The 87,554-nt window shown below is 37.3% G+C and carries 85 protein-coding genes, 1 pseudogene and 1 riboswitch; of the genes and pseudogenes, 55 read left to right on the top strand and 31 right to left on the bottom strand.

The genetic code is table 11. The features are described from left to right. On the bottom strand, positions 1-376 hold a 376-nt coding region (locus WBM70_RS07820; RefSeq protein WP_424557943.1), incomplete at its 3' end, for a TlpA family protein disulfide reductase. 461 nt (positions 377-837) lie between these two features. On the opposite strand from WBM70_RS07820, the gene WBM70_RS07815 reads away from it, so the two are divergent. Further along, positions 838-1,926 carry a glycoside hydrolase family 3 protein gene (locus WBM70_RS07815; protein ID WP_424557942.1) on the top strand — a complete coding sequence of 363 codons (1,089 nt, stop codon included), beginning with the start codon at positions 838-840 and terminating at the stop codon, positions 1,924-1,926. A gap of 2 nt (positions 1,927-1,928) precedes the next feature. On the opposite strand, the gene ruvX is transcribed toward WBM70_RS07815, so the two are convergent. Next, positions 1,929-2,315, bottom strand: a complete 387-nt coding sequence (gene ruvX, locus WBM70_RS07810; RefSeq protein ID WP_424557941.1) for a Holliday junction resolvase RuvX — start codon at positions 2,313-2,315, stop codon at positions 1,929-1,931. Between the two features lie 205 nt (positions 2,316-2,520). Between ruvX and WBM70_RS07805 the strand changes: the two genes are divergently transcribed. Then, positions 2,521-4,692 carry a response regulator gene (locus WBM70_RS07805; protein WP_424557940.1) on the top strand — a complete coding sequence of 724 codons (2,172 nt, stop codon included), beginning with the start codon at positions 2,521-2,523 and terminating at the stop codon, positions 4,690-4,692. Positions 4,693-4,719: 27 nt separating this feature from the next. Here the strand turns inward: WBM70_RS07805 and WBM70_RS07800 are convergent, their stop codons facing one another. From WBM70_RS07800 to hemW, 6 genes are read right to left on the bottom strand one after another with little or no spacing between them, the layout of a single operon-like run. After that, on the bottom strand, positions 4,720-5,598 hold the full coding sequence (locus WBM70_RS07800; protein WP_424557939.1) for an NlpC/P60 family protein: 879 nt from the start codon (positions 5,596-5,598) through the stop codon (positions 4,720-4,722). Positions 5,599-5,605: 7 nt separating this feature from the next. Next, positions 5,606-6,238, bottom strand: coding sequence for a C40 family peptidase (locus WBM70_RS07795; RefSeq protein ID WP_424557938.1), 633 nt, complete (start codon positions 6,236-6,238; stop codon positions 5,606-5,608). A 12-nt stretch (positions 6,239-6,250) separates the two neighbouring features. Beyond that, positions 6,251-7,288 carry a tRNA preQ1(34) S-adenosylmethionine ribosyltransferase-isomerase QueA gene (gene queA, locus WBM70_RS07790; RefSeq protein WP_424557937.1) on the bottom strand — a complete coding sequence of 346 codons (1,038 nt, stop codon included), beginning with the start codon at positions 7,286-7,288 and terminating at the stop codon, positions 6,251-6,253. Positions 7,289-7,296: 8 nt separating this feature from the next. Continuing rightward, on the bottom strand, positions 7,297-8,097 hold the full coding sequence (tatC, locus tag WBM70_RS07785; protein ID WP_424557936.1) for a twin-arginine translocase subunit TatC: 801 nt from the start codon (positions 8,095-8,097) through the stop codon (positions 7,297-7,299). Beyond that, positions 8,097-8,588 carry a Sec-independent protein translocase protein TatB gene (gene tatB, locus WBM70_RS07780; RefSeq protein ID WP_424557935.1) on the bottom strand — a complete coding sequence of 164 codons (492 nt, stop codon included), beginning with the start codon at positions 8,586-8,588 and terminating at the stop codon, positions 8,097-8,099. The genes tatC and tatB overlap by 1 nt, the downstream gene beginning before the upstream one ends. A gap of 37 nt (positions 8,589-8,625) precedes the next feature. Next, positions 8,626-9,681, bottom strand: coding sequence for a radical SAM family heme chaperone HemW (hemW, locus tag WBM70_RS07775; RefSeq protein ID WP_424557934.1), 1,056 nt, complete (start codon positions 9,679-9,681; stop codon positions 8,626-8,628). 244 nt (positions 9,682-9,925) lie between these two features. On the opposite strand from hemW, the gene WBM70_RS07770 reads away from it, so the two are divergent. The 13 genes from WBM70_RS07770 (at position 9,926) to WBM70_RS07710 (ending at position 21,853) form a co-directional block, all read left to right on the top strand. After that, the gene (locus WBM70_RS07770) at positions 9,926-10,399 is read left to right on the top strand and encodes an RNA pyrophosphohydrolase (protein ID WP_424557944.1); all 474 of its coding nucleotides are present in this window, start codon (positions 9,926-9,928) and stop codon (positions 10,397-10,399) included. Next, entirely contained in the window at positions 10,400-11,605 is a 1,206-nt protein-coding gene (locus tag WBM70_RS07765; RefSeq protein ID WP_424557933.1) for an aspartate kinase, read from the top strand. 4 nt (positions 11,606-11,609) lie between these two features. After that, on the top strand, positions 11,610-12,158 hold the full coding sequence (locus WBM70_RS07760) for a HobA family DNA replication regulator (RefSeq protein ID WP_424557932.1): 549 nt from the start codon (positions 11,610-11,612) through the stop codon (positions 12,156-12,158). Further along, positions 12,155-12,847, top strand: coding sequence for a DNA polymerase III subunit delta' (locus WBM70_RS07755; RefSeq protein ID WP_424557931.1), 693 nt, complete (start codon positions 12,155-12,157; stop codon positions 12,845-12,847). The genes WBM70_RS07760 and WBM70_RS07755 overlap by 4 nt, the downstream gene beginning before the upstream one ends. 28 nt (positions 12,848-12,875) lie before the next feature. Beyond that, complete coding sequence (folP, locus tag WBM70_RS07750) at positions 12,876-14,015, top strand: dihydropteroate synthase (protein ID WP_424557930.1); 1,140 nt, start codon at positions 12,876-12,878, stop codon at positions 14,013-14,015. A 7-nt stretch (positions 14,016-14,022) separates the two neighbouring features. Further along, positions 14,023-14,667, top strand: a complete 645-nt coding sequence (locus WBM70_RS07745) for a SanA/YdcF family protein (protein WP_424557929.1) — start codon at positions 14,023-14,025, stop codon at positions 14,665-14,667. Further along, positions 14,664-16,613 carry an NAD-dependent DNA ligase LigA gene (gene ligA / locus WBM70_RS07740; protein ID WP_424557928.1) on the top strand — a complete coding sequence of 650 codons (1,950 nt, stop codon included), beginning with the start codon at positions 14,664-14,666 and terminating at the stop codon, positions 16,611-16,613. The genes WBM70_RS07745 and ligA overlap by 4 nt, the downstream gene beginning before the upstream one ends. Continuing rightward, on the top strand, positions 16,610-17,179 hold the full coding sequence (locus WBM70_RS07735; protein WP_424557927.1) for a DUF1287 domain-containing protein: 570 nt from the start codon (positions 16,610-16,612) through the stop codon (positions 17,177-17,179). The genes ligA and WBM70_RS07735 overlap by 4 nt, the downstream gene beginning before the upstream one ends. 7 nt (positions 17,180-17,186) lie before the next feature. After that, positions 17,187-17,906 carry a 23S rRNA (cytidine-2'-O)-methyltransferase TlyA gene (tlyA, locus tag WBM70_RS07730; RefSeq protein ID WP_424557926.1) on the top strand — a complete coding sequence of 240 codons (720 nt, stop codon included), beginning with the start codon at positions 17,187-17,189 and terminating at the stop codon, positions 17,904-17,906. Positions 17,907-17,908: 2 nt separating this feature from the next. Next, entirely contained in the window at positions 17,909-18,715 is an 807-nt protein-coding gene (locus WBM70_RS07725; RefSeq protein WP_424557925.1) for a bifunctional riboflavin kinase/FAD synthetase, read from the top strand. Continuing rightward, positions 18,712-19,482 carry an alpha/beta hydrolase gene (locus WBM70_RS07720; protein ID WP_424557924.1) on the top strand — a complete coding sequence of 257 codons (771 nt, stop codon included), beginning with the start codon at positions 18,712-18,714 and terminating at the stop codon, positions 19,480-19,482. Before WBM70_RS07725 ends, WBM70_RS07720 begins: the two co-directional genes overlap by 4 nt. Before the next feature lie 24 nt (positions 19,483-19,506). Then, entirely contained in the window at positions 19,507-20,214 is a 708-nt protein-coding gene (gene cmoA, locus WBM70_RS07715) for a carboxy-S-adenosyl-L-methionine synthase CmoA (RefSeq protein WP_424557923.1), read from the top strand. Positions 20,215-20,506: 292 nt separating this feature from the next. Continuing rightward, entirely contained in the window at positions 20,507-21,853 is a 1,347-nt protein-coding gene (locus WBM70_RS07710; protein WP_424557922.1) for a class II 3-deoxy-7-phosphoheptulonate synthase, read from the top strand. A gap of 2 nt (positions 21,854-21,855) precedes the next feature. On the opposite strand, the gene WBM70_RS07705 is transcribed toward WBM70_RS07710, so the two are convergent. From WBM70_RS07705 to WBM70_RS07655, 11 genes and pseudogenes are all read right to left on the bottom strand, one after another. Continuing rightward, complete coding sequence (locus WBM70_RS07705; protein WP_424557921.1) at positions 21,856-23,046, bottom strand: ArsS family sensor histidine kinase; 1,191 nt, start codon at positions 23,044-23,046, stop codon at positions 21,856-21,858. Next, positions 23,043-23,696 (bottom strand): response regulator transcription factor, encoded by a 654-nt coding sequence (locus tag WBM70_RS07700; protein ID WP_424557920.1) that lies wholly within the window; start codon positions 23,694-23,696, stop codon positions 23,043-23,045. Before WBM70_RS07700 ends, WBM70_RS07705 begins: the two co-directional genes overlap by 4 nt. Positions 23,697-23,772: 76 nt before the next feature. Then, the gene (locus tag WBM70_RS07695) at positions 23,773-24,570 is read right to left on the bottom strand and encodes a shikimate dehydrogenase (RefSeq protein ID WP_424557919.1); all 798 of its coding nucleotides are present in this window, start codon (positions 24,568-24,570) and stop codon (positions 23,773-23,775) included. Positions 24,571-24,572: 2 nt separating this feature from the next. Next, positions 24,573-25,979, bottom strand: coding sequence for an anthranilate synthase component I family protein (locus WBM70_RS07690; RefSeq protein WP_424557918.1), 1,407 nt, complete (start codon positions 25,977-25,979; stop codon positions 24,573-24,575). Between the two features lie 6 nt (positions 25,980-25,985). Continuing rightward, positions 25,986-26,912, bottom strand: a complete 927-nt coding sequence (locus WBM70_RS07685) for an SPOR domain-containing protein (protein ID WP_424557917.1) — start codon at positions 26,910-26,912, stop codon at positions 25,986-25,988. 66 nt (positions 26,913-26,978) lie between these two features. Continuing rightward, positions 26,979-27,263, bottom strand: coding sequence for a hypothetical protein (locus tag WBM70_RS07680; protein WP_424557916.1), 285 nt, complete (start codon positions 27,261-27,263; stop codon positions 26,979-26,981). 27 nt (positions 27,264-27,290) lie between these two features. Beyond that, positions 27,291-27,473 (bottom strand): annotated as a pseudogene (locus tag WBM70_RS07675) (DUF1882 domain-containing protein); the annotation flags it as partial. 12 nt (positions 27,474-27,485) lie between these two features. Continuing rightward, on the bottom strand, positions 27,486-28,736 hold the full coding sequence (locus WBM70_RS07670; RefSeq protein WP_424557915.1) for a serine hydroxymethyltransferase: 1,251 nt from the start codon (positions 28,734-28,736) through the stop codon (positions 27,486-27,488). Between the two features lie 205 nt (positions 28,737-28,941). Beyond that, positions 28,942-29,739 (bottom strand): ABC transporter ATP-binding protein, encoded by a 798-nt coding sequence (locus WBM70_RS07665; RefSeq protein WP_424557914.1) that lies wholly within the window; start codon positions 29,737-29,739, stop codon positions 28,942-28,944. A 1-nt stretch (position 29,740) separates the two neighbouring features. Continuing rightward, positions 29,741-30,556 carry a nitrate ABC transporter permease gene (ntrB, locus tag WBM70_RS07660; RefSeq protein WP_424557913.1) on the bottom strand — a complete coding sequence of 272 codons (816 nt, stop codon included), beginning with the start codon at positions 30,554-30,556 and terminating at the stop codon, positions 29,741-29,743. A gap of 155 nt (positions 30,557-30,711) precedes the next feature. Beyond that, complete coding sequence (locus WBM70_RS07655) at positions 30,712-32,091, bottom strand: CmpA/NrtA family ABC transporter substrate-binding protein (protein WP_424557912.1); 1,380 nt, start codon at positions 32,089-32,091, stop codon at positions 30,712-30,714. Positions 32,092-32,257: 166 nt separating this feature from the next. Here WBM70_RS07655 and WBM70_RS07650 point away from each other — a divergent pair, with 166 nt between their 5' ends. The 5 genes from WBM70_RS07650 to WBM70_RS07630 all read left to right on the top strand — a co-directional run bounded on the left by WBM70_RS07650 (position 32,258) and on the right by WBM70_RS07630 (position 40,315). Beyond that, positions 32,258-34,249, top strand: a complete 1,992-nt coding sequence (locus tag WBM70_RS07650) for a molybdopterin oxidoreductase family protein (protein ID WP_424557911.1) — start codon at positions 32,258-32,260, stop codon at positions 34,247-34,249. Further along, the gene (gene cobA / locus WBM70_RS07645) at positions 34,239-35,498 is read left to right on the top strand and encodes a uroporphyrinogen-III C-methyltransferase (RefSeq protein WP_424557910.1); all 1,260 of its coding nucleotides are present in this window, start codon (positions 34,239-34,241) and stop codon (positions 35,496-35,498) included. Before WBM70_RS07650 ends, cobA begins: the two co-directional genes overlap by 11 nt. Beyond that, positions 35,491-37,077 carry a ferredoxin--nitrite reductase gene (locus WBM70_RS07640; RefSeq protein WP_424557909.1) on the top strand — a complete coding sequence of 529 codons (1,587 nt, stop codon included), beginning with the start codon at positions 35,491-35,493 and terminating at the stop codon, positions 37,075-37,077. Before cobA ends, WBM70_RS07640 begins: the two co-directional genes overlap by 8 nt. Before the next feature lie 235 nt (positions 37,078-37,312). Then, positions 37,313-38,593 (top strand): MFS transporter, encoded by a 1,281-nt coding sequence (locus WBM70_RS07635; RefSeq protein ID WP_424557908.1) that lies wholly within the window; start codon positions 37,313-37,315, stop codon positions 38,591-38,593. A gap of 78 nt (positions 38,594-38,671) precedes the next feature. Next, a complete protein-coding gene (locus WBM70_RS07630) occupies positions 38,672-40,315 on the top strand; it encodes a protein kinase domain-containing protein (protein WP_424557907.1) in 1,644 nt (547 codons plus the stop codon). Positions 40,316-40,426: 111 nt separating this feature from the next. Here the strand turns inward: WBM70_RS07630 and lysS are convergent, their stop codons facing one another. The 6 genes from lysS to gatC all read right to left on the bottom strand — a co-directional run bounded on the left by lysS (position 40,427) and on the right by gatC (position 45,050). Beyond that, a complete protein-coding gene (gene lysS, locus WBM70_RS07625; RefSeq protein WP_424557906.1) occupies positions 40,427-42,079 on the bottom strand; it encodes a lysine--tRNA ligase in 1,653 nt (550 codons plus the stop codon). 97 nt (positions 42,080-42,176) lie between these two features. Then, entirely contained in the window at positions 42,177-42,614 is a 438-nt protein-coding gene (locus WBM70_RS07620; protein ID WP_424557905.1) for a Fur family transcriptional regulator, read from the bottom strand. A gap of 8 nt (positions 42,615-42,622) precedes the next feature. Then, entirely contained in the window at positions 42,623-43,252 is a 630-nt protein-coding gene (locus tag WBM70_RS07615) for a CvpA family protein (RefSeq protein WP_424557904.1), read from the bottom strand. A gap of 84 nt (positions 43,253-43,336) precedes the next feature. Further along, complete coding sequence (locus WBM70_RS07610) at positions 43,337-44,395, bottom strand: type IV pilus twitching motility protein PilT (protein WP_424557903.1); 1,059 nt, start codon at positions 44,393-44,395, stop codon at positions 43,337-43,339. A gap of 13 nt (positions 44,396-44,408) precedes the next feature. Next, positions 44,409-44,750, bottom strand: a complete 342-nt coding sequence (locus tag WBM70_RS07605; protein WP_424557902.1) for an arsenate reductase family protein — start codon at positions 44,748-44,750, stop codon at positions 44,409-44,411. 9 nt (positions 44,751-44,759) lie between these two features. After that, positions 44,760-45,050, bottom strand: coding sequence for an Asp-tRNA(Asn)/Glu-tRNA(Gln) amidotransferase subunit GatC (gatC, locus tag WBM70_RS07600; protein ID WP_424557901.1), 291 nt, complete (start codon positions 45,048-45,050; stop codon positions 44,760-44,762). A 104-nt stretch (positions 45,051-45,154) separates the two neighbouring features. On the opposite strand from gatC, the gene WBM70_RS07595 reads away from it, so the two are divergent. The 18 genes from WBM70_RS07595 (at position 45,155) to WBM70_RS07510 (ending at position 62,504) form a co-directional block, all read left to right on the top strand. Beyond that, positions 45,155-45,496: a ferredoxin-thioredoxin reductase catalytic domain-containing protein gene (locus WBM70_RS07595; RefSeq protein WP_424557900.1), complete on the top strand. Its 342-nt coding sequence runs from the start codon at positions 45,155-45,157 to the stop codon at positions 45,494-45,496. A gap of 84 nt (positions 45,497-45,580) precedes the next feature. Further along, a complete protein-coding gene (locus WBM70_RS07590; protein WP_424557899.1) occupies positions 45,581-45,925 on the top strand; it encodes a rhodanese-like domain-containing protein in 345 nt (114 codons plus the stop codon). A gap of 1 nt (position 45,926) precedes the next feature. Then, positions 45,927-46,475, top strand: coding sequence for a YqiA/YcfP family alpha/beta fold hydrolase (locus tag WBM70_RS07585; protein WP_424557898.1), 549 nt, complete (start codon positions 45,927-45,929; stop codon positions 46,473-46,475). Between the two features lie 6 nt (positions 46,476-46,481). Continuing rightward, on the top strand, positions 46,482-47,579 hold the full coding sequence (gene dapE, locus WBM70_RS07580; RefSeq protein ID WP_424557897.1) for a succinyl-diaminopimelate desuccinylase: 1,098 nt from the start codon (positions 46,482-46,484) through the stop codon (positions 47,577-47,579). Between the two features lie 12 nt (positions 47,580-47,591). Further along, positions 47,592-47,981, top strand: a complete 390-nt coding sequence (locus WBM70_RS07575; protein ID WP_424557896.1) for a thioredoxin family protein — start codon at positions 47,592-47,594, stop codon at positions 47,979-47,981. A gap of 9 nt (positions 47,982-47,990) precedes the next feature. Next, on the top strand, positions 47,991-48,494 hold the full coding sequence (locus WBM70_RS07570; RefSeq protein ID WP_424557895.1) for a thioredoxin family protein: 504 nt from the start codon (positions 47,991-47,993) through the stop codon (positions 48,492-48,494). A gap of 11 nt (positions 48,495-48,505) precedes the next feature. Further along, entirely contained in the window at positions 48,506-49,531 is a 1,026-nt protein-coding gene (locus WBM70_RS07565; protein ID WP_424557894.1) for a sensor histidine kinase, read from the top strand. 193 nt (positions 49,532-49,724) lie between these two features. After that, complete coding sequence (locus tag WBM70_RS07560; RefSeq protein WP_424557893.1) at positions 49,725-50,483, top strand: 4Fe-4S dicluster domain-containing protein; 759 nt, start codon at positions 49,725-49,727, stop codon at positions 50,481-50,483. A 1-nt stretch (position 50,484) separates the two neighbouring features. Further along, positions 50,485-51,435 (top strand): NrfD/PsrC family molybdoenzyme membrane anchor subunit, encoded by a 951-nt coding sequence (gene nrfD, locus WBM70_RS07555; RefSeq protein ID WP_424557892.1) that lies wholly within the window; start codon positions 50,485-50,487, stop codon positions 51,433-51,435. A gap of 13 nt (positions 51,436-51,448) precedes the next feature. Next, positions 51,449-54,778: a molybdopterin-dependent oxidoreductase gene (locus WBM70_RS07550; RefSeq protein ID WP_424557891.1), complete on the top strand. Its 3,330-nt coding sequence runs from the start codon at positions 51,449-51,451 to the stop codon at positions 54,776-54,778. A 125-nt stretch (positions 54,779-54,903) separates the two neighbouring features. After that, a complete protein-coding gene (locus tag WBM70_RS07545) occupies positions 54,904-55,572 on the top strand; it encodes a TorD/DmsD family molecular chaperone (RefSeq protein WP_424557890.1) in 669 nt (222 codons plus the stop codon). Positions 55,573-55,575: 3 nt separating this feature from the next. Then, on the top strand, positions 55,576-56,691 hold the full coding sequence (locus WBM70_RS07540; protein WP_424557889.1) for a 4Fe-4S binding protein: 1,116 nt from the start codon (positions 55,576-55,578) through the stop codon (positions 56,689-56,691). A gap of 88 nt (positions 56,692-56,779) precedes the next feature. Further along, positions 56,780-57,256, top strand: a complete 477-nt coding sequence (locus WBM70_RS07535; protein WP_424557888.1) for a hypothetical protein — start codon at positions 56,780-56,782, stop codon at positions 57,254-57,256. Continuing rightward, the gene (locus WBM70_RS07530; RefSeq protein ID WP_424557887.1) at positions 57,253-57,726 is read left to right on the top strand and encodes a hypothetical protein; all 474 of its coding nucleotides are present in this window, start codon (positions 57,253-57,255) and stop codon (positions 57,724-57,726) included. The genes WBM70_RS07535 and WBM70_RS07530 overlap by 4 nt, the downstream gene beginning before the upstream one ends. 61 nt (positions 57,727-57,787) lie before the next feature. Further along, the gene (locus WBM70_RS07525) at positions 57,788-59,062 is read left to right on the top strand and encodes a malic enzyme-like NAD(P)-binding protein (protein ID WP_424557886.1); all 1,275 of its coding nucleotides are present in this window, start codon (positions 57,788-57,790) and stop codon (positions 59,060-59,062) included. A gap of 16 nt (positions 59,063-59,078) precedes the next feature. Then, positions 59,079-60,461: a DUF2868 domain-containing protein gene (locus WBM70_RS07520; RefSeq protein WP_424557885.1), complete on the top strand. Its 1,383-nt coding sequence runs from the start codon at positions 59,079-59,081 to the stop codon at positions 60,459-60,461. Further along, positions 60,407-61,855: a DUF3482 domain-containing protein gene (locus WBM70_RS07515; RefSeq protein ID WP_424557884.1), complete on the top strand. Its 1,449-nt coding sequence runs from the start codon at positions 60,407-60,409 to the stop codon at positions 61,853-61,855. Before WBM70_RS07520 ends, WBM70_RS07515 begins: the two co-directional genes overlap by 55 nt. Further along, a complete protein-coding gene (locus WBM70_RS07510) occupies positions 61,848-62,504 on the top strand; it encodes a hypothetical protein (protein ID WP_424557883.1) in 657 nt (218 codons plus the stop codon). Before WBM70_RS07515 ends, WBM70_RS07510 begins: the two co-directional genes overlap by 8 nt. On the opposite strand, the gene WBM70_RS07505 is transcribed toward WBM70_RS07510, so the two are convergent. Genes WBM70_RS07505 through WBM70_RS07490 form a run of 4 tightly spaced genes read right to left on the bottom strand, consistent with a single transcriptional unit; the run spans position 62,501 to position 66,173 of the window. Then, positions 62,501-62,992 (bottom strand): phosphatidylglycerophosphatase A family protein, encoded by a 492-nt coding sequence (locus WBM70_RS07505; RefSeq protein ID WP_424557882.1) that lies wholly within the window; start codon positions 62,990-62,992, stop codon positions 62,501-62,503. The genes WBM70_RS07510 and WBM70_RS07505 overlap by 4 nt on opposite strands. Positions 62,993-63,005: 13 nt before the next feature. Next, the gene (locus WBM70_RS07500) at positions 63,006-64,196 is read right to left on the bottom strand and encodes a sulfate adenylyltransferase (protein WP_424557881.1); all 1,191 of its coding nucleotides are present in this window, start codon (positions 64,194-64,196) and stop codon (positions 63,006-63,008) included. Then, complete coding sequence (locus WBM70_RS07495; RefSeq protein ID WP_424557880.1) at positions 64,174-65,055, bottom strand: response regulator; 882 nt, start codon at positions 65,053-65,055, stop codon at positions 64,174-64,176. The genes WBM70_RS07500 and WBM70_RS07495 overlap by 23 nt, the downstream gene beginning before the upstream one ends. Beyond that, a complete protein-coding gene (locus WBM70_RS07490) occupies positions 65,052-66,173 on the bottom strand; it encodes a bifunctional 2-C-methyl-D-erythritol 4-phosphate cytidylyltransferase/2-C-methyl-D-erythritol 2,4-cyclodiphosphate synthase (protein ID WP_424557879.1) in 1,122 nt (373 codons plus the stop codon). The genes WBM70_RS07495 and WBM70_RS07490 overlap by 4 nt, the downstream gene beginning before the upstream one ends. 183 nt (positions 66,174-66,356) lie before the next feature. Between WBM70_RS07490 and WBM70_RS07485 the strand changes: the two genes are divergently transcribed. From WBM70_RS07485 to WBM70_RS07435, 11 genes are all read left to right on the top strand, one after another. After that, positions 66,357-67,556 (top strand): P-loop NTPase, encoded by a 1,200-nt coding sequence (locus WBM70_RS07485; protein WP_424557878.1) that lies wholly within the window; start codon positions 66,357-66,359, stop codon positions 67,554-67,556. Positions 67,557-67,807: 251 nt separating this feature from the next. Beyond that, positions 67,808-68,176, top strand: coding sequence for a Fur family transcriptional regulator (locus WBM70_RS07480; protein WP_424557877.1), 369 nt, complete (start codon positions 67,808-67,810; stop codon positions 68,174-68,176). Positions 68,177-68,228: 52 nt separating this feature from the next. Then, positions 68,229-68,582 carry a hypothetical protein gene (locus WBM70_RS07475; RefSeq protein ID WP_424557876.1) on the top strand — a complete coding sequence of 118 codons (354 nt, stop codon included), beginning with the start codon at positions 68,229-68,231 and terminating at the stop codon, positions 68,580-68,582. Between the two features lie 64 nt (positions 68,583-68,646). Next, positions 68,647-69,930: a hypothetical protein gene (locus WBM70_RS07470; protein WP_424557875.1), complete on the top strand. Its 1,284-nt coding sequence runs from the start codon at positions 68,647-68,649 to the stop codon at positions 69,928-69,930. A 1-nt stretch (position 69,931) separates the two neighbouring features. Beyond that, on the top strand, positions 69,932-70,810 hold the full coding sequence (locus tag WBM70_RS07465; RefSeq protein ID WP_424557874.1) for a metal ABC transporter substrate-binding protein: 879 nt from the start codon (positions 69,932-69,934) through the stop codon (positions 70,808-70,810). 8 nt (positions 70,811-70,818) lie between these two features. Beyond that, a complete protein-coding gene (locus WBM70_RS07460) occupies positions 70,819-71,556 on the top strand; it encodes a metal ABC transporter permease (protein ID WP_424557873.1) in 738 nt (245 codons plus the stop codon). 295 nt (positions 71,557-71,851) lie between these two features. Then, positions 71,852-72,118: a hypothetical protein gene (locus WBM70_RS07455; RefSeq protein ID WP_424557872.1), complete on the top strand. Its 267-nt coding sequence runs from the start codon at positions 71,852-71,854 to the stop codon at positions 72,116-72,118. A 104-nt stretch (positions 72,119-72,222) separates the two neighbouring features. Then, positions 72,223-72,340: riboswitch (TPP riboswitch) on the top strand. A 75-nt stretch (positions 72,341-72,415) separates the two neighbouring features. Next, a complete protein-coding gene (locus tag WBM70_RS07450; RefSeq protein WP_424557871.1) occupies positions 72,416-74,509 on the top strand; it encodes a TonB-dependent receptor in 2,094 nt (697 codons plus the stop codon). Positions 74,510-74,520: 11 nt separating this feature from the next. Next, on the top strand, positions 74,521-74,775 hold the full coding sequence (locus WBM70_RS07445) for a YkoF family thiamine/hydroxymethylpyrimidine-binding protein (protein WP_424557870.1): 255 nt from the start codon (positions 74,521-74,523) through the stop codon (positions 74,773-74,775). Between the two features lies 1 nt (position 74,776). Beyond that, on the top strand, positions 74,777-75,385 hold the full coding sequence (gene pnuC, locus WBM70_RS07440) for a nicotinamide riboside transporter PnuC (RefSeq protein ID WP_424557869.1): 609 nt from the start codon (positions 74,777-74,779) through the stop codon (positions 75,383-75,385). Then, the gene (locus WBM70_RS07435) at positions 75,369-76,082 is read left to right on the top strand and encodes a choline/ethanolamine kinase family protein (protein WP_424557868.1); all 714 of its coding nucleotides are present in this window, start codon (positions 75,369-75,371) and stop codon (positions 76,080-76,082) included. Before pnuC ends, WBM70_RS07435 begins: the two co-directional genes overlap by 17 nt. A 67-nt stretch (positions 76,083-76,149) precedes the next feature. Here WBM70_RS07435 and glmS read toward each other — a convergent pair whose 3' ends face one another. Continuing rightward, on the bottom strand, positions 76,150-77,958 hold the full coding sequence (glmS, locus tag WBM70_RS07430; protein ID WP_424557867.1) for a glutamine--fructose-6-phosphate transaminase (isomerizing): 1,809 nt from the start codon (positions 77,956-77,958) through the stop codon (positions 76,150-76,152). Position 77,959: 1 nt separating this feature from the next. Continuing rightward, positions 77,960-80,431, bottom strand: coding sequence for an HD domain-containing protein (locus tag WBM70_RS07425; RefSeq protein ID WP_424557866.1), 2,472 nt, complete (start codon positions 80,429-80,431; stop codon positions 77,960-77,962). Positions 80,432-80,492: 61 nt separating this feature from the next. Between WBM70_RS07425 and mqnE the strand changes: the two genes are divergently transcribed. From mqnE to WBM70_RS07395, 6 genes are all read left to right on the top strand, one after another. Further along, on the top strand, positions 80,493-81,554 hold the full coding sequence (mqnE, locus tag WBM70_RS07420) for an aminofutalosine synthase MqnE (RefSeq protein ID WP_424557865.1): 1,062 nt from the start codon (positions 80,493-80,495) through the stop codon (positions 81,552-81,554). Position 81,555: 1 nt separating this feature from the next. After that, positions 81,556-82,008 (top strand): phosphoribosyltransferase, encoded by a 453-nt coding sequence (locus WBM70_RS07415; protein WP_424557864.1) that lies wholly within the window; start codon positions 81,556-81,558, stop codon positions 82,006-82,008. A gap of 1 nt (position 82,009) precedes the next feature. Continuing rightward, complete coding sequence (locus WBM70_RS07410; RefSeq protein ID WP_424557863.1) at positions 82,010-82,579, top strand: anthranilate synthase component II; 570 nt, start codon at positions 82,010-82,012, stop codon at positions 82,577-82,579. A 9-nt stretch (positions 82,580-82,588) separates the two neighbouring features. After that, positions 82,589-83,674, top strand: a complete 1,086-nt coding sequence (locus tag WBM70_RS07405; RefSeq protein WP_424557862.1) for a hypothetical protein — start codon at positions 82,589-82,591, stop codon at positions 83,672-83,674. Between the two features lie 131 nt (positions 83,675-83,805). Then, a complete protein-coding gene (locus WBM70_RS07400) occupies positions 83,806-85,143 on the top strand; it encodes an ATP citrate lyase citrate-binding domain-containing protein (protein WP_424557861.1) in 1,338 nt (445 codons plus the stop codon). A 10-nt stretch (positions 85,144-85,153) separates the two neighbouring features. Beyond that, entirely contained in the window at positions 85,154-86,956 is a 1,803-nt protein-coding gene (locus WBM70_RS07395; protein ID WP_424557860.1) for a citrate/2-methylcitrate synthase, read from the top strand. The last annotated feature ends 598 nt before the right edge of the window (positions 86,957-87,554 follow it).

Genomic DNA, 87,554 nt, shown 5'->3' with positions numbered 1-87,554 from the left:
GTTCAGATGCTTTCTCTTCTGATACTACAGTGTAGTTCATTTTATGTTCTTTTGCAAATTCCTTCACCTGCTTGTTATTATATCCCTGAACTTCGATAGCTACGATGGCAAGTTTGTCTTTATGTTTCTTTTGTAAATGGGTCAAATGTGGAATGGAAGCCAAACATGGAGGACATTTGTGTCCAAAAAATTCTAAAAAAACCACTTTTCCTTCAAGGCCTTCTATAGTTAACCCTTGCTCTGTACCTGTAACATTATAGGTTTTCCCTTTAATATCGGTCATAGTCATTTGTGCCAATGGTTTTTCATCTTGAGCTGCTTGTGTATAAGTAAAGAGTGAAACAAGTAGAAGTGCTGCTGTAAATAGTTTTTTCATAGAAGATACCTTTATCATATAATTTTTTAATTATACACTATGAAGATGTAAAAATCGTGTAATTGTTTTGAATTATGTAAAAGATTTTTTCAAAGAGCATCATAGGAAGTAAAAGGGAGGGAAAAAGAATGATGAAATAGATCTCAATTTAAAATAAAAGGGAGACGAGATCTATTCACTTGATGCTCTTATAAAATAATTATAATAGTATAAGGTTAACTGATTATTAATAAAAGAAATAATTATACTTAAAAAATAATCTGAAACATTTTCAAAGAGCATCTTTGGGACTAAAGGAGGAAAATGTTTTAAAAGGAGTTCTAAAATATTTTGAAAAAGGGAGGGGATATTTTAGAAGCCCCAGATGCTCTTGTAGTGGTAGTGTAATGTGCGAAGGTTAACCGTATGCAAATAAAGAGTAGTTACACTATAATACAAAGACTATATGAAGGAAGATTTTTATGCTAAAAAAAGTTTTATTATCGGTGATGCTTTCACTTACAGCTCTATCGGCACAGGAGCATGCACTGGAAAAAAGAATAGGTCAAATGTTTATGGTGGGTTTTCATGGGACAGAGGCACCCAAAGGGAGCCAAATTTGTAAAGATATACAACGATATCATGTCGGTGCGGTCATTTTATTTGATTATAATCCGGTGGATAAAAATAAACCGAAGAATATCGCTACTAAAAAACAGTTAGCCACTTTAACTAAACAGCTACAGGCATGTAGTGAGGATGGTAAATTACTGATTGCTGTAGATCAAGAGGGAGGCAAGGTTCAAAGACTTAAAAGTAAATATGGTTTTTATGGTAAGTTCCCTAAAGCTTCGGATGTGATCAAAATGGATCAAAGTAAAATAAAAGAGACCTATACAAAAATGAGTAAAGAACTCAAAAGTGTGGGGATCAATTATGATCTAGCACCCGTGGTAGATCTAGATATCAATATGAAAAACCATGTGATCCATGGACTAGGACGCTCTTTTGGTAAAGATCCTAAGATGGTAGCAAATTATGCCAGTACTTTCATTGATGCGATGCATAGTAATGGTGTACTTACCTCTATCAAACACTTCCCAGGTCACGGCTCTTCTGTTGGGGATACGCATAAAGGATTTGTGGATGTTACAGATCTTTGGCAAAAAGTCGAGTTAGAACCTTATAGACTTTTAAAAGATAAAGCAGATACAGTGATGGTCGCTCATGTTTTTAATAAAAAGATAGATGCAAAATACCCTGCAAGTCTCTCCTATAAGACAGTGACGAAGCTGTTACGATGGAAATTGGATTATCATGGAGTCGTCATTACTGATGACCTTCAGATGGGTGCGATAAGCCAAAAGTATGGATTAAAAAATACACTTGAATTGGCTATCAATGCGGGGGTAGATATCTTGCTTATAGGTAATCAGCTTGATCCTAAAAAAACAGTCAGTACCAAGAAATTGGTTGAGACCATAGTTTCATTGGTCAAGAGTGGAGAGGTAACAGAGGAAACTATTGACAAAGCATATAAGAGAATTCAGAATTTAAAGAAAAAACTCTGATCTTATTGATCAAGCCATCGTTCTAAGATGATCTTTGCAGCAATGGAATCGACCTTACCATCTTTTTTATGTTTAAAAACACCCATGGTAAGTTCTTTGGCTTCAATACTTGAACTTTGTTCATCTTGATAGACTACTTCTATGCCAAGATCAAGAAGTGAAACAAAATGTTTAATGCGTCTTTCCATCTCTTCAGAACTCTCAGCATCTTTAGGTAATCCCACGATCAGTTTCTCTATCTCCCACTCTTCCAAAAAAGCGTTTACATCTCTTGCAGCTTGATTGCGGTTCTTTCTCAGGATGGCATTTTGAGGTATGACAATATTTCCATCGAGACAGATCGCCACACCAATACGTTTAAGTCCTACATCTATACTTGCTAATTTCATAGTAAAATTGTACCCAAATTTTTAGCATCTTTTAGTATATGACTGCTATAGCATCCTGCATAAAAAAATGAAGTATCGCCAGGGTTGGACCTAAAATAAAATATTATACTTCTAAATAAGTAAAAAAATAAAATCCTTTGCTAGAATTGTAGAAGGGAAATGTCAGCATGGAGAATATTAAATTACTAACATAAGGTAATATCGTATGCATTTTAACAAAATAAGTACGGCCATCATAGGCCTAAGTAGTATAGGGTTTGCACAAACAAGTATAGCTACAGATATAGAAACTTTCTGGATATGGATCGCTCTTTTTGCTTTGGGGATAGTCGGAATAGCCATCTTATTTATCACCTCACAACAGACACATAAGATGCAACATCTACATCGGTCTATATTGGACAAGCAGTTAGAGATGGAAAAAAATCAAAATCTTTTACTGACCAATATGAGTGAAAATATTCATGATATGGCAAAACAAGCACTTCAAAAAAACCATCAAGTTTTAGATAAAACATCCAAATCTTTCAGACATAAAGAGAAGATCTTAGCCAATGTTGAGAGCAGACTGTTAGATGTCACGAATGATCTTTTGGATTTCCTCAGGTTAAAGTCAAAAAAAGTAGAAATCCTTAACGAAGAATTTAATATCAATAACGTATTGAATGAGTTGTCCGGTTCTATCTGCTCCCAATTTTCAGGGAGTGAGATCGAACTTATTTTTGATATAGATAAAAATGTACCGCGTCGATTAGTCGGAGATTCATTGCATTTAGGACAAACCCTAAAAAGTATCCTTGAGTATATGCTGGAGCAGGTAGATCTAGATGAGGTAAGACTAGAGATATCGATGTTTGATACCTATGACAAGCAAGTTGAGTTACAGTTTCAACTTTCTGATACAGGTAGTGGTCTTGACAGTGATACACTAGAAGAACTATTTATACCTTATTATGACGATGATAGTGGCAGTTTTGTGGGACTTGGACTTTTTGTTGCTCATGAACTGGTCAATATGATGGATGGAAAACTTACCGTGCAGAGTATAGAAGATAAAGGCACTACATTTATACTTTCTTTACCTTTTAATGTGGTAGAAAAGTCAAATCAGAGAAAATATAGGCTACCTGAAAAAGTCTTGATAGAGAAAAAAGTGTTTATCGTGGATACTAATTATAATTCGGCTTTGGCTGTGAAGAAAATGTTCGCATATTTTAGACATGAGGTAACGGTAATTTCTCAAGATGATTTCATGAAGAATATCCCCAATTTGACAACTTTTGATATCGTTGTTTTACATGAAAGTCTCTTTACTATCAGATTGGTTGAGTATCTCAAGAAAATTAAATTGGAAAAAGAGCTTAAAGTTGTTGCACTGAATTCCTTGCTTCACTCCAATAAAAATAATTTTGTTAATGAAGTGATTGATACCCATCTTTTTAAACCACTTAATCAAGAACGTGTTTTTGAAATGATCGTGAACATGTACGACATTAAAGTACCGGTTTATAAGGAAGAAGAACAAAAGGCTGACTCTAAACAGATACAAACCCATAGAAAACATATTACTGAAACAAAAGATGTCACACAACACTCTTTTAAAGATTTTTCTGGAAAAAATATCCTTATCGTAGAAGATAACGTTATCAATCAGAAAGTACTTATGAGTTTGCTTCACCATTCTGGTATGAGTATCAGTGTCGCAAATAATGGTCAGGAAGCAGTTGACCTGGTTAAAGAGGGTGAAATACAATTTGATCTTGTACTTATGGACATTAATATGCCTATTATGGATGGCTATGCAGCTACACAGATGATACGACTTGACAGCAAGTTTGATGCTTTGCCTATTGTAGCATTTACAGCATTGGTTCTTGACAGTGAAATTCAAAAAATGTTTAACAGTGGAATTAATGCATTTTTGGCAAAACCGCTCAATATAGGTAAACTCTATACCGCACTGAACATCTATCTCTCTGATGCAGATACCATTTCAGCAAAAGAAAAGGAAATTGAGCCCAAAAAAGAGATCACTTATCAGGGAATCAAGATCAAGGAAGGTATCAGGCATGCAAACAATAGCGAAGCTCTCTATATGGAAGTCCTCAAAGAGTTTAATACAGCGTATGGTACAAGTGATGAGATCTTTACGAAGCTCATTCATGAACATCGTTATGAACAGGTCAAGATGTTATGTATAGATATGAGAGGATTGACGGGTACTATCGGTGCGGAGGATATGCATACTTTAGTGACAGAGATACTGAACAAAATTCTTTACAAGAAATATGATCTGCTTGTGAATTATAATGAGAAGTATAAATTTGAATTACAAACATTAAATCGTTCTATTGAACAATATGTTGCAGCAGCCTGATACATATTCTGCTACTTGAAGATGCTATCATCGAATCTCTGCGATGAAAGCATCTTTATGTATATGTTTTTGAATATGCCCCAAAAGTTCAACTGCATCAGATCTTTTTCTATACGGGCCGATAAGAAGTTTTGAAATTTGTTTGCCATTGATAGGAAACTCAATGAGCTTATAATGATAACCTGCTCTGGTGATCTTATTAAGTAAAGCAACTTTTGGTTTACCGGTAAATGAACCGACCTGCACAAAAAAGTTACCCAGACCATGTTTTTTGGTAACCTTAGGAACAGTGGTATCTGCTGTAGCAGAAGATACTTTGGATTGAATCTCTTTTTTTGTTCTCCATGGTTTTTGTGTATCTTTCATGACAATCTTTTTTTGACCTGCAGGTAAATATCTTCGACAGATACGGACTCTTTTTTTGTAATAAGGAGATGTGTTTAGATTAGAATAGACGATCTCATATTCTTTAGCACTAGCATGTGTGAACCATCCGTTACCAAGATACATACCCACATGTGTTATTTTGCCTTTAGGGATTTTGTCTGTGTCAAAGAAGATGAGGTCACCATAGATCAACTCATGCATCTTTATCTCATTCCCCTTTTTTGCCTGTTCTCTTGCCACGCGAGGTATCTCTATACCCATACTACCGTACAGATAGTAGGTAAATCCAGAACAGTCAAACTGATTGGGTCCTTCCTCTGCCCATACATAAGGACGTCCTTGAAGTTCTTTTACCATTTTGTCAAGATTATTTTTATTTGGCTCATACTTTATGAGAGGTTTTTTTATAGCATAATTAGGATTTTTAGGAAACGGATCAGGCTTACATGCTGTAAGAAGTAACAACAAGCTAGAGGCTAAAGATAGATAAGTGATGCCTCTTATAAAATTAACTTTCATCATACCTTTAGCTCGGTACTGCTTTTTTAGGTAGTTTCATCCCTGGCTGCCAAGGTGTAGTATAACGTGAACTCGTGACTCCCATCTGCTTGAGCGGCACATCACAATTCATGTATTTGGCTCGTTCATCTTCACTAAGATAGCGTTTACACATTTTCATACGTTTGGTATAGACTGGTTCTTTATCAAAATGGCTTATGGTTACTTTTCTCTCTTTGCTGCTAGCATGTGCAAACCAGCCTTCTCCAAGATAGATACCTACATGGTTGATATATTTACTTCTTTTGTTGGTTGAACCAAAGAAAATGAGGTCACCGTAATGCAGGTTTTTGAAAGGAACATGTTTACCCATCTTTGCCTGTTCTCTTGCGACGCGAGGCACGTCCATTCCCATAGATCCGTAGATGTTATATACAAGCCCTGAACAGTCAAAGGCATGTGGACCTTCTTCTGCCCATACGTAAGGTTTTCCTAAATAAGAGTCGAGTAGATCTTGAATATTTTTTCTATTGGGATTACAGGTTTTTTCCGGTTTGATAATTTCATAATTAGGGTAGTTGTAGGGTTTTGGCTCTTTACATCCACTAAAAAGAAACAAGATTGATATAGGTATAAAAATATATTTCCAGATCACTGCCATGACTACACCTTTCTAGAGTATTAACATTGCATCCCCATAAGAAAAAAACCTATATTTTTTCTCTATGGCCTCTTTATATAAGTATAACGTCTTTTCTCTTCCTATAAAAGCGCTGACTAACATAATAAGCGTACTTTTTGGTAAATGAAAATTGGTGAGTAGATGGGTGACTCTCTGAGGTGGGTTGGAAGGGTTCAGGAAGAGGTCGCATTCTCCTTGTGTTTTTTGGGTCCGAACATAATATTCGATCGTTCTTGTCACTGTTGTACCTATAGCCAAAAGAGGAGTTGTGCTGTCCAGTACTTCAGCAGATGATTTTGGAATGTGAAAATATTCAGAGTGCATAGGGTGATCCAGGATCTCTTCAGCTTCTACAGGCTTAAAGGTTCCTGCTCCAACGTGCAATGTGACCTTATGTGTCTTGTGTCTTGCCTCCAATGCAGCAAAAAGTTCAGGGGTAAAATGGAGTGAAGCAGTAGGGGCAGCGACTGCACCTGCATTTTTGGCAAAGAGAGTCTGATAGTCTGTCTCATCTTCTTCATTATCTTCTCTTTGCATGTATGGTGGTAAGGGAATATGTCCTATGTCATCCAAAACAAGGACCAACTCTTCAAAGCGTATCTCTTTGCCATGGTGTGTAAAAGTGACGATACGTGAACCGTCCTCATTAAACCGAGTCACAGTTGCCACAAGTTCATCATCAAACAGAAGTTCCATACCTATCTTGACTTTACCCCGGATGAGTACAAGGTAACGGTGTGCATCCAGGGGTTTGTTAAAAAGAAGTTCTACTTTACCTCCGCCTTGATTGTTCACAGCCTTTTTATGACCAAAGATACGGGCTTTGATGACACGTGTATCATTGAGAAAGACATCGCACTCTTTTGGAAGATAGTTCAGTAAGTGCTGAAAGGTGGTATGGATAACCGTATCGGTTTTTCTGTCATAAACCAGGAGTTTGGCATGGTCTCTAGGGTGTACGGGTGCAGTGGCTATGAACCCTTCTGGGAGTTCATAGTCATAATTTTTGGTAAACAGTTCTTCTTTCATCTCAATGATTATTTATCACTTGGAGAAGTTTCGCTCTCTTCACTGTCTTCTTCTGTCTCTTCATCCTCATCTTCTATATGAGGGTTTACAGCACGTACAATAAATATAGAAGCACCGTACAAAAGTATCAGTGGTGCGGCCATAAGAAGCTGAGTCAGTACATCTGGTGGTGTAAGTAATGCCGCAAGCACAAAGATGATAAGTACAGCATATTTAAAAAAGTCTTTGAGTGTCTGGTCGGTTACCAATCCAAGAAGTGCCAAGAAGTAAGCAAAGACCGGAAGTTCGAAGGCTATACCAAAGCCCATCATGATCTTTGTAAAAAAGCCAACATAATCTTCAATGTTGATCAGTGGCGTATAGAGGAAAGAACCAAAAGTAATGAGGAACTGAAATCCAAATGGTGTAACGACATAGTAAGCAAATAGTACACCCACAAGGAACATAATGGATCCACCAATCACAAAAGGAAGTACCATTTTTTTCTCATTACTGTACAAACCAGGTGCGATAAAGAGCCAGAGTTGATAGAGTATAAATGGTAATGCCCCCAAGAGAGCTGCAAAAAATGATACTTTAAGTGCTACGAAAAATGCACCACCCACCTGGTGTGTGGTTACCATCCCGTCAGCAGCTTTTTTTGAAAGGTGTGCGACTTCTGCCAACGCTTCGTTGAGAGGTGCAGTGACCCATTCTAGTATGGTCTCATGAAAGACAAATGCAACGATAAATGCAATAAATACGGAGAGAACGGAAAGTCCAAGTCTTTTTCGTAATTCAACGAGATGGGGTCTAAGTTCACTAAACATTATGCATCATCTTTCGGGCTGTCTGTAGTTTCATCAGCTGCTTCTTTTTTCTTTTTCTTTTTTGGTGTTTTTTTGAATGTCACCGTTTCATTCTTTGCCTCTATCTGCGTTGCAACAACGTCTTCTTCAGCTGACTCTTTATCTTTCACCGAGTCGTCTGACATCGAGGCTTTTGCAAGGGATTTAGATGATTTTTTTGAAATTTCTTCATCATAGGTCACATCATCAAAATCATCAAAGTCTATATTTTTAAAGTTCTTGAGTTCATTGGTCGCATCATCAAGTTGTTTTTTATAGCTGAGTGCTTCTTCTTTGAGATCTGCGATCTTCATCTCTTCTTCAAGGGAATGTTTTGCTTCACCTACGGTCTTTTTAACGCTTTTGATAAATTTCGCGATCTCTATCATCGCTGAAGGTAACTTATCTGGCCCCAAAAAGAGTATAGCAATGATAGAAATAAGAAGTAACTCGGTAAATCCGATGCCAAACATAGTATGCCTTGTAGTTTAATTGTTGTATTTTATCAAATTATCCTAAAATGTAGAGCGCGAGTTCATCACTCAAGAAGAAATTATCATTATAGTAATGTGTATCATTGCATTGAAGTTTCTTTTTTTCACAAAGGTTATTTGCTTTTTGTATCATCTTCTGTGATAGAAGGGATTTTTGGACCCCTACAGTACTGCGTAAACCCAAAAAGATCTTTTCTGTCAGTAATTCATCCGCTGATAATGGTTCTTCTGTAATGTTGAGCGGATTTGCCACATAAGATTCAATATCTGTTTGTGGATAATAACGTCTATCGTTCAAGAATCCCACTGCACCTGCTCCAGCACCTATGTAGTTTTTAAGTTCCCAGTAACCTTTATTGTGTCTGCTTTGGTAGGTACCGAAATTTGAGATCTCATAGGCCTTGAATCCCCGTTTTTCTATTTCGTCTGTGACAAAGAATGCAAGATCTTCATTTTCTTGTCTTACCTCAGGTGTACTTGAAAATTTTGTACCGTCTTCTATGGTGAGTTCATATGCAGATATATGGTCGATAGGTAGTGAAAAGGCTTCTTCTATATCGTGTAGAAGCAATGTTCTACTGTCACCTTGGTAGTTATAGATCAAGTCTAAAGAAAGATGCTCAAATCCAAGTGTTTTGGCATGATGTATGGCATCTTTTGCTTGTTGTGGATTATGTGCCCGGTTCAAGTCTTTCAATTTTTGTGCGTTAAAACTCTGTACCCCAAAACTGACACGATTGACACCAAGGTCTTTCATGCCTTCCAGCCACTCTTGTGTTGCAGAATTTGGGTTTGCTTCAGTTGTGATCTCAGCATTCTCTTTTAGATAAGGATACAGAAGTTCAAAAATAGGCGCATAGATTTCAGGACTGACTGTAGAGGGTGTGCCTCCGCCAATAAAAAGTGTTTCTACACTTTTCGGTTTTACATCAAATCGGCCCAATTCGAAAGAGAGTTGTTGATAGAGTGCTTCCATATATTGAGATTGCGTCTCAAATTTATCGACATAAGTGTTAAAGCTGCAGTAGTGACACTTGGAATCACAGTAGGGAACATGAAGATAAATTAGCAAATAGTTTTCTCTCTTTTTGAATATTTTTCAAATGTTTGTAACCGCATTTTAGATAGAATAATATCAGAAAATTAGGAATGTATAGATAAACTTTAATAGATTTAGAGTAAAAATACTGTTTGACACTGATTATCAAAAGAGACCTGTCTCTGAAGCCTGTTTTTTATGAAAGGCATAGTGTTGAAACGACATAAGAATTCATCTTATGACTTCCTATTCAATAAGCAGTGAAATGAGTAAAAGTATGCAAAAGAAAAAGAGCTATAGGCCAAATGTTGCAGCTGTGATACTCTCTTCCAAATATCCAGATAAGTGTGAATTTTTTGTTGCACATCGAAGTGATATCAGAAATGCGTGGCAATTCCCTCAAGGGGGTATCGATGAAGGTGAAACACCTAGGGATGCTTTAAGAAGGGAATTACTGGAAGAGATAGGTTGCGATCATGTAGAGGTGTTAGGAGAGTTTCCTGAATGGATCTCTTATGACTTTCCAAAAAAATCGCGTGGGAAAACATACCCTTTTGACGGGCAAACACAGAAATATTTTTTAGTTCGTCTCAAAGAGACCGCGGTAATAAATTTACAAGCGTATGATATACCTGAGTTTGAAGAGTATGAGTTTGTAGAGTATGAAGATTTATTTAAAAAGGTGACCTACTTTAAACGTAAAGTGTATCGTAGAGTGATCGACTATTTTATAGAAGAAGGTTTAATATAGATGTTAGTTGTACATAAATACGGTGGTACAAGTGTTGGGGGATTGGATCGTATCGAAAATGTGGCCAATCGTGTAGCAAAGGCAAGAGATGAAGGGCATGATATTGTCGTGGTTGTTTCTGCAATGAGTGGTGAAACCAATAAACTCATAGGCTACGCAGAACATTTTGACAAAAACCCTGCAAAAAAAGAGATGGATATGCTGCTTAGTTCTGGTGAACGTGTGACTGCAGCACTACTTTCTATCGCTTTGCAATCAAAAGGCTATGATGCAGTAGCAATGACAGGACGTCAAGCAGGTATTGTCACAGATGATTCACATACCTATGCACGTATAGAAACCATAGATCCTACTGCAATGCATAATGCTATAGATGAGGGTAAGATCGTTATCGTAGCAGGTTTCCAGGGCATCAATAAACATGGTTCAGTCACAACACTTGGACGCGGCGGTTCAGACCTCTCTGCTGTTGCATTGGCAGGAGCACTAGAGGCAGACCAGTGTGAGATTTATTCGGATGTAGATGGTATTTATACGACAGACCCACGCATTGAACCTAATGCAAAGAAGCTTGAAACTATCTCTTATGATGAGATGTTGGAACTTTCATCATTGGGAGCTAAGGTATTACAAAACCGTTCAGTAGAATTGGCAAAAAAACTTAATGTAAAACTGTACGCTAAAAGCAGTTTTAGCGACAATGAAGGTACGCTTATCACAAAGGAGAGCAACAGTATGGAAGAAGTATTAGTAAGTGGTGTTGTCCTTGACAAAAACCAAGCAAGGGTAACACTTAGAGGTGTTTCGGATAGACCAGGGATCGCAGCAGAGATTTTTACAATGTTGGCAGAAGCGAATATCAATGTAGATATGATCATTCAGAATATGGGTACAGACGGTTCAACGAACCTTGGGTTTACCGTACCTCAAAGTGAACATGAAAATGCCAAAAAGTTGATGGAAAGTTTTGATCATGATATCCAAGGAATGGATTTTGATGAGCATGTATGTAAAGTATCTGTAGTAGGTGTAGGGATGAAGTCACACTCTGGTGTTGCAGCTAAAGCTTTTACTGTGCTTGCAGAGAGTAACATTAATATACAGATTATATCTACCTCTGAGATCAAGGTCTCTATGGTGATAGATGAGAAGTATGGTGAGCTTGCTATCCGTGCACTTCATGAAGCATTTGAGTTAGACAAGTAGAATAATGCAGCAGCTCTTAAAATGGACACTACAGACCATACGTGAGGAAGAGTCCTCTTTTTCATGGATGGAAGAGTACCGTTATGAGTGGGCACCTTTGGTAAAGAGTGCTGTTAGCCAAAGTATTGAAGGGAAGACTGCGCTTATTATTACCGATGAAACATATGAGTGGTTTGGTAAATATATTTTAAAGAATGTCAATGATCTGAAAAAAAATAGGCCACTGTTGCCTTTCTACTGCCTCTCAAGTTGTTTCCCCCAGCTTCAAATGATGAAGTCGTCACAAGACCTACAACTTCTGGAAGATATGTTGGATATCTCTTATCCTAACGGATATTATATTTGGTATATCGGTAAAGGTGATCATCCTTTTACAAAACTTGTGTACAGAAATGAAAATAGTTTTTTATGGGTAATGGATGAAGAGGTACAAGACAGTTTTGCATTCCGCAGTTCAGATACTTTATTGGATATTAAACTCCTACAGCTTTTTAAGCTTTTTGACAACACACTCTCCGCGGCATTATTCGGGGACTTAGACTTAGAATCATGAGACTAGTCAGTCAGGTTATTATCACTGCACAGATTGAAAATACGATTTTAGAGCTTGAAAAACTCCGTATTCATGAATCCATCATAGAAATAGTTTCACCCAGTATAGCGGAGAAAATGAGTACGGGTAAAGAAAATGAGTCCAGTCAATATAAGGTGCATCGCATTCCTACAGAAAAAGAGATATTTTCAGTAAAAGATGCTCAATTGGTTATTGAAAAAGCCTATTTGGCAAGTGAAGAGCAAAACATTATTATTCTAGCGGCAACACAATTTTCTATATTTGTACAAAACAAACTTCTGAAGATTATAGAAGAGCCTCCCGAAAATAAAGTGTTTATTCTTATCTCAGAGAGTAAATCTGCAATTTTACCAACTATCAAATCACGCCTTCCTGTCACCATCTTATCAGAAAAAGTGGAAGAGGTAGATCTTGGACTGGATCTAAAACAACTCTCTTTAGCTACAGTATATGATTTTGTACAGACCCATAAACGTACCGATGCCAAAGCGATGAAACTGCTGATCGAACGTATCAGTAAAGAGGCAATACATTCACAAAGTTATGATTTGGATGAAAAGACATTGACACTCTTTTCAAATGCTTTTATCGCACTAGATGTGGGCTCACCGCCTCAGTTTGTACTGAATACTTTACTTTTGAAACTACTGGCTCGAAAAAAACGGTAAAATATACGATTAACCTATAGGAAGTGCTATGAAACTATATCAACTTGGACATATTTCAGATAAAAAAGCAGCGCTTAAAGCACTAAACGTAGAGAGTGGTGGTGTTGGTATTATGGCAAAGAAGATGGAGTTGCTCTACTTTTTTATGAAAGATCTTAAAACACCTGCAGCCAACATACTTAAACAAGATGCCTTGAGCATTGGTGCAGAACTTGCCGTACCTAGCGGTGTCATCCTTTGTGAAAAACCTACCTATGACTGTATTCTTATAGGGACTAGAAAACATATGGAACTCCTCTCCAAGAAAGAGTTGGCACAACCTTTTGGACTTAAAACAGTTGCTGCAGAGCTTAAGAAATTTCTTTCTGTCAAAACCTATCCTACTCAGATCATGGGTGTGATCAATGCCAATGATGACAGTTTTTTTGCCGGAAGCAGATTTAAGGCGGAAGATGCCATTACGCAGATCCAGAACATGATAGAGAGTGGTGCAAGTATTATTGATATAGGAGCTGTGTCATCCCGTCCGGGTGCGGATGCAGTGAGTGCAGAAGAAGAGTTGGCACGTATCAAGCCTATATGTGACATTATTAAGTCTGAAAAATTGTATGAAAAAGCTGTTTTCTCTGTAGACAGCTACACGCCGGACGTCATAGAGTATGCACTTAACAGCAGATTTAGTCTCATCAATGATATTACAGGTGCAAGTGATAAGGCTATTATCAAACTTGCAGTGAAACACGACGCTAAACTCTGTATCATGCATATGCAAGGCACACCACAAACCATGCAGAAAGACCCAAGCTATGATGATGTGATGGTTGAGGTCAGCGACTTCTTTGAAGAGCGCATCAGTAAATGTGAAGCATTGGGGTTAAGCAGAGAAAATATCATTTTAGATGTAGGCATAGGTTTTGGTAAAACGTTGGAACACAATATCACGCTGATCAAAAACATGGCACATTTTAAAGTATTTGGCTGTGAAGTATTAGTAGGTGCAAGTCGAAAATCAATGATAGATAAGATCATTGCTAGTACAACGGAAGAACGCTTACCTGGAACTTTAGCTATCCATTTGAAAGCAGTTGAAAACGGGGCTTCGATCGTACGTTGTCATGATGTGGCTGAACATCAACAGGCTCTAAGCATTTTGAAAGCGTTACTGTAAGGTTTTGATGCGCATCGTAAAATGGATCTTTTTGATCGTGCTGTTCATCATCATAGGGCTTTTGGTCATAAATGTATACATTTCAAAACAGGCAAAAGCTGATATGTATCAGGATATCAGCAAAGTCCCGGCAAAACAAGCTGCTTTGGTGTTGGGTACAGCTAAATATATGATCGGTGGTGGTCAAAATTATTTTTATACCTATCGTATTCGTGCTGCAGTAAAACTTTTTAAATCGGGTAAAGTGAAAGCCATTGTTGTATCCGGAGATCATAGTACAAAGTATTATAATGAGACAGGAAAGATGCAAAAAGATCTTATAAAAGCAGGGATTCCAAGTCAATATATTACCCTTGACCCTTTAGGAGTAAGAACCCTGGATTCACTGGTGAGGGCTGAAGCGATTTTTGACCTAAAAGACTATATAATTGTTTCACAGAAATTTCATCTTGAGAGAGCGTTGTTCATAGCCAAAGCCAAAGGACAAAAGGTCATAGGTTTTATGGCAAAAGATATCCCAGGTACAGCTGCAGCCTATAGAATGAAAGCAAGAGAATATTTAGCCAGAGCAAAAGCCTTTTTAGATGTGTATATCCTGCATACCATGCCGAAGTTTGATGGAAAAAAAGAGAAAGTAATCTATAAAAAATGACAAACGAACAATACCAAGAAAAAATCAATATCCTCAAAAAATGGGCACAGGCTTATTATGTTGAAGATAATCCAATAGCCACGGATGAAGAGTATGACAAACTTTACCATGAAGTGTTAGACCATGAAAGAGCCAACCCTGCACAAGTGGCAGAAGACTCTCCTACAAAACGTGTAGGTGGTGTTGTGCGTGATGAGTTTTCCAAGGCAAAGCATATCAAACGTATGTGGAGTATGGAAGATGTATTTACGACAGATGAGGTTCAGGAGTGGTTGGACAGAACAGTCAAGAATGTAGGTGAATGTGTCTACTTCTGTGAACCTAAATTTGATGGTGCAAGTATGAACCTGCTGTACGAAAATGGTAAGTTGGTACGTGCTATTACGCGTGGGGATGGTGTTGTGGGTGAAGAGGTAACCGATAATGTACGTACCATTCGTTCTGTACCGTTAAGCATCGACTATGGGGGACAAATAGAGATACGTGGTGAAGTGGTCATCCGTAAAGATGATTTTGAGATTATAAACAAAGAGAGACTTGAAAAAGGTGAACAGGTTTTTGCAAATCCACGTAATGCTGCGGCAGGAAGCCTAAGACAGTTGGATTCTTCTGTTACAGCCAAACGAAGGTTGGTCTTTTACCCTTGGGGTTTAGGTGAAAATACACTTACTCAGACAAAACTTTCCCAAAAGATGGATCTTGTCTATGAGTTAGGTTTCCTGGAACCTCCTCATGCACAGGAGTGCAACAGTATAGAAGAGATAGAAACCTTTTATCAGGATCTTATCTCTTTACGTAATCAAATACCTATGATGATGGATGGGATGGTCATTAAAGTGGATGATGTCAGTAAGCAAGAGGACCTTGGATACACAGTCAAAGTACCAAAGTGGATGTGTGCATACAAATTTCCTGCAGTAGAAAAAGTGACTAAGGTCAATGCCATAACGCTACAAGTTGGACGAACGGGTGTCATTACCCCTGTAGCTGAAGTAGAACCTGTAGAAGTAGATGGTGCCATCATAAGCCGTGCTACCTTGCATAATTTTGATGAGATTGAACGTAAAGGTCTGATGGTAGGTGACAGCGTCATACTCATCCGTTCAGGTGATGTTATTCCTAAGATCACTAAAGTGTTGGATGATAGACGTGATGGATCAGAATTGGCTATAGCAAGACCAACCGCATGTCCGACCTGTCAAAGTGAACTACTCGATGAGGGTACGCTTATTAAATGTCAAAACCTGGACTGTCCGGACAGAGTAGTCAACTCTATCATTCACTTTGCCAAAAAAGGCTGCATGAACATAGATGGACTTGGCTCCAAAATCGTTGAGATACTGGTTAAAGAACACAAAATAGATGATATCTTAGGACTTTATCATTTGAAATTTGAAGATCTAGAGGGGATGGAAGGTTTCAAAGCGAAGCGTATACAAAACCTTCTTGACGCCATAGCTGCGACAAAAGGTGTACCGCTTTATAGACTCATTTCTGCTATGGGTATCGAGCATATTGGAGAAGTGGCGAGTAAGTCGTTGGCCTTAGAGTTTGGCTTGGGTGTGGTAGATGTCACTTTTGAAGAAGTGGTTGCTTTGGATGGTATTGGTGAAGAGATGGCAAACTCCCTACTGGAATTCATGCGTGTCAATTACGATTTTGTTTTAAAACTATTTGAAGAAATACAGCCTACTGTGGAAGAGAAAATAGTAGCGGAAGAAAACCCATTTAAAGATAAAACAGTAGTGTTGACCGGAAGTATGTCTGTTAGTCGTGGTATCATTAAAGAAATGCTTGAAAAACTTGGTGCGAAGGTAAGCGGTTCGGTGAGTAAAAAAACGGATTTTGTGATTTATGGTGACGATGCAGGATCTAAGTTAACAAAAGCTGAGAGTTTGGGTGTAAGTACCCTTACTGAAAATGAGATGAGAGAGTTAGTAGGGTGAAACTAAAATGTATAGTCCTGTTTTTAGTATGGAGTACCTGGCTTTTCTCTGGAAATATTGATACTTTCATTCAATCCTCACGTGCTCAGGTAGGTGTGACCCTCACTTACAATCCTGAATATAGGTATATTAAATACCCTATGGGTGATATCCCGATCTCCAAGGGAGTTTGTACTGATGTAGTGGTACGTGCATTTAGAGGTATGGATATTGATCTTCAGGAACGTATTTATGAAGATAAAAAGAAGTTTCCAAATCGTTACAAAGGACTCTACTATACGGATAAACTAGATCCAAATATTGACCATAGAAGGGTGAAGAATATTCAGAGCTACCTTATCTCTCGTGGATATAGGGTCAATGACAGCTTCAAGCCTGGAGATATCGTGGTTTGGAAGCTCAAAGCAAGGAACGGAAAGAGTCTGGACCATATCGGTATCTGTTCAGATAAGAGAAATGCTCATGGGGAACCATTGATCATACATAACATTAACTCTGGAGCTAAAGAGGAAGATGTCCTGAGACGTTATAAAATAGTAGATCACTTTAGAGTGTTTGAGAGGTAGAGAAAAAATGAGATTAGATAAATACTTGGTTGAAGAGGGTTACTTTGAAAGCCGTAATCGTGCAAATGATGCGATAAAGGCGGGTAAGGTCAAAGTAGACGGAAAAGTAACAAAAGCATCAGCCAAGATAGATGAAAACTCTTCTGTGGATGTGGAAGATGAAAAGTTCTATGTCAGCCGTGCAGCCCGAAAGTTAGAGAACTTTTTGAGTGAACACCCTATGCAGATCAAAGGTAAAAGAGCTTTGGATATCGGTTCGAGTACAGGTGGATTCGCCCAGATCGTACTTGAAAATGATGTCGCAACACTCTCTTGTGTCGATGTCGGAAAAGACCAGCTGCATATTTCTCTTCGTGACCATGAAAAACTCTCACTGCATGAAGAGACAGATATACGTGAATTTCAGAGTGATGATGCTTTTGAATTGATCACTTGTGACGTCTCTTTCATTTCTGTACTGCAGATCACTGATGATATCAATAGACTTTCACAAGAGGGCACAGATATTGTTATACTCTATAAACCACAGTTTGAAGTGGGAAAAGAGGTAAAGCGTGACAGCAGAGGTGTTGTACAGGATCTTGATGCTATAGCCAGACGAAAAGAGGAGTTTGAAGCGCAAGCAGTAAAATTAGGATGGGCACTTAAATATCAGGCGCTTTCACAAGTTCAAGGTAAAGAGGGTAATCAAGAATATCTTTATCATTTTATCAAAATGGAGAAATAGATTTGCAGCTAAGTAATGAGATCAAAAGTATTGCCATAGGGTCATTTGATGGCATACATACCGGGCATCGAACCCTCATAGACAAATCGGATGCGTTGGTGATCATCGAAAGAAATGGCGGTTATCTGACACCAGGATATAAACGTTCATTATTCACTTCTAAAGTATGTTGTTTTTACCATTTTGATAAGATCAAATCGTTGACACCTCAAGAGTTTGTACATAGACTGGAGGCTGATTTTCCTGCACTTAAAACGATCGTTGTAGGGTATGATTTCCATTTTGGTAAAGGTAAATCCGGTAATGCACAAATGCTTGCAAACATTTGTGATAAAGAGATCGTGATCATAGATGAAGTGAGTCATGAAGAGATACCTATCCACTCTCGTACGATCAAAGTATATCTTCGTGAGGGTAAAGTATCTATGGCAAATAAGTTGTTGGGAAGAAGATATTGTATTGAAGGTGAAGTGGTACGGGGGCAAGGACTGGGTAAAAAAGAGTTGGTCCCTACAATCAACTTAAAGGTAAAAGAGTATCAACTCCCATTGGAGGGTGTCTATGCGACACGTACACTGATAGATGATACATGGCATAGTTCTGTAAGCTTTTTGGGACGCCGTGTCACAACAGATGACTCATATGCTGTAGAGACGCATGTCTTAGATAAAGAGATCGGTGAAGTTGAAGGAATGGTAATGTTGGAATTTGTGGACTTTATGCGTACCAATCAAAAGTTCGACAGTTTGGATGGACTTAAGGCACAAATTCAATATGATATTGGAACGGCAAAAAAGCTATTGGCATGAAACAAATACTCAGAAAGATAAGTATCTTACTGCTTTTAGGATATGTGGGGAGTGGATTGTTCCTTTATATCAATCAAAGGTCTTTACTCTATTTCCCTACACCCATACTCCCCACAGAGCATCCAGAGATGACACTTCAAAATGAGGGTGAGTCTATCAATTTCATTGTCTTGAATGAGGGTAACCAGGATGCGATAATCTATTTTGGAGGGAATGCAGAATCTATGGCACGAAGCAGTGATGAGATCGCCAGACAATTTCCTGCCTTCACTGTATATCTCATGGATTACAGAGGATATGGCAGAAGTACAGGTGACCCTAGCGAAGAAGGACTTTACAGTGATGCACTGAAACTTTATGATGCTATCAGATCCAAGTATGAGAGTATCTCTATCGGAGGTCGAAGCTTAGGTTCGGGCATTGCCGTGTATGTTGCAGCACATAGAGAAGTCTCTAAACTGGCACTCATTACGCCCTATGACAGTATCGTTAATGTTGCAAAGGGAATGTACCCCCTCTTTCCCATCTCAAGCCTGCTTCATGATGAGTATAATGCAATCAGCATGGTCAAGGATATTAAAGCCAAAACATTGATTATTATGGCAGAGAATGACACTGTGATCGAGAAAGAACGTACGCATCAGCTGATAGATGCATTTGATACAGCACTTTTAGAGGTCATTACAATTAAGAATAGAGGGCATATCGATATCTCCTCAGATAGCAGTTACTATAAGAGCATGCAGGATTTTATAGGTCAGGAGTGATGGAACTTATGATAAAATGACGACATGAAAGATAAAGTATTTAATAAACCCATAGATAAAAAGTTTGAATTTGATGAAGCAGTGGCTTCTGTTTTTGATGATATGTTAACCCGTTCTGTACCTTTTTATGATGAGGTACGAAAGCTGGTCATCTCTTTGATACTCTCAGAACAGGAAGAGGAAAAAAAAGTACTTGATCTTGGCTCTTCTACAGCAAAGTTTTTACTAGATCTACACAGTAAGATGGATGTCAACATGAAACTCAAAGGCTTAGATAACTCTCAAGCAATGTTAGACAGAGCAGAACAAAAATGTCAGGCATTTGGTGCAAATATAGAATTGGAATTGGCAGACATGTTGACATATGACTACGATCAAGAAGATATTATTGTTGCAAACTATACCTTGCAGTTCATCCGGCCTATGCAGCGTGTAGAGCTTGTAAAGAAGCTTTATGATGGATTGAACTATGATGGAGTTTTTATCTTTTCTGAGAAAGTGGTCTTTGAAGACAAGAAGCTTGACAAAGAGCTCATAGATATTTATTATGAGTATAAAAAAGAGCAGGGATACAGCGAATATGAGATAGCACAGAAGCGTGAGGCTTTGGAAAATGTACTCATTCCTTTTAGCATAAAAGAGAACATACAGATGTGTAGAGATGCTGGATTTCAAAATATTTCTACTGTATTTCAATGGGCAAACTTTGTCACTTTTGTTGTAAAAAAGTAAAACTTATTTTAATTATACAGAGGAGTTATTCACTCCTCTTTCACATATGTGAATAACTCAAAAAGTAACATTTTTCATAAAGCCCTAAATCACGGACTTCATTTTTTAATATGAGGACTTCAGTATGAGAAATGATGCATTTTTTCATTTTTTATTACAAATCGACAACAAATTTTAAACTATTTCTGCTAAAGGCATTTCCTTTACTATTATTTTCAAATTTTTTAAGCTATAATCATGAATTAATTTTTTTGGGCCAATAAATGTTATGCCCAATATCTAAGGATAAACTATGAGTTGGACACCAAGTAGCTGGAGAGCGTTTCCTATAAAGCAACAACCAACATACCAAGACCAAGAACTTCTTAAAAAAGTAGAAGAAGATTTAAGTTCATACCCACCACTTATTTTTGCTGGTGAGGCAAGAAATTTGAAAGAGAAGTTGGCTGCAGCAGGAAGAGGTGAAGCATTTTTACTCCAAGGTGGAGATTGTGCAGAAAGCTTCTCTGACTTTAATGCGAAAAATATAAAGAACCTTTTTAAGCTGATGCTTCAAATGAATATGGTTTTGATGTATGGTACAGGTAAGCCAGTGGTAAAAGTAGGCCGTATCGCCGGACAATTTGCAAAACCGAGATCTTCTGATTTTGAAGAGATCGATGGTGTAAGTTTGCCAAGTTACCGTGGAGATATTATTAACGGTATTGAATTTACTGAAGAGGCGAGAGTACCTAATCCTAAAAATATGATTAAAGCATATAATCAGTCTGCAGCTACAGTGAATCTTTTGCGTGCATTCTCAAGAGGCGGTTTGGCAGATCTTAACAAAGTACACCAGTGGAACCTTGATTTTATCAAAGACAATCCACTTGGAAAACGTTATGATGAATTAAGTACTAAAATTGACCATGCTATGAATTTTATGGCAGCGTGTGGACTAAACAGTGATACAATGCCTCAGTTACATCAAACAACACTCTATACTTCACACGAAGCATTGCTTCTAAACTATGAAGAGGCATTGACAAGACAAGACTCTGAAACAGGTGACTGGTATGACTGCTCTGCACATATGTTATGGATAGGTGACAGAACAAGAGATCTTACAGAAGCACATATCGAATACTTTAGAGGAATCCAAAACCCTATTGGTTGTAAAGTGGGACCAAGCATGGAAGAGGATGAACTTATTGAGCTTATCGATGCATTGAATCCTAACAATGAAGAGGGAAGATTGAACCTTATCGTTCGTATGGGTGCAAGTAAGATCAGAGAGTACTTCCCTAAACTACTCAAGCGTGTAAGAGATGAAGGAAAGAATGTTGTGTGGTCGTGTGATCCTATGCATGGAAATGTTGAAAAGAGTTCAACTGGATTCAAAACCAGAGATTTTGACAACATTCTTTCTGAAGTAGAGCAATTCATCGCTATCCATAATGAGATGGGAACGGTTGCCGCAGGTATCCATTTAGAGATGACTGGAAATGATGTAACAGAGTGTACAGGAAGTACTTCTTGTGCGATTACTGCTGAAGGGCTGGCAAGTCGTTATCATACACAATGTGATCCAAGACTGAATGCTTCTCAGGCATTAGAACTTGCATTTATGCTTTCAGGTACAGATAAAGAATTTGAATAATTCTATACTACCGTGAAGATGTTTTCTCCATCTTCATGTTGGTAGTGTAACTCCATGTGATGAATATCCAAAATACTTTTAACAATATAAAGTCCCAAGCCTAACCCTTTTTTAGAGGTATGGAAAGGTTTGAAATAATTCTCCAATGGCTCTTTGAGCTCTTCCCCTTTATTGATGATATGTAACTTACCATCATCTATGATCACTGTGATATGTTTATCTGTACTGTATTTGATGCCGTTATCAAGTAGGTTTTTCACTACTAGAGTAAATAGCTCAAAGTCAACATCCTTACTATAGTCTTTTTTCATTTCTGTTGTAATAAGACGTTTTGGATTTTCTATCATAAGCATATCTTCACTGGCTTCAAGCAGGTCACTCATTTTATAAGGTTTGATCGTGAGATCAAAGTTTTTAGAAGTGATCTTTTCAATTTTTGCAAATTCATCTATAAGAAGATTAAGTCTTTCAAAAATACTGTGCATACGTGCTTTATTTTTCTCATCTTCAAGCATTTCACTGACAAGACGCCCTTTAGCTATGGGTGTTTTAAGTTCATGCATGATCGCACGTAAAAAGAGTTGACGGGAGTGTAAAAGCTCGCGTATCATGGTGACTGCATGATCAAATTCATTTGCAACCTCTGCTATCTCATCCTCTTTGTCACTTTTGCATTCTATATCCAAGTCACCTTTTGAAAAGGTCTGTATTTGGCTTTTAAGTGTAGAGAGTGGTAGGAGACTTTTCATGATCCATAAATATAAGAGTACAATGAGAATAAATACAGTAGAGAAGATAAGCACACGTTTAAGTGGAAATTTCGGTTTGTTTTTATTTTCAAGTATGAGTTTAAATCGATCATTATTGATGATAATGATCCGCTTTAATCGGAAAGTATCTACAGCATAACGTTTAAGTTTACCTTTTTCTTTAAAGAAGCGTTCTATCTGAACGACCCTTCCTTTATCGGTAATGAGCGAAACATTTTGTGCATCAAGATAAGCTTCATCGATCTTTCCATGTTTTAGATAATACGTGTATAGATAGTGCGTGATTGCCTGTTCTTGTGCAATGTTTCTTTCTTCGATCATCGCATGATCATATTTGATAGAAAAGACAAACAATGTACCCAGTAAAAGTAGAGTGACAGAGAAAACCACCCTTATTTTACTGCGTAGTGAAGTAATGATCATACGAGTTTATATCCAACACCGCGTACAGCTTGAATACGTTTGTTGTCTCCTATTTTTGTACGTATTTTGGAGATGATGACATCCAGACTTTTTCCTTGTGAGTCTATGCTCATGGTCCCTGAAGTGTTGATGATCTGTTCGCGTGACTGGGTAATACCCTGATGTTTTACCAGCAAGGAGAGTACCTCAAATTCAGCCGGGGTCAAAGTAAGTGCTTCACCCTTAAAGTAGATGGTATCCCCTTTAATTTCAAAATCACTTTGTGGTACTGAGATCTCGCTATTATTTGATTTGGAATAACGTCTAAGAAGAGAGGTGATACGTGCATACATCTCTTTAGGATCATAAGGTTTAGGGAGGTAGTCATCTGCACCCAATGCAAAACCTTCTACTTTATCGTTAATGTCTGAACGTGCAGAAGAGATAATGATAGGGATATCGTATTTTTCTACTACTTCCTGACAGACTTCCAGCCCATCCATACCAGGAAGAGTGAGGTCCAGTATAAGTAAGTCATATTTTTTAACACCGGCACTAAGTCCTAGGTAGGGATCTTCAAAATTGGTGACTTTGATGTCATACTGTGCAAGATATTCAGAGAGTAATTCCGCAAATTCAGCATCATCCTCAATCATTAAAATATTAATCATGGCTTACCTCATATGTTGTCTATATACGTTTATTCTAATGACTAAAGGTTAATTGAAGTCAAATGAAAGCGTAGCTCTATAGTATAAATGCTTGTTGCATATGTTCTTTGATTTCCTCAAATGTATAAGTATGTTCTGTAAAATATTCAAAAGCGATGATACCTTGGTAGAGTAGCATATCACTTCCATCTTTTGTTGGTTTTTTATATGTTTTTGCAAGTTTTAAAAAAGGTGTCTCTTTTCCATAGATGACATCTACACAAGCCTTTGCTGTAGGTATGACCTGTTCAAGTATTTGGGAAGGACAAGGGAGTGAATCATCTTCAAGTCCTGCTGATGTCATATTGATGACGAGATCATAAGATCGAGGTTTAAAATCATCAAAAGTATAGGTTTGAAAGCCATTTTCTTTAAAGTAGGTCAATCTGCTTTCACTTCGATTGAGGATAGTAACATCATAGCCTTCCTCTTTGAGTATGACTGAAGTAGATTTCGCTGTACCTCCAGCACCTAAAAAAAGTACGGTTTTGATATTTTCAAATTCTGAGATAGCTTTTAAAAAACCAGGTGCATCGGTATTGTATCCATAGAGTTTTCCCTCTTTTTCAACAATAGTATTGACTGCACCTACTTTTTTGGCAAATGGGTCCAATACATCACATGCATTATAGGCATGTTCTTTATGCGGTACGGTAATATTGATACCTTTAAGACTGAGTGAGAAGAATGTCTCCCTGAGTTTTTCTCCATCTTCGAGTAAGTAACGTGCATAACAACCATCAAAATCCAATCCTTGAAAGGAGAGATTATGCATAAGTGGGGATTTAGAGTGCGAGACAGGGTTTCCAAAGATGGCAAAGAGTACTTTGCTCATCTTTACAGTGTCTCCATTTCTTTCAATGTAGAGAGCAGTGCACCTAACTTGTTCTTGACTTCTAAGTATTCTAATTCTGGTTTGGAGTCTGCAACGACACCAGCACCAGCTTGCAAAGTAATGCTGTCTGGTTTGATGAGTGAAGTACGTATAGCGATTGCAGAGTCCATGTTTCCATCAAATGAGAAGTAACCCACAGAACCGGAGTAGAATCCTCGTTTCAAGCCTTCATACTGTGCGATGAGTTTCATGGCTTCAATCTTAGGTGCACCAGTCATTGTACCTGCTGTAAATGTAGCAGCAAAGAGGTCAAACATATCTTTGTCTTCTTGCAGCATAGCTTCAACATCGGATACCATATGCATCACGTGGGAGTATTTTTCTACACGCATCATATCGGTCACTTTGACCGTACCTGTTTGTGCAACACGACCGACATCATTACGCCCCAGATCTATAAGCATAAGGTGCTCTGCACACTCTTTAGGATCATTTAGCATCTCAAGTTCCAGCTCTCTGTCTCTATGGTGGTTCTTGCCACGTTTTCGAGTACCAGCGATAGGACGAAGAAGGATCTCTCCTTCTGTAAGACGTACCATGACTTCCGGAGAAGAACCGCAGATAGAAAAATCTTCATAGTCAAGAAGGAAAAGATAAGGTGAAGGGTTTTTAGAACGTAATATTCTATAAAAACTTAAGGGGTCTATCTTTCCTTTTTGTGTGTATCTGTTGGCCAAAAGTATTTGGAAAATATCTCCGGAACGTATATTTTCTTTAGATTCATCAACCAGCTCTTTGAAACGTTCTTCACCTATACTGAAACTGCCTTCTCCCTCAAGTTTTACAGCTTTAAGAGGCATAGGAGTACAAGTATTGTTTAAGATGTCTTCAATAGAAGTAATGCCCTCTTTCATAGAATCATCATTTAAAATCATTGTAAGTTTTGCACTTTTGTGTGAATAGGCTATGATGATCTTAGGACGTACAAGGTCAAGATCTGGTGTGTTGAGTGGATCAAGTAGATCATCCATACTCTCTTCAAGTACAGGTTCAAATACTTTTACCATATCATAAGCAATAAAGCCTATAAATCCATCTACAAAAGAGAAGCCAACTTCTAAAGCTTTTTCTTTATAGGCAGCTTTATCCACAGATCGATAATATTTTTTTAGGAAACTGAACGGGTCTTCATCCAATGTTTTTGTTTCACCGCTTTGAACAGTATATTTGGTTGTTTTGTCTTTGTAAGTCAGACGCTCTTGTGCACCTATGGTAATAAAAGAGAAGTTGCCATCATTGGTATTGACAACACTTTCAAAAAGCATGGTGACTTCATTTGGAAAAATTTCTTTTATCTTTCCATAAAGTGCAACAGGGGTAAGTTGATCAAATAGTATGGTTTTATGCATCTTAGGTTACCTTTTTACGACAAACGCACGTTTATTGATACGATCTTTTACTTGGCCAAGTACGCGATTGACTGATGCTCTATCTTCATAAGGTCCGATAAGTAATTTTTTTGTACCATCAGCAGAGGATCTAATAATTCTATATGTAAATCCATTGTTCTTAATGACAGATATAAAACGTGCACTAGGTTGTTTTTTAAAAGAGCCTACTTGTACATAGTATTTTTTAGTAGAGACACTCTTTGGCGTTGGTTTAGCAGCCACAGGGATTTGAGCCGGTTTTTGTACGACAACTTTTTCTACAGGCTTAACCACTGGCTTAGGTTTTTTTATCTCAGGTATTTCTACTTTTTTAGGTTCAACAGGTTTTATAGCCGGGACAGTTTCTTTCACAAGCTTTTCTGTTTTTTCTTCTTTGGCTTTCTCTTCAGCCTTTCTCTTTTCTTGTACTGATTCCCAGTATGCTTTATCGGCTGCATCTTTTGCTTCTTTTATAGCTGATGAAGGTTCTTCAACGATTGCAGGTTTTTTTGTCTCAACAACTGGTGCTTTGATCTCTTGTTCAATAATATTTGAAAGTGTTGGTTCTTTTTTGACAATTACGGCCGGTTCCTTAATGATTTCAGGTTTCTCCATTTCTAATGTTGTCGGTTTTGCTTTGCTCTCGACGATGCTTGAAAGTACTGGTTCTTTTTTTGTTTCTGTTGGCTTTGCTGTCTCTTGAAGCTTTAATTCTGGCGCGATCAATTCTGCAGTATTTTGTTCAAAAATGAGATCGTTATTACTTGGTGTTTTGAGTAAAATTTTAGTGAGTACAATTGCAACGATCAATACAACGATCAATAATGCGATAATGGTTAAAAAACTTTTTACTTTACTATTTTTAGGTTCAATATTATCGATAATCAGGTCATCAAGATTGTGGTCATGCATAGGGGAAAGATCTCCAGATATAATTTTGAATTGATTATATCATATTTATATATATTATAGTGAATTTTAGAGTTTATTGTAAGGAAGACTAACGATGTTATAGGCTTCTGGCAGCGCGATGGAGGGTAAACACTTCCAATTCTTGGTCATTTTTTCTTTGAGTGCATTTGAGAGGATTTGAAGCTGTGTATCTGCCTCTTCTAACGTAAGTTGTTTTACTGCTATAAATACCTGTAGACGTTCAACATCTTTTCCTTGATAGAGAGTATACTCTGAGATATCCATACTTTTAAACAAGTGTTTGATGAGATGTTGAAACCTTTTGTACTCTTCGCCTTTATACTCTATCACAAGATAGTTGGTATGGTTATCTTTGAGTAAAGGTACGGCAATGCTGTATTGTCTGTTTTGATGCTGTTTAAGAAGCAGAGGTGTAAGCGGTTCATTTATACGTTCAAATTTGGCATAAAAGGTACGATTGTTAAATTGTATTTGTTCAACAATCGTATTTCTTTTGATGTAATAGTGGTCATCAAAAAGATCAAGATCAAAAACTTTTATTGTTAGACCTTTTTAGTAGATAGATTTGTCATAGATAACAAAATCTTGCGCCAATATTTTCATCTCTTCTTTAATACTTGCATGTAGTGCAGCGTCATTGACATTGTCAAGTACATCAGCGATCTTGTTTGCAATGAGTTCAAACTCTTTCTCTTTCATCCCTCTGCTTGTAAGTGCAGGAGAACCGATACGTACACCTGAAGTTACAAATGGGCTTCTTGTCTCACCAGGAACAGTGTTTTTGTTTACCGTGATACCTGCTGTACCAAGAGCAGCATCTGCATCTTTACCAGAAAAATCTTTGTCAAGAAATGAAACAAGTACAAGGTGGTTGTCTGTTCCGCCAGAGACGACATCATAGCCTCTTGCAACTAGTACTTCAGCAAGTTTAGAAGCATTTGCTTTTACTTGCTTAGCATATACTTTCCACGCATCACTGAGGTTATGTTTGAACCCGACAGCTTTCGCAGCGATGACATGTACAAGTGGACCACCTTGGAGTCCGGGGAAGATAGCTGAATTGATCTTTTTAGCAATATCTTCATCATTCGTCATGATCATACCACCACGGGGTCCAGCAAGGGTTTTATGTGTAGTTGTTGTGACTACATCTGCATATGGGAATGGGCTAGGGTGTTCACCCGCACATACCAAACCGGCAATATGAGCGATATCTGCAAAAAGGATAGCACCCACTTCATCAGCGATCTCTCTAAACTTTTTAAAGTCTATCTCTCTTGCATAAGCAGAAGCACCACATACGATGATCTTAGGCTGTACGATCTTAGCGATCTCAAGTACCCTATCATAGTTGATACGACCGTCGAGTTCTACACCATAAGTAAAAGATGAGTAGTTTTTTCCAGAGAAACTTGGCTTAGAACCATGTGTCAAGTGACCACCGTGGCTTAAGTCCATTCCGAGTATCTTATCTCCGGCTTTAAGAAGTGCAGCATATACAGCACCATTTGCTTGAGATCCTGAGTGTGGTTGAACATTGGCATAATTACAGTCAAAAAGTTCACAGGCTCTGTCGATAGCAAGTTGTTCTACTATATCAGCAAACTCACATCCACCATAGTATCTTTTATATGGATAACCCTCAGCATATTTGTTTGTAAATACAGAACCCATCGCTTCCATTACAGCTGGGATAGTAAAGTTTTCAGAGGCGATCATCTCTAAGTGATCTGTTTGTCTTTCTCTCTCATTCTCAATGGCTTCAAAAATTTCTGGGTCAAATGTTTCTATGGCATAACTCATAGGTTTTCCTTGTGTGGTTTAAATTAGTGTAGTTATAACAAATTTTCTCTAAAAATGTTATGAAATATATGAGTGTTTTGAAAAAGATGAAAGCAGAAGCAGTTTATACTGTGTGGAGGTATTTTTTATGAACTAGAAAAGAGATAATATGTAAAAAATATACTATGGGTTCACTTTACTTTATTTCATGATGCGAAGGAAGAAGTTATTCATCTTCTTTCGCAAATTTTTCATATAAAAAGCTTAAAATAGCTTCACGACATCTGATGTATTCTGGGTCATGTTGGAGCTCAACTCTATTTCTTGGCCTCTCTAGATTGACTTCAAGTACTTCACCGATCGTTGCTTCTGGTCCATTGGTCATCATAATGACCCTGTCACTGAGAAGTACCGCTTCATCGACATCATGGGTGATGATAATGACGGTATTTTCTACTTTTTGTTGAATTCTCATGAGGTGTTCTTGTAAATTAGCTCTTGTTAGAGAGTCCAAAGCACCAAATGGCTCATCCATTAAGAGTACTTCAGGTTTGATAGAGAGTGCTCTGGCAATACCTACACGCTGCTTCATACCACCTGATATTTCACCCGGTAATTTGTCTGCTGCAGGATCAAGGTTTACCATGGAAATGAACATGTCTACTCTTTCTTTACGTTCAATTTTACTGAGATCTGGCATTACTTTTTTTACTGCCATCTCAATGTTCTGATAGACTGTCAACCATGGGAGTAAAGAGTGGTTTTGAAATACCACGGCTCTATCTGCTCCGGGTCCTTTGATCTCTTTTCCTTTAAGAAAAATATTCCCTTCTGTTTGCCTATCAAGACCAGAGATCATATTGAGAAGTGTTGATTTACCACATCCACTATGTCCGATAATAGAGATGATCTCATTTTTCTTGATCTCTAGATCTACACCAGTGACTGCAATGTAGTCTTCTTTCCCTGGAATGGGAAACCTTTTTTCAATATTTTCTAAATGTAAAAACTTTTGTTTACCCATTTTAAGCTCTCCCTGTTTTTGTATAATCAAAATAGTCTGAAATTTTTCCCATGATAAGATCTAAGATAAATCCAACCAATCCAACGATAATGATACCGATAATGATGTTGTAATAGTTCAAGTTGTTATACTCATCCCAGATCCAGAATCCTATACCGATACCACCAGTAAGCATCTCAGCGGCTACGATAACCAACCATGCAATTCCCAGTGAAAGTCTCATACCTGTGAAGATAAAAGGAACAGCTACAGGTAAAATAATTTGTCTAATTTTCTCTATAGGTGTAAATCGCAATACTTTAGCCACATTCATATAATCTTCACTGACGCTTCTTACACCAAGCGCTGTGTTGATAATAATAGGCCAAATTGAGGTGACAAAAATCGTTGAAATTGCTGTCAGATTAATATCCTGGAAGATAAAAAGTAACAGCGGTAACCATGCCAGTGGTGATACAGGCTTGAAGATCTGTATAAATGGATCAAAAGCATATTGGGCATTTTTACTCATACCTATAAACAGGCCTAAAGGAACTCCGACAAAAATAGCCAAAGCAAATCCGGAAAATACCCTTTGAAGAGAGTTTAAGATCTGCCAGAAAAGACCTTTGTCATCTTCATTTTCAATATAAAATGGATCGGTCAATACACCGGTGATCTCATCACCTTCAGCATTGACTCCCCCAAAAGCAGCAATATATGTGCCGTATGGTGTAGGAAAATCCTCTACATTATTTGCTATACTTGACCAAACACCTAAGATTCCGATAAAAACCAGGATAGGCAGTATGATTTTCTTTGCAAGTTCATTGTTCATTGTATGTTGTTCTCCTTCGTTATGTTTGCATTTACAAGTACCTAAATCCGTTAGGAGACAAGTGGAGTTATGATAGGGAGATTATCGTCTTTAGGTACTTGTAAATACAAAATATTTTAATGCATTCCCATCATAATGATGGGAAAATGGTATAGCTACTTTTTAGTGACATATTTAGGGTCAGCACATCCGGCAGGACCATAAGGACAAACATATTCTGGCTGCATTGTTTCTACTGTCCAGTCATTTGCTTTAAGTAAGTCGTCTTTACTCACTTTTGAGTCTGTTACTTGGAAGTCATAGATATATTCAACCGCTTTATTTGGATCCCAAACTTTTCCATCAATGAATTTATTGTATTCATCAACACCATCTTTTTTCCACGGACTTGGCGGTAGTGTGTACCCCACTTCTTTTGCTACTTGCGCAAATAGATCTGGTCTGTAAACCTTTTCTATGGTCTCTTTCATGTTGACAGGTTTGTCAAGTTGACCCCATCTATACATTTGTGTGATGAACCACATACCGTGTGAGTAATAAGGATACGCTGCATAATAGTTCGCAAATACATTAAACATTGGGTTGGAACTGTCTACACCTTTTGTATAAAGGAATGTACCGCTCATAGATTTTCTAAGAACATCTTTCGGTGCTTTTACATAATTCTTTTTCGCCAAATATCCGATTGCTTCTTCTCTGTTTTCCCAAGATGCATCAAGCCACATTTGCGCTTCGATCACGGCCTTCATCACAGCTTTAGTGGTTTCTGGGTACTTTTCAACAAAATCAGCTCTTGCCTGTAAAACTTTTTCTGGATTATTGTTCCAAATGTCGTAGTTCGTTACAAGTGCAGAACCTTTACCTTTAAGTACGATTCTTGAATTCCATGGTTCACCAACACAGTATCCTTCAATGTTACCTGCAATAAGGTTTGAAGGCATTGTCGGTGGAGGGAAAGGTTTTATCGTACAATCTTGATCTGGTTTGATACCACTTGAGGCCATCCAGTAACGAAGTTCATAGTTATGTGTTGAAACAGGGTGTACCATACCAAAATTCAATGGCTTATAGCTGTCTCCTTCTGCTTTGTGTTTAGCATCGATATATTTTTTGAGGCTATCTGCACTTACTGGCCTAGTAGTTGCATCCAAACCATATTTTTTCATCTCATTAATGATCTTATTTCCATAAGTGATCGCGTTTCCGTTAAAGTCAAGACTTAAGAGTGCTTGCAGGTGAGCGTCTCCATTGATACCAAGTGTTGCTGCAATAGGCATACCCGCTAGAGCATGTGAAAAGTCATACTCTCCAGAGATCACTTTTTGTTGGATCCCTGGCCAACCACCACCTTCTTTTACTACATGTACATCTAAACCATATTTTTTAAAAAAACCTTTCTCTTTTGCTATGACCAAGGGTGCACAGTCAGTCAATGCAATGAAGCCTATCTTTAATTTCTTTTTTTCCGGCTCTGCAAGTACTGCAGTTGCAACTAATGAAAGACCTAAACCTATTTTTAAAACCTGTTTTAACATTTTTACTCCTTTAAATTTACATTAAAATGCTTTGATGTCAAAATAGTATCATAGTTTATATGCTTATTTATACAGATAATTGATTAATTTTTAATCAAGTAATTCTTAATTTTACATAAAATACTATATATAATGTGAAAGAAAATGATTATTATAAGGTAAGAAAATGGTGAAATCAGTTTGTGGATACTGTGGTGTCGGATGTGGGTTAGAGTATGATGAGAAAAAGCTCATTGGCGATATAGCCTATCCTACGAATCTGGGAAATGTATGTTCAAAGGGTGTATCTGAACTGGTAAGTATGCAGACACCTACACGCCTACTTCGTCCACATATGAGAGAGAGTATTGAAAATAACTATAATGTATGTTCTTGGGAAGAGGCGATGGATACTATCGCAGAAAAAATCAAAGCATCTTCAAAAAACAAAATTGGCTTTTATCTTTCGGGTCAGTTACTGACCGAGGATTATTATGTAGCCAATAAACTTGCAAAAGGGTTTATAGGTACTAATAATGTTGACACCAACAGTCGTACCTGTATGGCTAGTGCTGTAGTAGGGTATAAAAAGGCAATAGGTGCAGACTTTGTTCCTGTGAGAATGAATGACATTTTTAAATCAGATCTCCTTATCCTAGCAGGAGCGAATACTGCTGAAGCACATGTCGTTTTTCATAATCAGATCAAAAAAGCAAAAAAGGAGGGTTTGAAGGTTGTTGTTTTGGATCCAAGACAAACAGATACAGCTAAGATAGCTGATCTATATTTGCCTATTAAAGTAGGTTCTGATATTGACTTTTTTAATTTACTTTCTAAAAGATTGATCGATGAAGAGAAATATGATAAAACATTTGTCTCCAAATATGTCAATAATTTTGATCTGTTAAAAAATAAGTTTAAACGTGTACCTGTGACCAAAATGCTTAAGAGAACAGGATTGACACAAGAAGAGTTTGAAACATTTTTTGCACTTTATACAAGCAGTAAGAACATCATTACAGCCTGGACTATGGGATTAAATCAATCTGTTCAGGGTGTGGATAAAAACCTTGCACTGCTTAATACACACCTTTTAATGGGAAGTATTTTTAAAGAGGGTAATGGTCCACTGAGTCTTACTGGACAACCTAATGCAATGGGAGGAAGGGAAGTAGGCGGACTCTCTACGATGCTGGCTGTACATCTTGGTTTTGATGAACAGAGTATCAAAAAGGTCTCAAAGTTTTGGAAAACAGATAATATAGACAATAAGCCAGGACTCACAGCGACACAAATGTTGGAAGCAGACTTGGATGTTTTGATCATTTCTCATACGGATCCAGTGTATCATCTTCCCCATAGAAATAGAGTAGAAGCATTGATCCAAAAGATCCCTTTGGTGATAGAGATCAATGCATATAATAACAGTGAAACATCTAAGTTTGCACATATTCAGCTTCCTGCATCACCATGGGGAGAAAAAGAGGGTACACAGACAAACCTTGATAGAAGTATTACTAAACAGGTCAAACTTACACGTACATCTATTGATTGTAAACCCGATTGGGAGATATTTCAATTGATCGCCCAAAAACTGGGTTATAAAAATGCTTTTAGTTATAAAAATACAAAAGAGATATTTGAAGAGTATCAAGAGATGACAAAACTCAATTCCTACATGGATATGAGTGAGGCAGATTATGATAATTTGGATAATGAACCATTTGTTTGGGGAGAGAAAATTTCATCTTTCTTGACAGATGATAAAAAAGCAAATCTCTTTTTTGTGGAGAACAAACTTTTAAGTGAAAAATCTTCTTTGGATTATCCTTTTATACTCTTAACAGGTAGGACACGTGATCAATGGCATAGTGGTACTAAAACGAATTTGCCTCTAACTCTTCTAAAATACAAAGAACTTAACTTTTGTGAAATACATCCCAATGACGCAGATCGATTAGGGATCAAGGATCAAGATGAGATTAAGGTGATCTCCAAAAGAGGTGAACTGGTCACAAAGGCACATGTGACAAATAAGATCAATGAAAAAAACATCTTTATTCCTATCAGTAACAGGGAAGTGAATTATCTGACAAATGACCTGTTAGATAAAGTCTCTTTACAGCCTGATTACAATCATAGTGCTGTAAGAGTTGAAAAGGTTGATCATGAAGCATAGTACACTACCCATCCTTTTAAAAAATCATAAGATCCTTCTTATCGGTGGAGGTAATGTCGCCTTACAGAAAGCAGAGGTGTTGTCACATAACAACATAGACTTTCGTATTGTTGCTGAAGAGTTGAACAAGAAGATCGTAAAACTTACAGACAAGATAAAGCAGAAATGTTTCAAATTGAAAGATATCAAAGATGAGCAGATCATCATTGATGCAACAGGTGATCCAAAAGTAGCACAAAAACTTGTCAAATATAAAAAGAGCCATCCTATTTTTCTCAATGTCGTGGATGTCCCTGAACTTTGTGATTTCTATTTTATGGCATTGACGAAGAATAGACCTCTACAAATTGCTGTTTCAAGTAATGGAGCGAGCCCCACAGCTGCCAAGTATTTTCGTGATGAGTGTGAGAGGCTTATTCCCGAAGATATCACTGGATACATAGAGCAAAAACAAAAAGAGAGAGCATCAGGGATCATAGATATTGTTCAGACACAAAAGGAATTGACTTTACAACATGCAAAAGTATTTTTAGTCGGTTGTGGGATAGGTGATCCGGAGTTGTTGACACTCAAAGCTTTAAAAACCATTCAACGTGCAGATGTAGTGCTTTATGATCATCTTATCAGTGATGAGATCATGCAGCTTGTGCCTGAGAGTACAAAGAAGATCTATGTAGGAAAACAGAAGGGATATCATTCGAAATCTCAGGAGAAGATCAATGCATTGATCATCAAGCATGCAAAAAAGGGAAGAGTAGTCGCCAGACTAAAAAGTGGTGATCCATTTGTTTTTGGGCGGGGTGCAGAAGAATTGAGAGATCTCTTCAGTGCAAATATCAATACGGAAGTTGTACCAGGTATAAGCTCATCTATCTCTGGACCATTAATGGGAAATATTCCCATTACAGCAAGAGGATATGCCAGTGGATTTACTGTGGTCTCTGCACACCTGCAAGGAAACAGTGTCAATCTTGACTGGGTAGAACTACTGGGAAAAGAGAATCATACAGTCGTCGTACTTATGGGACTTAGCCGAGTAAATGAGATCGTAGAGGAAGCATGCAGGCTGGGTACTTCAAAGAAGAAACCTTGTGCCATCATCTCAAATGCAAGCAGACCTAATCAAAAAATTGTAACCACTACGTTAGAAAGATTGGTCTTAGATGCTAAAGATATAGCTAGACCGGCAATTCTTGTCTTTGGGGATGTCGTTAAATATAGATCATTATTAGGAGAAAACAATGCATAAATTACAAGAAGCCTTTGAACTTAGAAATAAAAAACTAAATAAGATCGAGAAAATAAAAGAACTCAAGACACCGTTAAGTGTTTATCAAAAATTGGATGAGATATGTACAGCAGGTTTAAATGAGCTTAATGATGAAGATAGCAGTTATTTTTTAAAATGTTTTGGTGCTTTTTTAAAAAAAGATGGCAAGTTTATGTTGCGTGTTCGTATCCCTGCAGGTCAGTTAAGTATAGAACAGGCAGCCAAAATTGGGGAAGTTTCCAAACAATATGGTGAAGATTATATTGATATAACAACACGTCAACAGATAGAATTACGATATATCAAACTCGAAAATTTGGGCATTGTGCTAAAAGAGCTGGAGAGTGTAGGTCTAAGTACTTTCCAAACGGGTGTGGACAATTTTAGAAATATTGTAACCAGTGCATTTGAGGGATTGGGATCTAACAATATTATAGATGTGAAGCCCTTGATAGACCAGTTACAATCGATCTTTATGCATAAAGAAGAGTGGATAGGAACAATGCCTAGAAAATTTAATACAGCTATTTTAGGAAACTCTATCAATGACTGTAATATCTATGGACATGATTGTTGTTTTATTGTGGCTCAAAAAAATAAGGAAATCGGATTTAATCTATATTTGGGTGGACGTGTTGGAATTCAAGCAAAGGATACCGGACTGTTTATTAAGCCCGAAGAAGTAGCAAAAACATTTGAAGCGGTGACTAATCTTTTTAAGCAGTATGGATTTAGAGACAATCGTAATAAGAATAGATTACATTTCTTACTTGAAGCTGTAGGTATGGAGTCATTTGTAGATGTAATTAAACTTTACAGTAAATTAGAATTTGAAAACAGTGGAGAGGTCTTGGCAACAGAGGAATATATACTGAATGAGTATGGTATTTTTGAATTAGGAGAAGGATTTAAAGCAGTTCATTTAAGTATCCCCAGCGGCATATTTTCTGGAAGTAATCTTATGGAGGTTTCTAAAGTTGCCAAAAGTGTGGATGGAAAGATCCGTCTCAGTGTCGAACAGAGTCTGTATATTATTACTGTAAATGAGAAAGTCAAACAGGTTCAAGAAAGCATGCTATTTGATATATACAGTAGGTATCATAATACCTACTTTAATCATCAAATTGCTTGTGCAGGAACAGCAACATGTGCGTTTGGTGTTATCCCAAATAAGACTGATGCGATTGCTATGGCAAATTTTTTACAAAAAGAGGCTCCTATAGCAGGAGGGAAAGTGAGAATGTATTGGAGTGCATGTCCTAAGGGATGTGGTATTCATGGTATCGCAGATATTGGTTTTGAAGGATGTAAAACTAAAGATGAAGAGGGTAACAAGGTAGATGGGGTCCATATCTATCTTGGAGGAAAAGCAACCAAAGAGGCGCAAGAGGCCCGACAACTTTTTAAAGCTCTACCTCTGAAGATGGCTCAACAGAAAGTCAAGCAACTAATGCTGTTGTACAGAGATAAACGATTGGAAAATGAAAGTTTTGAAAGTTTTGATAGTCGTGTTTTGGCAGGAGAGCCAGTTGAAAAAATAGTAAAGATGTTATCCTGATTGAGCAGGAGAACATCTTTACTTAAAAGAAAATCAGGCGGTATTATATAAACGCTAGTATTTATACCTAGTAACATCATACGTCTTTGGTATCATAAAAAAATAGCATAAATATCATGTCGTTTTTAAATTTTCGGTCAGACATTATAATGTTTAAATATTAATCAATGATATGGTCAATATTTGTATAGTTTTGATTATACTGAATTATAACATTAAACTTAAAGGAGTAAAAATGATAGGTTTAAACAGATTAAAAGGAGAGGGTAGCCCCTCTACATTGTTTGCTGCATTTTTATATTTTGATTTTAGTTTTATGGTATGGACCATGCTTGGTCCGCTTGCAACAGAGATCACTGATTCCTTTGCTTCTTACGGATTTTTATTGACAGCTTCCGAAATAGCAAAGTTACTTTCTGTTCCTATACTTTCAGGGGCATTGTTACGTATATTACTTGGCTTTTTAGTGGGTAAAATCGGTGCTAAAAAAACTGCTTTAGGTGCACAAGCTATAGTAATATTTACTTTATTTTATGTGGTTTTATTCGGCGAACATATCTCATATGATGAGTTGTTGTTTGTAGGTATCGGGTTAGGTTTTGCAGGTGCATCTTTTGCGGTAGCCTTACCACAGGCTGGGCAATGGTATCCACCAAGACTACAAGGTGTAGTATTGGGTATTGCAGCTATAGGGAACATGGGGGTTGTGCTTGGTTTTCTTTTTGCACCTAAGATTGCTGAGATATGGGGATGGCAAGCAGTTTTTTTAGTGGCAGCAGTTTTATCTTTATTCGTCTTTATCCTTTATGCATTGATGGCAAAAGACGCACCCGAAGAGGTGTATACACCAAGACCGAAACGGATATCAGACTACATAAGATTACTGAAAGATAAAGATACATGGTGGTTCAATCTATTTTATGCGGTTAGTTTTGGTGCTTTTGTAGGCTTTGCAATGTATATGAAAGTCTATCTGATGGCTATGTATTTTGATGAAATGGAAGTATTTGGGGAAGAGGTATTAAAAGAAGAGAATATTCATGTTGTTGCAGGTTATTTTGCAGCATTCTGCATTATGGCCGGAGCTCTTCTTCGACCTGTAGGTGGAGCCATTTCTGATAAGATCGGGGGTATCAGATCACTCTATATTTTCCTTTCAAGTGTTGCAATACTTATCTTTATAAATGCATATATCGCTTTATCATTTTGGTTTGCGATCATTGTGATGTTTCTTATCATGGCAAATCTTGGTATGGCAAATGGAGCTATATTTCAACTTGTGCCGCAGAGGTTTTCTAAAGATATTGGTATCATGACTGGTATTATAGGAGCATCCGGCGCACTTGGAGGCGTTGCTATTTTAGAGGTTCTTGGTGCATCAACATTGATGTTTGGTGATTATACCATCGGGTTCATGTTGATTGCTATAAGTGTGTTGATAGCTATATTTGGGGTATCTTTAGTAAAAAGAAGATGGAGAACAACATGGGGCATTAAATCCGGAGGGATCATTTAATTTTATTCTTCAATACAGTATGGAGTAACGTTGTCATGCTGTATAGGGTTTACTATAATTTCATATGTAAGGCTTACTATGTCAAAACAAAACATAGAAACATCAGGACTCACTCTGGCAAAAGGTACTCAGCTCAAAGGAGATGACTTTTTTGAAGTCAAGGTAATGGAAAATATCACGGTTGCTGTAGTATGTGATGGCGTGGGGTCTGCACTTCAAGGAGCTCAGGCAGCTAAACACACTTCCAACTTTTTAATAAGATCCCTTAAAAACAGACCTGAAAGTTGGACGATGGAGAAATCCATAAAACACTTTATAGAAAATATCAATAGAGTACTGTATCTTGAATCCATGGCTGAATATGGACGAGAAGAACTGGTCACTACACTTGCCTTAGTGGTGATAGAAGGTGACAGACTCTATGCCGCCAATGTTGGAGATAGTCGAATCTATCTACATAGAACAATTGATGAAGATGTACAATTTACCCAACTCTCAGATGACCATTCTATGGATGAAGAGGGGATGGAAAATGTACTGACGGCAGCCATAGGATTAGAAGAAAATGTAGCCCCATACTATTTTGAAAACAATCTTTTAGCACGTGACCAGATACTCCTTTGCAGTGATGGACTATACAATGAACTCACAGAAGAAGAACTTGGCTCGGGTATGCAAATGGGTGCTTCATATTTGGTAAAAAAAGCCAGTAAACGACATAAAGATGATCTCCCAGATGATACCACTGCTGTAGTTATAGAGATCAAAGAAGTTGATCCTAGATTTAGACTCAAACAAAGAGATCTAATTGTACAAGAGCATTACAAAATAGGTCAAGTGGTAGATGGCTATACCCTAATCAAATCACTCATACAAAATGAACGTACTTGGCTTTGTGAAAAACGAGGACTGCAATATGTCATAAAGTTCATACCATACGAAGCTATGGATGATGAGATGATACTTGATCTGTTTGTCAAAGAAGTGTGGATGGCAAGTAGACTTAAGGCTGGGTTCTTTCCAAAAGCAGTTGTCCCAAAAAACAGTACGCATCGTTACTACATTATGAGTTATATAGAAGGTAAAACACTCAAAGACTACAATGAAAAAAAGACACTATCTGTAGATCTTAGTGTTGAATTGGCCGGTTTTTTGCTCAAGATGTCACATTACCTGATGAAACATGACTTGGTGCATGGTGATATCAAACCTGAAAATATCATATTGACAGAACGTAAAGGTAAGTTGGTATTTAAAATGGTGGATTTTGGAAGTATCACTGAAGCCTATTCCAATATCACACGCGCAGGCACACCTTCATATCTGGCACCGGAACGGTTCAAACAAGAACCTGTAAATGAACAAACTGAAATCTATGCCATAGGCGTAACACTTTATGAACTACTGACACAAAAGTTTCCGTTTGGTGAGATTGAACCTTTTCAAAACCCTTCTTTCGAAAAAACTGTCAAAGCACCAAGTGAAATAAATCCTAAAATACCTGCATGGCTTGATAGTATAATTTTAAGGGCCTTAGATACGGATACAGATAAACGTTATAGAAATTATTCAGAAATGCAGTATGACCTAAACAATCCAGAGAAGGTAAAACCATATTTTGATAAAAACAGTTCGTTTATAAAGCGTAATCAAATGATGGTTTATAAAGTAGGATTTATCATAATGTTTTTGTTGAATTTTCTACAGATGTTTTGGTTTTAGATAAAATAGATCGTTGTTTTATGTTGGCAGGTTTACAGATTGAAAAGATAGTAGAGATATTTTCATAATGTATCAGAATATCATCTCTACTTAGAAGTAAAGTAAGAGGTCTTAACTCTTCTCTTGTATTCTTTTTTTACAGGCAGCTACATCTATACAGAACATACCTTTGCCTTTTTTAGCAGGTTTAAGTTCATCTGGATTTTCATTTCCACACTTTTTACATTTGTTCACCACTTCACAGATAGGTGCAAGTTCTTCTCTTGGGACCTCTGGCTTCATAGCAGGGAATAAAAGTACATCACGGATACTATGTTGGTTGGTAAGCATCATTACAAGTCTGTCTATACCGATACCCTCACCAGCAGTTGGTGTCATACCGTAGCTAAGCGCTTTTACATAGTCCGTATCCATATGCATTGCTTCATCATCACCTGTAGCTTCCTTGGCATCCACTTGTCCCTTAAATCTCTCATATTGATCGATAGGGTCATTAAGTTCAGAGAAACCGTTGGCTATCTCTTTGCCAGCCATGAAAAGCTCAAAACGTTCAGCGATATCCGGATTGTCATCACTTCTTCTTGCAAGTGGTGAGATATCTACAGGGAAATCTGTGATAAAAGTAGGGTTAATGAGCTTCCCTTCAACAAATTCATCAAATAGTTCAGCTTGCAGGTAACCCAATGTAAGATTAGGAGCCACCTTGACATTGTGTTCTTTAAGATAAGCCAATGCCTTTTCTTTATCTGTCGCAACCTCTGCTGGTACACCACCTATGCTTGTGAGTGACTCGATGTACGGTATTTTTGCAAATGGTGTTGCAAAATCTATCTCCACTTCACCATAAGGTAGCTTTCTTTCAAGACCAAGGTTATCAAAGAGATAATCAAATAACTCTTCAGTGATCTCCATAAGTTCGATATAGGTTTTATAGGCCCAGTAAAACTCTATCATAGTAAATTCAGGGTTATGGGTCTGATCCATTCCTTCATTTCTAAAGTTTCTGTTTATCTCAAAAACTGCTTCCATCCCACCAACGATAAGACGTTTGAGGTAAAGCTCCGGCGCAATACGCAGATAACGCTCTACATCCAAAGCATTATGATGTGTGATAAATGGTTTCGCATTTGCACCACCAGGGATAGGGTGCATCATAGGGGTTTCGACCTCTAGAAATGATTTCTCTTCAAAAAATCTTCTTACCATTGAAACGATCTTGGATCTCATCACAAAGTTCTTTTTCACATCAGGGTTCATGATCATATCAAGGTAACGTTGTCTATATCTAATCTCATGATCTTGTAGACCATGGAACTTTTCAGGCAGTGGAGAGATAGCTTTGGAAACGATTTTCATATCTTTACAGTGAAGGGTAAGCTCACCTGTTTGGGTAACAAATGGATACCCGGTTGCTTCGATGATATCTCCGACCTCAAAGAGTTTCTTTGCTACATTGTTGTAAAAACCTTCTGGAAGTTCATCCCTATTATAATAGATCTGAACCAAACCTTCTGTATCTTCTATTTTTGCAAAAGCAGCTTTCCCCATGATACGAATAAACTTGAGTCTACCTGTGAGTGAGTATGTTTTGGTCTCATCTTTTTTCTCATCAGTCTCTTGCTCTTTGATATAAGCACACTGTTCTAAAAATTGTGTAGAAGGAGTTCCTTTTTGTATTTGGTTAGGGTAGGGATTGATACCTTCTTCTCTTAGTTTCTCTGTTTTTTTGATTCGTTCTTGAATATATTGATTTTCAAATATCAAGCTGTCTCCTGTTATTGATCTTTTTCTTTAATGTGTTGAGTCTGTTTCATTAAACAGCCTCATCTAATGTATGTATTTTTTTAGCGAGTAACTCTGGCTATTGGCACTTTTCACAAAGACCGATGATCTTCATTGTATGGTCTGTCATTTGAAAGTTGAATTTTTTGGCTATCTCTTCTTGTCTCTTTTCAATGGTCTCATCGAAGAACTCTATAATAGCACCACATTTGGTGCAGATAAGATGGTCATGGTGCTTTTTGAGCCCAATCTCATATTTTTTCCCCTGTACCCCAAATGAGATAGAACTGGCGATATGTGATGTTTCTAGTAAAGTAAGTGTACGGTATACGGTTGCGATACCGATGTTGACATCTGGATATTGATCTTTAAGTAACGTATAGATATCCTCTGGCGTAAAGTGTCCATCATTCTCATACAGGAACTTGAGTACAAGTTCTCTTTGTTTAGTGAACTTCAGTGAGTTTTCTTTTAAAAGAGTTTGAAATTCTTCTAAAAGCAGAGGGTATGCAATCATATTAAACCCTATTTTTCTGAAGAGGCATTGGTTTCACTAATTGAAGTATTTGTCTCTACTGAAATATTTGTATCAGTTGAAGCATTAGCTTCTTTGACAACCTCTGTGCTGTCAGATATAGTTAATCCCATAGCAGCTGGATCAAGATTGATAAGGTATGATCCTGCTTCTTTTAGATATGGGTAAAGTATAGAGTCATTGACATATTTTTCTAAGTTGTCTTTTACCAATGTTACATTTGATAAAGCGGTTACGATCAGTGCAAAGATAAGAAAATATTTTCCTCCTCCTGCAACGAAACCAAATAGGCGATTGAGAAAACTTAAACCACTCTGACTGGTAAGTTTAGACAATATAGAACCAAGAGCAGTAGCACTCATCCAAATAATGATAAGAATAGCTAGGAAACCAATGAGTTTTAGCAATGATGGATTTTCCAAATGTAAAAAATTTGTATCAATAAATGCTGCGGCTTTGTCAGAAAGTCTAGAGGCAAAGTATACACCCGCGACAAGACCAAGAAGACCAAATATCTCTTTTATAAAGCCTTGCATAAAACCTTTGATTCCCAAGATCAGTATGATGGCAGATATAGTGACATCAAAGTAATTGAAATCCATCATTGAAAAATTTTCCATATTTTATCCCTTAATTATTGACTATTTTTTGCGTATTGTATCTATATATCTCTAAAAATGCTTTTAGAGATATTTTTACGTAGATTACATTTTCCCATTAAGTTCAGCTGGTTTGTTCGCATATTGTAGAGCAGTGTCACGACTTATCTTGCCATCTCTAAGGAATTTAAGCAGTGCCTGTGTTTGTGTTTGCATACCTGAATCTTCTTGACCAAGTTGCATTTGTGAATAGATCTGGTGTACTTTATCTTCACGAATAAGGTTTGAGATTGCGTGATTGGTTATTAGGATCTCTGATGCAGCCACACGACCTCCACCCAGTTTAGGAAGAAGTGCCTGTGCGATAACAGCAACCAATGATGAAGAGATCATGGCTCTAATTTGTGGCTGTTCATCTCCTGTAAAGACATCGATAATACGGTTAATGGTTCCAGGTGCAGAAGACGTATGCAGTGTACCAAATACCAGGTGACCTGTTTCAGCCGCAGTAAGCGCTGCTTCAATAGTCTCTTTATCCCTCATTTCCCCGATAAGTATGATGTCTGGATCCTGACGCATTGCATATTTGAGTGCTATAGCAAAGGAAGAAGTATCTTCACCCACACCTCTATGTGAGAAAACACATTTTTTATTCTGATGGATAAATTCCACAGGATCTTCTACGGTAACGATGTGTTTTTGTTCGTGAAGATTGATCTCGTTGAGCATTGCTGCAAGAGTCGTTGATTTACCTGAACCCGTTGGTCCGGTTACAAGAATAAGTCCTTTTTCTCTTTTGATCAGTTTTTTATAAATGTCTGGAGCACCAAGATCATCTAAAGAAGGTACGTCAATCGGAATGATCCTAAAAGCCGCCGCGGTATCACCTAATGTACGATAATAGTTCGCTCTAAAACGTCCTATACCAGGAAGTAAAAGTGCGAAGTCAAGTTCATCATTCTCTTCAAAATGTTGTTTTTGCTTTTCTGTAATAAGCGAATACGCCATTTCCTCGATATCATCTCCTGTAAGTTTCGGAAGATTTACGGGTTTTAGTACACCGTCAAGTCTAATTTGCGGTTCGGTACGACTTACGAGGTGAAGATCTGATGCGCCATGTGTCACAACACTCTGAAGTAATTTTTTTATATCAAAAGCAGCCATGATTTTCCTTTATTTAGTGTATGTTTTCTAGATATTGAGACTCATTATACCCAACTATTACCTTGTTATCAAATTCAATAACAGGTCGTTTGATGAGCATATTCTCTTTTGCAAGCCATATTTGCTTATCTTCATCATTGAGAGAAAGTTCTTTGATTTTCAATGTTCGGTAGGTAGTACCTCTTGTGTTGAAAAGGGTTTTTACATCTGTATGTTCTAACCATGATACAATGGTGTCTAGATCTACAGGCGTTTCACGAAAATCTATAAATTCGTATTCAATGTTATGCGATTTAAGATATTTTATCGCTTTTCTGACACTGTCACAATTTTTAATACCATAGATCTTTAACATGAAATGAACTTATTCGATGATCGCAGGTACGATGAAAAAGTCATCTTTAGCCTGAGGTGCATGAGATAAGATATCTTTTGCAATATTATTAGCACTTCTTGGTGTATCTTCTCTTAAAGGTGTACCGCCATCAAGCGTAGAGAAAGAAGCGTCCAATGCTTCAGTATCAAGCTCATTAAGGTTATCAACATAATTCAAGATACCTGAAAGCTGCTCTATGACTTCCTCTTTTTTAGAGTCATCGATCTTTAAGTGTGAAAGTTTTTCAAGTTTTGCTAAAACGGTGTTATCTATTTGCATGATACCCCTTATATTATGGTCGAGTTTGTGATTCCTCTTATTATATATTAATTTAGTTTAAGATATAACTACACCATTAAAATGATAAATTAAGGATATTTAGTATGCAACAATTGGATATGAATTCAGAAGAGTTTAAAACAGAATTGGAAAAAACAAAACAATTCACTGATAAAGTATGCGAAAGTCAAGGATGGCTCTATAATACTAATGAAGATGTGAATGAAGGTGTGATCATGGGACTTGCACGTCATAAATTACTTTATGGCAAAAGATTTTGTCCTTGTTTTATGGTGGAACCTGATGAGTCGAAGCCAGGAAAGTTTAAAAGCACAGATGACAGAATCTGTCCATGTAAACCAGCCATAGAAAAAGAGATCCCTGAAAATGGTGTATGTCATTGTCAGATTTTTTGTACACCTGAGTATATAGCAGAACATAGTTAAGTAAAAAATATTTTTATATTAACAGGAAGTTATAATATTGATTGACTATAATATGCGTCTATTTAATGTCAGGAGATTTATAATATGCAGACTTTACTAGAAAAAAATGATATTAATTCAGAAGAGCTCCAAATTTTATTGGAAGCGAGAGAGGAAGGACAAGTAGACTTTCTGTTGGTTGATGTAAGGGAAGATATGGAGTATGACATGGGACACATTAAAGGTGTTGATATGCTTAAACCTACTTCTTCTTTTCAGCAATGGGCACAAAAATTTCTTAATGAAACGAAAGATAAAGCAGTTGTATTGACTTGTCGTACAGGCAGCAGAAGCGGACAGGTACAAAATATATTTAGACAAAATGGGCATAATCGTGTCCTTAACCACTTTGGTGGTATCGTTACGTATCGTGGCGATATAGAAAAATAGTATGTCAAAGATCCTCTACCTTCACGGTTTTTCATCATGTGGAGAGGGGAATAAATCTATACTTCTCAAAGCCTATTTTGGCGCAGTCAGTGTCATCGCACCGGATCTTCCACCTTCTCCTATTGACGCTATAGATACGATCGAAGAGATCTTAGAATCTACTCATATTGATATATTGATTGGTTCGTCACTAGGCGGATATTATGCGACTTATCTCGCTGAAAAATACCATATGAAAGCCATTCTGCTTAATCCATCAACGGAGCCATGGGAGACTTTGGCTTCCTATACAGGATGGCAAAAACGTTTTTGTGATGAAGAGATATTTGAATTTAAACCTGTTTATTTAGAGCAACTTAAAATGTTACAAACAGCTCCAGAACAAGGTAAATATTTACTTCTTTTACAAAGTGGAGATGAAGTGTTAGATTATACTAAAGCACAATCTCTCTATAATAAGCATAAAATTATCGTTGAATATGGCGGAAATCATCGTTTCGAAAATCTTGATGAGTATCTCTCAATGATAGAAAAATTTATAAATAAATGAGTCTAAATGAATGTAGTTGATCTATTACTTAAACTGTTGAGTTGCGAATCTTTAACCCCTAATGATGCAGGATCGTTAAAATTCATAGAAGAGTATCTTGATGAGTATGAAGCGATATATGTAAACAAAGAGGGTGTTAAGAACCTGCTGTTGAGTAAAAAGTTTGCTGAAGGGCCGCATCTTTGTTTCGCTGGACATGTGGATGTGGTTCCTGCAGGAGATGGCTGGGACACAAACCCATTTGTTCCTGTGATCAAGGAAGGTAATATCTATGCACGTGGTACACAAGATATGAAAAGTGGGGTGGCTGCATTTGTTCAAGCTTGTAAGGATATTGAACATTTTGAAGGTACACTTTCCGTTTTGTTGACTTCTGATGAAGAGGGTGAAGCCAAGTATGGTACTCAGATCATGTTGGAACATCTTAAGGAAATAGGTTTTTTACCAGACTGTTGTATTGTTGCTGAACCGACATGTGAAACTGTTTTTGGTGATGCTATTAAGATCGGACGAAGAGGTTCCATTAACGGGGTTATAGAAAAACATGGTATGCAGGGACATGCAGCATATCCGGAAAAAGCAACCAATCCTATTCATAAAGTCGCGCAGGTATTGCCCTCAATGGCAGGGGTTAATCTCGATGAAGGTGATGCGTATTTTGGTCCAAGTCAGTTTGTCATTACGGATATACGTGCAGGAATGGAGGTAACCAATGTGACTCCAGGAAAGCTGAAGATGATGTTTAATGTACGTAATTCTACAAAGACTTCAAAGGAAGATGTAGAAGCATTTGTGCATCAGTATTTTAGTGGTATGAAGTATGATCTTACTTTAAGTCAATCAGCAGAACCTTTTTTGACTCAGACAGATCGTCCTGTAGTACGTGCTATTGATAAAAGTATTCAGGAAGTATGCGGTATCATGCCTAAACACTCTACTGCAGGTGGTACAAGTGATGCACGGTTTATTGCAGCTTACGGTATCGATGTGATAGAATTTGGTGTCATCAATGACACGATCCATGCACCGAATGAACGAACATCGATTAAAGAAGTTGAATCACTTTATGAGGTGTTTAAACATACAGTGAGACAATTTAATTAAAGAAGGATCATTATGCATAAAATAGTATTAGGACTCTTACTTCTTTCAAGTACACTTTTTTCTGTCGAGTGGGTTAAAGATGTAAACACAGCATTTACGTTGGCAAAAAAAGAACATAAAAACGTGATGATTTTAGTAGAGGGTGAAAACTGCAGATGGTGTAAAAAACTGAAATATCGTACATTACAAGATGAGGCAGTGGAGAAAAGACTCGAAAAATTTGTTGTAGTCAAAGTGATGAGAGAAGATCCGTCTGCCATGTCAGGATTACCAGAGGTAAAAGGTGTACCTACGGTTTTCTTTATGAAACCAAATAAAGCTGTGACAGAAGAAATTCTAGGCTATGTGAATGTAGAAGATTTCATCTCGTATATCAATGATGTAGAAAAAAATACAAAATAAGTATTTAATATGCAGATGATCATATCAGGTATTATATTTTTTACTTTATTACTCCTTCCCGTATGTGCTGAGGAAAGATCAAAGTCAGAAAAAGTTATTGCTTCAAAAAATCAAAAAAATGAAGCGGTCCAAACCTTACAAAAGAAAGACGAAGCGCTTGAAACATTTGACAAGTTGATCTGGGAAACAGATATGGATCATGCATTTGAGCGTGCCAAGAAAGAGCATAGAAATGTCATGGTTATGGTAGAAGATATACGTTGCAAATGGTGTAAAAATATGAAAATAGGTGCATTGTCTGATGCAAGAGTACAAGAAAAACTACAATCTTATATCTTGTTAAAAGTACAAAGGTCAGATAAGGAAACATCGAAACGTATAGTAGATTTTGCCGGGGCTATTCCAAGCTTTTATTTTATGGAACCAAATCAAGAAATATATGAATCTATGGTTGGCTATTTTGCCATAGAAGATTTTTTAAGCTATCTCATTGAGATAGAAGAAGATAATTAGGTATTTTAAGTATGCATAGACGTCCTCATTTTACTGAATACATCATGGCGAGGCTTGTAACCTTAGGAGTCTTTACAGGTTTTATGTTCAGTATCATTTTTTTTATTTTTCTTCCCGAAGAAGGTAATATCGCTTTTTACGCAACAGGACTTTTAATATTGGGTTTTTCTGTATTTATTTATGCTATATACCGTGGAGCAGAGCGGATGCAAAAGGAATTGACAGTGATCAATTCCTATTTGGGAAAACTTGATAAAACGGAAGAAATAGAATATAAAGCACACTTTTTTACCCAAGAGTTTCAAGATATCAATCAGAACCTGATTAAAGTACTTGATAGTGCTAAGAAACGTGAAGAGATCAAACAACGTTACAATGCAAAACTCAAAATGAAAAATCGCCAACGTGCAGATATGATCTCAGCCATTGCACATGAGTTTCGCAATCCTATAGCTTCGATCATGGGATATGCGCAAACATTGGAAGAGGATAAAGAGATACCACCTGCGTTACAGGAAAAATTTCTAAATAAGATATATAACAACGGTATAAAGATAGAGGCACTTCTTAGCAGACTTGTCTTATGGAATAAATTTGAGAGTGGTGAGGCAACACTGCATCCGAGTAATTTCGATCTTTATGTATTGGTACAAGAAGTGAAAACGGCTTTAGAAGAAAAATATCCTCAAAGGGAAATCATCATTGAAGGAAGTTCCTATGTGGTAGATGCAGATCGTACACTTTTAGAGGTCGTACTCAAGAACATCATTGAAAATGCATTGAAGTATTCAAAAGATGAAGTGTTGATAAAGATAGATGCAGGACAAATATCTGTTACAGATTATGGGTTTGGTATCTCATCTTCCGACATCTCAAAAGTAACCAAGAAGTTTTATCGTTCAGGAATACATAATTGGGATAACTCTATGGGTCTGGGACTTTCTATTGTAAAAAATATTCTCGCGTTACATGGTTCATCATTAGAGATAGAGAGTGAAGAAGAGAAGGGTTCTACGTTTTCTTTTCACATTCAATGATGATATTCTTCAACTATATTGATGGTTTAAATTTCCTTTTGACACATCGGTCTAAAAACTTAAGGTTTCTTTGAGCAAATAACCATTTTTTAATCCAAACTTCTATAATATTTATCTAAGCGTTACCAGAAATTCGATTGGATTAATGGATACTTATAATTATTATAAGATTAGCTAAATTTAAGGAGGAAGCATGAAATTAGGTTTCTTAGTTGACCTTAACCTGTGTATGGGTTGTAAAGGTTGTGAGATTGCTTGTAAAGTGGAAAACGAAGTTCCATTGAGTACTTGGCGTTTACGTGTTAAATATATCGATCTGGGAACATTCCCTGATACAAGAAGATCATTTACGCCATTACGTTGTAACCACTGTGAGAACGCACCATGTGAGCGTATTTGTCCAGTATCGGCGTTACACTACTTGGAGAATGGTATTGTTGATGTTGATAGTGCTAGATGTATTGGGTGTGCTGGTTGTATGATGGCGTGTCCTTATGGAGCGATCTATATGGATCCTGAAACAAATACGGCAGATAAATGTACATATTGTGCACACCGTATCGAAAGTGGTATGATGCCAGCATGTGTGGTAGCATGTCCTGTTGAAGCAAATATCTTTGGTGATATTGAAGATGATCACAGTCATATTTCACTGTATATCATGGAACACAAAGGTGCTGTTCAGGTACGTAAACCTGAAAAGCATACTGTTCCAACACACTTTTATGTAGGTGGTGGTAATGCAACACTTAATCCACTTGCACATCAGAGAATTGAAGGTTTCAACCTTTTCAATGACATCACGCATTTAGAGCATGTTGGTGATAAAAATCATGGAATTCTTGATAGATTCCTAGCACCTTTTGTTGGAGATCATGGACCAACAGATAATGCAAGTTTGATTGAGTCAGCAACAGATGCTGACTCACATGAACAAGAGGGAGGTCACTAAGATGGTTGAAAGTACAATTAACGCAACTCAAGCAGTTGTAACATTAGATGTGCCAATCCAGGGGATTGTTTGGGGAAGTATCATTACTATGAACATGTGGGCAAAAAGTATCGGTACAGGTGTCGCATTTTTAGCAGCATTTTTATGGTTTAGACATAAAAAAGAGGATATGCCTAATTTAAGATGGCTTATGCCAGTGATCGCATTTATAGCTTTAAATGTATTCTTGTTTTTTACATTGATCGATCTACATCAACCGTATAGAATGATACATATATTCACACATCCACATTGGACATCATCTATTACTGTTGGTGCATGGTTGGCATCACTTTTCTTGGGTCTCATTACAATACTAATGGTTATCGGTGTTGCAGATGCATTCCCAGGTCTTGGTGGTAAAAAATGTAAAATTACAACAATGGCTAGAAACAATTCTGCAGTGTATGAAAAGATCATGCCATTTTTAGTATTTTTAGCGATTCCTGTTACAACATATACAGCGATCATAATGGCACAATCAAGTGCAAGAGAGTTATGGCAGGCACCAACTGAAGTAATGCAAATGATGTGGGCAGCACTTATGGCTGGATCTGCAGCACTTATCTTCGTGTCTGGTTCATGGAGCAAAGAAGCTAGAAAAGATTTAGCACTTGTACTTACATTTGCTGTATTCTTTAGTTTTATGATGTATATGGGTGAGTATTTCTTCTCATTCAAATCTTCAGAAGCAGAAGCAACTTTGGCCTTTGTACATTCAGGTGGACCTTATAGTGTTGAATTCTGGTTTGGTATGACACTTGGATTTATTATCCCATTCTTCTTAGGAATGAGTTACATGAAGTCAGAAAACACAACGCTGCTTAGATTTGCAGCTATTTTAGCATTAGTAGGGCTATTCTTGGTAAAAGATGTATGGCTTAAAATCCCGCAATTGCTACCATTAAGTTAAGGAGAAGATATCTATGACAAAATCAATGAATACAGAAGATAAAAATTTTATCGAAGGTAGAAGAAGTTTCCTTAAAGGTACAGCTTACTCTGTAGCAGGTGCAACACTTGCAGCAGGTGTATTTAAAACTGTAGCTGACACGCCGGCAATGGCAGAAACGAAATTTACACCAACACCTAAAACACTTTCATTCTATCCACCACTTGAAGAGTGGGATAGTTTTACTGAGTTGGACGGTGATGATTGGAAAAGAGGTGGTACAGTTAGAAATGGTGTTCAAAGTGAAGACAATCCTAATGGGATCAAAGCAACTGAATACATGCTTGTACCTACATCATGTTCAAACTGTGAAGCATCATGTGGTCTAACTGCATGGGTTGACCTTTCTACATACAAAGCTGGTGGACAACTAGCAGTACGTAAATACATGGGTAACCCGCTTCACTCAGGAAGCCGTGGTAGAAACTGTGCAAAAGGGTATGCGACTCAATCTCAAATGTATGATCCAGATAGAATACCTTTCCCACTTAAAAGAGCTCCAGGTTCTAAAAGAGGTGAAGGTAAATGGGTAAGAACAACTTGGGATGAAGCGATGAAAGAGATCGGGCAAAAAATGCACGATACACTCAAAGTGGGTGATGAGATCTCTAAAAAGTCGATCATGTATCACGTTGGTCGTCCAAATGAGAATGGTTTTGGTCACCGTGTACCTCATTCTATGGGTCTTGATGGATATGATTCTCATACAAACATCTGTTCTGCAGGTGCTAGACAGGGTACGATCCAGTGGTCAAACGATGATAGAAACTCTCCGGATTGGTCAAATGCGAAGTTGATCTTCCTTCAGTCATCACATGCAGCAGATGCAGGTCACTATTTCCAACAGGCAGCAGGTCGTATTGCTGAAGCACGTAAAAAAGGTGCAAAGCTTGTTGTTATGGATCCAAGACTTTCTAACTCTGCCGGTATGGCAGATCTATGGGTACCATGTTGGCCAGGTACAGAGACAGCACTTTATCTCTATCTTGCAAACAGAATCCTCAATGAAAAGGGTATCAATGGAGAAGATCTTGTAAATCACAAATTTGTGAAGAACTGGGTGAACTGGGAACACCTTATGAAAGACAGAGAGTATTTGAACGTACTTCTTGAAAAAGGATATATCAAATCTATCCCTACAGGTGATAGTTATGAAGAATTTATCTCTATGATCTCTGAAATGTATAGTCCTTATACACTTGACTTTGTTGCTGAAGAGTGTCGTATTGAAAAACGTATCGTAGAAAAACTTTACGATATGTTCATTGATGCAGGTGCAAGAGTTGCAACATATATCTGGAGAGCAGGACCGATCGGTCACAAAGGTGGATGGATGATCGCTAGATCTGCATTTTTACCATTTGTTCTTCGTGGTGCGATGGCTGGTGATAAAGGTGGTGTTGGATTACACCACTGGCATGTTATCTCGGTGAATGGTAAAGGTGATGCTGCTACTCAGGCGGGTACAAGACCTGCAAAGGTTGATGTATGGAATGAGATCGCATGGCCACCAGAGTATCCGTTAAGTTCATATGAGATGAGTCATATCATGCCTCACCTTCTTATGGATGATGAGTGGAGAGAGAAATGGAATGCTAAAGGACTTAAAGTACCTGAGAAGTTGGCTGTTTGGATCCCACGTATGTATAACCCGGTTTGGATCAACCCGGATGGTTTCAGATGGATCGAAGCACTTAAAAGAGAAGATAAGATTGAAATGTCATTTAACCTCTCTCCAACATGGTCAGAGACAAACTGGTATTGTGACTTTATCCTTCCTGTAGGACTTGCTGGTGAAAGACATGACCAACACTCAGAAGCAACAGAACCAAAAAGATGGTTAAGTTTCCGTAACCCGGCACTTAGAGTTGCATTAGAGAAAATGGGTTGGAAGCCAAAAGATCCAACAAGAGCTACACTAGAAGCGCACATTAAAGCGGGTCTTGGTGAAGTATGGGAAGAAGTAGAGTTTTGGGCAAATATAATGGTACATTATGTAGACCCTGATGGAAGTTTAGGTGTGAGAAAACACTGGGCTTCAAAAGAAGATCCAACTAGAGCTGTGACAATCCCAGAGTGGTATCAAGCAGCATTTGACAAGCTTCCGAACCTTAAGAAAGCAGCGAAAGCAGCATACCCTGACTCTAAGTATCCTAACTATGAGATGATGAGAGACAGAGGTACATGGTTAGAAGAAGATAACATCTATAAACCACAAGAGAGACCACTGAAAAAAGTAGGTGATACATATATTTCTCATGGTCATGAGTATCATGAAAGTGAAGTAGTTAAAGATGAGTTTGGTATTTTGACTGCTACAGACAGCCATGGTAAAGAAAAAGCGATCGGTATTGAAGTAGATGGTGAACTTGTACAAGGTTTCCATACATTAACTAAAAAGCTTGACTTCTACTGTGAGTGGTTCAAAGAATGGAAATGGCCTGAGTACGCTATACCTATTTATCCAACCAATGCGGAAGATAGAAAGAAAATGACACATGTTGTTACACAGGTACACCATGACTTTATGCAAAAAGAGAATGAATTCGCACTGAATACGGTATTTAGATTACCGTACAATATTCATACGCGTTCTGTAAACTCTAAGCACCTTATGGAGATTTCACAAAACCATAACCCAGTATGGATCTATACAGAAGATGCGAAGAAACTTGGAATTAAAAGAGGAGATTCAGTTAAGGTAACGATTCAAGATACTGTTTCTGGTCTTGAGTCAGGTTACTTTATCGCTATGGCTGTTCCAACTGAAGCGACTATGCCTGGTGTACTTGCATGTTCACACCACGCAGGTAGATGGAAACTTAAAAATGCAGTAGATATTCCTGGATTTGAACATAAACTAGGTGTTATGGGTGTTGGTTCACCACTGTATGAACTCACTATGGATGGTAAAGAGGGTACACTCAAACCAACTCAAGGTATCATAGATGGTATTGAAGAGAACAAAGAGTCTTGGCAGTTTAAAGAGTACAATAGAGACCTAGACAACATTTGGTGGGATGGTCTTTCAGGTTCATGGCAAAATGCTGTGGCTCCATCACACCCAGATCCTATTGCAGGTAACCACGCATGGCACCAAAAAGTTGTTATTGAGCTTGCAGGTAAAGATGATCAAATTGGTGATATTTATGTGAATTATGAGAACAACATGAAAGTCTATCAAGCATGGAGAGATGACTTAACTCGTCCTCTTGACAGTACAGATACACTTAGACGTCCTCAACACATTAAACGTCCTGCTGTGCCATTGTCAGACAAAGCATATGCAGTAAAAATCAAGTAAGTCTATACTTACTGATATGCTTCCAAGCATTTGCTTGGGAGTGTCTACATTATACAATTTCCCAGATAATTAATTTTCTTATTACTTATTTATCTTGAAAGTGGTATAGTGCCAAAATATTTAACATGAAAGCAGATGTATATAACATGGATTTAATGAAACAAGAGATAGAAAATCGTATAGCAATTTATGCTTTGATCTCAAGATTAATGCTTGTAGAAGTAGATGAGACATTTTTAGAAAATATTGAGAGTGATGAGAGACTTTTATCGTTTTTCCCTAACTATAGAGATTGGCCCAAACGTAAAGAATTTTCACGTGCCGAGCTTATAGATCAATACTATAATGTGGATTTTACAAATCTATTTTTAATGCACTTGGTACCTTATGAAAGTTTCTACACAAGAGATGATCAAATGATCGAAAGTGGTGGAGACAACCCTATCGTTGAACTCTATAATGACCTGGATTTCCGTGTTGAACTGGATACTGCAAGAGTAGTGAGTGCTGACCATATAGGTGTGGAACTGGAGTTTATGTATATGTTATGTGTGGCACTTCAAAAAGCTTTGGCTGCGGAGGATAAAGATGGTATTTGTGAACTTCTTCAAGTACAGCGTGCATTCTTAAAAGAACATCTTTTAGAGTGGGCGCCGCTTTTCCTTATCAATGCAAAAAGAGAGTCACGTACGCCTCTTTATCATGATGGCTCTGAACTTGCTTTAGAGTTTTTACTAAGTGATTTTGAATATGTGACAGAAAAATTATCAACTCACTGTGGGGATGAAGCGTAGTTTATGGGTTTACATTTTGATGTCAGTGCATGTGTAAGAGCAACTAGTAAATTCTCCCAGTGTACCAAGTGTGTAGATATCTGTCCAGATTCTATAAGCCTGGTAGACAATCTTCCAAGTTTTTCTCTGTCTACAGGTACAGAAGCAGCTGCATGTGTGGGTGTATGCCCTACAGAAGCTTTTGCACTTTCAGACTTTTCTACCACAGAGTTTTTCTTTTCTTTTTTAGAGTCTAAAGTAAGACTAATCTCACCTAAGATCAATGTACCTTGTATCTCGGTGCTAAGTGTAGAACATTTGATCTCTTTGGCTTTGGCAAGTGATGAAAAGATCACGATCGATCTAAGTTCTTATGATGAAGACTCTTTACTGTTTGAACATATTGAAAATCGTATAGACGAAGCAAATTTTGTCTTGTCCAGTTTTTCTAAAAAACAACTCAGTACAAACCATATAGCATCAAAAGAACCAAAAAAAGAGAATGAATCGGAAAGTGAAGATGAAGTGACTTCAAGACGTTCTTTTTTAGGGAATGCTTCACTTGAAGGTGTAGTAAAACATAAAAAAGCATTTGATGATGCAGTGGATGAAGATGAATTACAAAAATTTGAGATAGATGCTTCTGTCATATCTAAGATAAAAGATAAAAATCTGCCAAATAAACGTAAGATACTTTTTACGACACTCAAACGTGCAAATATTCCGGATATTTTTGAAGTATTACCTGAAGAAGAAGTGAGTTTTACTTCACAAAAGTTTGTGGATGAGAGTTGTACCAACTGTCAGATATGTTACCGTATCTGTCCTACGGGGGCACTTTCCTCTAATGGTAAGTTCTCACTGATACATTTTGATGCGATGCTTTGTGTGAAGTGCCGTTTGTGTCATGATGTATGTGAACCAGATGCTATTCAGCTACAAAGTGGATTTGAGATTAAAGAGTTTTTTGAACCTACACAGAGAACACTTGCAACGTTTAACATCAAACGTTGTAATGAGTGTGGGAACAACTTTACCTACACAGGTGGAGAACAGACTTGTCCACGTTGTGCGGTTGAGGAAGAAGAGGCTATGTTCTTACACGATAATGCAATACGCATGAGAGGGGAAGAAGAATAAAAATGTATTATTTTTTTGAGCCTATAGGCGAAACTTTAGTGAGAGGAATTGAAGAGGGGCTTTGCTCATTTTCAAGGAGAAATATATAATGCAACCACATGAAATCAAGCCCGATACAGGACTCTGTACTATACTGGGGCATAATGCCCAGACAGGATACATGAGAAAATATTTTAATAAAATCATGAAACGTAATGGTATTAATGCTACGGCGATCGCATTGAATATTACAGATGAACATTTTGATTTTACGATGAAGAATGTCGGCGAATCAAAAGTGACGCAAATGATGATAGAAAAAGAGTTTGGGATCAAAGCAGTACCTTATTGTGGAAATCTGAACAGTTGTGCACAGAGAGAAGGACGTGTAGACTTTGTAGAAGTGACTGATGGAAAAGTCAAAGGATTTTGTCTGGATGATGAAGCAAAAGCACTCTATGACAGACCAGAGTTTCTGGATGACCAGATCATCTTCGTCACAAAAATGATGCTTATCGCAAATAGATGGTTTGATGCCAAAATCGATGTGGATGATATTCCGCTACTAATAGGAGATAAAAAATGAGAGAAATGGACGATCTAAGAAAAGAATTTGAGAACATGAGTGCACAAAATTTTAATGGAAAACCTGCATTTGGTCCAGATGGACAGTGTGCTGCTGATGAAGAGGTAGATCTTAAAGATTACCCTTCCTATACAGAAGCACTCTATGCAAAGCTTATCGCTCCACATGTAAGTGGTATTTATATTTCAAGATGGGATATTAAAGACATTGCGCTTGCTGCAGGAGACTCTATGGCCATTCATCCACGTAAACGTATGTTTGAACTACTGATGAAGTTTGCAACGAGTAGAGAAAATATGCAATCAGTACTTGATGCACTGGAAACACATATGGAAGAGAAAATTTCAATTTATACAGAGTGTATGACAAAGTTTCCAAACTCTGCAGAGGTATTTCAGCCTAAAATTGACAAAGCTAGAAAAACGATGAAACTCTTTCCACAAATTATCGAAGAGTATTTCCCACAATAATTAGAGTTACCCTTATCATACTTGCAGTATAATATTTTATATGAAAACTGTAAGGTCACAAATGTCTCCTATAACCAAAGAAGAAGTGTTGAAATATCATGAGCAAGGAAAGATAGGGATAGACCTGACAAAACCTTGTGACTCTCAACACGAACTTTCACTTGCCTACACCCCAGGAGTGGCTATACCATGTCTTGAAATTGCCGGAGATGAAAACCTCTCTTTTAAGTACACCAATCGTTCTAACCTAGTTGCTGTGATCTCTGACGGTTCAGCAGTTCTTGGACTTGGAAACATTGGACCTCTTGCATCTAAACCAGTGATGGAGGGAAAATCTGTACTTTTTAAAAAGTTTGCAGATGTAGATGCTTTTGATATAGAATTGGATGTGCATACCATAGAAGAGATCGTCACTACATGTAAAGCGATCTCACCAACTTTTGGTGGTATCAACTTAGAAGATATTAAAGCCCCTCAATGTTTTGAAATAGAGAAACAGTTACAAGAAGCATTGGATATTCCTGTGTTTCATGATGATCAGCACGGAACTGCAATCATTACAACTGCTGGATTAATGAATGTACTTGAACTAACCGGTAAAAAAGTTGAAGAGATCAAAATAGTTGTGAATGGTGCAGGTGCAGCAGGGATCTCATGTGCAAAGATGTATCAGCGCTTAGGTGTAAAAAATATTATTATGTGTGACAGTAGAGGCGTACTTACTACAAATAGAACAGATCTAAATAAATATAAAGCACCATTTGCTGTAGAGACAGATGCTAAAACGCTGGAAGATGTGATCGTAAATGCAGATATGTTCTTAGGTTTGAGTGTTGCAGGGGCATTGACAAAAGAGATGGTAGGCAAAATGGCACCAGAACCTATCATCTTCGCTTTGGCAAATCCTACTCCGGAAATTTTACCTTCTGAAGTAAAAGAGGTAAGAGATGATGCGATTATAGGAACTGGTCGTTCAGATTATCCAAATCAGATAAATAATGTACTGGGCTTTCCTTTTATTTTTAGAGGTGCCCTGGATGTACATGCCAAGAAGATCACTGAAGGTATGAAAATGGCAGCAGCAAAAGCGTTGGCAGCATTGGCTAAAGAGCCAGTACCCTATTATGTAAAGGCTGCATATCATAATCAAGATCTTGTCTTTGGGAAAGAACATATTATTCCTCTTCCTTTTAACAAAGAAGTATTGATATGGGTTGCTTCTGCTGTAGCCAAAGCTGCATTTGAAGAGGGTGTCGCACGTGTTGAGAGTTATGAACATGAAGTATATACAGAGCATTTAAGATGCATCATCTATAGAACACCAGAAGAAGAATAACGGTGTTACATAAATAATGAATATAGAATCCTATGTAAACCTTAACGAACTGTTAAAGATCAATCCTTATACACGTGAAGAGAATCGTGCCTTTGGAATCACTCATGTAATGTTGAAAAATAAACCTATAGAACAACTTCTCACATGGATAGATGCAAATAAAAAGAGTTTGAAAAAGCCACTGTTAAGTGAGACTTTTTCCTCTTATCTGTACCGGGTGACATTTGCACTGGTACTGATAGCATTCGCTTTAGGAATCTTAGCGGGTGTGGGATTACTCTCCTACAATGGACAGGAACCAGTCAATGTTATTTATTTTATCGCTGTGGCTGTTTTTTTCCCTCTTTTTACTATGATACTCACGCTTCTTGCGATGTTCAGAGCCAGCAGTACAGAGAGTGTATTGGTACACCTTTCTCCTGCTTTTTGGATGGAGAAAATATTGAGTTTGTTGCCCGGGAAAATGGAAGAGAATATCACAGCATTGGAATTCAACTCTTTACTTGCAAACTGGATTATCATCAAGCGGTCTCAAATTATTGTTTTGTTTTTTTCATTTGGATTACTGATATCTCTTTTGGGTGTAGTTGTGACGAAAGACATTGCTTTTGCATGGAGCACTACATTACATATCAGTACCGAAGAGTTTCATGGATTTTTACATAGCTTGGCCTTTCCATGGAGAGAGATAGTTCCTGATGCTGTTCCATCCCTTGAACTCATTGAGCAGAGTCAATACTTTAGACTCGGAGACAAACTAGATGATGAAATGATCGCACATGCCTCTGCACTTGGAGAGTGGTGGAAATTTTTGGCTTTGGCTACGATATTTTATGCGGTATTCTTACGTATATTGATGTGTATACTTGCTTATTTTGGATTTAATTATGCGGTAAAGCAATCACTCTTAACACTGGATGGAGCAAGAAAATTACTTAGAGAGATCAATGAACCAATCATCTCTACACATGCGAACATAAGAGAGAGCACCTTTACTCCTAATGAGAAGAGCTATAGTCAAATAGTAAACACCTTGGATGCATCCTATGATAGTATACATGGCTGGGCTATACCACATGACAAACTTTTACTTTTTGGTGACAGCATGCAGGTCATAGCACCTAATTATTTTGAAGCAGGAGGTGCGAATACTTTTGAAGAGGATTCTGAAGTGATCTCTAAAAGTCATGGTGAGGTACTCCTGTTAGTAAAGGGCTGGGAGCCCCCAACGATGGATTTTGTAGATTATTTAAGTGAGTTGACTGATAAAGTAGATAAAGTGATCGTCATGCCTATAGGTACAAAGAAAAATAATTATGCATCAGTGGATAAAGAAATAGATGTTTGGGAGAACAAACTCTCATTATCGAAAAATATGAAAGTATGGTTAAAAAGATGACAACTACACACCCTAAATTTGCTGTTGTCGGACATCCTAACAAAGGGAAAAGCTCTATCGTTTCAGCACTAGCACTTGATGATTCTGTGCAGATATCAGATACACCGGGAACCACAACAAAACGACGTAGTTTTCCTTTAAGTGTTGATGGGAAAGTCTTATATGAACTCTTTGATACCCCTGGTTTTCAACGTGCACGAAGGGTACTTGCATGGCTTGAAAAACATGATGTTCCTGCCCATAAAAAACCTGAAGTGGTACAGGCATTTATACATAAATATAAAGAAGATGAACGATTTAATGATGAAATAGAGTTACTTGAACCTATTATGGAGGGTGCTGGCATTATTTATGTGGTAGATGGTTCACAACCTTACGGAGAAGAGTACGAAACAGAGATGGAGATACTTCGCTGGACTGGTCAACCTTCTATGGCACTCATTAATCATATCGATGATACTGATTATAGTGAAGAGTGGAAAAAAGCACTGGAACAATACTTTCGAATGGTACGTACCTATAATCCTATGCAGGCAAGTATTGAACAGCACATGAGTATTTTGGAGAGCATAGCACAGCTAAAAGAAGAATGGATCGGGCCAGTAAAGGCATCGATCAAACTTCTTAAGCAATACAAGGAACAGATGCTTGAACGAAGTGCATCATTAGTGTCCAACTTGGTATATGATTCTGTCAGTATGGTAGAAAAACTCTATTTCTATACCCAAGAGGCAAGTGAAAGTGAAAAAGAGAAGATAGAAAGTAACTACAAAGACCGTTTACGGGATTTAGAGGTTTCTACGCAAAAGAGTATAGAAGAGGTTTGGAACCATGGTCACCTACAGAAAGAAAAAAAAGTCTTAACTTTAGAAGGGCTCGATCTTTTTTCTGAAGAGACAGCCTCTGTATTTGGTTTGACACGTAAAGAACTTATTATTACAGGTGCAACTTCTGGAGCAGTCACAGGTGCAGGGATCGATTTGCTTTTAGCTGGCCATACACTGTTATTGGGTGGTGCTATAGGTGCATTGGTAGGTGGAACAGGTGCATATTTTGGCTTTAATGAGCTCTCTGAAGTCAAAGTCCTGGGCCAGACCATGGGTAGGCGTTATTTAGAGATGGGTCCTATGGAAAATAGAAACTTCCCCTATATTTTACTGGGGCGTGCCATGTATCATACGATGAAAGTAGCGCAAATATCACATGCCAAGAGAGAAGTGTTTGATATAGAGATGGATCAAACCTTTAAGGATAAATGGTTAGATGACACCTCAAGAAACGCTTTAGAAAAGTACCATAAAAAGTTTCGTTCAGAAAAAGCTTTAGAGGCAGGGGAACTTAAAGAGTATGAAGAGATCATCAAGCGTATATTAAAGCATTTGATCGATGCCTAGGATAAATCCTTTTAAACATTTACATCAAGATCAAGGTGAGGGTGAACAGATTGAATCTTCACGACTTGCAAAGAGAGTTACATTGGTCATCTTTGTACTATTCTTATTACTTTTTCCTCACTACGCACCCTGGGAACCAGATTATCAGAAGAGTGACTCTGTATTACAGACGATATTCACCTTGTATTTTTTTGTAGCCAATCAGACTTTGGGTATCGTGCATGAAGGAGGACACGGCGTTTGCTATATCTTACCTTGTCCAGAGTTTATTACGATGGCAAATGGAACGGTCTTTCAACTTCTTTTCCCCGCTTTGATCGGTTACTATTATTATAAAAAAGGTAACAGTTTTGCTGCATTGATCGCACTCTTTTTTGTGGGTTTCTCTCTTCAATATACAGCGTGGTATATCTCCACCGCACATGAAGGTCTTATTCTACCGGCACATAAATCTTTTTTAGGGGTAGATGCCATTCATGATTTTAACTATATGCTCAGTGCAATGGGATTGTTGGCCTATGAATCTATGATAGCAGGGGTGACAAGATTTGTGGCTTATCTGATCATGTTAATATCTGTGATCGGGATGTTTTTTGATGCGTTTCCTAATGATAAGGAGAAAAGAATAAAGAGAAGAAAAAACTTTTAGAAAAGTTTCCCTATCCCCATAAGAAGTAAGGCACTCAGCAGTCCACCGGCAATTCCTGCCAATACATCATCTAGCATTACGCCAAGACCACCTTTAAATTCTCTGTCAATCCAGCCTATAGTTGAGGGTTTCCAAATGTCAAAAAGACGGAATGCAGCGAAACTGAATATTATTGCTAATATCTCAGCATAGGGATAATTCATGGCGGTACCCGTTGAATAAGCTATCATAAGACTGAGCCACATACCAGCTGCTTCATCTATGACAATCTGCTGATGGTCATGAATACCTGTGGCTTGTTCATATTTGTTGACCTCAAAGATACCTATGACGGTTATGGCTAGTGTGAACATAAAAAGTGTTTCTGTACCAAAGTAGTAAATAATAGCTATTCCCACAGGAAGTGATGCCAGTGTACCTACAGTACCAGGTGCTTTAGGACTAAGCCCTGCACCAAAGAATGTTAAAAAAAGTTTTTGAATTGTCATAAGGTCCCTTGTGTTATGTCAACGATGAAGTTTGATACAGTTCGATAAGTTTTAAATAAAACTGCTCTTCACTCTGTTGTTCCAATAAGCCTGAACCTGGCATCAAAGAGTAGTGCATCTCTTGCAGGTTTTCAAATCTGTCAGGTAGAAGAGCTGCCAATATGTTAGCTGAAACTTCTTTTCTGACCAAGATAGACGGAGGAATGAGCCCTGCTAGTATGAGTTTCATAATAGATTCAGAATCATAGTGTACATGATGGTGCTGCCCATGTGGACAAGTTCTCGTACTGACAAGTGTTTTACAGGTGTCACAATAGACATACTCATCAATTGTTTTGATCTCAATGTTAATATCCTCACAACAATCAAAGACAGAACTTAAACGATTTTTATCATAATATAAACCTAGCCCGCCATGATTTTTACCGATAACCAGTTGACTACATCCATAGTTTTTAGCTAAAAGGGCATCCAGTATAAGTTCATTATATCCGGCAAAGATATACGTATTTTCAAAAGGTATGATCAGTACTTTATTGCGTGGTAAAAAATTGTCAATAAAAGTATTCAGTGCATTATGTCGTATATCATAACGAAGACCTTCACTGGTAAAAGGTTTACGTAAAAAAATCACAAGAAGATCGGAGTTACTGATAGCTTCACGTATCATTCTCTCATGTGCACGGTTCAAAGGGTTTGCTGCTAGCATCATCGATGAGATTTGCTTTGCCCCTGTTCGATTGATCATGTTTTTAATACGCTTCATGTTATCTTCTATGAGTGGATAAGAGACAGTGTATTCTCCAGATACAGCTAATTTTCCAAGCCTTACGGTAGTATTTCTCACCCCAGGGTGTGTCTGGTCTGAAGTACCGTAGATATTATGTAATCGTTGAGCAGGGTTTACATCAAATGTTTCTTCTACCGTGAGCTCACCAACCTCTTTCCCTTCATTAATAAGTGTGACAACCTCACCTTTTACCAAGGTTAGCAAGGTCTGATGATTTTTTTTACCTTGAGGGGCAAGGATAAAAGAAAAAGGGAAGGGTACACCCTTGTACATTTTAGTCTCATCTACTTTTTGTGCCTCTTCTTTATTCATCAGCTTTTCTACAGGTGAGATAAGTCCTGATTTTACTAATGCTAAAGTAGATAGGGCTTCAGTATCAATATAGAGTGATCTATTTCTTTTTGAAGAGGCCATACTTTTTCCTTTTTTCCCATAAACTTTTTCTTGAGATACCTAGTTTTTTAGAGAGTTCTGTATCTGGAAATTTGTATTGAAAACTATTGACGATAAATTTGACGTAATCATCAATAGTCAAGATCTCATTTTGGTCATACAACTTGGAGTCTGTATTAAGTGTAATAGTTGCAAAATCTGACTCTAGGTTTGTTGTGGTACATATGATGAACTCATATTCTTTCAACATCTCCAGTAAAGCTTCTCTATCTGCCTTCTTGAGTTGATGGATCTCAGTAATATAAAGCAGTGCACTTGGGCTACTTTTTTGTATTTTCTCTTTCCAGGTTTTATCGCTTAAAGGTATGAAAGTAAGTAGTGTATTTGTTTGCGTAGCATGTTCAAAAACGATCTTATCAACAAGTCTTTGGTAATTGGTCTCTATCACAAGCGGTGTAGTGATCTCTGTGATATCAAAATTGGTCTCTATATCATGTAGTAGATTTTGCATATACTCTTGATATAAAGAGGTTTGTTTTTTCAGTGACTGGTACTCTTTATAATGTTCGATCTTACGCATGAGGTCTTCTAACATAAAGGGTTTAACGATATAGTCTTTTGCACCAAGTTTCAGAGGTTCTCCAACAGTATCATTATTGATATAGTTCACCATCAAAATAATGATCTTATCTTTAAATTTTTTGATAAGTGGTGAAGTATTCTGTCCTGGCAAGTTTGTTGAGAGTAGATAGACATCACCTTGACTGTTCATTGCTTCTTTGATAGAGCTGTATATCTCTGTCTCATAGCCATTTTCATTCAGTTTAGAGGCGATACTTTGCGCTAAATAGAGTTCATTTTCTACAATGATTATTTTCATATGTTTTTCCAATTCAAATAAGTTAAGTTTGCTACGGCGTGAACAGTCACACCTTCTTTTCGTCCTACAAAGCCAAGTTTTTCAGCCGTTGTAGCTTTAATGTTGACAAAATTTTGTCGTATCCCCAATAAAGAAGCTAGCGTTTTTTTCATCTCTTCTTTATAAGGAAGAAGTTTGGGCGCTTGCGCCATAATCGTTATATCGATATTGCCTATCTCAAAACCAAAAGATTTGATACGTTTTACAGTGTCACTAAGAAGCATTTTTGAATCTGCTCCTGCATACGTTTCTTCTGTATCAGGGTAAATCTCTCCAATATCACCCATGCCAGCTGCACCAAGAAGTGCATCAATGAGTGCATGAATAGCGACATCGCCATCACTATGAGCTTTAAATCCATAGTCGACATCAATTGCTACACCACAAAGGTACATCGGTTTTCCCTTTTCAAAAGGGTGAATATCTATACCAAAGCCAGTCAGTGTTTTTGTACTAGGGGATTTAAGACAAGTTACTTTTTGTAAATCTTCACGTGTTGTAAGCTTATGTGCTTTTACAGAACCCTCTACAAAATGTACTTTCTCACCCAATGAAGCAATAGCTGAAGAGTCATCGGTAAAGAGTGTTTCAGTTTGTAATGCCTCTTTGAGTAATTCAGTACGAGAGAGTTGAGGTGTTTGAATGATCTTTACCTCTTCTCTATTAATGGGTTGATTATTGTGATAGAGTGTATCGGAAACTGCTAGAACAGGGACGATACAGGCTGCTTCTTGTTTCGCCCCCAAGATGCGCGTGATCATCTCTGAGGGTATACAACATCGAGCGATATCGGAGACAAGTACATATTTAGAACTCACATGTTCAAGAGCATTACTAAGAGAAGCTTGCCTACTGTTACCACCTTCTACATATATATAGGATGCAAAGTTTTTCATTGCAGCTATCTCTTCACTACTTGAGACAATGATAATCTTCTTAAATATTGCACTGCTTTCAAAATGTTCCGCGACATATAGCCACAGCGGATTTTCGTCTGTGTAGATCCACTGTTTCTTAACATTTGCACCAAATCGAGATGAACTTCCAGCTCCCAGAAGTACTAATGTAGTGTCTGACAAATCAACCCCTAGTCTAATATTAATTGCATGTAACAATAAGTAACGAAGTATACAGAGAGAAGCCTTATTTATTCTTTAATCAGACTTTTTTACTCCTATTTGCCAATTATCATCAAAATTTAACCCTTATTTAAGATTTTGGTGGTATAACTCTTTCATAACATATAAATGAAGGAATACATCATGACAGAACAAAATGTATTAGATGCATTAAAGAATGTAACGTATCCAGGATTTACGAAAGATGTCGTAACTTTTGGGTTTGTAAAAGATATTGTAGTTGATGGAACAACAGTAGTAATGACATTAGATATTACATCATCAGCAGATGAAGTAAAGCAAGAGCTTACAGAAAATGCAACAGCTGAACTTAAAAAGGCTGGCTTTGAAGAGGTAAATGTAAATATCAATGCACCTCAAGCTCCAAAACAGATGTCAAACTCAGTCAGTGGTAAAAATATGGCTCCACATATAAAGAACTTCGTAATGGTAAGTTCTGGTAAAGGAGGTGTTGGTAAATCAACGACTTCAGTAAACTTGGCAGTTGCTTTAGCGATGCAGGGTAAAAAAGTAGGTCTTCTTGATGCAGATATCTATGGACCGAACATTCCTCGTATGATGGGCGTTGACGGTCAAAAACCAGAAATCCAAGGGAACAAGGTACAACCTATGAAAGCCTATGGTGTAGAAATGATGTCCATGGGTTCTCTTATGGAGGAGGGTGCTGCACTTATATGGAGAGGTTCTATGATCATGAAAGCGATAGAGCAGTTCTTAAGAGATATTCTTTGGTCTGAGCTTGACGTACTTGTAATTGATATGCCTCCAGGAACAGGTGATGCACAGCTTTCACTTGCACAATCAATACCAATTACAGCGGGAATCACTGTGACAACACCACAAGAGGTATCTCTAGATGACTCTAGGCGTTCATTAAATATGTTCCAAAAATTGAACATTCCAACAGCTGGAATTATTGAGAATATGTCAGGATTTATCTGTCCTTCGTGTGATGCAGAATCTGATATCTTTGGTATGGGCACAACAGTACCGGTAGCAAAAGAGTATGACACAGAGGTTATCGCTCGTATACCGATAGAACCAGCGATCAGAGTAGGGGGGGATACTGGTATGCCAGTAACCTATCACAAGCCAGATTCTGAGACGGCTCAACGTTATCAGGAAGCAGCAACTAACCTATGGAAATTTATTGAGAAAGTAAATGCTGAAGGTTTAGCAGATAACTCTGGTGTACAGCCTACAACACCTCCAGGTGTAAGTGCATGTAGTACAGGTGCGGGAGCATCTACTGCAGCCGCAGCACCCGAAGCACCTGCAAAAACTGAAGGTGAAAGCTGCGGAACAGGATGTGGTTGCCACTAATTTTCGCATTCTTTAGCACCATCTTCATCCCGAAGTTTGGTGCTAAATTCATTCAATTACTATACATAACCTCCTTCAGTACACACCAAAATTCAGAATAAATCTAACACTATCTAAAGCGAAACGATTGGTAGAAAATATCCTACTAATTTTCACAGTGTAGATTAATAAATAATCATTTCTTCTAGTTTTTTTTATTTTATTAAATGCAACTTAGTCGCATTTAATTTAACTTCAGTTATAATCCCGCCATGAAAATTGAAGAACTGATCAAAGATAAAAATATCAAACTTACTACTGCAAGGGTAAAGCTTTTGGAGATATTAAAAGAATCAGAGAGACCTTTATGTTATGAGGAGATCAAAAATGATATCTCTATGGATAAGGCGACTTTTTACAGGAATATTTCCAAGTTTGAGGAAGAGGGCATCTTAAATGCTTTTGAATCTAATGATAAAAAAAGATATTTCGAAGTTAAGCTGAATCCCCATGCACATTTTGTTTGTGTAGAGTGCAGTAGGGTTGAATGTATTAAAAGTATAGATATCACATTGCCAAATTATGAGATCAATAATGTCATCATCAATGGTAAATGTCCATCTTGTTTAGCATCAGTGTAATCTATCGCATAGTTTAACACTTAATTTAATAATACGAAAGGAGACAATCTTTATGAAACTAAAACAGTCTGTTAATTTACTCTTGATTGCTCTTTTTGTATGGGCATTTCAGAGTGGAACCATTCACTTTCAGCATCACGAACTAGAAGAGATCTCTGAATGCCACGTCTGTGATACATCTGAGAAGATGAAGCTTTATCAACACAATAGTCCTGCGGTTGTGGTTAATGAGAATCTTGCTGTAAAAATAAGAAGACAAGTGGAAAAAGTTGTCATTAATCCAAGGTTTGACTATACAGATGTACCAAAATTTAAGCAGATTGATATTGTCAAAAAATCAAAATACATTGAGAGATTCGTAGCACTAGGATTTAATGCTACTGCACCACCAGTATATTATTCATAATTAAACAATTCAACAACAAAGATTTATAAAAACAAAAATATTAATAATTAAAGGATAATACACTATGAAAAAAATAGTATTAACAAGCATGCTATGTGCAGGACTTTCTTACGGTGACATAGCACAACTTTTAGATGAAGAGAAAAGAACGTTTGACAACTCAAAATATATTCCGGATATCTCTCTCATTACTGACTTCTCTTATGTAAATCGTAATATAAAAGACGATGAGCTTTCACATCTTGGACTTCCAGGTATATTACATGGTCTCTATGCAGAGCATGATCACGGTAGTAGTAATGAGGCTACATACAACGCAAAGCAAGGATTTAATTTTAACTATGCGGAGCTGATACTCTCAAGCAGTGTGGATCCATTTTTCAGTATGGATGGTACATTTCACTTCAGCGAAAGTGGTGTTGAAGTAGAGGAGGCTTACTTTACAACTACAGCACTAGGGAATGGATTGAGATTTAGAGGTGGTAAGCTTCTCTCAAATTTTGGATATATTAATGCACAACACCATCACTATTGGGATTTTGGAGATATGCCACTTGTTTATGAATCATTTTTGGGAACGCATGGTATCAATGAGTTAGGTGTACAGCTCCAGTGGACAGCACCAACACCATTTTATCTCATGGCAGGCTTTGAGGTCCTTCAGGGTGAAAATGAACAGATGTTTGGAAATGAGTCTGTTAGTCTTGAAGAGTTTACAGGTGATGAGGAGGACCGTATAGAGGGAACGAATGCACCGTCTCTTTATGTAGGTTATGTGAAATCCTCTTTTGATATTGGTGATACTACGATCTTCGGTGGACTTTCTTACGCACAGGGTGATTCACTTATAGATCACAGTGAAGATGAAGAAGATCCTCACGTGTTTAAAGGTGATGCAAAGCTTTATGGTGCTGATCTAGTCGTATTGCATGCATTGGACTCGTACCGATCTTTTAAATGGCAAACGGAGTGGCTAAGTAGAGAGCTTGATGGTGTCGTATATGAAGATCTAACTACACCTGAAGATTTTAATAGTGTGAATAAAAAACAGAGTGGACTCTATTCACAGCTAATCTATACCCATGACATGAATTGGAGAATGGGCGTTAGATATGATACCATTTATCAAAATGATGTGATGGAAAATGGCGTTGATACGAATAAACCTGACGATTTCAACAAGTATTCTGCAATGATAGAATACCATACGAGCGAATTTGCACGCTTTAGACTTCAGTATAACCGTAATGAAGCTATGTACAACGAAAATGGTTTAAGAGAAAACCTTGATACGATAATGTTACAGGCTAATATTGCTATAGGTGCGCATGCGGCACACGCATTTTAATATGAAAAAGATACTTGCTTTACTGACACTTTTGCCATTGTCTTTGTTCGCTCACCTCAATATTGCGGTGAGCTATCCTTATATTGGTGCATTGACAAAAACTATAGGTGGAGAAAATGTCACGATAACGGTTTTAGCAAAAGGTAATTGGGACCCTCACTTTATCATTCCCCGTCCTTCACTCATCAGTAAAATGAGAAATGCAGACGCACTGATCATGAATGGCGGGCAGCTTGAGATCGGTTGGCTCCCTCCTATCATTAATCGTGCCGGCAATCCCAAAACGATGCCAAATACAAAAACATTTTTAAATCTTTCGCACCACATAAAGCTTATTAACAAGCCAAAAAGTGTCGACAGGAGACATGGGGATGTTCATCCTGATGGGAACCCGCATTTTCATATAAGTCCAAAAAATATCTTGAACTTGGCAAAAATCATTGAAGAGTTTCTGGGTAAAATAGATACGAAGAACAGAGGTATCTATAAAAAAAACTATAATGATTTTTCTAAAGTTTGGCATCAGAAAATGGCAATTTGGAAGAAGAAAATGAAAGACAAAAAGGGCTTAAAAGTGATTCAGTTTCATGATAATCTCGCTTATTTTAATAAAGAATATGGTCTTTTAAGTATAGGAACGATCGAACCTCTTCCGGGGATCCCACCTTCTTCAAAACATACTATTGATATAATTAATCTTATTAAAAAAGAACAGCCGTGTTGTATTTTACATGATGTCTATCACTCGACAAAAACAGCTGATTTTATAAGCCAAAAAACTGGTATCAAGGTTATTCTTATGCCACATGATATAGAAGCACTTAAAAATATTGATAACTTGAGTGCCCTTTTTGACTATCTCACAAGTGCAATCAAATGATAGATATTTTGCTAATCCCAATTCTCTTGGTTATTGTGCTTGTAATGCTTCACGCCTATTTTGGTATGGAAATTTTAAAGCGAGGGATTATCTTTACAGACCTTGCTATTGCACAGTTTGCCGCACTTGGTTCATCGATCAGCCTGGGTTATTTTCATGAGGAGTACTTTTATCTTCTGACTCTGAGTTTTGCCCTGTTATGTGCTTTTTTGATCGCTTTCGCTTCGACTAGAAAGCTTCATTTGGAAGCATATATAGGGATTCTTTATATTTTGGGTGCCAGTGGGATCATGATGGTACTTGCACACTCCTCTGAAGGTATGGAGCATTTTAAATCGCTTTTAGCAAGCGATATACTTTTTACACCTCTGAATGATGTTTTGCAAAGTATTATTATCTATACTTTCATAGCCATGGCACTTTACTTTATCTATCCCAAACTAAGTGGCTTTTTTAGGGAACTCTTTTTCTTCTCGCTTCTTGCGATCACAGTCACTTCTTCAGTTTCACTTGCAGGCGTTTTTGTTGTGTTTGTACTTCTGATCGCACCACCTTTTGTTTCTATTTCTTTAAACGTGAAAAGACCATTGCTTATCAGTTTTATTTTTGGGTGGTTTTTTAGCATTGGTGCAATTGTCATATCTTATTTGTATGATTTACCGACAGGTTATAGTATTGTCTTTATGGGCGCACTTCTAACTGTTGCTATCGTCACGGTAACATCTAAAAGTGAGCAGAAAAAATAATACATATCCATATGTGTTTTTTGATAGACGGATATCCTTTTGTGACAGCAGGTGTTAGTTAAGTTATCAGTCTGATCATTTTCTTTGGGCGAAGCAATAGAGTATTCAAAGGTTATCTTCTGTCATATGTCCGTATCAGCTTGTAAAGAAGTCTAGTACTTTTTGATTTTCTTGTTTCATCTTTTTCTTACTTTTAAAATTGTTATAGTGGGATGTTCTGTACGATTTGGGTAGATGCAGTTACTTTTTTAATTATTGTTCATTTATTTCGCTACAATTACATAAAAATAAATACATGGAAAACACAATGACATCAGCAGAAAAACTCAAAAACCTTTTAGAACTTGAGATCATTCCAGATCTTGAAGTAGCTATAGACGAACTTTTTAGTGCTATAGACAAAGCAAAGTCCGCTTCAAAAGAACAAAAAGAAGATTTGGAAGAGATGAGAGAGATGCGTACAGAATGTTTCGCTATCATCGAAGAACTTGGCCGTGATGAGCTTGAAGAAGAAGAGATCGAAGAACTTCTTGCTGAGCTTGTTGAGATGAAAACAGAGTAAACACCTCTTTTCCTCTCGTCACTTTCTTACACTTTTCCCTTCCTCCCATATTTTAAAAATCTAGTTAAGGTAATATTTATCCCATTTAAACTATAGTTCGATTGTCAATACTCTCGGGGTGCTTGATATCTTTTTATGATAGATAGCTGAGATGGTGTAGAAACCTGACCCGTTGAACTTGAACTGGATAACACCAGCGTAAGGAAGAGACTCGTAGATAACTTTCGATAAATATTTTTATCATTCTTATATACATTCCTTCCCCTACATAAATAAAATTATATTAAGGGAAATAAAATGAAATCCAAAATTCTAACCGGTTCGATCATCGCAGCTTATGCATTATTGAACACATCTGCATTTGCAGAAGAAACAACCACGCTTGATCCTATCGTTGTAAGTGCTGACTTTAGGGAAGAGAAACTTTCAGAAACTGCTAATAGCGTCACTGTAATAGGAGAAGAAGAGATCTATGATAAATCTACCCAATCATTTATAGAAACTTTGGCAAGTACACCCAATGTGAATTTTTCATCTGGGGCATCTAAAGCAAAATATATACAAATCAGGGGTATAGGTGAAAGAAGCCAATATGCAACACCGGTTAATCCATCAGTAGGTCTTATGGTTGACGGGATCGATTTTTCTAACGCGACTTTAGGTGTTACTATGTTCGATGTAAAACAGATCGAAGTACTTAGAGGACCACAGGGAACAACTTTTGGTGCGAACGGAATGGCAGGTGTTGTGAGTCTTGAGAGCAACGAACCTACAAAAGAGACTGAAGGACATGTTGAAGCGACTATAGGTGACTATAATACCAAAGCATTTGGTGCTGCAGTAGGAGGAACACTGATCAACGATACATTACTTGGTAGAATCTCTGTTTATAAAAATACCAGTGATGGATATATGAAAAACAGTTATTTAAATAGAGAGGATACAAATAATATTGATGAGTTCACTACAAAGGCACATCTACGTTGGTTTGCGTCTGACAAACATACAATTGATCTAAACTATATGTATATAGATATAGATAATGGTTATGATGCCTTTACATTTGATAACTCGCGTACATCACATGCTGATGAACCAGGTAAAGATACTCAGGAGACTAATGCATTTGCTATAAAGTCAACCTATCAGGTGAATCCAAAAATGCATTTGATATCAAGGGTAAGTTATAGTGATTCAGACTTTGAGTACAGTTATGATGAAGATTGGTCATATGTTGGTGAGTTTGATGATTCTCTGTATCCATATAGTTCTTTTGACCAATATCTCAGAGAAAGAAAACAAACAGATATTGATGTAAGATTGGTTTCAGATCAGGATGGACGTATCTTTAATGGTTCTTCGGATTGGACAATTGGCGTTTACTATAAAGATTCAAGTGAAGACCTTACAAGAAATTACACTTACCTTAGTGGCCCATTTGGAAGTACTTATGACACAACAAATAAAGCAATCTATGGTCAGTTGGATACAGCAATTAATCCAAAATTGACTCTTGTAACAGGACTTAGAGTAGAAGGTTGGGATGCAAAATATCGTGATTCTGATTTAATCTCTATCGATACAGATGAAACTTTAGTTGGTGGTAAAGTGGGACTCAATTATCAAGAAGCTGCAGACCGTTTGTACTATATTTCTTTATCAAAAGGCTATAAACCTGGTGGAGTGAATGATGATAATGCTCTGCCTGATGAAGCTAGACAATACGAAACTGAGAATCTATGGAACTTGGAAGCAGGGTTAAACTCCAGTCATTTTGAAAACACACTTACCAGCCGGCTAAATATTTTTTATGGAAAGAGAAAAGACCAGCAGGTAAAAAGTTCTTTGGTTTTGCCAAGACCTGATGGAAGTACAGACTTTATTGACTATTTGACGAATGCAGCAGAGGGTCACTATTATGGTTTAGAGTCAGAGCTTCACTACTATCCTACGGACAGTCTACATTTATATTCAAGTATTGGGTTACTTCAGGCTGAGTTCGATGATTATGTTGATCCTAATCCATCAGCTATAGATATGAATGGTAGAACTCCAGCTCATTCTCCAGAGTATCAGTATAATATAGGGTTTGATTATTCTTTTGCAGATGCTTGGATATTCAAAACCAATGTGGAAGGTAAAGGGAGTTATTATTTCTCTAATAGACATAATGAAAAATCTGACTCATATGCATTACTTAATAGTAGTTTAGAGTATACAAATGGAAACTGGGGAGCAATTGCATGGGCTAGAAATATCACTGATGAAGATTATCAGGTGAGAGGTTTTGGGAGTTTTGGAAATAACCCTGGGAACGGTTATGCAACTGAACTTTATACACAACAGGGAGCACCAAGAACGGTTGGTCTCACTGTAACATACGATTTTTAGGAGAATATACAATGGAAATTTCAGTAGATATAAGTCTCTATCCTTTGCAAGAAGGGTATGAGAAACCGATTTTAGCCTTTATAGCAGCACTTGAAGAAGAGCAGAGTGTTGACGTGGTACGTAATGAATTGAGTACACAGGTACATGGTGACTATCATACCATCATGCAACTGCTTGAAAAAGAGATTCTTTCTGTTTTTGATGAGATACCTCATTCGATATTCGTTATGAAACTTGTAGGAAATAACCGTAAAGGTATCTATTAGGATGGAGATTAACCCAGAAACCATACTGGATGCTTTTGCTGCGATGCCGGCATGGGAAATCCTTGCAGTAGTGTTTGGCATTGCCTATGTACTTCTTGCTGCAAAAGAGTCATTATGGGCTTGGTTCTTCGCCTTTTTTGGCACACTTATCTATACCATCCTCTTCTGGGATGGTGCATTGCTCTCTTCTGCTTTACTCAACTTTTATTATATGATCATGGCAGTGTATGGTTTTGTATTATGGCGAGGAGGAAAAGATAGCAATGAAAATCTAGCGATCACTTCCTGGTCATTGTCAAAAAATATCACTGTTATCATATTTGGTGTTATTATCAGTTTGGTTGTGGGGTATTTATCTGCGACATATACACCGGCAAAATTTGCATATTTAGATGGTTTTGTCATGATCTTTTCTGTTATAGCAACTTGGATGTTAGCAAACAAAATACTTGAAAATTGGATTTTTTGGGTTGTTATAGATGCAGCAGCTGTTGTATTGTACTGGAAGTCAGGATATCATGCTACCATTGTCCTGTTCATGTTCTATATTGTTTTAGCACTCTATGGCTATTTCACTTGGCGTAAGGCTTTCAGTGAATATCGATCTTAGTAAGTATGCACTGTTTGCAGACCAAAAAGTTGAGTATGGTAATTTATTAGAAGATCAAGGGTATTGTAATCTCAATCATCTCCTACATACGGAAAATAAAAAATATCTATTAAGGGAGTTTAAACTCTCTGGTCCAAACCGGAAACTTGAATTTAAGATACAACAAAAAGCATACAAAAAAGGTATCGCTGGTAAACCTTGTATACTGGATGAAAAAAATGGCTTAATGATCTGTGAATTCGTTGAAGGTACACATAAGCAAAAGCTTAATCAAAGAGAGATAAAAAAGATTGCAACACTTTTACAACGTCTTCATCAAATATCTGTAAGAACAAAGCCTATCAACCTAAAAAAATCCTTCACTTCAAAATCTATAGAAGTCAGAAAAGCATTCAAAAAACTTGCAAAAGTTAAAATGGATCATGTGGTATGTCACAATGACCTGAACCCCAAAAATATACTTTTTTCTCATATGATAAAATTGATCGACTGGGAGTATGCGACGATCAATGACAGATATTTCGATCTTGCATCCATTTGTGTAGAGTTTGAGTTGAACAGACGTGAAGAAAACACATTTGTAGAAGCGTATTTTAGAAAGAGAACAAAAGTGGATAGAGAGAAGTTAGATGCTTATAAACTGATCTATAAAGCTTTATGTCTACAATGGTTTGACAATGTAGAGAGGGAAAGCTAAAGTTGATAGATACCTTTCTACTCTCTGTATTGCATGATACTTTATAGGTATAGGGTTTTTACTACGCTTATTCTACCGTCACAGATTTAGCCAGGTTTCTTGGCATATCTACATCATTTCCAAGTCTTACAGAAATTTCTAATGCAAGAAGCTGTGTGACTACCATCATCTCAAAAAACTCTAACATCGGGTGAGAATCATAGTGTGTTTGTATGAAGTCATCAGCCAGATCAAATGTCTCCGGAGAGATCGCACAGATCGTTGCATCTCTGGCACTCAGCTCTTCTACATTTGATTTGATCTTATCGTAGTGCATCGTTTTTGGCATAAGTGCAATGGTGAAGAGTTCACTGTCAGCCAGGGCAATAGGACCGTGTTTCATCTCACCTGCAGGATACCCTTCTGCATGTAAGTAACTTATCTCTTTAAGTTTCAATGCACCTTCAAGTGCAAGTGGGAAGAAGATATCTCTGCCAATGAAGAAGAAACCGTGTCCGTGTAAATAACGCTTAGATAGTCTGTGTAGTTTTGCATGTAGATCATCAGTAACGATCAGGGCTTTAGGTGTATGCAGCATTGCAGCTATTTCGGTCTTAAGTACTTCTTTTGAAACTGTATTTTTTTCTTGTCCCACATAAAGAGATAGCATCCAAAGTACCATCGTTTGTGTGGCAAAGGCTTTTGTACTGGCAACCCCTTTTTCTATACCGGCTCTTGTTAAGATAGCAGCATCACTTTCACGCACGATGGAAGAGTTATCCACATTACAAATACTCAGACTTTTAAGGCCTGCTCTTTTTGCCATTTTAAGGGCTTCGAGTGTATCTGCAGTCTCACCACTTTGTGAAATGGTAATAAAGAGTGTATCCTTTGTAAGTAAAGGCTCCTTATATCTAAATTCCGAAGCGATCTCTACATCACATCTCACTTTTGCGATACGTTCAAAAAGGTATGCTGAGGTTAGTGCAGAGTGGTAGCTGGTACCGCACGCACAGATCTTAATAGCAGAGATCCCTTCAAAGAAGTTTTCATCCAGTTCATCAAGATCGATACTATCATCCAGTACACGACCCATCATTGTCTCGCTCATTACACGACTCTGTTCGTAGATCTCTTTTTCCATGAAAAAGCGGTATCCATCTTTTTGAGCCAGTATTTTATCAGCAGACAGTGTTTGAGTAGTGTAATTTGTACTTCCATTTTTGTCAAATAGATGTACCTTACCGTTTTGAACATAGCCATATTCACCATCTTCAAGATAATAGACCTCTGTTGCTTTACCTATGACAGGAGTGTCTGAAGAGGCAAAATAAACTTCATCATTATCAAACCCTATTAACATAGGAGAACCATTTTTTGCAAAGAAAATGGTATCAGGTGCTGCTTCCGTAATAAGTAGGGTTGCATAGGCGCCATCGAGTCTTTTAATTGTTTCTTCGAAAGACCAAAAAGCTTCACTGGATTTGTTGTAATATTTTTCAAAAAGGTGTACGATCGTTTCGGTATCCGTCTGGCTAAGGAATTTGACACCTTCGTCTTGTAGTTCAGTTTTTAATTCTTGGTAATTTTCGATGATACCGTTATGTACCACATAAGAGTATGCACCTAAATGTGGATGTGCATTGAGTTCTGTTGGTTTCCCATGTGTTGCCCATCTGGTATGGCCTATAGAGATACCAAAACCCTCACTCTCATAGGCCTTGGTCTTGTTGCGTAAATTTTCCAATTTACCTATGGCTTTATAGTCATGAAGTTTATTGCTTTCAATCACTGCGATACCAGCAGAGTCATATCCACGGTATTCAAGTTCTTGTAGGCCTTCCAGCAAGATCTCTTTTTTCTCTTTAGGTCCTATGTATCCAACAATTCCACACATCTTATTTATTTCCTGTAAGTTTATCTATTATAGTATCAACATTATGACAAAAGTTTCCATTCTTTTCGATGAGGAACATATCTTTTACACGGTTCTTCAGCGTATGTATCTTAGCAGTTGCAATGTCGATACCCATCTGATCAAAGAGATAGATTATATACGCAAGTAAACCTTTTTGATCTTTGCAATCAAGATGCATAAGCGCATATGTTTTTGAATGTTCGCAGTTGATTTCAATTTCATTTGACTGAATATGGGGGATTTTGGGTGTACTGCTTTGAGGTGTTTGAAATGCATTATGGATCATCTCTTCAATAAAACCAATCTCTTCTACATTGACAGTTTCAGAAAAATCTATTTTAAAATATTTAAGACCATCAAAAAGTTTACATATATCCATATTGACTATATCTAAACTTGAAAGTTTTGACAGAAGGTAACTTAAATTAATGTTATCTTTTCGTATGATCTCAATTGTTAAATATTCTTTATTCATGATGGCAAATTCGTAGTGCTTTGTTTCAAAGGCTTTTTTGCTGATAGCAAGTATACGTTTTGTGTTATAACGTAAAAACAAAAGGTTTGAAGGAATTTGTAAGATCTTTTTTTGTTGTGTTCTACTCAGGTTAAGAAATTCAGCATTTCTTTTTAAGCTCAACTCTTTTTTGAGACGTTTTTCAGTTTCATCGATGATAGTCGTTTGTCCCAGAACACTTAAAGAGTGTTTATAAAGTGTTTTTAGGAGCTTTGCATTAAAGGAATTATAGATACCATTTCCTACACCATTCATATCTGCATAGGTTAAAATATAGATCATATCCAAGAGCTTTTTTGTTCTAAAATGTGAAGCAAAAGAGAATATCACCGTTTCATTATATAGATCTTCTCTTTGCGCAACTTTACTCATCAGTGTATGATAGTGTATGAGCGTTTCTCCCATTTTAATAAGTGCATCGTCTATCTGTAGCTTGCTGGCAAAAACTTTAAAGAGAGAAGCACCTACAAAATGATGATCCCGCTTACGTCCTTTCCCTGCATCATGTAAGAATACCACCAGTTTAAGCATGGCTTTTTCATCATTAGAAAGTGCATCCCAGAGTGTTTGTGTCAAATCATCTTCTATGTTTTCCAAATGATAGAGACATTTGAGTGAATGTATATCAACGGCATACTGATGATAACCATCGAATTGAGGTAAATCAATAACTCTTTTGATCGGGGGAATAGTGTATCTCAAAAGTTTTGCATGTGAGAATGCTGTAAAAATTGAGTAACAATGTGGTTGATAAAGTAGTGTGCGTATAGTTCTGTACAATGTCTTATTTAGTCGCTCAGGTCTCTTAATAGTTATAAGTTGCTGGAGGAGTGTCGGATGTGCATAAAAAGGTTCATCCGCATGTACTCTCAGTTGAATAAGGATATCATTAAAATTCTTCGTATCTTTTCGAGGATAAACATAATTTTTGCCTAAATTATTTTCGTTGTAGTTCTTAGTGAGCGCATCAAGCCAGATAATACTGTATAGTCTGATAGATTTAAGGCTCGCTGTTACCTTTTTTGCAAAACGCATATGCCCATCTTTACTATTTTCGTATCCAAGCAGTGTTGCGATACTAGGTATGAGGTCAAGACGTAATTTATCTTCCTTTTTCTTTGTAACAAGATGAAGGGCAGAACGTACACGAAATAAAAACTCTAAGGCGATACGAAAGCTTCTGTACTCTTTTTCTGAGACAATATCAGCGGGTAGATTTTTTATATTACTCACATTAAAAAGTACTTTCCCTACCCAAAAAACTAGATTTGCATCACGAAAACCACCTACACCTTCTTTCAGATTTGGTTCCATTGTAAGTGGGTATTTACGGTGTTTTATCTCTTGCTCTTCCAGTTTAAGTCGTATGAATTCTTCTATATTGTTATGACGTATTTGTGTGATAGCATTTTGTGTTTCTGTCCAAATGAATGTTGACCCTTCTATCATACGGGATTCGATCAATGCCGTTTTAATGGTTATATCCGTTTGAGATACACCATACAGATCATCGATCGTATGTACTCTATGCCCCAGTTTTAAACCAGTATCCCAGAGGATGTAAAGCATTTTTTCGATCATCTCTTTGAGGTTATATCCAGGTACATCTTTGTAGACGATCATAAGATCTATATCGGAATGTACACAGAGCTGTTCTCTACCGTAACTTCCCAATGCGACAAGTGCAAGTGGAATGGAGTTTTTCATAGGAAGATAATCACCAAACATGTCACGTGCAGCCACTTTGTAGACGAGTTTTAAAATACTGTCTATTTTTTTAGTATGCTTCACAAGAAAATCTTTTCCTCCAGAAGTAGCAAAAGTCTCTTCAAGGGTGTCAAAATAGATTTTAATATCTTGTTTAAGTACTTTGGCGATCTGAAAATCGGCTGCATTGTTATAAAGCAACTCTTCTATTTGGGCTTTAAGTGTATCCAATGTGACTCTCCATAATGTTATATTGGTATAATACCCAAAAATAACTATGGATGTACGCAGAATGGATTTGATACAAAAAGTACGTAACAAAGAGAGGCTTACGCAAGAAGAGGGCGAAGCACTTTATGATCTTGATCTTTATACACTTGGTGAGCTTGCCGATGAAATTCGTAGAGAGAAATATGGAAATAAAAGTTACTTTAATATAAACCGACATATAAACCCTACGAATGTCTGCGCAGATATTTGTAAATTTTGTGCCTATTCTGCAAGTAGGAAAAATCCAAACCAATATACTATGACCCATGAGCAGATCTTAGACATTGTGAAAAACTCTGTTAAAAATGGTGCAAAAGAGATGCACATTGTCTCAGCACACAACCCTAACGATGGTGTAGAATGGTATATGGTCGCTTTTAGAAAGATAAAAGAGCAGTTTCCTGATTTACACATTAAAGCAATGACAGCAGCAGAGATAGATTTCTTAACTAGAGAGTATGGACATAGCTATGATGAAGTGATCGATATGATGATAGAAAATGGTGTTGACTCTATGCCTGGTGGTGGTGCAGAGATCTTTGATGAAGAAGTACGTGAATATCTATGTAAGGGAAAAGTCACTTCTGACCAGTGGATAGAGATACATCAAAAATGGCATGAGAGAGGCAGGGAAAGTAATGCTACAATGCTTTTTGGGCACGTAGAAACACGTGCACATCGTATAGATCACATGATCAGGCTACGTGACCTGCAAGATAAGACAGGCGGATTTAATGCCTTTATCCCTTTAGTCTATCAAAGAGACAACAACTTTCTCAAAGTGAAAGAGTTTCCTACAGGGCAGGAGATACTCAAAACCTATGCCATTAGCCGTATCATGTTAGATAACATTCCGCATATTAAAGCATACTGGGTGACCGCATCAGTAAATCTTGCACTTATTGCTCAAGAATTCGGTTGTGATGACCTGGATGGTACTATAGAAAAAGAGTCTATTCAGTCTGCAGCTGGGGCAGCAAGCAGTCATGGAATGGATCTTGATAATTTTGTGGCCTTGATAAAAAACTCTGGATTCAAACCTATAGAACGTGACAGTCTTTATAACGAATTAGAAGTGTATTAGGATGGAAAAACGTTATTATCCATATGAAGATTTTTTGGATGATACAAAATCTTTGACCCAAAAGATAGATTGGAAGTTTGACACGATTATTCCTATTGCAAGAGGAGGATTCTCTTTAGCGCATCTTCTAGGAGAGTATTACAATATCAGAGAAGTTTACAGTATTAATACAATTGGCTATGATGATACCATCAAATTAGAGAGTGTGAAAGTTTTTAATATTCCTGAATTGGGTGAGGCTAAAAATGTACTTATTGTTGATGATATTGTTGACAGTGGTGATACTTTGGTAGAGGTTTTAAAGGTATTACGTCAAGCATATCCAAACGTTAACTTTAAAACAGCGGCACTTTTTTATAAGAAAAGTGCTAAAATAGCTCCAGATTGGTATGTCAAGGAAGCAGATAAGTGGATCGAGTTTTTTTGGACAGAAGATATAAAGAGGAAGATATAAAATGGTATTAATGATAGATAACTATGATAGCTTTACCTACAACGTAGTGCAGTATTGTAGAGAATTGGGTGCAGATCTAAAGATCATACGTAATGATGAAATGACTATAGATGAGATAAAAGCACTGAATCCTGAAAAGATCATCCTTTCTCCTGGACCTTCTACACCAGATGATGCAGGTGTGACACTGGACGTGATTAAAGAATTCGCGGATACTACACCTATTTTTGGCATATGTTTGGGACATCAGAGCATTGCACAGGCTTTTGGCGGAGATGTGATCAGAGCTAAAAATATGATGCATGGAAAAACGTCACAAATCGTTGTAGATGCTCAGACACCTATTTTTAAAGATCTACCAGATGAGTTCAGAGCTACACGTTATCACTCATTAACTGTTAAAAAAGAGACTTTGCCTGACACTATAATTGCGACATCACATAGTAAAGATGATGATGAGATCATGTCACTGCAGATCAAAGACAAACCTATTTATGGTGTGCAATTCCATCCTGAATCCATAATGAGCGAACATGGACATGAGATGTTAGATAATTTTTTAAAACTCTAAGATCTAAAAATGAAAAAACAGCATTTCTTTTTAGCATTTTTCTTTTATACTATTGCTGTTTTTTATCTTGCTGTAACAACTCCCATTACTGCTCATGAGGCAAAGATACTTTATACTTCAGATGATATTGTAGGTGCGCTGGTAAAGTGGGGTGATAGCCTTGGTATCGGGATCATAGGTTTAAGAATTTTTTCACTCTTTTTTGGTTTTCTTGCTATAGGACTTTTTTATGAATTAAGCAAACGTCATTTTAAACAAAATAAAGATGTCTATCTCTCTACACTTATTTTTATGTTTTTGCCCGGAATCCTTACTGCAACGACCTTGGCAAATGTAGCTATTATCGTATTGCCTATTGTGTTACTTTTTGTGTTGCTTTATGAAAAAGGTCACTATCTTCTACTCCCGCCATTGATGTTGGCACTTTTCTTTATACATGAGGCATCTATTATTTTCTTTGTTGCCGTTTTACTTTATGCTGTGATGCATAGAGAGAAGAAATTGGCAATTTTGTCCTTTGCATTTCTTTTAGCGTTTGTCTATTTTTCCAAAGGTATTGAGATAGGAGGACAACCTTCAGGACATTTTGTGGAAGTGTTTGGCCTTTATGCTACTGTTTTTTCACCTTTACTGTTTATCTATTTCTTCTATGCAATGTATCGTATCTTGCTAAAAGAGGATAAATCACTTATTTGGTACATATCATTTACGGCACTTGCGTTCTCTTTACTGCTCTCGATTAGACAGCGTATACATATTACTGACTTTGCTCCTTATGTTATGATCGCAATTGTACTTATGTTGAGCCTGTTTAATGATACTATTGGTGTACGTCTGCCTCAATTCCAGAAACGATACAAACGAGGTTTTTTAGTAGTAGTTTCCTTTCTGGCTTTAACTGTTTTCCTTATAGTTGGACATAAATCATTATATTTGGTGCTAGAGGACCCTAGAAAGCATTTTGCACACCGAATATACAAACCCTATCTTTTGGCAAAAGAGTTAAAATCAGAAGGTATAGAGTGTTACGATGGGGCACATGGAAGAGAACGTTATCAGCTCAGATATTATGAAATTCTCCCTTGTCCTGAGTAAGCGTTTCAAATCCTCAAAAACTGTTTCTAAAATACACAATATTTACTTTATACTTATAGTTTATATTACTTTTACAAAAGTTAAATCTATCTCCTGCTAGACTATACAGAACTAAACTAAAGGAGAACTCGATGGCTCAAAAGGCGATTAGAGAGTATGACGCAAAGTCAATTCTAGCAAAACATTGGGATAAGTACTTCCCAGATTTTACTTATGCATATGAAACAGTAATGGTTCAAAATGGATCAGAACTAACAGAAGCTGCAAAAGCAAACACATGGTTAAGCGAAAAGGCATTGGTTGCAAAACCAGATATGCTTTTTGGTAAAAGAGGTAAAAACGATTTAGTACTTTTTAGAGATGCTAAACCAGGTGATGTTTCATTAGCTAAAGCTGTTAGCTGGATCGATGAAAAGTCAAGTACTGAGCAATCAGTTTATTTCTCATTTGATGGTGATACACCAACAGGTGAACCATCAGTTGATATGTTGACTCACTTTATAGTTGAACCATTTACACCACACTCACAGGAAGAAGAGTATTATATCTCTGCTACATGTGTAGGTGATGACGATATGCTTTATATGTCTGCTGAAGGTGGTATGGAAGTTGAAGAGGGTTGGGAAGAAAAAGTAACAGAAGTTGCATTCAAGATCACTGACTCTGAAGATGTGATCGCTGAAAGAATCAGAGCGAATGTTCCTGCTGATGTTGCAGAAAAAGACAAAGCTCAGTTTGCTGAGTTTGCAATCGGTTTCTTTAGAGCATACAGAGAATTAAACTTTGCATACCTTGAGATCAACCCGTTTGTAATGCAAGGAAACAAGATCGAACTTCTCGATATGGTTGCAAAGCTAGATGATACTGCTGGGTTTATGATGGTAGAAGAGTGGGGTGATGTTGCTTACCCAACTGCATTTGGTATGGAAGCTAAATCTCCAGAAGTTGAAGCGATTGAAGAAGCAGATGCTAAAACAGGTGCTTCACTTAAATTGACACTACTTAAACCAGAAGCACGTATCTGGACAATGGTAGCTGGTGGTGGTGCTTCAGTTGTATATGCTGATACTATTGCTGATTTTGCCGGTATCGATGACCTTGCTAACTATGGTGAGTACTCGGGTGGACCAACAACTGGTGAGACTAAATTCTATGCAGAAACTCTTCTTGATCTTATGACAAGAGAAAAAGATGCACAGGGTAGAGATAAGATCCTTATCATTGGTGGAGCGATCGCTAACTTTACTGATGTTGCAAAAACATTTACAGGTATCATTCAAGCATTTGAAGAGTATCAAGATAAAATGAAAGAAGTAGGAGTCAAGATTTACGTTAGACGTGGTGGACCAAACTATGAAAAAGGTCTTAAAGATATTAAAGAAGCAGCTGATAGAATGGGTCTTTACATTGAAGTATATGGACCAGAGACACATGTTACAGACATCGTGCGTATGGCACTAGAAGCGTAGGGAGAGAAGAATGTCAAAATTATTTACTAAAGACACACAAGCAATTTTTTGGAATAACAATAAAACTGCTATCCAAAGAATGTTAGACTATGATTACACAATTAAAAGAGAAAAGCCATCAGTAGCAGCTATCGTTGCTCCTACTTCAAGTAACAAATTTGATAAGTTTTTCTGGGGTGGCGATGAGATCATGATCCCACTTTACAAAACAACTGCTGAAGCAAAAGCTGCTCATCCAGAGGCTGAGTCACTTCTTAACTTCGCATCATTCAGAACAGCATATGATGTAACTATGGAAGCACTTAACATTGGTGGATTCAAATCTATCATGATCACAGCTGAAGGTATCCCTGAGAGACTTGCACGTGGTATGAACGAATTTGCGAGAGAAAAAGGTGTAACAGTAATTGGACCAGCAACTGTTGGTGCTATTGCTCCAGGTGCATTTAAAATTGCAAACATCGGTGGTACTATTGACAACATCATCAACTCTAAATTACACAGAGCTGGTTCTTGTGGTCTAGTAACACGTTCAGGTGGTCTTTTCAATGAGCTTTCTAATATCATTGCTATCAATGCTGATGGTATTGCTGAAGGTGTAGCGATCGGTGGAGACAGATTCGTTGGTTCAGTATTTATTGATAATCTTCTTAGAATGGAAGAGAACCCGGAAGTAAAATATATGATCCTTCTTGGTGAAGTTGGTGGTACTGAAGAGTACAAAGTGATCGAAGCGGTTAAATCAGGTAAGATCAAAAAACCAATTATCGCATGGTGTATCGGTACAATTGCTAAGTATTATGATTCAGGTGTTCAATTCGGTCACGCAGGTGCTTCTGCAAATGCTGATTCTGAAACTGCTGAGTACAAAAACAATGCTATGAGAGAAGCTGGTATTCATGTTCCAGCATCATTCAATGACCTTCCAGCTATGATTAAAGAAGTATTTACAAGCCTTAATTTACCTGCAATTCCAGAGCCAGAAATGAACACGGTTCCTAAAGCGAGAAGATCTAAAGAGTTTATCTGTACGATCTCTGATGATAGAGGTGAAGAAGCACACTACTGTGGTTTCCCAATTTCATCTGTTGCAACACCAGATACAGGATTTACAGTTGGTGATGTAATGTCGATTCTTTGGTTTAAGAAAAGATACCCAAGATGGGCTGTTGATTTCTTAGAAACTGTACTTAAGACAGTTGCAGACCATGGACCAGCAGTATCAGGTGCGCACAATGCAAAAGTAACTGCACGTGCTGGTAAAGATGTTATCTCTTCACTTATCGCTGGTCTTCTTACAATCGGACCAAGATTTGGTGGGGCAATTGATGGTGCAGCTGAACACTTCAAGTATGCAGATGATCATAACCTTTCACCAAAAGAGTTCTTAGCACATATGAAGAAGCAAGGTATACCAATTCCAGGTATCGGACACAGAATTAAGTCACTTAAGAATCCTGATCTAAGAGTTAAGGGGCTTATGGACTTTGCTGCAGAAAATTTCCCTGCAACACCACTTCTTGATTATGCAAGAACAGTAGAGGCATTGACTACATCTAAGAAAGAGAACCTCATTCTTAATGTTGATGGTACTATCGGTATTCTTATGGTTGATATGTGGAGAGCTTTAGATTACACTGATGAAGAGATCGATGTATTCATCGAAGCGGGTGCACTTAATGCGTTCTTTATCCTTGGTAGAAGTATTGGGTTTATTGGTCATATTCTTGATGAAAAACGTCTTGCAATGCCGATGTACAGACATCCAATGGATGATATCCTTTACGACGTTAAAAAAGCAGAAGAGCTATAATTCCCTTCTTCTGTTGTATACCCAGCTGGACGAACTTGGTTTCGTTCAGTTATTTGTAATTAAACCCTCTTCATATATAACTCCATTCATAAAATCTACTAAAAATTAAAAATTATTTATTTCCAAATTTGATGCTTATATACACTATTTAGATCCTGTATTCAAATCATATTTTCTTTATTTTTCACGCTAAAAGAAGAATGTATGCATTTTAATAGTCTAAAATTAGACAAATAATTAGCTGATCTTCTTTTTTTTCTAAAAAATTATACCTGTATCTCTATTTTTTTCTTATCCGATCCTCATTTATATTTTTATAATAAAAGTAATAATATAGCTTTAAATTATATAGAGAATATTTTAGCATTCGTCAAGTAATGTCTCATTGGGCATTTGACGTAAATTGAACTAAAATAAGCCAGTTTTTATCAATTTTACCTATATAATGTAAGTAAAAAAAGAATTTCAGTAAATTTTGAATAAAGTTCAAAAAACCCTTGACAATAAAGGGAGTCGGTGCTATAATACGCGTCCAACAACACATGGACCTCTAACGAGTTGTTAGAAAGAGTGTTATTGAGTGATCTTTGACAACCAA

Source organism: Sulfurovum sp. (genome assembly GCF_049668085.1).
Classification (GTDB): domain Bacteria; phylum Campylobacterota; class Campylobacteria; order Campylobacterales; family Sulfurovaceae; genus Sulfurovum.
The sequence above is the reverse complement of the archived record's forward strand: the minus strand, read 5'-3'. Positions and strand labels throughout refer to the sequence as shown.

Coding starts and splice junctions, on each gene's coding strand:
- WBM70_RS07765 (WP_424557933.1), top strand. CDS start 10,400: ATGTTAGTTGTACATAAATACGGTGGTACAAGTGTTGGGGGATTGGAT.
- cmoA (WP_424557923.1), top strand. CDS start 19,507: ATGAAAGATAAAGTATTTAATAAACCCATAGATAAAAAGTTTGAATTT.
- WBM70_RS07710 (WP_424557922.1), top strand. CDS start 20,507: ATGAGTTGGACACCAAGTAGCTGGAGAGCGTTTCCTATAAAGCAACAA.
- WBM70_RS07755 (WP_424557931.1), top strand. CDS start 12,155: ATGAGACTAGTCAGTCAGGTTATTATCACTGCACAGATTGAAAATACG.
- WBM70_RS07705 (WP_424557921.1), bottom strand. CDS start 23,046: ATGATCATTACTTCACTACGCAGTAAAATAAGGGTGGTTTTCTCTGTC.
- WBM70_RS07450 (WP_424557871.1), top strand. CDS start 72,416: ATGAAATCCAAAATTCTAACCGGTTCGATCATCGCAGCTTATGCATTA.
- WBM70_RS07500 (WP_424557881.1), bottom strand. CDS start 64,196: ATGGCCTCTTCAAAAAGAAATAGATCACTCTATATTGATACTGAAGCC.
- WBM70_RS07615 (WP_424557904.1), bottom strand. CDS start 43,252: ATGGAAAATTTTTCAATGATGGATTTCAATTACTTTGATGTCACTATA.
- ntrB (WP_424557913.1), bottom strand. CDS start 30,556: ATGAACAATGAACTTGCAAAGAAAATCATACTGCCTATCCTGGTTTTT.
- gatC (WP_424557901.1), bottom strand. CDS start 45,050: ATGCAAATAGATAACACCGTTTTAGCAAAACTTGAAAAACTTTCACAC.
- WBM70_RS07685 (WP_424557917.1), bottom strand. CDS start 26,912: ATGCATGACCACAATCTTGATGACCTGATTATCGATAATATTGAACCT.
- WBM70_RS07610 (WP_424557903.1), bottom strand. CDS start 44,395: ATGGCTGCTTTTGATATAAAAAAATTACTTCAGAGTGTTGTGACACAT.
- tatB (WP_424557935.1), bottom strand. CDS start 8,588: ATGTTTGGCATCGGATTTACCGAGTTACTTCTTATTTCTATCATTGCT.
- WBM70_RS07550 (WP_424557891.1), top strand. CDS start 51,449: ATGACAAAATCAATGAATACAGAAGATAAAAATTTTATCGAAGGTAGA.
- ligA (WP_424557928.1), top strand. CDS start 14,664: ATGACAAACGAACAATACCAAGAAAAAATCAATATCCTCAAAAAATGG.
- pnuC (WP_424557869.1), top strand. CDS start 74,777: ATGGAGATTAACCCAGAAACCATACTGGATGCTTTTGCTGCGATGCCG.
- mqnE (WP_424557865.1), top strand. CDS start 80,493: ATGGATTTGATACAAAAAGTACGTAACAAAGAGAGGCTTACGCAAGAA.
- WBM70_RS07405 (WP_424557862.1), top strand. CDS start 82,589: ATGAAAAAACAGCATTTCTTTTTAGCATTTTTCTTTTATACTATTGCT.
- WBM70_RS07760 (WP_424557932.1), top strand. CDS start 11,610: ATGCAGCAGCTCTTAAAATGGACACTACAGACCATACGTGAGGAAGAG.
- dapE (WP_424557897.1), top strand. CDS start 46,482: ATGAATGTAGTTGATCTATTACTTAAACTGTTGAGTTGCGAATCTTTA.
- tatC (WP_424557936.1), bottom strand. CDS start 8,097: ATGTTTAGTGAACTTAGACCCCATCTCGTTGAATTACGAAAAAGACTT.
- WBM70_RS07505 (WP_424557882.1), bottom strand. CDS start 62,992: ATGACAATTCAAAAACTTTTTTTAACATTCTTTGGTGCAGGGCTTAGT.
- WBM70_RS07570 (WP_424557895.1), top strand. CDS start 47,991: ATGCAGATGATCATATCAGGTATTATATTTTTTACTTTATTACTCCTT.
- WBM70_RS07635 (WP_424557908.1), top strand. CDS start 37,313: ATGATAGGTTTAAACAGATTAAAAGGAGAGGGTAGCCCCTCTACATTG.
- cobA (WP_424557910.1), top strand. CDS start 34,239: ATGAAGCATAGTACACTACCCATCCTTTTAAAAAATCATAAGATCCTT.
- WBM70_RS07565 (WP_424557894.1), top strand. CDS start 48,506: ATGCATAGACGTCCTCATTTTACTGAATACATCATGGCGAGGCTTGTA.
- WBM70_RS07670 (WP_424557915.1), bottom strand. CDS start 28,736: ATGAGTTATGCCATAGAAACATTTGACCCAGAAATTTTTGAAGCCATT.
- queA (WP_424557937.1), bottom strand. CDS start 7,288: ATGAAAGAAGAACTGTTTACCAAAAATTATGACTATGAACTCCCAGAA.
- WBM70_RS07650 (WP_424557911.1), top strand. CDS start 32,258: ATGGTGAAATCAGTTTGTGGATACTGTGGTGTCGGATGTGGGTTAGAG.
- glmS (WP_424557867.1), bottom strand. CDS start 77,958: ATGTGTGGAATTGTTGGATACATAGGACCTAAAGAGAAAAAAGAGATC.
- WBM70_RS07745 (WP_424557929.1), top strand. CDS start 14,023: ATGCGCATCGTAAAATGGATCTTTTTGATCGTGCTGTTCATCATCATA.
- WBM70_RS07455 (WP_424557872.1), top strand. CDS start 71,852: ATGGAAAACACAATGACATCAGCAGAAAAACTCAAAAACCTTTTAGAA.
- WBM70_RS07470 (WP_424557875.1), top strand. CDS start 68,647: ATGAAAAAAATAGTATTAACAAGCATGCTATGTGCAGGACTTTCTTAC.
- WBM70_RS07640 (WP_424557909.1), top strand. CDS start 35,491: ATGCATAAATTACAAGAAGCCTTTGAACTTAGAAATAAAAAACTAAAT.
- WBM70_RS07510 (WP_424557883.1), top strand. CDS start 61,848: ATGCCTAGGATAAATCCTTTTAAACATTTACATCAAGATCAAGGTGAG.
- WBM70_RS07485 (WP_424557878.1), top strand. CDS start 66,357: ATGACAGAACAAAATGTATTAGATGCATTAAAGAATGTAACGTATCCA.
- WBM70_RS07590 (WP_424557899.1), top strand. CDS start 45,581: ATGCAGACTTTACTAGAAAAAAATGATATTAATTCAGAAGAGCTCCAA.
- WBM70_RS07800 (WP_424557939.1), bottom strand. CDS start 5,598: ATGAAAGTTAATTTTATAAGAGGCATCACTTATCTATCTTTAGCCTCT.
- WBM70_RS07630 (WP_424557907.1), top strand. CDS start 38,672: ATGTCAAAACAAAACATAGAAACATCAGGACTCACTCTGGCAAAAGGT.
- WBM70_RS07795 (WP_424557938.1), bottom strand. CDS start 6,238: ATGGCAGTGATCTGGAAATATATTTTTATACCTATATCAATCTTGTTT.
- WBM70_RS07560 (WP_424557893.1), top strand. CDS start 49,725: ATGAAATTAGGTTTCTTAGTTGACCTTAACCTGTGTATGGGTTGTAAA.
- WBM70_RS07770 (WP_424557944.1), top strand. CDS start 9,926: ATGCAAAAGAAAAAGAGCTATAGGCCAAATGTTGCAGCTGTGATACTC.
- ruvX (WP_424557941.1), bottom strand. CDS start 2,315: ATGAAATTAGCAAGTATAGATGTAGGACTTAAACGTATTGGTGTGGCG.
- WBM70_RS07620 (WP_424557905.1), bottom strand. CDS start 42,614: ATGATTGCATACCCTCTGCTTTTAGAAGAATTTCAAACTCTTTTAAAA.
- WBM70_RS07695 (WP_424557919.1), bottom strand. CDS start 24,570: ATGAGCAAAGTACTCTTTGCCATCTTTGGAAACCCTGTCTCGCACTCT.
- WBM70_RS07655 (WP_424557912.1), bottom strand. CDS start 32,091: ATGTTAAAACAGGTTTTAAAAATAGGTTTAGGTCTTTCATTAGTTGCA.
- tlyA (WP_424557926.1), top strand. CDS start 17,187: ATGAGATTAGATAAATACTTGGTTGAAGAGGGTTACTTTGAAAGCCGT.
- folP (WP_424557930.1), top strand. CDS start 12,876: ATGAAACTATATCAACTTGGACATATTTCAGATAAAAAAGCAGCGCTT.
- nrfD (WP_424557892.1), top strand. CDS start 50,485: ATGGTTGAAAGTACAATTAACGCAACTCAAGCAGTTGTAACATTAGAT.
- WBM70_RS07815 (WP_424557942.1), top strand. CDS start 838: ATGCTAAAAAAAGTTTTATTATCGGTGATGCTTTCACTTACAGCTCTA.
- WBM70_RS07595 (WP_424557900.1), top strand. CDS start 45,155: ATGCAACAATTGGATATGAATTCAGAAGAGTTTAAAACAGAATTGGAA.
- WBM70_RS07410 (WP_424557863.1), top strand. CDS start 82,010: ATGGTATTAATGATAGATAACTATGATAGCTTTACCTACAACGTAGTG.
- WBM70_RS07395 (WP_424557860.1), top strand. CDS start 85,154: ATGTCAAAATTATTTACTAAAGACACACAAGCAATTTTTTGGAATAAC.
- WBM70_RS07720 (WP_424557924.1), top strand. CDS start 18,712: ATGAAACAAATACTCAGAAAGATAAGTATCTTACTGCTTTTAGGATAT.
- WBM70_RS07445 (WP_424557870.1), top strand. CDS start 74,521: ATGGAAATTTCAGTAGATATAAGTCTCTATCCTTTGCAAGAAGGGTAT.
- WBM70_RS07690 (WP_424557918.1), bottom strand. CDS start 25,979: ATGCATAAAACCATACTATTTGATCAACTTACCCCTGTTGCACTTTAT.
- WBM70_RS07525 (WP_424557886.1), top strand. CDS start 57,788: ATGTCTCCTATAACCAAAGAAGAAGTGTTGAAATATCATGAGCAAGGA.
- WBM70_RS07535 (WP_424557888.1), top strand. CDS start 56,780: ATGCAACCACATGAAATCAAGCCCGATACAGGACTCTGTACTATACTG.
- WBM70_RS07805 (WP_424557940.1), top strand. CDS start 2,521: ATGCATTTTAACAAAATAAGTACGGCCATCATAGGCCTAAGTAGTATA.
- WBM70_RS07585 (WP_424557898.1), top strand. CDS start 45,927: ATGTCAAAGATCCTCTACCTTCACGGTTTTTCATCATGTGGAGAGGGG.
- WBM70_RS07540 (WP_424557889.1), top strand. CDS start 55,576: ATGGGTTTACATTTTGATGTCAGTGCATGTGTAAGAGCAACTAGTAAA.
- WBM70_RS07400 (WP_424557861.1), top strand. CDS start 83,806: ATGGCTCAAAAGGCGATTAGAGAGTATGACGCAAAGTCAATTCTAGCA.
- WBM70_RS07520 (WP_424557885.1), top strand. CDS start 59,079: ATGAATATAGAATCCTATGTAAACCTTAACGAACTGTTAAAGATCAAT.
- WBM70_RS07475 (WP_424557876.1), top strand. CDS start 68,229: ATGAAACTAAAACAGTCTGTTAATTTACTCTTGATTGCTCTTTTTGTA.
- WBM70_RS07700 (WP_424557920.1), bottom strand. CDS start 23,696: ATGATTAATATTTTAATGATTGAGGATGATGCTGAATTTGCGGAATTA.
- WBM70_RS07530 (WP_424557887.1), top strand. CDS start 57,253: ATGAGAGAAATGGACGATCTAAGAAAAGAATTTGAGAACATGAGTGCA.
- WBM70_RS07465 (WP_424557874.1), top strand. CDS start 69,932: ATGAAAAAGATACTTGCTTTACTGACACTTTTGCCATTGTCTTTGTTC.
- WBM70_RS07495 (WP_424557880.1), bottom strand. CDS start 65,055: ATGAAAATAATCATTGTAGAAAATGAACTCTATTTAGCGCAAAGTATC.
- WBM70_RS07575 (WP_424557896.1), top strand. CDS start 47,592: ATGCATAAAATAGTATTAGGACTCTTACTTCTTTCAAGTACACTTTTT.
- WBM70_RS07480 (WP_424557877.1), top strand. CDS start 67,808: ATGAAAATTGAAGAACTGATCAAAGATAAAAATATCAAACTTACTACT.
- WBM70_RS07665 (WP_424557914.1), bottom strand. CDS start 29,739: ATGGGTAAACAAAAGTTTTTACATTTAGAAAATATTGAAAAAAGGTTT.
- WBM70_RS07545 (WP_424557890.1), top strand. CDS start 54,904: ATGAAAGCAGATGTATATAACATGGATTTAATGAAACAAGAGATAGAA.
- WBM70_RS07605 (WP_424557902.1), bottom strand. CDS start 44,750: ATGTTAAAGATCTATGGTATTAAAAATTGTGACAGTGTCAGAAAAGCG.
- WBM70_RS07415 (WP_424557864.1), top strand. CDS start 81,556: ATGGAAAAACGTTATTATCCATATGAAGATTTTTTGGATGATACAAAA.